116 protein-coding genes, 2 tRNA genes and 1 riboswitch (2 of these 119 only partly in view) are annotated in these 112,254 nt (G+C 46.0%); of the genes, 41 read left to right on the forward strand and 77 right to left on the reverse strand.

Translation table 11 applies throughout. The features are described from left to right. From FYJ53_RS17860 to FYJ53_RS17885, 6 genes are all read right to left on the reverse strand, one after another. On the reverse strand, positions 1–1,101 hold the 5' portion of the coding sequence (locus tag FYJ53_RS17860; RefSeq protein WP_195840270.1) for a sensor histidine kinase. 54 nt of this gene lie to the left of the window's left edge; 1,101 of the gene's 1,155 nt are visible here — the first part of the coding sequence; its start codon is at positions 1,099–1,101; the stop codon falls past the left edge of the window. Between the two features lie 169 nt (positions 1,102–1,270). Then, positions 1,271–2,596 carry an HAD hydrolase family protein gene (locus FYJ53_RS17865; protein WP_148428981.1) on the reverse strand — a complete coding sequence of 442 codons (1,326 nt, stop codon included), beginning with the start codon at positions 2,594–2,596 and terminating at the stop codon, positions 1,271–1,273. Between the two features lie 113 nt (positions 2,597–2,709). Next, a complete protein-coding gene (locus tag FYJ53_RS17870; RefSeq protein WP_148428983.1) occupies positions 2,710–3,336 on the reverse strand; it encodes a hypothetical protein in 627 nt (208 codons plus the stop codon). Further along, the gene (locus FYJ53_RS17875; RefSeq protein WP_187367939.1) at positions 3,336–3,848 is read right to left on the reverse strand and encodes a flavodoxin family protein; all 513 of its coding nucleotides are present in this window, start codon (positions 3,846–3,848) and stop codon (positions 3,336–3,338) included. The genes FYJ53_RS17870 and FYJ53_RS17875 overlap by 1 nt, the downstream gene beginning before the upstream one ends. Before the next feature lie 76 nt (positions 3,849–3,924). Beyond that, positions 3,925–4,458 carry a flavodoxin domain-containing protein gene (locus FYJ53_RS17880; RefSeq protein WP_148428987.1) on the reverse strand — a complete coding sequence of 178 codons (534 nt, stop codon included), beginning with the start codon at positions 4,456–4,458 and terminating at the stop codon, positions 3,925–3,927. Continuing rightward, positions 4,455–4,934: a MarR family winged helix-turn-helix transcriptional regulator gene (locus FYJ53_RS17885; protein WP_148428989.1), complete on the reverse strand. Its 480-nt coding sequence runs from the start codon at positions 4,932–4,934 to the stop codon at positions 4,455–4,457. The genes FYJ53_RS17880 and FYJ53_RS17885 overlap by 4 nt, the downstream gene beginning before the upstream one ends. A gap of 170 nt (positions 4,935–5,104) precedes the next feature. Here FYJ53_RS17885 and FYJ53_RS17890 point away from each other — a divergent pair, with 170 nt between their 5' ends. Continuing rightward, positions 5,105–6,619: a DUF6056 family protein gene (locus tag FYJ53_RS17890; RefSeq protein ID WP_148428991.1), complete on the forward strand. Its 1,515-nt coding sequence runs from the start codon at positions 5,105–5,107 to the stop codon at positions 6,617–6,619. A gap of 40 nt (positions 6,620–6,659) precedes the next feature. Here FYJ53_RS17890 and FYJ53_RS17895 read toward each other — a convergent pair whose 3' ends face one another. The 7 genes from FYJ53_RS17895 to FYJ53_RS17925 form a co-directional block, all read right to left on the reverse strand. Continuing rightward, on the reverse strand, positions 6,660–8,021 hold the full coding sequence (locus FYJ53_RS17895; RefSeq protein WP_013380547.1) for a citrate/2-methylcitrate synthase: 1,362 nt from the start codon (positions 8,019–8,021) through the stop codon (positions 6,660–6,662). A 263-nt stretch (positions 8,022–8,284) separates the two neighbouring features. Then, positions 8,285–8,557: a DUF1905 domain-containing protein gene (locus FYJ53_RS17900; RefSeq protein WP_090412475.1), complete on the reverse strand. Its 273-nt coding sequence runs from the start codon at positions 8,555–8,557 to the stop codon at positions 8,285–8,287. 67 nt (positions 8,558–8,624) lie between these two features. Beyond that, positions 8,625–9,305, reverse strand: a complete 681-nt coding sequence (locus tag FYJ53_RS17905; protein ID WP_090412477.1) for a M48 family metallopeptidase — start codon at positions 9,303–9,305, stop codon at positions 8,625–8,627. Further along, positions 9,292–9,972 (reverse strand): Crp/Fnr family transcriptional regulator, encoded by a 681-nt coding sequence (locus tag FYJ53_RS17910; protein ID WP_090412479.1) that lies wholly within the window; start codon positions 9,970–9,972, stop codon positions 9,292–9,294. Before FYJ53_RS17910 ends, FYJ53_RS17905 begins: the two co-directional genes overlap by 14 nt. A gap of 18 nt (positions 9,973–9,990) precedes the next feature. Next, positions 9,991–13,080, reverse strand: a complete 3,090-nt coding sequence (locus FYJ53_RS17915; protein ID WP_148428995.1) for a DEAD/DEAH box helicase — start codon at positions 13,078–13,080, stop codon at positions 9,991–9,993. Positions 13,081–13,093: 13 nt separating this feature from the next. Further along, positions 13,094–13,714 (reverse strand): response regulator transcription factor, encoded by a 621-nt coding sequence (locus tag FYJ53_RS17920; RefSeq protein ID WP_154557558.1) that lies wholly within the window; start codon positions 13,712–13,714, stop codon positions 13,094–13,096. Then, entirely contained in the window at positions 13,695–14,777 is a 1,083-nt protein-coding gene (locus FYJ53_RS17925; RefSeq protein ID WP_148428997.1) for a sensor histidine kinase, read from the reverse strand. Before FYJ53_RS17925 ends, FYJ53_RS17920 begins: the two co-directional genes overlap by 20 nt. Before the next feature lie 168 nt (positions 14,778–14,945). Between FYJ53_RS17925 and FYJ53_RS17930 the strand changes: the two genes are divergently transcribed. The 3 genes from FYJ53_RS17930 to FYJ53_RS17940 are packed head-to-tail and all read left to right on the forward strand — an operon-like array spanning position 14,946 to position 18,190. Continuing rightward, on the forward strand, positions 14,946–15,878 hold the full coding sequence (locus FYJ53_RS17930) for an ABC transporter ATP-binding protein (protein WP_148428999.1): 933 nt from the start codon (positions 14,946–14,948) through the stop codon (positions 15,876–15,878). 10 nt (positions 15,879–15,888) lie between these two features. Next, positions 15,889–17,034 carry an ABC transporter permease gene (locus tag FYJ53_RS17935; RefSeq protein ID WP_013380556.1) on the forward strand — a complete coding sequence of 382 codons (1,146 nt, stop codon included), beginning with the start codon at positions 15,889–15,891 and terminating at the stop codon, positions 17,032–17,034. Next, positions 17,021–18,190, forward strand: a complete 1,170-nt coding sequence (locus FYJ53_RS17940; RefSeq protein WP_148429001.1) for an ABC transporter permease — start codon at positions 17,021–17,023, stop codon at positions 18,188–18,190. Before FYJ53_RS17935 ends, FYJ53_RS17940 begins: the two co-directional genes overlap by 14 nt. A 42-nt stretch (positions 18,191–18,232) precedes the next feature. On the opposite strand, the gene FYJ53_RS17945 is transcribed toward FYJ53_RS17940, so the two are convergent. Continuing rightward, on the reverse strand, positions 18,233–18,760 hold the full coding sequence (locus tag FYJ53_RS17945; RefSeq protein WP_148429003.1) for an FmdE family protein: 528 nt from the start codon (positions 18,758–18,760) through the stop codon (positions 18,233–18,235). Between the two features lie 81 nt (positions 18,761–18,841). Then, the gene (locus tag FYJ53_RS17950; protein ID WP_148429005.1) at positions 18,842–19,462 is read right to left on the reverse strand and encodes an ECF transporter S component; all 621 of its coding nucleotides are present in this window, start codon (positions 19,460–19,462) and stop codon (positions 18,842–18,844) included. Between the two features lie 175 nt (positions 19,463–19,637). Here FYJ53_RS17950 and coaBC point away from each other — a divergent pair, with 175 nt between their 5' ends. From coaBC to FYJ53_RS17965, 3 genes are read left to right on the forward strand one after another with little or no spacing between them, the layout of a single operon-like run. Continuing rightward, complete coding sequence (gene coaBC, locus FYJ53_RS17955) at positions 19,638–20,834, forward strand: bifunctional phosphopantothenoylcysteine decarboxylase/phosphopantothenate--cysteine ligase CoaBC (RefSeq protein WP_148429007.1); 1,197 nt, start codon at positions 19,638–19,640, stop codon at positions 20,832–20,834. After that, a complete protein-coding gene (locus FYJ53_RS17960) occupies positions 20,831–21,595 on the forward strand; it encodes a threonine/serine exporter family protein (protein WP_187367940.1) in 765 nt (254 codons plus the stop codon). The genes coaBC and FYJ53_RS17960 overlap by 4 nt, the downstream gene beginning before the upstream one ends. Positions 21,596–21,598: 3 nt before the next feature. Further along, positions 21,599–22,072: a threonine/serine exporter family protein gene (locus FYJ53_RS17965; protein WP_148429011.1), complete on the forward strand. Its 474-nt coding sequence runs from the start codon at positions 21,599–21,601 to the stop codon at positions 22,070–22,072. 22 nt (positions 22,073–22,094) lie between these two features. On the opposite strand, the gene FYJ53_RS17970 is transcribed toward FYJ53_RS17965, so the two are convergent. From FYJ53_RS17970 to FYJ53_RS17995, 6 genes are all read right to left on the reverse strand, one after another. Continuing rightward, positions 22,095–24,788: a calcium-translocating P-type ATPase, PMCA-type gene (locus tag FYJ53_RS17970; RefSeq protein ID WP_148429013.1), complete on the reverse strand. Its 2,694-nt coding sequence runs from the start codon at positions 24,786–24,788 to the stop codon at positions 22,095–22,097. Between the two features lie 284 nt (positions 24,789–25,072). Continuing rightward, on the reverse strand, positions 25,073–25,762 hold the full coding sequence (bioD, locus tag FYJ53_RS17975) for a dethiobiotin synthase (protein WP_148429015.1): 690 nt from the start codon (positions 25,760–25,762) through the stop codon (positions 25,073–25,075). Beyond that, positions 25,755–26,726: a biotin synthase BioB gene (bioB, locus tag FYJ53_RS17980; protein ID WP_195840271.1), complete on the reverse strand. Its 972-nt coding sequence runs from the start codon at positions 26,724–26,726 to the stop codon at positions 25,755–25,757. Before bioB ends, bioD begins: the two co-directional genes overlap by 8 nt. Next, on the reverse strand, positions 26,723–27,280 hold the full coding sequence (locus FYJ53_RS17985; RefSeq protein WP_013380570.1) for a biotin transporter BioY: 558 nt from the start codon (positions 27,278–27,280) through the stop codon (positions 26,723–26,725). Before FYJ53_RS17985 ends, bioB begins: the two co-directional genes overlap by 4 nt. 95 nt (positions 27,281–27,375) lie before the next feature. Then, positions 27,376–27,969 (reverse strand): flavin reductase family protein, encoded by a 594-nt coding sequence (locus tag FYJ53_RS17990; RefSeq protein WP_013380571.1) that lies wholly within the window; start codon positions 27,967–27,969, stop codon positions 27,376–27,378. Positions 27,970–28,058: 89 nt separating this feature from the next. Further along, entirely contained in the window at positions 28,059–30,113 is a 2,055-nt protein-coding gene (locus tag FYJ53_RS17995; protein WP_243144004.1) for a penicillin-binding transpeptidase domain-containing protein, read from the reverse strand. Between the two features lie 201 nt (positions 30,114–30,314). Between FYJ53_RS17995 and FYJ53_RS18000 the strand changes: the two genes are divergently transcribed. Continuing rightward, positions 30,315–30,587, forward strand: a complete 273-nt coding sequence (locus tag FYJ53_RS18000; RefSeq protein WP_013380573.1) for a GNAT family N-acetyltransferase — start codon at positions 30,315–30,317, stop codon at positions 30,585–30,587. Between the two features lie 56 nt (positions 30,588–30,643). Here the strand turns inward: FYJ53_RS18000 and FYJ53_RS18005 are convergent, their stop codons facing one another. Next, positions 30,644–31,189: a GNAT family N-acetyltransferase gene (locus FYJ53_RS18005; protein ID WP_013380574.1), complete on the reverse strand. Its 546-nt coding sequence runs from the start codon at positions 31,187–31,189 to the stop codon at positions 30,644–30,646. Between the two features lie 151 nt (positions 31,190–31,340). On the opposite strand from FYJ53_RS18005, the gene FYJ53_RS18010 reads away from it, so the two are divergent. The 3 genes from FYJ53_RS18010 to FYJ53_RS18020 are packed head-to-tail and all read left to right on the forward strand — an operon-like array spanning position 31,341 to position 32,521. Further along, positions 31,341–31,802: a ribonuclease domain-containing protein gene (locus FYJ53_RS18010; protein ID WP_154557561.1), complete on the forward strand. Its 462-nt coding sequence runs from the start codon at positions 31,341–31,343 to the stop codon at positions 31,800–31,802. A 15-nt stretch (positions 31,803–31,817) separates the two neighbouring features. Beyond that, entirely contained in the window at positions 31,818–32,087 is a 270-nt protein-coding gene (locus FYJ53_RS18015; protein WP_148429025.1) for a barstar family protein, read from the forward strand. 20 nt (positions 32,088–32,107) lie between these two features. After that, positions 32,108–32,521, forward strand: coding sequence for a S24 family peptidase (locus tag FYJ53_RS18020; protein ID WP_154557562.1), 414 nt, complete (start codon positions 32,108–32,110; stop codon positions 32,519–32,521). A gap of 61 nt (positions 32,522–32,582) precedes the next feature. On the opposite strand, the gene FYJ53_RS18025 is transcribed toward FYJ53_RS18020, so the two are convergent. Further along, positions 32,583–32,879 (reverse strand): hypothetical protein, encoded by a 297-nt coding sequence (locus tag FYJ53_RS18025; RefSeq protein WP_013380578.1) that lies wholly within the window; start codon positions 32,877–32,879, stop codon positions 32,583–32,585. A 224-nt stretch (positions 32,880–33,103) separates the two neighbouring features. Between FYJ53_RS18025 and FYJ53_RS18030 the strand changes: the two genes are divergently transcribed. Then, entirely contained in the window at positions 33,104–33,949 is an 846-nt protein-coding gene (locus FYJ53_RS18030; RefSeq protein ID WP_154557563.1) for a pirin family protein, read from the forward strand. Positions 33,950–34,002: 53 nt separating this feature from the next. On the opposite strand, the gene FYJ53_RS18035 is transcribed toward FYJ53_RS18030, so the two are convergent. From FYJ53_RS18035 to FYJ53_RS18055, 5 genes are all read right to left on the reverse strand, one after another. After that, positions 34,003–34,746, reverse strand: coding sequence for an ABC transporter permease (locus FYJ53_RS18035; RefSeq protein WP_154557564.1), 744 nt, complete (start codon positions 34,744–34,746; stop codon positions 34,003–34,005). Between the two features lie 10 nt (positions 34,747–34,756). Continuing rightward, positions 34,757–35,515, reverse strand: a complete 759-nt coding sequence (locus tag FYJ53_RS18040; RefSeq protein WP_148429031.1) for an ABC transporter permease — start codon at positions 35,513–35,515, stop codon at positions 34,757–34,759. Continuing rightward, positions 35,508–36,431, reverse strand: a complete 924-nt coding sequence (locus FYJ53_RS18045) for an ABC transporter ATP-binding protein (protein WP_154557565.1) — start codon at positions 36,429–36,431, stop codon at positions 35,508–35,510. The genes FYJ53_RS18040 and FYJ53_RS18045 overlap by 8 nt, the downstream gene beginning before the upstream one ends. Before the next feature lie 87 nt (positions 36,432–36,518). Next, a complete protein-coding gene (locus FYJ53_RS18050; RefSeq protein ID WP_154557566.1) occupies positions 36,519–37,436 on the reverse strand; it encodes a sensor histidine kinase KdpD in 918 nt (305 codons plus the stop codon). Beyond that, the gene (locus tag FYJ53_RS18055) at positions 37,433–38,140 is read right to left on the reverse strand and encodes a response regulator transcription factor (RefSeq protein WP_148429037.1); all 708 of its coding nucleotides are present in this window, start codon (positions 38,138–38,140) and stop codon (positions 37,433–37,435) included. Before FYJ53_RS18055 ends, FYJ53_RS18050 begins: the two co-directional genes overlap by 4 nt. A gap of 182 nt (positions 38,141–38,322) precedes the next feature. Between FYJ53_RS18055 and FYJ53_RS18060 the strand changes: the two genes are divergently transcribed. Together FYJ53_RS18060 and FYJ53_RS18065 are read left to right on the forward strand one after the other, a co-directional pair. After that, entirely contained in the window at positions 38,323–38,604 is a 282-nt protein-coding gene (locus FYJ53_RS18060) for a hypothetical protein (RefSeq protein ID WP_013380585.1), read from the forward strand. A 75-nt stretch (positions 38,605–38,679) separates the two neighbouring features. Beyond that, positions 38,680–38,892 carry a hypothetical protein gene (locus FYJ53_RS18065; RefSeq protein WP_013380586.1) on the forward strand — a complete coding sequence of 71 codons (213 nt, stop codon included), beginning with the start codon at positions 38,680–38,682 and terminating at the stop codon, positions 38,890–38,892. A gap of 60 nt (positions 38,893–38,952) precedes the next feature. Here the strand turns inward: FYJ53_RS18065 and FYJ53_RS18070 are convergent, their stop codons facing one another. Continuing rightward, positions 38,953–39,120 (reverse strand): hypothetical protein, encoded by a 168-nt coding sequence (locus FYJ53_RS18070; protein ID WP_013380587.1) that lies wholly within the window; start codon positions 39,118–39,120, stop codon positions 38,953–38,955. A gap of 199 nt (positions 39,121–39,319) precedes the next feature. On the opposite strand from FYJ53_RS18070, the gene FYJ53_RS18075 reads away from it, so the two are divergent. Then, entirely contained in the window at positions 39,320–40,204 is an 885-nt protein-coding gene (locus FYJ53_RS18075) for an SDR family oxidoreductase (protein ID WP_154557568.1), read from the forward strand. Between the two features lie 144 nt (positions 40,205–40,348). Here FYJ53_RS18075 and FYJ53_RS18080 read toward each other — a convergent pair whose 3' ends face one another. Further along, positions 40,349–41,266 carry a ketopantoate reductase family protein gene (locus tag FYJ53_RS18080; RefSeq protein WP_154557569.1) on the reverse strand — a complete coding sequence of 306 codons (918 nt, stop codon included), beginning with the start codon at positions 41,264–41,266 and terminating at the stop codon, positions 40,349–40,351. Between the two features lie 377 nt (positions 41,267–41,643). On the opposite strand from FYJ53_RS18080, the gene FYJ53_RS18085 reads away from it, so the two are divergent. Then, positions 41,644–42,129 (forward strand): TspO/MBR family protein, encoded by a 486-nt coding sequence (locus FYJ53_RS18085; RefSeq protein ID WP_148430646.1) that lies wholly within the window; start codon positions 41,644–41,646, stop codon positions 42,127–42,129. Positions 42,130–42,198: 69 nt separating this feature from the next. Here the strand turns inward: FYJ53_RS18085 and FYJ53_RS18090 are convergent, their stop codons facing one another. The 3 genes from FYJ53_RS18090 to FYJ53_RS18100 form a co-directional block, all read right to left on the reverse strand. Beyond that, positions 42,199–43,299: a murein hydrolase activator EnvC gene (locus FYJ53_RS18090; RefSeq protein ID WP_154557570.1), complete on the reverse strand. Its 1,101-nt coding sequence runs from the start codon at positions 43,297–43,299 to the stop codon at positions 42,199–42,201. Further along, positions 43,296–43,451 carry a hypothetical protein gene (locus FYJ53_RS18095; protein WP_154557571.1) on the reverse strand — a complete coding sequence of 52 codons (156 nt, stop codon included), beginning with the start codon at positions 43,449–43,451 and terminating at the stop codon, positions 43,296–43,298. The genes FYJ53_RS18090 and FYJ53_RS18095 overlap by 4 nt, the downstream gene beginning before the upstream one ends. Positions 43,452–43,703: 252 nt before the next feature. Then, positions 43,704–44,147, reverse strand: a complete 444-nt coding sequence (locus tag FYJ53_RS18100) for a GNAT family N-acetyltransferase (RefSeq protein WP_013380592.1) — start codon at positions 44,145–44,147, stop codon at positions 43,704–43,706. A gap of 140 nt (positions 44,148–44,287) precedes the next feature. On the opposite strand from FYJ53_RS18100, the gene def reads away from it, so the two are divergent. Then, positions 44,288–44,734, forward strand: a complete 447-nt coding sequence (gene def / locus FYJ53_RS18105; RefSeq protein ID WP_148430639.1) for a peptide deformylase — start codon at positions 44,288–44,290, stop codon at positions 44,732–44,734. A 62-nt stretch (positions 44,735–44,796) separates the two neighbouring features. Here the strand turns inward: def and FYJ53_RS18110 are convergent, their stop codons facing one another. The 14 genes from FYJ53_RS18110 to FYJ53_RS18170 all read right to left on the reverse strand — a co-directional run bounded on the left by FYJ53_RS18110 (position 44,797) and on the right by FYJ53_RS18170 (position 57,406). Continuing rightward, positions 44,797–45,276 (reverse strand): DUF2798 domain-containing protein, encoded by a 480-nt coding sequence (locus tag FYJ53_RS18110; RefSeq protein ID WP_013380594.1) that lies wholly within the window; start codon positions 45,274–45,276, stop codon positions 44,797–44,799. Between the two features lie 224 nt (positions 45,277–45,500). Then, on the reverse strand, positions 45,501–45,659 hold the full coding sequence (locus tag FYJ53_RS21240) for a hypothetical protein (RefSeq protein ID WP_013380595.1): 159 nt from the start codon (positions 45,657–45,659) through the stop codon (positions 45,501–45,503). 229 nt (positions 45,660–45,888) lie between these two features. Further along, on the reverse strand, positions 45,889–46,356 hold the full coding sequence (ribE, locus tag FYJ53_RS18115; RefSeq protein WP_154557572.1) for a 6,7-dimethyl-8-ribityllumazine synthase: 468 nt from the start codon (positions 46,354–46,356) through the stop codon (positions 45,889–45,891). An 18-nt stretch (positions 46,357–46,374) separates the two neighbouring features. Next, positions 46,375–47,574 (reverse strand): bifunctional 3,4-dihydroxy-2-butanone-4-phosphate synthase/GTP cyclohydrolase II, encoded by a 1,200-nt coding sequence (locus FYJ53_RS18120; RefSeq protein ID WP_154557573.1) that lies wholly within the window; start codon positions 47,572–47,574, stop codon positions 46,375–46,377. A 10-nt stretch (positions 47,575–47,584) separates the two neighbouring features. Then, positions 47,585–48,223, reverse strand: a complete 639-nt coding sequence (locus tag FYJ53_RS18125) for a riboflavin synthase (protein ID WP_154557574.1) — start codon at positions 48,221–48,223, stop codon at positions 47,585–47,587. Further along, positions 48,205–49,308: a bifunctional diaminohydroxyphosphoribosylaminopyrimidine deaminase/5-amino-6-(5-phosphoribosylamino)uracil reductase RibD gene (gene ribD, locus FYJ53_RS18130; RefSeq protein WP_154557575.1), complete on the reverse strand. Its 1,104-nt coding sequence runs from the start codon at positions 49,306–49,308 to the stop codon at positions 48,205–48,207. The genes FYJ53_RS18125 and ribD overlap by 19 nt, the downstream gene beginning before the upstream one ends. Positions 49,309–49,453: 145 nt before the next feature. Continuing rightward, a riboswitch (FMN riboswitch) is annotated at positions 49,454–49,568 on the reverse strand. Between the two features lie 153 nt (positions 49,569–49,721). After that, positions 49,722–50,129, reverse strand: coding sequence for a cupin domain-containing protein (locus tag FYJ53_RS18135; RefSeq protein ID WP_148430627.1), 408 nt, complete (start codon positions 50,127–50,129; stop codon positions 49,722–49,724). A 209-nt stretch (positions 50,130–50,338) separates the two neighbouring features. Continuing rightward, the gene (locus FYJ53_RS18140; RefSeq protein WP_013380602.1) at positions 50,339–50,509 is read right to left on the reverse strand and encodes a DUF362 domain-containing protein; all 171 of its coding nucleotides are present in this window, start codon (positions 50,507–50,509) and stop codon (positions 50,339–50,341) included. Positions 50,510–50,556: 47 nt separating this feature from the next. Next, positions 50,557–50,925 (reverse strand): DUF4180 domain-containing protein, encoded by a 369-nt coding sequence (locus FYJ53_RS18145; RefSeq protein WP_148430625.1) that lies wholly within the window; start codon positions 50,923–50,925, stop codon positions 50,557–50,559. Between the two features lie 226 nt (positions 50,926–51,151). Continuing rightward, positions 51,152–53,080 (reverse strand): ABC transporter substrate-binding protein, encoded by a 1,929-nt coding sequence (locus FYJ53_RS18150; RefSeq protein WP_148430623.1) that lies wholly within the window; start codon positions 53,078–53,080, stop codon positions 51,152–51,154. 151 nt (positions 53,081–53,231) lie between these two features. Continuing rightward, entirely contained in the window at positions 53,232–54,467 is a 1,236-nt protein-coding gene (locus FYJ53_RS18155) for a glycerate kinase (RefSeq protein WP_154557576.1), read from the reverse strand. Between the two features lie 80 nt (positions 54,468–54,547). Next, on the reverse strand, positions 54,548–55,966 hold the full coding sequence (locus FYJ53_RS18160; RefSeq protein ID WP_154557577.1) for a C69 family dipeptidase: 1,419 nt from the start codon (positions 55,964–55,966) through the stop codon (positions 54,548–54,550). Between the two features lie 217 nt (positions 55,967–56,183). After that, positions 56,184–57,233: a response regulator gene (locus FYJ53_RS18165; RefSeq protein WP_154557578.1), complete on the reverse strand. Its 1,050-nt coding sequence runs from the start codon at positions 57,231–57,233 to the stop codon at positions 56,184–56,186. Positions 57,234–57,317: 84 nt separating this feature from the next. Continuing rightward, positions 57,318–57,406, reverse strand: a tRNA-Ser gene (locus FYJ53_RS18170). Between the two features lie 193 nt (positions 57,407–57,599). Here FYJ53_RS18170 and FYJ53_RS18175 point away from each other — a divergent pair. After that, the gene (locus FYJ53_RS18175) at positions 57,600–57,998 is read left to right on the forward strand and encodes a secondary thiamine-phosphate synthase enzyme YjbQ (RefSeq protein ID WP_148430615.1); all 399 of its coding nucleotides are present in this window, start codon (positions 57,600–57,602) and stop codon (positions 57,996–57,998) included. Positions 57,999–58,053: 55 nt separating this feature from the next. Here FYJ53_RS18175 and FYJ53_RS18180 read toward each other — a convergent pair whose 3' ends face one another. After that, positions 58,054–59,493: a sensor histidine kinase KdpD gene (locus FYJ53_RS18180; RefSeq protein ID WP_154557579.1), complete on the reverse strand. Its 1,440-nt coding sequence runs from the start codon at positions 59,491–59,493 to the stop codon at positions 58,054–58,056. Positions 59,494–59,505: 12 nt separating this feature from the next. Then, positions 59,506–60,201, reverse strand: coding sequence for a response regulator transcription factor (locus tag FYJ53_RS18185; RefSeq protein ID WP_154557580.1), 696 nt, complete (start codon positions 60,199–60,201; stop codon positions 59,506–59,508). 153 nt (positions 60,202–60,354) lie between these two features. Between FYJ53_RS18185 and FYJ53_RS18190 the strand changes: the two genes are divergently transcribed. Genes FYJ53_RS18190 through FYJ53_RS18200 form a run of 3 tightly spaced genes read left to right on the forward strand, consistent with a single transcriptional unit; the run spans position 60,355 to position 62,759 of the window. Then, positions 60,355–61,263: an ABC transporter ATP-binding protein gene (locus FYJ53_RS18190; protein ID WP_154557581.1), complete on the forward strand. Its 909-nt coding sequence runs from the start codon at positions 60,355–60,357 to the stop codon at positions 61,261–61,263. Continuing rightward, positions 61,263–62,012 (forward strand): ABC transporter permease, encoded by a 750-nt coding sequence (locus FYJ53_RS18195; RefSeq protein WP_148430609.1) that lies wholly within the window; start codon positions 61,263–61,265, stop codon positions 62,010–62,012. Before FYJ53_RS18190 ends, FYJ53_RS18195 begins: the two co-directional genes overlap by 1 nt. Before the next feature lie 12 nt (positions 62,013–62,024). Next, the gene (locus FYJ53_RS18200) at positions 62,025–62,759 is read left to right on the forward strand and encodes an ABC transporter permease (RefSeq protein ID WP_154557582.1); all 735 of its coding nucleotides are present in this window, start codon (positions 62,025–62,027) and stop codon (positions 62,757–62,759) included. A gap of 114 nt (positions 62,760–62,873) precedes the next feature. On the opposite strand, the gene FYJ53_RS18205 is transcribed toward FYJ53_RS18200, so the two are convergent. From FYJ53_RS18205 to FYJ53_RS18250, 10 genes are all read right to left on the reverse strand, one after another. Beyond that, on the reverse strand, positions 62,874–64,358 hold the full coding sequence (locus FYJ53_RS18205) for a glycerol kinase GlpK (protein ID WP_148430607.1): 1,485 nt from the start codon (positions 64,356–64,358) through the stop codon (positions 62,874–62,876). A gap of 41 nt (positions 64,359–64,399) precedes the next feature. Further along, positions 64,400–65,827, reverse strand: coding sequence for an FAD-binding oxidoreductase (locus FYJ53_RS18210; protein ID WP_154557583.1), 1,428 nt, complete (start codon positions 65,825–65,827; stop codon positions 64,400–64,402). A 39-nt stretch (positions 65,828–65,866) separates the two neighbouring features. Further along, positions 65,867–67,393 (reverse strand): FGGY-family carbohydrate kinase, encoded by a 1,527-nt coding sequence (locus FYJ53_RS18215; protein ID WP_154557584.1) that lies wholly within the window; start codon positions 67,391–67,393, stop codon positions 65,867–65,869. A 28-nt stretch (positions 67,394–67,421) separates the two neighbouring features. Continuing rightward, entirely contained in the window at positions 67,422–69,170 is a 1,749-nt protein-coding gene (locus tag FYJ53_RS18220; protein ID WP_154557585.1) for an FAD-dependent oxidoreductase, read from the reverse strand. Positions 69,171–69,360: 190 nt separating this feature from the next. Next, complete coding sequence (locus tag FYJ53_RS18225) at positions 69,361–70,125, reverse strand: DeoR/GlpR family DNA-binding transcription regulator (RefSeq protein WP_148430460.1); 765 nt, start codon at positions 70,123–70,125, stop codon at positions 69,361–69,363. Positions 70,126–70,228: 103 nt separating this feature from the next. Continuing rightward, positions 70,229–71,167 carry a cation diffusion facilitator family transporter gene (locus FYJ53_RS18230; RefSeq protein WP_148430458.1) on the reverse strand — a complete coding sequence of 313 codons (939 nt, stop codon included), beginning with the start codon at positions 71,165–71,167 and terminating at the stop codon, positions 70,229–70,231. Between the two features lie 62 nt (positions 71,168–71,229). Further along, entirely contained in the window at positions 71,230–71,604 is a 375-nt protein-coding gene (locus FYJ53_RS18235; protein WP_148430456.1) for a RidA family protein, read from the reverse strand. Continuing rightward, positions 71,579–72,130 (reverse strand): phosphate-starvation-inducible PsiE family protein, encoded by a 552-nt coding sequence (locus tag FYJ53_RS18240; RefSeq protein ID WP_090412543.1) that lies wholly within the window; start codon positions 72,128–72,130, stop codon positions 71,579–71,581. Before FYJ53_RS18240 ends, FYJ53_RS18235 begins: the two co-directional genes overlap by 26 nt. Before the next feature lie 53 nt (positions 72,131–72,183). Continuing rightward, positions 72,184–73,995 (reverse strand): phospholipid carrier-dependent glycosyltransferase, encoded by a 1,812-nt coding sequence (locus FYJ53_RS18245; RefSeq protein WP_195840272.1) that lies wholly within the window; start codon positions 73,993–73,995, stop codon positions 72,184–72,186. Continuing rightward, entirely contained in the window at positions 73,967–75,601 is a 1,635-nt protein-coding gene (locus tag FYJ53_RS18250; protein WP_148430452.1) for a 6-pyruvoyl-tetrahydropterin synthase-related protein, read from the reverse strand. The genes FYJ53_RS18245 and FYJ53_RS18250 overlap by 29 nt, the downstream gene beginning before the upstream one ends. Positions 75,602–75,816: 215 nt before the next feature. On the opposite strand from FYJ53_RS18250, the gene FYJ53_RS18255 reads away from it, so the two are divergent. The 5 genes from FYJ53_RS18255 to phnX all read left to right on the forward strand — a co-directional run bounded on the left by FYJ53_RS18255 (position 75,817) and on the right by phnX (position 81,343). Further along, positions 75,817–76,572: an ABC transporter ATP-binding protein gene (locus FYJ53_RS18255; RefSeq protein WP_013380627.1), complete on the forward strand. Its 756-nt coding sequence runs from the start codon at positions 75,817–75,819 to the stop codon at positions 76,570–76,572. Then, entirely contained in the window at positions 76,562–78,244 is a 1,683-nt protein-coding gene (locus FYJ53_RS18260; RefSeq protein ID WP_227930304.1) for an ABC transporter permease subunit, read from the forward strand. The genes FYJ53_RS18255 and FYJ53_RS18260 overlap by 11 nt, the downstream gene beginning before the upstream one ends. After that, the gene (locus FYJ53_RS18265) at positions 78,244–79,242 is read left to right on the forward strand and encodes an extracellular solute-binding protein (protein ID WP_148430450.1); all 999 of its coding nucleotides are present in this window, start codon (positions 78,244–78,246) and stop codon (positions 79,240–79,242) included. Before FYJ53_RS18260 ends, FYJ53_RS18265 begins: the two co-directional genes overlap by 1 nt. 211 nt (positions 79,243–79,453) lie before the next feature. After that, the gene (gene phnW / locus FYJ53_RS18270) at positions 79,454–80,545 is read left to right on the forward strand and encodes a 2-aminoethylphosphonate--pyruvate transaminase (RefSeq protein WP_154557587.1); all 1,092 of its coding nucleotides are present in this window, start codon (positions 79,454–79,456) and stop codon (positions 80,543–80,545) included. A 12-nt stretch (positions 80,546–80,557) separates the two neighbouring features. Then, positions 80,558–81,343: a phosphonoacetaldehyde hydrolase gene (phnX, locus tag FYJ53_RS18275; protein WP_154557588.1), complete on the forward strand. Its 786-nt coding sequence runs from the start codon at positions 80,558–80,560 to the stop codon at positions 81,341–81,343. An 84-nt stretch (positions 81,344–81,427) separates the two neighbouring features. Here the strand turns inward: phnX and FYJ53_RS18280 are convergent, their stop codons facing one another. Beyond that, a complete protein-coding gene (locus FYJ53_RS18280; RefSeq protein ID WP_090412558.1) occupies positions 81,428–82,303 on the reverse strand; it encodes a pyridoxamine kinase in 876 nt (291 codons plus the stop codon). A gap of 160 nt (positions 82,304–82,463) precedes the next feature. Between FYJ53_RS18280 and FYJ53_RS18285 the strand changes: the two genes are divergently transcribed. Together FYJ53_RS18285 and FYJ53_RS18290 are read left to right on the forward strand one after the other, a co-directional pair. Next, the gene (locus tag FYJ53_RS18285; RefSeq protein WP_195840273.1) at positions 82,464–83,585 is read left to right on the forward strand and encodes an FUSC family protein; all 1,122 of its coding nucleotides are present in this window, start codon (positions 82,464–82,466) and stop codon (positions 83,583–83,585) included. A 147-nt stretch (positions 83,586–83,732) separates the two neighbouring features. Beyond that, complete coding sequence (locus FYJ53_RS18290) at positions 83,733–84,221, forward strand: hypothetical protein (protein WP_148430445.1); 489 nt, start codon at positions 83,733–83,735, stop codon at positions 84,219–84,221. An 89-nt stretch (positions 84,222–84,310) separates the two neighbouring features. On the opposite strand, the gene FYJ53_RS18295 is transcribed toward FYJ53_RS18290, so the two are convergent. Then, complete coding sequence (locus tag FYJ53_RS18295; protein WP_154557590.1) at positions 84,311–84,742, reverse strand: VOC family protein; 432 nt, start codon at positions 84,740–84,742, stop codon at positions 84,311–84,313. Between the two features lie 139 nt (positions 84,743–84,881). Between FYJ53_RS18295 and FYJ53_RS18300 the strand changes: the two genes are divergently transcribed. Beyond that, complete coding sequence (locus tag FYJ53_RS18300; RefSeq protein WP_090412567.1) at positions 84,882–85,103, forward strand: hypothetical protein; 222 nt, start codon at positions 84,882–84,884, stop codon at positions 85,101–85,103. A gap of 50 nt (positions 85,104–85,153) precedes the next feature. On the opposite strand, the gene FYJ53_RS18305 is transcribed toward FYJ53_RS18300, so the two are convergent. After that, entirely contained in the window at positions 85,154–85,579 is a 426-nt protein-coding gene (locus FYJ53_RS18305) for a DUF3795 domain-containing protein (RefSeq protein WP_148430443.1), read from the reverse strand. Between the two features lie 621 nt (positions 85,580–86,200). Here FYJ53_RS18305 and FYJ53_RS18310 point away from each other — a divergent pair. Next, positions 86,201–87,028 carry an EFR1 family ferrodoxin gene (locus FYJ53_RS18310; RefSeq protein ID WP_148430441.1) on the forward strand — a complete coding sequence of 276 codons (828 nt, stop codon included), beginning with the start codon at positions 86,201–86,203 and terminating at the stop codon, positions 87,026–87,028. Positions 87,029–87,081: 53 nt separating this feature from the next. On the opposite strand, the gene FYJ53_RS18315 is transcribed toward FYJ53_RS18310, so the two are convergent. Further along, entirely contained in the window at positions 87,082–88,650 is a 1,569-nt protein-coding gene (locus tag FYJ53_RS18315) for an SWIM zinc finger domain-containing protein (RefSeq protein ID WP_154557591.1), read from the reverse strand. 256 nt (positions 88,651–88,906) lie between these two features. Between FYJ53_RS18315 and FYJ53_RS18320 the strand changes: the two genes are divergently transcribed. Next, positions 88,907–88,992 (forward strand) — tRNA-Leu (locus FYJ53_RS18320). Positions 88,993–89,128: 136 nt separating this feature from the next. Here the strand turns inward: FYJ53_RS18320 and FYJ53_RS18325 are convergent. After that, positions 89,129–89,506 carry a hypothetical protein gene (locus FYJ53_RS18325; protein ID WP_090412577.1) on the reverse strand — a complete coding sequence of 126 codons (378 nt, stop codon included), beginning with the start codon at positions 89,504–89,506 and terminating at the stop codon, positions 89,129–89,131. A gap of 112 nt (positions 89,507–89,618) precedes the next feature. Between FYJ53_RS18325 and FYJ53_RS18330 the strand changes: the two genes are divergently transcribed. The 6 genes from FYJ53_RS18330 to FYJ53_RS18355 all read left to right on the forward strand — a co-directional run bounded on the left by FYJ53_RS18330 (position 89,619) and on the right by FYJ53_RS18355 (position 94,014). Further along, positions 89,619–89,960: a NusG domain II-containing protein gene (locus tag FYJ53_RS18330; protein WP_090412579.1), complete on the forward strand. Its 342-nt coding sequence runs from the start codon at positions 89,619–89,621 to the stop codon at positions 89,958–89,960. Between the two features lies 1 nt (position 89,961). Further along, on the forward strand, positions 89,962–90,477 hold the full coding sequence (locus FYJ53_RS18335) for a Gx transporter family protein (protein WP_154557592.1): 516 nt from the start codon (positions 89,962–89,964) through the stop codon (positions 90,475–90,477). Between the two features lie 14 nt (positions 90,478–90,491). Next, positions 90,492–91,175 carry a response regulator transcription factor gene (locus tag FYJ53_RS18340; RefSeq protein ID WP_090412583.1) on the forward strand — a complete coding sequence of 228 codons (684 nt, stop codon included), beginning with the start codon at positions 90,492–90,494 and terminating at the stop codon, positions 91,173–91,175. A gap of 107 nt (positions 91,176–91,282) precedes the next feature. Next, complete coding sequence (locus FYJ53_RS18345) at positions 91,283–92,233, forward strand: ATP-binding cassette domain-containing protein (protein WP_148430433.1); 951 nt, start codon at positions 91,283–91,285, stop codon at positions 92,231–92,233. Beyond that, positions 92,226–93,095 carry an ABC transporter permease subunit gene (locus tag FYJ53_RS18350; protein WP_148430431.1) on the forward strand — a complete coding sequence of 290 codons (870 nt, stop codon included), beginning with the start codon at positions 92,226–92,228 and terminating at the stop codon, positions 93,093–93,095. Before FYJ53_RS18345 ends, FYJ53_RS18350 begins: the two co-directional genes overlap by 8 nt. 7 nt (positions 93,096–93,102) lie before the next feature. Then, a complete protein-coding gene (locus tag FYJ53_RS18355) occupies positions 93,103–94,014 on the forward strand; it encodes a sensor histidine kinase KdpD (RefSeq protein WP_148430430.1) in 912 nt (303 codons plus the stop codon). A 358-nt stretch (positions 94,015–94,372) separates the two neighbouring features. On the opposite strand, the gene FYJ53_RS18360 is transcribed toward FYJ53_RS18355, so the two are convergent. From FYJ53_RS18360 to FYJ53_RS18400, 9 genes are all read right to left on the reverse strand, one after another. After that, a complete protein-coding gene (locus tag FYJ53_RS18360) occupies positions 94,373–95,029 on the reverse strand; it encodes an RIO1 family regulatory kinase/ATPase (RefSeq protein ID WP_195840274.1) in 657 nt (218 codons plus the stop codon). Continuing rightward, positions 94,995–95,756, reverse strand: a complete 762-nt coding sequence (locus tag FYJ53_RS18365; RefSeq protein WP_090412592.1) for a molybdopterin-guanine dinucleotide biosynthesis protein MobB — start codon at positions 95,754–95,756, stop codon at positions 94,995–94,997. Before FYJ53_RS18365 ends, FYJ53_RS18360 begins: the two co-directional genes overlap by 35 nt. Before the next feature lie 15 nt (positions 95,757–95,771). Continuing rightward, positions 95,772–96,137 (reverse strand): hypothetical protein, encoded by a 366-nt coding sequence (locus FYJ53_RS18370; RefSeq protein WP_013380656.1) that lies wholly within the window; start codon positions 96,135–96,137, stop codon positions 95,772–95,774. Further along, complete coding sequence (locus tag FYJ53_RS18375; protein WP_154557594.1) at positions 96,134–98,041, reverse strand: alkaline phosphatase family protein; 1,908 nt, start codon at positions 98,039–98,041, stop codon at positions 96,134–96,136. Before FYJ53_RS18375 ends, FYJ53_RS18370 begins: the two co-directional genes overlap by 4 nt. Positions 98,042–98,072: 31 nt before the next feature. Next, positions 98,073–98,951, reverse strand: coding sequence for a methionyl aminopeptidase (locus FYJ53_RS18380; protein WP_154557595.1), 879 nt, complete (start codon positions 98,949–98,951; stop codon positions 98,073–98,075). 65 nt (positions 98,952–99,016) lie between these two features. Beyond that, on the reverse strand, positions 99,017–99,589 hold the full coding sequence (locus FYJ53_RS18385; RefSeq protein WP_090412598.1) for a CDP-alcohol phosphatidyltransferase family protein: 573 nt from the start codon (positions 99,587–99,589) through the stop codon (positions 99,017–99,019). A gap of 39 nt (positions 99,590–99,628) precedes the next feature. Further along, the gene (locus FYJ53_RS18390) at positions 99,629–100,699 is read right to left on the reverse strand and encodes a hypothetical protein (RefSeq protein ID WP_154557596.1); all 1,071 of its coding nucleotides are present in this window, start codon (positions 100,697–100,699) and stop codon (positions 99,629–99,631) included. Positions 100,700–100,794: 95 nt separating this feature from the next. Then, positions 100,795–101,949 (reverse strand): transglutaminase domain-containing protein, encoded by a 1,155-nt coding sequence (locus tag FYJ53_RS18395; protein WP_195840275.1) that lies wholly within the window; start codon positions 101,947–101,949, stop codon positions 100,795–100,797. A gap of 112 nt (positions 101,950–102,061) precedes the next feature. Then, positions 102,062–103,789, reverse strand: coding sequence for an oleate hydratase (locus tag FYJ53_RS18400; protein WP_154557598.1), 1,728 nt, complete (start codon positions 103,787–103,789; stop codon positions 102,062–102,064). 205 nt (positions 103,790–103,994) lie between these two features. Between FYJ53_RS18400 and FYJ53_RS18405 the strand changes: the two genes are divergently transcribed. From FYJ53_RS18405 to FYJ53_RS18415, 3 genes are all read left to right on the forward strand, one after another. Continuing rightward, a complete protein-coding gene (locus FYJ53_RS18405; protein WP_154557599.1) occupies positions 103,995–105,620 on the forward strand; it encodes a PucR family transcriptional regulator in 1,626 nt (541 codons plus the stop codon). Positions 105,621–105,741: 121 nt separating this feature from the next. Further along, positions 105,742–106,854: a DUF917 domain-containing protein gene (locus FYJ53_RS18410; protein ID WP_090412986.1), complete on the forward strand. Its 1,113-nt coding sequence runs from the start codon at positions 105,742–105,744 to the stop codon at positions 106,852–106,854. Beyond that, positions 106,842–108,389 carry a hydantoinase/oxoprolinase N-terminal domain-containing protein gene (locus FYJ53_RS18415; protein WP_090412610.1) on the forward strand — a complete coding sequence of 516 codons (1,548 nt, stop codon included), beginning with the start codon at positions 106,842–106,844 and terminating at the stop codon, positions 108,387–108,389. Before FYJ53_RS18410 ends, FYJ53_RS18415 begins: the two co-directional genes overlap by 13 nt. 55 nt (positions 108,390–108,444) lie before the next feature. On the opposite strand, the gene FYJ53_RS18420 is transcribed toward FYJ53_RS18415, so the two are convergent. From FYJ53_RS18420 to FYJ53_RS18435, 4 genes are all read right to left on the reverse strand, one after another. Continuing rightward, positions 108,445–109,245, reverse strand: coding sequence for a MerR family transcriptional regulator (locus tag FYJ53_RS18420; protein ID WP_154557600.1), 801 nt, complete (start codon positions 109,243–109,245; stop codon positions 108,445–108,447). A gap of 132 nt (positions 109,246–109,377) precedes the next feature. Continuing rightward, positions 109,378–109,695: a hypothetical protein gene (locus FYJ53_RS18425; protein WP_013380667.1), complete on the reverse strand. Its 318-nt coding sequence runs from the start codon at positions 109,693–109,695 to the stop codon at positions 109,378–109,380. A gap of 144 nt (positions 109,696–109,839) precedes the next feature. After that, entirely contained in the window at positions 109,840–110,691 is an 852-nt protein-coding gene (locus FYJ53_RS18430) for a phosphate ABC transporter substrate-binding protein (RefSeq protein WP_148430679.1), read from the reverse strand. Positions 110,692–111,065: 374 nt separating this feature from the next. Then, positions 111,066–111,467 (reverse strand): VOC family protein, encoded by a 402-nt coding sequence (locus FYJ53_RS18435; protein ID WP_148430676.1) that lies wholly within the window; start codon positions 111,465–111,467, stop codon positions 111,066–111,068. A gap of 340 nt (positions 111,468–111,807) precedes the next feature. On the opposite strand from FYJ53_RS18435, the gene FYJ53_RS18440 reads away from it, so the two are divergent. Next, on the forward strand, positions 111,808–112,254 hold the 5' portion of the coding sequence (locus FYJ53_RS18440) for a methylenetetrahydrofolate reductase (RefSeq protein WP_148430674.1). The gene runs 411 nt beyond the window's last position; only the first 447 of its 858 coding nucleotides appear in the window; its start codon is at positions 111,808–111,810; its stop codon lies off the right edge, out of view.

Genomic DNA, 112,254 nt, shown 5'->3' on the forward strand with positions numbered 1-112,254 from the left:
TTCAATCTTCAGCGTTCCAGCACACTGGGCTGCAAGACGAAAACGCACATTTTCAATGCCGACATGCTGCCGTTCATCCGGAAAAAAAGCTGCAGTATCAAATCCCATCCCATCGTCTGATACTCTAATAATATAGTTTTCGGCCGTTTCCATTGTTTCAAGACAAATGGTGCCGCCACCTTCTTTTTTGCAGATTCCGTGTTTAACCGCATTTTCAATTATTGGCTGTATCGTCAGAGAGGGCAGCATAAAATCTGTCGCACCAATTGAATAAACGATCTGTATATTTTCTTCAAACCGCATTTTTTCTAACGAAAGATAGGTTTTAATATGCCGCAGTTCTCTATCAAAATGCACCATGCCCTTCTGGGTAAGGGAGTCCAGGTTCCCTCGCAGGTAATTTGCAAAGGCAATAGTCGCTTCGCCAGCCTTATCAGGTGCCTTCTTACACATTTGGGCGATGGCAGTAAGTGAGTTATACAGAAAGTGAGGCTGTATCTGGCTCAACATCATCGCAATACGATTTTGGGTAAGCTCCAGTTCCTTTTCACGAAGCCTCTTGCTCTGCTCCACCTGAATATTGACATAAATAATTAAAAGAGAAACCGTGGCTGCTGGATAAACCAGTGCAAGTCCGTTTATAAAAATCTGGACAGCCATGGCTCCTGCTGGTAAAATGCCATAGGATAAAAGCGCAAAGGTATCTTTTACGCCAAGCTTTCCACTGTGTTTGAGGATAATTCCCATGTCCAGCAAAATAATGATAATAGGGTATGCCTGACTGATCCAATGCAGCGGGCTCCGCATAAAATAACCTTTTTCGCTAAAATAAAAAAACATATTATTAAACATTGAAATGATTACCAGAAGAACAGCCACAGCACAAAAGGCAGTGATTACTGGAACAATCTTATCCGATACAGCACTTCCCTTTCCGCGTATGTAGGTAACCATATATGCAGTAAACAGCGCTACGAGAAGATAGCCCAAATTAAACACAAAAAAATTTGCTGCTTTCATCGCACCTACAAGCTGTGGATGACCGCCGCCAATCCAAATAAAAATATCACAGCCCAGAATAAAAACATTGATTGCCAGCATCCATAAAAAAAGGCGGTTAAGCTTTGTATGTTCCTTGCTGGCGATAATACAGATTATCAGTAAAATTGAAATAACAATACTGAAGCTTTCAAGCGGAATATTTGTCGCCATCAACAGTCTTCTTCGTTCCATTTAATATTCCTTTCTATATTATACTTCCAAAATAGAATTAAAGATCTTTTTTATGATAAAAAGTTTTTTCCATCATTTTCACGACTGCGTCGCTGTCGTTATTGCTGATGGTCTGGGTTGCAGCCTCTTTTAACGCGCGCGCCGCATTTTCTAAAGCATAGGCGCGGTTGGCAAGTTTAAAAATCGGTACGTTCAGACTCGAGCTGCCAAAGGCTACAATTTGATCCACTGACAGATCTCTTTTCATTTTAAGGATCGCGTTCTCCCTTGTAGCCTCAGCACTGTAAATATCCATAACCGTGTAACCCTCTGCGTCATGACTGGGCGTACATATAATTTCGATACGATTGCCAATGTCCAAGGCCTCAATCTTTTTCCGAATTTGATTGTTTACAGATTCCTCATTGACTGATGTAATGTTAACCGCCTGCTGCTCCTCTGGCAAGCCGCCAAAAACATAATTTTTATGGCTTGTACGGCGCAACCGGTGGTAAAAACGTTCTTCAGCTGTATTTTTAAAATCGCTGTAATAAATGTGCATGGTCTCGTTAATGATAGCGTGCACAAAACAGTTACGGCCCTCCTCCTCAAAGACGCCCTCGATCACATCGCTCACCTCGCGATCCATAGGCAGTGAAAAAGAGTAAGAGCGATCCTGAACATCATAGAGCACAGCGCCGTTCATTGCGATCACTGGCAGGTTCAGGTTTAGGTTTTCAAGAATTGGCACAAGTGTGGCCGGTGTACGGTCTGTAACAATTGTAAACCACTCTCCGTCATCGATCATACGGTTAATGTGAAATTCTGCGTAAGAGCTTATTTTTCCATCAGAATGCAGCAGGGTATTGTCAAGCTCTGAAACAAAAAGGACACTCCGATTGCGGTGTACCGGCAAATGAAAGGCATTAACCACCAAGGCAACCAGGATACCGATCAGTGTGTCAATCATGCGATAAGAGGCAATGATATAAGGAGCAGTGTCTGGTGTTGCGGCAATGGTTGTCCCAAGAAAAACGATGCAGGTAAAGGCAGAAGCTGACGAATGATTGATAACCAGCGTCACATAGATCAGCGGAATCATACACAGTGAAACAATGATAAACTGTACCATGGGCCACGGTACATAGTTTCGCATAAACATAAGCACAAGCATACCCGCAAGACCGCCGATCAATGTCCCCACGATTCGGTTAATGGCGATCTCTTTTGTATTTGACAAATAAGGCTGCATGCAAAGTACTGCGGTAATGGTAGAATATATCGGCACACTCTCAGGCCTTATAAAGGTAATGAGCAGACAGATAAAAACCGCTACCGCTGTTTTTACCATTCGCATTCCTACCTTTGGAAATTTATATTTCATTTTTGGTCTCCCTTAACAATGATGAGAACAGCATACGGCATTTTGAAGATCCTGTCAAGTCTGCTGTAAAACTAAAAAAGTACCGGCAGACAAACCCGGTACTTTTATGCATTTTACTTTTTATAAAGCTCTTTTTTCTTCAATCCATTTTTTTTGGCTTCAGTGATCCACTGATGGTTTGCAGCAGCCATATATATTTTTCTCGGAATCTTTGGGGTGATCAGCAGATCCTTTTCCAGAGCCTGTCCGTTTTTAATGACATCCGAAAGCTGAACCAGTCCTTCATAGACCGGCCGTTTGGCAGAAAATTTCCATGAGACATTCGCCATACCATGGAGAAAGGGGCCTCCTCCAATACCCAGGCCGCCACCCCAGGTCAGATTTGCCCTGTGGCAAAAATGCGATAAAATCTCAAGCGCATAACGGTTCTGATGTCCTTCAAGAAATCCAGCATTCACGATCCCGTATACGCAGATATCTGCCGGAGAAGTCTTAAGCCTTTCCTCAAAGTGCATTAAAAAACGCAAAAAGCTTGCTGGCAGGCTGTCCACATACAACGGAAACGCAAAGACCAGTGCGTCACTGCTGCAGAGATCATTGAAAAAATCATCATCCCACAGAGACATGGACAAAATTTCCGGATCAGTCTCTGTTTTGACAAGCGGCATCAGCTCATTCAGAATGTAATTCGAAAAGCTTCCGCGCTTTTTAGGACTGGCATTAATCAGCGTTATTTTCATTACAAAGCCTCCAGTACATTTTTTACTTCCTCAGGACTCTTTACCATAATAACACGATAGCCCTGTGTATTAAGGTTTAAAGCATTGGCAGCCACCAGATTCTTAAAGGTTTCGGTTTCTTCCTCTGTAATGTCTTCCCCATAACCGATCACTGTCATTTTAAGGCGATTGGGATAGCGGTCGGCATGGTGCATCTCACTTTTGCGAACCGTAAAAAAGGGTAGTAGATATCCAATATTCCGATCCATTACATTCTTGACAAAAGCGCTGTACCCTCCGTATTGCACTTTTGAAATAACGATCAGCTCGTCACATTCAGCATATAGTTTCCCAAGATCACCGTATCCATCCTTAATAACACAGATGCCTGGTGTCTTTACCCAGCAGCCAAAACAGCCTATGCAATGTTTGATCCGCTCACTTTCGTTTGTGATTACCCGGATATTTTCAAGAGACGGCGGACAGATCGTACTGAAGGCTTCCGCCGGCAAATCCTGTATAATGACTTTCATAGTGTTTCCTCTCATAAGTTGGATTATGGAAGCATTATAACATATTTATAATGATACTGTCCCTTAAATTCTGTTTTTAATCTGATAGCTGCTTAACATATTCAAGGACAGGGATGAGTGATCTTTTATCTTTAAAATCAGTTCTTTTCCCGTAGCTGGCAAAAAACTCTTCATTTTCCTGAATAGACTCAGGTTTTGATTTTAGCATTTTCATCATCATCGCCATCATGGCACGGTGTGGCAGTGAAAGCTCTTTATAATCGATAGCTCCCCGTAAATGAAAAAACTTAAAGTTTTCCCTCTCATCCTCTGTAAAACTATTTTTTAATATTTCACTATAATCGGTTTTCTGCGGATCGGCCAGCCCAACTGTAAAAATAACAACCTTTTTATTCTGAAATGCTCCGCATTTCTTCTTAAACTCTTTGAGCCCTTTAATACCGTTGGCGTAAAGACCGCCACCATAAATTAAAATATTACTTTCGCTTAACAATTCCGGCTTCGTCTTTTTTATGGAAAGCGCCTGTACGTCAAGCTCCTGCGCCAGCCATTCTGCATATGTCTCTGTGCTTCCATATTTAGACGCATAAACCACTGCTATTTTACTCATTTTATCATCTGTTCCTTTCTAATATCTTCTGCCATCTCCATTAATTTGACCAGAGCGCGATCAAATATTTCAAGCTCTTCATTGGACAAAGCGCTTAGAAATTTATCGACAAAGGCGTTGTTCTCACCGCCCATTTCTGCTTCATAGGCTTCAATTTTTGTTTTGTCTGGTATGACCCGCAAGGTCCTCTTATCTTTTTTATCTTTCACAAGCTCAAGGTAACCTTTTTCCTGAAGCTTTAAGGCAATGGCCTTGGCATTCTGATGTGAGGTATCCATCTCAGCGGCCAGTGCGGACAAAGTCGGCGGCTCTCTAAAAAAAGTAATGAGATGAATAAGCAGATACCACTGCTTTGTTGTCAGTTCTCCCAGAAAATCCTGACTGTTTCCCATGACCTCCAGCCTTGTTACCAGCGAAAAAAGACTTCCAAAAACTCGAAAACGAGGATCCATCGTTTCTAACTCTTTACGATACATTTTTTCTCCTTATTTTATGTAATGTATTATCTAATATACGTAGTGTATTACCTTTTTGTGACTGTGTCAAGCTTTGTAAGAAAAAATTAATATTAAACTGTTTTAAGATTAAGCTTTTTTCATCTTTCAAGTGCTATGATGAGAAAAATAATTTATAACTGGAGAATGCTATGAACAGATATGCTTTACTGACACCTGTCTCTAAAAAAAATTGTGGAAATTTCCTGATCGTTTTCACTTTTTTAATCACGCTTCTTCCAATTTTTTCTATCTCAATTTATGATCAGCCTTCAGCAGACGATTATGTCTATGGGCTGCTGACACGGCAAACCTGGGAGAGTACCGGCTCTGTTTTTCAGACTCTGCTCACTGCCTGGAATCAAATGGTGCACTCTTATATGACTTGGGACGGAAATTTCTTCGCAACCTTTCTGGGCGCGCTTCAACCATCTGTTTTTGGATTGTACCACTGGGTTCCAGTCGTTATGGTATTGTCTGTTATCTTCAGTACTTTTTTCTTTTTAAAGATCTTGCTGGAAAATTATCTAAATGCAGACCGAAATACAACACTCATCATTGGCTGTACACTCTTAGTATTAGAGCTTCAGTTTTTGCCTTCAGCTGTTCAGGGATTATACTGGTTTGATGGCGCTATTTCGTATACCTTTATTTACGCTATGTCATTGACCTTTTTTGCACTGCTGCTTATCTACTATCAAAAAAGGCCTGTGCGACACAAATATTTGTCCCTTGCCAGCGCATGCATCCTTGGTTTTCTTATTTCTGGAGGTAACTTTATATCCTCCCTGGTAAACCTTATACTTCTGGCTGCAATGTCCACCGTCCTCTGGTACCGCAAAAGCACACACTGTTTTGGCACTGTTCTGGTTTTTGTTTTTTCGCTTACCGGCTTATTCGTTTCCGCTCTGGCCCCAGGCAACGGCGTACGGCAGGCCGATACACTTAGGACCCTCGTGTCGCAGCCTTCTCCAGTTTCTGCTGTTTTACAATCCTTTCAATATGCTGGACAGTATTTTCTGCAGTGGATGTCTGTCCCTGTTGCGGCAGGCATTTTTCTCCTCTCTGTCCTTCTGGTCAAACTGGCGTACAAAAGTCATTTTTCTTTCCGGTATCCCTTTGTAACACTGGTGCTTGCGTTCTGTGTCTTTGCAGCCGGATTTACTCCGCCTATCTATGCTTTGGGGGCTGGAAGTCTCATCTGGGAAACGCGGATTATGAATATTTTGTATTTCAATTTTTTATGGCTCTGGGGTTTTATGCTTTTTTATATCTCAGGATGGCTATTCCACCGTAGACCAAAGCACCAAAATTCTCAAAACACGATGGGGCACAATCGTTTGAAAAAGTCAATGTTGCGGCCAGCGTTTTACAGCAGTGCTGCCCTGGTCCTTATCATTCTGACTCTTCCCTTGGTTAAAACACCGGTAACAAGCCTCAGCGCTCTGCAGTCACTCGCTGACGGCTCTGCGGCACAGTATGCCTTGGAGGCCAATGAACGAAAGGAAATCTACCAAAATCAGACTATTAATCATGCCGATGTCCTCGCTTATACGGTAAAACCTTATGTTCTGTATTACGATGATATCAAGACAGATAAAAATGATTGGCGAAATATCAGTGTCGCCAGGTATTACAACAAAGATTCTGTTGCGATCCGCAATTAAAAAAAGCATCAGGTTACAATCCTGATGCTTTTTTGCATTCTCAACGTTCATTAATTGGAATATACTCTCTGCGCTCATGCACATTTCTATAAGCTGGGCGGATAATTTTTCCGGCATTGAGAAGTTCTTCAATTCGGTGAGCGCTCCATCCCGAAATACGCGCGATTGCAAAAATCGGTGTATAGAGTTCAGTCGGCAGCTCAAGCATATGATAAACAAAACCGCTGTAAAAGTCAACGTTAGCGCTGACCCCTTTGTACATTTTTCTTTCGTCAGAAATAATAAGCGGCGCGAGACGCTCTACATTGGAATACAGCGCAAACTCATCCATACGCCCCTTTTCCTCTGCAAGGTTGCGTACAAATTTTTTAAAGACTTCGGCTCTCGGGTCAGATTTAGAATAAATCGCATGGCCCATACCATAGATCAGCCCGGCTTTATCAAAGGCTTCCTTATGCAGGAGCTTTCTCAGGTAAATGCTGATTTCCTCTTCATCGTTCCAGTCATTGACATTTTTCTTCATGTCCTCAAACATTTCACAGACCTTAATGTTGGCTCCACCATGCTTTGGACCTTTAAGTGATCCCAAAGCTGCAGCGATGGCAGAATAAGTATCAGTACCTGAGGATGTAACGACATGACAGGTAAAGGTTGAGTTGTTCCCACCACCATGCTCTGCGTGAAGTACCAGGGCAATATCAAGAATTCTGGCTTCAAGCTCAGTATACTTGCTGTCTGGCCTTAAAAGATACAGAATATTTTCAGCTGTCGAGAGCTCTGGCTGTGGTGAATGAATGTAAAGGCTCTGGCCCAGTTCATAATGGCAGTAAGCCTGATAACCATATACTGCGAGCAATGGAAATAATGCGATCAGCTCCAGACTTTGACGCAATACATTGGGGATTGACGTATCACTGGCACGGTCATCATAGGAGTAAAGTGTGAGAACGCTTCTAGCCAAAGTATTCATCATATCACGGCTGGGTGCTTTCATGATGATATCGCGGACAAAGCTTGTTGGCAGTGTTCGGTAATGCGACAATACCTTCACAAAAATATCCAGATCCTGTTTATTAGGCAGCTCGCCAAATAAAAGCAGATAGGTCGCTTCTTCAAAGCCAAAACGTTTTTCCTTTACAAAACCTTTTACAAGATCCTGAACATTGATTCCCCTGTAGTAAAGCTGTCCGTCGCAGTTGATTCTCTGGTCTCCATCCATAATAAAGGACATAATCTCAGAAATTTCTGTTAATCCCGTGAGAACACCGTTTCCGTTCAAGTCACGTAAACCCCTGTTTACCTTGTATTTATCGAACAATTCCGGATCAATATGATTGTTTTTCTCTAATTTTTCAATATAGTCGAGCACTTCGGGTTTTTCTTCTGAAAATACATTTGTCATTTTTTCACTCTCCCTCGTCTATTTATCAGATTATAATATATCTATTATAACCTCAAAACCTTAAAATAAGATAAAAAATAAAACAACAGATGAATCTTTATCTGTTGTTTTTGCATATTTCTTAAATTTTTATGAATTTTTGAAATCTTTAAACCTAAATTTGAAAGACTATTTTTTAAATCCTTCAAACGCAAAAGTTTATTTTGGCACTTTAAATCGTTAAAACTTTTCTCGTTTTAAAGCAAAATATTTTATTTTCTGTCCTATTCGTTCTCTCGTTTCTTGAGCGTTACATGGACGGTATCGCCAGGCTGTTTCCCGATTTTTTCACGGATATCCTTTCGAATACCAAGGATATGACAAGGTGTTTTCATGCGTACCAGACTTCCATCATAAGTTTCGCCATCAAAAGTAGCGTGCACTTTCACCCTCCCACGGCCAAAAGTTTCTTTAACATCGAATGGTATTTCAATATAAGCACCATTGATATCGGGTACTTTCTTAATCTCTGCCTCAAACTCGTACAATTCTTTCATTATTACCCTCCTTAAAATAATTTTCTGTTGATATACCCGGGAGCAAATTCCTTAAACACAATGATAATCAGACCTCCCAGTTTTGTGTACGCAACAGAATCCCTAATTCTTTGAGGATACTTTGCTGCATTTTATAATCTGGCATAAACGCAGCGACAATGTTCCAAAAAGCTGCCGAATGATTATGCTCAAAGGTATGGGCGAGCTCGTGGATCACCACATAGTCGATGGCCCTTTCGGGAGCCATTATAAGCTTCCATGAAAAATTCAGACTGTTTGTTCCAGAGCATGAGCCCCATCGCGTACGGGCGCTATTAATTTTTACATTGGTTGGTCTCGCGTGCATCTGCTCAGCAAAATAATGGACCTTCTCATTTAAAACCCTTTTGGCCTCGGAGCGATATAATTTCACAATCGCCTCTTTAATCTTTTCCTCTGCGAATCCCTCGGGTACGTAAAAGCACTCCTTATCAAAGAGAGGTTTTTCGATTTCACAGCATACCAGTGGCAGTTTGTCTCCCATATAAAGCAGTAAACAGCCATCTTTTAATATAAATGCCTGCCGTTTTTCATGCCTTTTTCGGGCTTCGGTACTGGCTTTTTCAATCCACTCTGCCTTTTCCTGCACAAAACGGTCCAGAAATTTTGGGGACGTCCTTAATGGCGCACGGACCTCCACTTGTCCATCGGGCAAAATATGAATCGCGATTGTTTTACGACGGCTTCTTCGTACTCTATAAGGCGTCATTCTCGATATCCTTCAGATAAAAAAGACTGCGTTTAAACTGAAGGATTCCTTCATCTCTCAGCCTGCCAAGCTCTCTCGACATCGCGCTTCGGTCAACGCACAGATAATCTGCCAGCTGTACCCGGTTCATAGGGATTGTGAAAGGGTTAGTCCCGGCTCGGCGCTGCTGGTCATTTAAATATTCTAAAAGCTTTTCACGCGTAGTTCTCAAACTCAGATAATCCAGTTTTCGATTCAGATTCAGATTTTTTCTGGCAATAATCTTAAGCAGGTTGTTGATAATCTGCTTATGAAAACTGCATTCATTGCTACAGACATCAATGATTTTATTGACCTGAATAAAAAGAACCACACAGCTTTCAAGGGCCACGACGGTTACAGGGCTTTCTTTTATACCCGCACAGACAAAGGATTCTGCGAAAAGCTCACCCCCTTCTATCTCGCCGATAATATTGCGGTTCCCCATGGCATCCTCTTTGATAAGCTGGGCACGCCCCTTAGCCAAAATCCCCACACCAATGACTTCATCTCCGCTGTTCAGGATACGCTCATTTTTATCATACTGCTTTAAAACAGCGCCCAGACACTTGAGCACAGCTGAAAGATTATCTCTCTGAATGGATTTAAAAAGCGCACTTTTTTCCAGGTTTTCCATGTATTCTTTCATATGAACTTCCTTTCTAAGCTATTCGAAAAGTCCAATAATCTCGTCTTTAGACATGCTGGCAATGGCTCCTTCACCCTCGCGGATAATCGAATCTGCCAGCTCAGCTTTAGCCTGCTGCATTTTTTGTATTTTTTCTTCAATACTGTCTTTTGCGATAAGGTTATAGACCTGGACACTATTTGTCTGGCCTATACGGTGAGCGCGGTCAGTCGCCTGATTTTGTGCGCTGAGATTCCACCACGGGTCATAATGAATAACCACATCAGCGCCAGTCAGGTTGAGGCCTGTCCCCCCAGCTTTAAGGGAGATTAAAAATACTGGCGTATCATCTTCGTTAAAGGCATTAACCTGACGCAGTCTCTCCTGAGCTTTTGTCCGTCCTGTGATCTTGTAAAAATCAATTTCCCGTTTAATAAGCTCCTTTTCAATGATCTCCAGCATCGAGGTAAACTGTGAAAACAAAAGCACCTTATGTCCAGAAGCTAAAGAGGTATCTAGTATTTCCAGACAGAGCTCAAGCTTGGCACTTACATCAGTGTAATCTTCATAGACAAGTGACGGATCACAGCAGATCTGGCGAAGCCGAGTCAGCATTGCCAAAATGATAAGCTTCCGGCGTTCAAAATCGCCTCCGTCCAGCTCGTATGCCAGGTCCTCTCTGCTTTTTAAAAGATTGGCCAGATAGAGCTTTTTCTGTTCACCATCCATAGATGCGTACATGGTCGTCTCAGTCTTTTCAGGGAGCTCTTTGAGAACATCGCTTTTTAAACGGCGTAAAATAAAGGGCGATACAAGCTTGTTAAGCCGTTCCAGTATCTTTTTATCCTGTTCGCGGACAATGGGTATTTCAAACTTTTCACGGAACTTCCGATAGGTATAAAGATATCCCGGCATTAAAAAATCATAGATGGACCAGAGCTCTGCTAGGCTGTTTTCTACCGGCGTACCCGTCAAAGCAAAACGAACCGCACTGTTAATCACCTTAACGGATTTAGCATTTTGCGTATTATGATTTTTAATGTACTGGGCCTCATCGATGATTTCATAATGAAAATGCAAATCTTCATAATACAAAATATCTCTTTTGAGCAGATCGTATGAGGTAATGAGCACATCTGCCTCGGCCGCTCCGGCGATTTTATCCCGGCGCTCCGCAGCAGTTCCCATGACGGCAATTGCTTTAAGTTCAGGCGCAAAACGTGCAATTTCACTTTCCCAGTTTAATACCAGCGAGGATGGGCAAATAACCAGAGACGTCGTCTGAACTTCGCTTTCTTTCTGAGACAGCAGCAGAGAAATTACTTCCAGCGTTTTTCCAAGCCCCATATCGTCCGCTAAGATACCTCCAAATCCATAGGCAGCAATGGTTTTAAGCCATCTGAAACCTGTTTTCTGGTAATTTCGCAAAATGGGCTTCAGCGTGGTGGGTACTTCAAAGTCAGAATCAGAAACATCCTTGATATCTCTGACAATCTGCTTAAAAACAGTATCCCGATTATATTTAATCCCCTCGCTCTGTTTGAACAGAGCATCCAGGTACAGTGCTCGGAACTTCGGAACCGACACGGTCCCTCTCTCAATTTCCTTTGCGCTCAAGCTTAATACATCTGCTAACTCTGAAAACTCGCCTAAAGCATTATCCTGAATATTAATAAAACTGCCATCCCTTAGCCGGTGGTACTTTTTAGCCCGGCGATACGAGTTCAGCACCTCGGTCAGCTCATGTATGTCCAACCCGTCCAGATCAAATTTCAGATCAAGCAGATCGCCGCTTACCTTTATGCCTACACGAACAGAAGCAGGCGGCTTGATTTTAAAGCCTTTAAACTGATCCGTCGCAAAGATTTCAGCATTTGAAGATATCGCCTCCAGACCCTCACTGAAAAGATCGAAAATTTTATCCTCATCACCGTCAATATATGCAAAATTACCGATGGCATCATAGCTGTCCAAATATCTTTTGATAAGCTGCTCTACCTGATATTCACCGCGCAGATCCTGACTTTTAATCAGGTCCTTGGGTTTAAACGCTTCATGCTCCTCATCACCATAGCTGAAAAATACTTTTCCCATGACAAAGTCCTCCTGTGGCGCGTCAAAATAAACCTTAGCCACCAGAGGTTTAGGCTCATAGGTACTCAAGTCGCAGTCTGAAATAAAAGAGAAATACGGTTCAAGACTGGATAAAACTGTATTATAGAAGCCCTTCATATCCTTTTTCATCACAGTCATTGTCAGCTTATTGCGGATAATGGTCTTCAGGAAATCTCTCGTATTGCGGCTGTAGGAAGGATCACAATAATAAAGCTTTCCCTTTTCAAAGATATAAAGCCGTTCCTGCCCATCTAATACCAATGCCTCGTCATTTAAAAGTTCGATGGTGTAGGACTTTCCCATATCAGAAATCCGAATGCTGATATGGGCGTTAGAATGAACAATCGTGGCGGACATGGCCGAGCCTTCAATATCAACAGGAATCTCTGGATCTTCGTCCCAGATTGCCATATATGCGTCAAGCGTTGGGCCGTTAAGGTACATGTATTTTACATTATCATTAAGGCTCTTTTTATAAACCGCCAAAGCCCGATTGTTGCTCTCATTGTAAAAGCTTTTGAGAAAATGAAGATACTTTCTGCTGCGCTCATCAAAATTCTCTTCAAAATGGCGTAAAATCAAGGCTTTACCATACCGGATTTCCTCTCCATTTTCAAAAGCCGCCATAAAAGCACTCAGGTCTTTTATAACGTAAAGGCGGTCTTCACCAATCTTAAAAGCCAGCTTGGCAGACGAACCGTACCAATAGCTGTCCGTAATCATAAGTGTCGGCTCAAGGCGAACATTCTGGCCGGAGCCGCTTTCCAAAGCGGCATTCTTCGATTTTTCCGCATAACGGTCCATCAGCCTGAGTACGGCTGAGTCCGTCATCTGCTGAACCCGGGGCTTTTCCTTTTCACTGCCCGACTTCCATCTGAATGTTTCTTTTACTTGTTTTTTGTTTTTTTCATGATTACCTTCCTGAGGATATAACAACTCATCCATATCCTCAGGTGTAATTTCACCGGAAAAGATTTTATTTTCTTCCGTTTTTTTCAATATCTCATCATCCATGGAGAGAACCTCCTTATTTATGGTTGAAATAAAAAATGGCAAGCTGGGTTCTGTCACGCAGCTCCAGTTTATCTAAAATATTGCTGATGTAGTTGCGCACTGTCCCCTCACTCAGAAAAAGGGTTTCTGAAATTTCCCGGTTGCTCAGCCCCTGAGCCACTCCCTCAATAATTTCCAGATCTCGTTCGCTGATGCTGTAGGCGGAAAAATCCACAGCGGCTTCGCCGCCAAGAAGCATCGGGATCTTCGTCACAATTTCATCGCCAAACACACTCTGTCCGCTGTAAACTGCCTTTAACGCTGGCACAATACTCTCAAAGGCCTGTTTGAGCAAATAGCCCTTTGCGCCTATTTTGAGCGCTTTGATAATATATTCATCGTCTAAAAAAGTGGTGAGATATAGAATACGGGCATCCCTGTCCTCTGCAAGAATAAGCCCACCAGCCTCAAGACCGGTCATACCGTCCATCCGTATATCCATGAGCAGGATATCCGGTTTATACTCGTTGTACAAAACGACAGCCTCTCCGCCGCTGTTTCCCAGCGCTACAACCTCAATTTCAGGGTCTGCCTCCAAAATAGTTTTAAGGGATACTGAGACCAGACGGTCATCATCAATGACGATTACTTTCATGGTGTTCCTCCTTTGGAATGGAAATAAAAATGTGAAAACCGCGCTCTCTTCGAATGTTCAGATTGCCGTTCAAGGCCTCTACCCGGTCCGCAATATTCTGCAGGCCAATTCCGCTGTGGCCTGAGGCCGTTGTAGTGCCGTTGTCCTCGATAATGAGCTGGTACAATGCCGGGTGCTCTCTCAGAGAGACTTTTACTCTGCTGGCGTCCGAATGGCGCATAACATTTGAAAGCGCCTCCTTTACGATCGTAATAAAGGCATAACGCTGTTCCTTCGAGGGATTCCCTTCAATTCCGTAATCAAGGGAAACCTCACAAAAATCAAAATCATCGATCAGTGAGCATATCTGTGTCTGGCAGTCAATGGATTCATCATGAAGATTGTGCACTGAATCCCGGATACTGTCCATAGCCTGAGAAAGCGTATCCTTGATTTCAACCAGATTTTCCTGAAGCGGTGCCTCTGGATGAATTGCCATGAGCGCACCCACCTGTAAAATGGAACGGGACAGCAAATGTCCAACATTATCATGTATTTCACGGGCGATACGGTTTCGTTCATTTAAAGTCGCCAGATTAATCTCATAATCCTGTTTTTCCATCAGGTCTTTGTTCTTACTTTCTAAGAGCATTGCATTTTCACGCGTCGTGTCCCGAAGTGTACGGTAATCACGGTTCAGCCGGTTGACCAGCTCCTCGTTTCTGCGAAGCAGGCCTGAAAGACCAAAAAGAATAACCAGGATCAGTCCGATATTAAAAGGCAAGCTTTTCAGATTAACCACAAGGGCTGTACCAGCCAGAAAAAATAATCCAATGCCACTCTTGCTGAAAGCATCATAATATACAAGCGGATAGTAAAAGAAAAAATCCGTAAAGTAAAAGGAAGCAATGGTAAATACGCCGATAGCTGCAATTTTAAAGTAGCGGTTTGAAAAATAATAGTTCAGTGCTGAAACTGTCACTGCAGCCAAAAAAGCAACAACTGAAAAAATACTAATCCTGCCAAGGGCGACCAGCGCACAGGAACAAACCAACAGCGTAACACGGTTAAACAGGCTGTTCATAAACTTCCCCCTCAATAAAACTCTTAATACTTTACTATACCACTCTTTTAGTTTTTACACAAATTTATTTTCTTAATTACATTTGTCATACATTTTATTGATGTAAGACACTACCGAAAGCTAAGACATCAGCGTAAAATAAAAGCATCACATACAGGAGGCACCATCATGGTCATTAATGTTCAAAATTTAGTTAAGCGCTACGGTGAACTCGTCGCCGTTGATCATTTTAATCTTCAGGTAAGAGAAGGCGAAATTTTTGGTCTGCTCGGGCCAAACGGGTCGGGAAAGTCCACCACCATCAATTGTATTTTATCTTTACTTAAATATGACAAAGGCAGCATTGAGGTTTTTGGAAAACCCATGACTCCAACCTCCTACGCTATCAAGCGGGACATTGGAATTGTCATGCAAAACGTCGCAGTGTTTAATGAGCTGACCGTTTATGAAAACATCAACTACTTTTGCGGTCTCTACATTAAAGATAAAGAAGAGCGCCGCGCGCTGGTTGAGGAGGCGATTCATTTTGTCGGTCTTGAAGATTTCAAACGCTTTCTGCCTAAAAAACTCAGCGGAGGCCTGCTCAGACGTTTAAATATTGCCTGTGGCATTGCGCACAAGCCAAAGCTTATTATTCTGGACGAACCGACAGTTGCCGTCGACCCCCAGAGCCGGAATGCTATTCTGGAGGGTATTCAAAAGCTCAACCGGGAGGGTGCAACCATCGTCTATACCTCACACTATATGGAAGAGGTCGAGCAGATCTGTACCCGCATTGCCATTATGGATAAAGGGAAAACCCTGGCAATGGGCACAAAGGAAGAGCTGAAAGCCATGATTCGATCAGCAGAAACCGTACATGTTGAAATCTTTGACCTTTCTGACGTTCACCTTCGCATCATTAAGGCACAGGACTCTGTTTCAAAGGTCCGCTATCAGAACAACTTTCTGGAAATCCATTATTCCGGTGGGAAAAATAATCTGATGCAGTTGCTTAACTATCTGCAAAATAACGGAATCAGCTTTGGCCGTGTCACTTCTGAGGAACCAACACTCAATGATGTATTCCTCGAAATCACGGGTAAAGAGCTGAGAGATTAGGAGGCCTTGCATGTTTTCCTTTTTATATACCAACCGTATAAAATGCCTTTTGCGGGATAAGGCACTGGTATTCTGGACCCTGCTCTTCCCACTGTTACTGGCTACTCTGTTTCATTTTGCCTTCAGCAACATTTTCTCAAGTCATAATTTTAAGGCAATTCCTGTTGCTGTGATCGATAATGAAGATTATCAAAACAGCGAAAGTTTCAAGGAAACCCTGAAAGCGGTCTCCAGTGAACCGGACTCGATTTTAAAGATCTCACTCACCTCAGATACCAGCAAAGCACTGGAATGGCTCTCTGATGGCACAGTATCCGGCATCATTGCCATGACCGGTGATAAACCTGAGCTCACAGTGAGTGAATCGGGAGTCAATCAGACGATTATCAAAAATGTGCTGGATCAGTACATTCGGGTTTACCACACAGCTGCCGATGTTGCTCAGTCGAATCCACAAGCTTTTGCTCAGGGATTTATGGATGATATCAGTAGTTCTAAAGACTACACAATCGCTGGATCTCTGACAGACAAAAGCCTGAACACACTCCTCATCAGCTATTATGCGCTCCTGGCAATGGCCTGCTTTTACGGCGCATTTCTGGGACTTCAGGATATGGTTGATATTCAGGCCAATTTATCGGACAAGGCTTCTCGTCTGGCTGTCGCACCTACACACAAACTTAAGTTACTGGGCATCAACTTCTGCGCGACATTAACCATTCATTTTATTGAGATTCTTATCCTAATTGCCTACATGGTTTTTATTCTGAATGTTGAGATGGGAAATCATATTCCTGAAATTCTTCTGATCAGCTTGGTCGGGTCGGTCTGCGGCATTACCTTCGGAACAATGATCGGTGTTCTGGTAAAAGGAAGCGAGGGCCTTAAGACAGGTATTCTCGTGGCAATCACCATGCTCATGTCGTTTCTGGCTGGTATGATGTCGCCAGACATCAAGTACAGCATTCGTCTGAGCGCTCCCTGGGCTGAGGCGGTCAACCCTGTCAGTCAGATTACTGACGCTTTTTACAGTCTTTATTACTATGACGGCGGACCAAAGTTTTATACCTGCATCGCTATTCTGTGCATATTTGCACTGATTTTTTCCACCCTTACCTACTTTATTACCCGGAGGCAGCAATATGCAAGTCTTTAAAACCTATTTTAAAATCATTAAAAGCAACCTCATGCAGATGATGATTTATATCGTTATTTTCATCGGCCTGGCTGTTTTATTTTCAATGATGTCACAGACAAATAACAATACGAATTTTATACCCCAAAAACCATCGGTGGCCGTTATCAATCATGATGAAAACAGCGAGCTGCTCCGTGGCTTTACCGATTATCTTGGCCAGAATGCTGACATTGTCCCACTGAAGGATGATCCGTCAACATTCAAGGATGCACTTTTTTTCAGAGAGGTCGTCTATATCGCAACCATTCCTGAAGGGTTTACCAAAGCTTTTATGGCAGGAGAAAAACCCGAAATCATTGAAAACACCGTTCCTGACAGTGATTTTGAATATCAGGCGGGCCAGCTTGTCAACCAGTATTTTAATACGGCACAGCTTTATCTAAAGGGAATTCCAGATATCAGCCAGGCAGAGCTATCAAAAAAGACAGCCGCCAGTATGGATGATCAGACAACTGTCACTCTGGATCAAATTTCCATCGAGGAGGGAATTCCAAGCTATTCCTATTACTTTAATTATCTGGCCTATGCCCTGCTGGCTGTTTTGATTCTCGGCATCTCCTCGATTATGATGGTCTTTAATAATCAGGATATCAAACGCCGGAACAGCTGTGCTCCTATGCGCCTTAAAAATTTTAATGCCCAGCTGGCAATCGCCAGCACGATTTTCGGTATCATTGTCTGGAGCTTTATGCTTCTGGTTGCTTTTGTGCTTTATGACATTACGCCAGAAAACCTGCCTCTGGTTTTACTCTGTAGTGTCAATGCTCTGCTTATGACCTTTACTGCACTCGGTATTGCCTTTCTGACAGGTCAGTTCATAAAAAGCTATAATATTCAAAGCGCCGTTGCTAATGTGGTCTCACTGGGGCTTTGCTTCCTAAGCGGTGTTTTTGTTCCTCAATATCTGTTGGGGGACTCGGTTAAGGCCATCGCCAGTTTTACCCCAACCTACTGGTACATTAAAGCAAATAATGCCATTATCGGACTAAAGAGTTTCAGTAAGAAAGCCCTGTCCCCTGTTTTTGCCGACATGCTGGTTCTGACAGGCTTCATTATCGCTATCTTCGCAGTCGGTTTGATGATCAGCCGATATCGCCAGTTAAGCCGAAATTAACAAGAAGGCACCGGATTTTTTATTCCGGCGCCTTCTTGTTTTTTACCAGCCTCTGTTATAGGGTTTGAAGCAATCTTCACAGACAATTTTTCCTTCCTGTAAATGCATTTTATGCTCTGGAGCGCCTTCGCCGCAAAGCTCACAAAAGACCGTGGTAAAAATCCGGGCTTTTTCGGGAAGCTCAAATTTTGGTGTTGAATAGTCAAACAGCTCATCGAGGGGGGCGTTTAACAGGTATTCCTGATATTCAGGCTTACCCATTGACCCTTTTTTGCGGGCTTTCAGATAAATGCGCACCTTCTCATCCGTAGCACGGTTAAAAAACGAAAAAGCCTGTTTTCCGGTATTTCGGTATAAAAGGTTCCCCTTTCCAAAAGTACAGCCGAGCAGAGCCTGCACCGCATCCACACTGCAAGAGTCATTTTCCGCAACGCACACAATCTCTTCATCCTCCGATGAACCGATGCGCAGCATTTCTTTTGCCGCATCGCTGACACGGACGCCAATGGCCAGCCCGGGACATTCGTGTCCGTGGAATTCAACAGCCTTTATCCATAATGAATCCTTCATAACAATCACATCCCTTTTAGTTTTGTAATGATTATACCATATTATTAAAAAAACCGCATTCCTGAGAAATGCGGTAAATTATTATTTTTTAACACCATATTTTAACAGCGCTTTGCAAATAGCTAACGTCAATACTCCGGCAACAATCGCCTCTGGAACACCGTTAATACCGATAACTGCCAAAATGGCCCCATAAAGCGCTGAGATGTCCATTTCCTTTGCAGATGCGTAGCTCTGTCCAAAAAAGAAATAAATCATATTCATAACGAGCAGTGTGTTGGTGAGCGAGCCGCCAACACCGGCACAGGTTAAAGCGAGTGCATCACTGTCCTTTACTTTTTTCAATCCCTTGTAAATATAATAAGGAACAATCCCCACTAAAATTCTGGGTACAAAACAAATCACAAGACTCCAGAAATTACCATTATAGGTTCCCAGTGAATAGAATGGGGTAAATACAAAAGAGGTTACCGTTGGGTTAAAAGTATTGTTCACGAGACTGGTGAGACCAAAAACAAATCCCAAAAACGCTCCGTATTTTGGACCAAGTATGATACTTCCAATAATTACGGGTATATGGATAATGGTCGCACGGGTGAAACCCAGCGGAATGTATCCCAAAAATGGGACAACTGCCATCAGGACAATAATCGCCACAAAAAGTGACAATTGGACCAATTCCTTGGTCGTTCGTGTTTTCATATTCGATTTTCCTCCTGCTATCGTTCCAGTCAAGCCGGATACAATGCTTAATCGTGACTATTTTACATGAAAAAAGATCAGCTTTCAAGTCTTTTTTTACCCAAACTGCATTTACGGAAGGTTCTATTTTTGATATAATCTCCTAGTAAATTTGAACGAAGGAAGTACATAAAAGATGAACTTAAAAAATAAAACCGTTATCCTTGGTGTCAGTGGCAGTATTGCAGCCTATAAAATGGCAAATGTCGCCAGTGCTCTGGCAAAATGGGGATGTGACGTCCACGTTATTATGACCCCTAACGCAACGGAGATTATCGCCCCAATGACCTTCTCCACCCTGACAGGCAATAACTGTATCGTCGATACCTTTGATAAAACCATCAACTACAATGTCGCACACGTCTCGCTGGCCAAACGGGCTGATCTGCTCATGATCGCTCCCGCCACAGCCAACGTGATTGCAAAACTGGCACACGGCCTGGCTGACGACATGCTGACCACAACGGCCTTGGCCTGCACCTGCAAAAAAATCGTCTCACCCGCTATGAATACGAATATGTTTCACAATCCGGTCGTCCAGGACAATCTGAATATTTTAAGAAAATATAACTTTGAAATCGTTCAGCCAGACAGCGGGATTCTCGCCTGTAAGGATATCGGCGATGGCAAGCTCCCTAAGGAAGAAGTCCTGATCGATCATATTCTAAAGGAAATCGCTTTTGAAAAAGATCTTGCTGGAAAAAAAGTGCTGATAACCGCCGGCCCAACATGTGAAGCCATTGACCCGGTCCGCTACATTACCAACCATTCAAGCGGTAAAATGGGCTATGCTCTGGCGCGCAATGCCATGCTCCGCGGAGCCGAGGTCACTCTTGTCAGCGGCCCAACCGCACTGCCTCCAGTCCCTTTTGTAAATATGGTCGATATCGTTTCCGCAAAAGATATGTTTGAGGCGGTCAGCAGCCGGTCGGAACAACAGGATATTATCATCAAAGCTGCGGCTGTAGCCGACTATACTCCTTCCGACTATTCTGATGAAAAGGTAAAGAAAAAAGAAGGTGCCATGAACATCGCTCTCGACCGCACCCAGGACATTCTGGCCTGGTTGGGCGCAAACAGACGGCCGGGGCAGTTTCTCTGCGGCTTTTCCATGGAAACGCAAAATCTCCTGGAAAACTCTCAAGCCAAACTGATACGCAAAAATGTTGACATGATGATCGCAAACAATCTAAAGGTAGAAGGTGCAGGATTCAGCGGGGACACAAATGTCGTAACCGTTATCACAAAAGACCGTGCTACAGAACTTCCAAAGCAGACAAAGGAGGATGTTGCGGGACAGATTCTTGACACAATTTTGGAATGCCTGCCATGACACCGACACATCTCATCACAGTGGCCATGGAAATCGGCGATATGCTTTTGGAAAGCGGTGCGGAAATATATCGTGTCGAGGACTCCATGCGACGTATCTGCCAGGCTTATGGCGTTGATAACGCCGAGATTTTCGCGGTTCCTACAACTATTATTATTACGATCCGTGTCGGCGACAATCCCCCTTTGACACTGACCAAGCGGATCTTCAGCCGTGGAACCGACCTGTATAAGGTCGAGCGCCTGAATTCACTCTCCCGCGAAATGTGTGCGACTATCCCGCCTTATGAAGAGGTTCAGAGGCGCATTGAGGCGATCCGCCGTTTTCCTCCTTACTCTCTTATTAAGCAGGTGCTGGCCTTCTCCTTTGTAGCCTTCTTTTTCACGCTGCTTTTTAAAGGAACGCTGCCAGATGCCTTTGCCGCATTTTTTATCAGCGCTCTGACAAAGGTGATTTTTAACGCTTTGGAAAAAATTAAAACCAATGCGTTCTTTGAAAATGTAATCTGCGGCGCAGTAATTGCTCTGTGCGCTCTGGGATTCGTCCGCTCCGGCTTTGCCGCTAATATGGACAAAATCATCATTGGCACCATCATGACACTGGTACCCGGACTGGCGATCACGAATTCTATGCGGGATATTATTGCTGGTGATCTGCTGGCCGGCGTGACAAAAACGACAGAGGCTCTGCTGATCGGAGCAGGGATTGCTGTAGGGGCCGCTATCCCGCTGACCTTCCTGCGTCCTTTTCTGGGGGTATAGCTTATGGAAAGCAGTCTTTTACTCCAATGCTTCTATGCTTTTGCCGCCACGGTAGCCTTTGGTGTTGTCTTCAATATCCGCGGTCAGGCACTTGTCATCGCCGGAATTGGCGGTGCCTTAGGCTGGTTTTTGTATATGGGTCTGCAGGGCTTTTTTATCAACGATATCCCTCAGTATTTTATTGCGACATTAGCTGTGTCGCTTTACGCTGAGATCATGGCAAGGCGTTTCAAAGCCCCAGCTACCATTTATCTGGCCGCTGCCCTTATCCCTCTTGTTCCTGGAGGCGGCATCTACTATACAATGGAGCATTTCATCAACGGGCGTGTGGATGATGCCATCAACACAGGCCTGCATACCCTTGGCATTGCCGGCGCACTCGCCATGGGGATCATTATCGTCTCTTCAAGTATTCGTATCTGGCTGAACATACGAAAGGAATTAAAAAAGCGTAGAAAAAAAGACTCTGTTCGTTAAAGAAAAACAGAGTCTTTTTATTTTATGCTGTTTTAAACAGTTTTCTCTTGATAAGCTTAAAGGCTTCAGAAACAACGATAACCGATAAACCTAAAGTAACAATCTTAACCCACATGCTTAAGGATAACGGTACGGTATTATAAAGAATTCCACCAAACTGAGTGATGACCACCTGCAGCATAAAAGTCAGACCAAAGACCAGCAGCATCAGACGATTGCTGAAAAAGTTGGAAAAGACACTGGTATCGGTAAGTTCACGGCTGTTAAATGCATTGAATAGATGCATGACCACAAAGAGTGTGAAAAGAATGGTATACTGTTCTCCTTCAGCGCCGCCCAGAATATTGAACAGAGCCTGCATCATAAAAATGATGGAAACAAAAATACCATTGCAGGCAATGCGTGAAAGCATACCTTTACTCACAATATTGGAATCTCGTGAGATGGGCTGGCGGTTCATAAGGTCGTCTCGGATCGGTTCAAGGCCCAGCGTAAGGGCCGGCGGCCCATCCATAATAATGTTGATCCATAAAAGCTGAAGTGCGGTAAATGGCGATTTTAATCCAAGCAAAATACAGGACAGAACCACGATAACCGAAGAGAGGTTAACGGTAAGCTGAAACTGGATGAAGCGCTGAAAATTCTCGTAGATCCCACGCCCCCACTGAACAGCTTTGACAATAGTGGAAAAAGAATCATCAAGCAACACAATATCACTGGCTTCTTTGGATACCTCTGTTCCGGTAATCCCCATAGCAATGCCCACATCAGCGTTTTTAATGGCTGGCGCGTCATTGATACCGTCTCCGGTTACAGCGACCACATTCCCCATTTTCTTTAAGGCGTTTACCACTCGCATTTTAACGACAGGAGTGCTTCTGGCAATAACTTTAATCCTTGGCAGCAGCTCAATGAGACGTTCTTCGCTCAGATCCTCGAGCTTGTGGGCCTCGGCCGCTGCGTCTCCAGGTTTCAGAAGGCCCAGCTCGTCGGCGATGGCGCGGGCTGTTACAATATTGTCCCCTGTCAGGATTTTTAACTCAATCCCCGCCTTGCGGCAGCGGTTAACCGCTTCATAGACATCCTCGCGCAGTGGGTCTGTAATGGCGACAAAACCATCAAAAATCATATCAGACTCAATATGTGTACGGCGTTCCTCGTACTCGGTTATTGTCCGAACACCTGAAAGCGATTTGTGTGAAAAAGCAAGCACACGGCGGGCTTTTTTCTCAAAACCAGTCATTTCTTTTTCAATCTGCTGGATATGCTCTTCCGAAAAAGGAACAGGCTGTCCATCAATCATAATATGACTACACTGGCTGATGATCTTTTCAGGACTTCCCTTGGAGTAGGCTACACTTCCCCCATCCCGTTCTACAATGGTCGTCATATTTTTTGTCTCAGAGGAAAACGGGAAAACAAAGGTAATCTTTGCATTTTTACGCAGATCGCTGTAAGATGCACGGTGCGCCTCTGCTTTTTCATAGGCCATGATCAACGCACATTCTGTCGGGTTTCCAATAAATTTTGGCTGGTCTCCCTGCTCAATATCTGCGGTGCTGTTGATGGTAAAATTCTGGATTAAGGCATCATTGTCGAGAATCTTTGGTGTGATCAAATGTCCATCGGAGTAAATATCTGTAACTGTCATGCGATTCTCGGTCAGTGTGCCAGTTTTATCTGAACAGATCACATTGATACAGCCAATGGTTTCACAGGCGATCAGTTTTTTAACCAGAGCGTTTTGTCTGGCCATTTTAATAATATTAATGGACAGTGAAACCGCCACAATGGTCGGAAGCCCCTCGGGGACCGCTGCAACGATCAGAACGATACTGGTAATAAAAGCTTCAGATACTGTATCCAGATTAAAGGTACCTGTTGAAGCAAAAATGATCAGCTGAATGACAAAAACAATCGCTGCCGCGGTCGCACCCAGAATTGTAATAAGCTTCCCCAATCGGTCCATCTTTTCCTGAAGCGGTGTAGAGCCCTTTTCCGTTTTGGAAAGCTCGCGTGCAATACTTCCAAACTCAGTACCATCCCCAACCTCAGTCACAACCATGGTGCCGCTGCCTCCGGTTATAAAGCATCCAGAGTAGAGCATGTTGGCGCGTTCGGCTACCGGAGTCTTAGGATTATCATAAACCAGTTCGGCTTCTTTTTTAACCGGAAGGCTCTCTCCCGTCAAAGAGGATTCATCAACTCTCAGTCCCAGCGACTCGGTCACACGGCCGTCAGCAGGGATCATGTCGCCAGTGGCTACCTCCATAATATCCCCGACCACCAGATCTTTTTGCGATATCAGGGTAACGCTGCCTCCTCGCATGACCTTGACCTGCACATCCTCATTAATCTGGTTTAACGCCTCGAACGCTTTTTCGCTCCGCCCTTCCATAATGACGGTAACGCCGACCGCCAGAAAAATAGCGGCAAAAATACCGATACATTCGATGAATTCGGTTTGTCCTCCGGTAAAATAGCGGACAAAATTAACACCCAGGGTGATTGCAGCTGCCACTAACAGCATAACAATCATGGGTTCTGTGGCCGCATCCCATATCTTTTTGAAAACAGATTTTGGCTTTCCTTTGGTGAACGCATTAACCCCATGCTTTAAACGGCTTTCCTCGATCTGGTTTTTACTTAGCCCCAATCCCGGATCGACATTTAACCGTTCAAGCGTCTGACTTGTCGTTTCCTGAAATGCTTTCATCAACGATACTCCTTTTTAAATTTTTACCCTGTTAAAAGAGCGTATAGGGATCACAAATTTCTTGGAAATCGGCATTTGTTTCGTTACCATTCTTATTCGCTGCCATTTTTCCAAAAAAATAAGCTCAACATCAAAAAAGAGACCTCCAGCGTATTCTAAAAATACGCTAAAAGTCTCATTACCTTTGAATAAATAAAGGCGGTAAAACCAGGTGCTCTGCACCAGTATGTTGACTTTACCGTTTCAACTACTCCCTTTTAACAATATCAATTATATCGGAGGTCTCAAATGCTGTCAAGTAGATTTGCAAGTAAAATTTTTTTAATCGACAAAATATCCAGATCTCCCTGAACTCCACAGACCAGTACTTCCAAGCCTGTCATCATCTCAATAACTTTTTTATTGTCACGATGTATGGCAGAACTTTCATCAAATCGATTCAGCACAATACAGCGTGTGTCAATTTTCATGCTTCTGGCATATTCCAGAGTAAGGAGTGTGCTGTTAATGGTCCCAAGCCCGGCATCTGCGACAATCACAATCTCCAACGCCAAAGCTTTTATTACATCCGTCAGCATAAGCGTCGATCCCTCCAGGTTTAAGGGGCAGATAATACCACCACTCCCCTCCATAACCACATAGTCATAAACGGAGGCTACTTTGTCAAAATCCTGCAGAATAGGTGCTAGCGTAATACGCTTATTTTCCATCTGCGCCGCCAGATGTGGTGACGCTGGATAATCAAGCAATGTCGTCACTGCCTGGTTAGGCTCACCCTTAAGCCCGGCAAAGCGGAATACATAGACCGCGTCTCCTGCAATCCTTTTTCCAGCTTCAACTTCTGTGCCGCTGAGCGCGGCTTTATAATATCCAGCGTTTATCCCCTGCGCGATGATCCCCTTAATAATTCTGGCGGTGATATAGGTTTTTCCTACATCAGTACCGGTGGCGGTGATAAAAATTCCTTTACACATTAGCCTTCACCTCAAACCCGAGAGTCTTAATCATGGCGATATCTTCATGCGTGGCAATCCCGGCTGTGGTAAGCATATCCCCTGAAATCGCTGCATTCACACCGCTTTTCATCAGACGCTTTCCCTTATCTGGAAACAGTGCACGCCCCCCGGCCAGACGGAGTTGTGCTTTTGGTAAAATAAAGCGAAAAATGGCGGCTGTGCGGACTATTTCATCATAGGCAAGGGGGGTTCTGCCCTCAAGAGGCGTTCCGGGAATCGGGCTTAGCACGTTGAGCGGCACCGAACCCACATCGAGCTGTTTCAGAGTAAAGGCCATATCAATACGATCCTCCATGGATTCACCGAGGCCGATAATACCCCCACTGCATACTTCAAGCCCTGCTCTCTTGGCATCTTTGATGACAGCTTTTTTCTCCGAATAGGTGTGTGTTGTGCAGATTTTCGCAAAAAATCTCTCTGAGGTTTCAAGATTATTATGATAACGCGTTACACCAGCCTTTCTGAGCTTTAAAAGTGCTTCATAGCTCAGAAGCCCATGAGATGCGCAGAGCCCCATTGGGGTGGTCTTTGCAAGCTTTACATATATACAGCAGACTGCGTCCACCTCCTCATCCTCAAGCCGTTTTCCAGAGGTCACAATCGAAAAACGATGTACACCCTGGCGGTAATTTGACAGGGCGCTTTCCACCACGGTTTCTTCTGGTAGCAGTGGATATTCCTCCACACAGGTGTTAAACCATGCAGACTGGGCACAATAAGTACAGTTTTCGCTGCATCGACCGCTTTTTCCATTAATGATGGTACACAGATTAAAATCTCTGCCACAGAGTTGTTCTCTAAGCTCGCCTGCGTATGTGCTCAATGCTTCTGTATTGGAACTGTACGCCAGTTCCAGTGCTTCCTCCCTGTTAATCTCATAACCGTATTTTATTTTCTCTGCTAAATTACCAATATTCATCATATCCTCCTCAATAATGGTTTTATCCTGTGCGCCAGCCCGGCGCCAATAAAACAGAGCAGGATATCTCCGGGAAGATCAAGGGGAAAACAGGATAAAAGAACAATGCTCCACGGTGTCGGCTCTGCCATATAGAAATTAAGAATCATATACTTGTAGACTAAACCGATAGCGTAGGTGATCAAAAGTCCAGTAAAGGCAGCCAAAAGACAGCGGCCATAGTTCTGTTTTTGCCCTCTCTGGATAATAAAGCCTGCAACCCATGCCGCAAGGATAAAACCGAGCAGATAGCCAAAGCTCGGTCTGAAAATATATTGGATGCCGCCGCCTGCAGCAAACACCGGAAACCCCACAAGGCCTACCAATACATAAACGCTCACTGATAAAGCGCCGCGGGCAGAACCCAAAAGCATACCTGCAAGCAGAACAAACAGAAACTGCAGTGTAAAATAATCCATATAGGGCACCGGAATCTGTATAAAGGCACCGATCGCCACTAACGCGGCAAATAATGCGCACTGCACCATAGACCGTGTTTTTGTCATCGTTGTTTCCATCTTTTTCTCCTAAACTTTAATTAAAAAAAGTATAAAAGAAAAAGTCTCCATTGTCAACCTTATTTTAAATTATAGTTGACATTGAAGACTTCCTACTATTTTTTTACATTCCTTTTTCGGATTTTTTTCTTTTTCTTCCGAACGGTGTAGCCAAAGCTGCCCAGCTTTTTCCCAAGTTCAAAATATTCACCGTGAGCATAGCTGATGAGTTGTGCCTTATCCAAATGAAGCTTGCCTCTTTCATCCAGATATTGTTCATCCACATTGACTGCCAGAATATCTGCTAAAAACATATCATGAGAACCTAGAGGAATTATCTCTCTCACACGGCACTCCAGATTTACAGGGCTTTCCTCAATCATAGGGCAGTTCAGATGCGCAGCAGACTCCTTTGTCAGCGCCATTTTTTCAAACTTATCGAAATCCCGGCCTGAGCGTACTCCGCAAAAATCCGTAGCTCTCACAAGTGATACAGTGGTCAGATTGATAACAAATTCCCCTGTTTCTTTTATGACCTCATAAGAATGGCGCTCTGGCCTTATGGAAATATAGGTTTTGGGTGGATTTGAATTGATAATACCTGTCCAGGCTATGGTTAAAATGTTAGATTCCGCCATGGTACCGCAGGATACCATTACGGCCGGTACCGGCGCCAGCAGGGTGGCACCCCGCCATTGTGCTTTACTCATCTTTAAAAATGTCCTTTCACTCTGTTGTATTTTTAAGTATAACCATCCTGTCACTGAAAAGTCAATCCATGTTCACAAAAATTCAAGAATTAACGCGCCAGCATTTCGAAGGCCGTCTTAACCTTGGGGACAACATAATGACTGCCGCCGCGATCCTTAACATCCTCAACCATGCTGATAACCATAAGCTGCTGTGGGCTTGAAGGGTCTGCTGTAAAGGCATTAAACCAGCCAAGCTCTGTCCCAGAGGTATCCTCCTGAGACGCTTTAATCTCCGCAGTTCCCGTTTTACCGGCAATGCTCAAGCCCTCAATCTGAGCTTCATGGCCTGTGCCTGCTGGATTTTCCACTTCCTGTACCAGATCATCGCGGATGGTATCGCTCACTTCCTTTGACAAAACCTGCGTTTTCCAATACTCAGCCTGCGCATTGTCCCTGTATTCGATGTAAGGCTTAACCATACTGCCGTCATTAACAAAAGTCGAATAGATTGAAGCCATATGCAGTGGGTTCACCAGAACCTGTCCCTGTCCAAAGCCGCTGGCAGCCAGCTGTGCTTCACTGTCAAAGGTGCCGCTTTCAGAAATCTGGGAGGCGGTCATATCAAGCTCAAAGGGAATATCCTCACCAAAGCCCATTTTTTTCAGTTCTTCAGTAAAACGGTCCCCTCCGATTTTTAAAGCTGCTTTAGCAAAATAAATATTATCTGAATAGACAAGAGCATTTTCCAGATTTGTTGGTCCGCTGTATTCTTCCAACGTTGTAATGTTAAAATCTCCCCAGCTGCTATCCTTCTGCCATACAAGGCCGCTTGGGCCAAAGTCCTCATCTGCTGTAAAGGCACCAGTTTGCAGACCAGTGGCACCAGTCACAGGTTTAAAGGAGGAACCTGGCGCGTAGGTGGCTTCAAAACGGTTGAGCAATGGATTAGCCGGATCGGCATTCATGCTCTGCCACTGCTCATCGCTAAGTCCAAGAATAAAAGCGTTTGCGTCATAACTCGGTGTGCTGATAAGGGCCAGCACTTCGCCTGTTTTGGGATTAATAGCCGCAGATGCGCTCTTATCCGCAGTAAACTGGTCATAAAGTGTACTCTGTAAGTTTGCATCAATGGTAGTTTTAACGTTCTCTCCACTGACTGCTGCTTTTTCCTGCAAAACGATATTTTTTACTTCACCGTTATTTTCAGTATGATTAATGGAGATGGTAGCCCCGTCTTGACCTCTCAGCCACTTATCATACAGCCTTTCAAGTCCACTTTTCCCTATAACACTGGCCTCAGTATAGCCCTGGTCTTTTTTCTCCTCCAGCTCTTCGGCGCTGATCCCCTGTATATAACCTGTGAGTTGTGATGTCTTCTCGCCATAGGGATAGACCCGAAGGGTTTTATCATTGATCATAACGCCCGGTATCTGCAGCAGTGCAGCTTCAAGCTCTGCATTGCCAGCAGTTATGGTTTTTATGGGGACAAAGGTCTCATCGGTCACCCATCCCGCAGACAGAGCTGCCTGAACATTTTCAATTGTTACATCGAGAAGCTCTGCGAACTTTGCCATATCCGCGTCCCTCGTCTCTGCGTTTATTTTCCCCGGAACCAGCCCTACAGAGGATGCTACACCGGTTGTTGCCAGAAGATTTCCGTTACGGTCCTCAATATTACCCCTGTCTGCAGCATTGGTGTCCACACTGACCTTATCACCATCCTGTAGTGCCGGCAGAATAACCGAAGAATCCCAGACAATCTGATAAGGTTTAAACATGCCGTTCTTTTTAAAATTCACAAAATTAAGATCCTTGAGTGTCCCTGCTACTGTATCCATTGAAGAATCGTAAGTGACTCTTGTATATTCAGAATCAATTTTTTCAGTGTTTTGTATCTTTGTAACGGCCAAATTCTGTGCTTCAATACCTTCGTATATATTTTTGTTTCGCTCAATAAACGTTTCTTTAGAATAGCTATGTTGGCTCTCATCACTGATCAGACTGTACATTTTTTCATAATCCCGTTGATTGACTGCCTCGATGTATGTGTTCAAAGCTTTTTCTGGCGTATTGTTCACATTAAAAATAATCACTGCTGCAATGCATAGTACCAGCACCGCAGCGATAAGACCTGCCAGCATCCAAAGTTTCTTTTTGTCCATTGTCTTCCTATGTTCCGCATTCATTGTTTTTTCCCTTCTTTGAAAAATACAATACATACAATACATATGTTTCCATATGAAGCCGATTACCTCTTTCTAAAATGATTATATCATATTTTATGGTTAAGCTTAAGTATTTTCGGTATAATAATAAGTATAATGCCGTACGGCATTAATAAACCATCCAAGGAGGTCTTAACAATGACGTATAAACTGGAAGAAAATCGCATTCTGGCAACTGATGAATATGGCACCGAATTGGGTGAATTGAATTTTACTCAAAATGGTGATGAATGGATTATTACACATGTAGGTGTATCCATTGCCGCACGCAGAAGAGGACTCGGCGGCACTTTGGTCGAAAAGGCTGTTCAGTACGCCAGGGACAGACATAAAAAAATCACACCGCTCTGTTCCTTTGCCGTATCCGAATTTGCAAACAACCCTTCCTATAAAAGTGTTTTGGCCGAATGATACATAAAAAGCCTGCCACTGTAAGCTTCTACAGTGGCAGGCTTTTATATTTACAGTTATGGTTTTAATGATTTATGATAAACGGTATCCATTAAAACACTCTTACAGTACTCAAACTGTTCCTCGTCAATTGGATCCGGGTAGGTCATAACATAGAGCGGCAGCTCTGGCATTCCAGGTCTTAACGGCGGCTGATAATACTCATACTGATTAAGATGAAAACCCAGATTTTTATAAAACTTGATCCTGCGTTTTGCATCCTCCTCATTGGGATGCTCTACCTCTAAAAAAATCATCCGGTCATTTTCCTTAAAATATTCCTTGAATATTCGGCTTCCGATGCCGCCGCCTCTTGCCTTCTCAGACACTGCAGCATGCTCGATAAAATCAAAATCATCAAAAACCCAGACGCCCAACAGCGCGATGGTTCTGCCCATATCGGTCCGTTTGATCAAAAGCTTATAATCCGGCTGCTCTAAAAGTGCTTTCTGCCCCTCATAGGAGCGTTTTTCAGTATCTGGAAACGAAGCGTCTAATATCTCAAATGCCTCGTCAAAGGATGTCTCATCGGCTGTTTCAAAAAAGCTTTCTTCAGTCATCATTTTCCCCTTATGTATCTGCAAATTTTTAACACTTATTACAGTATAACGAGGGATTATTAAAAACCCCTTAAATCCAACAGGATATACAGCATTCAAATTTTAGGATGACTATGATATAATTGATTCAAACTTTAAAGAAAGGAAATCATTAATGCTAAAGCGTTTATTTAGAGCACTCCTGCCCCTGTTGATGGTCGCACTCCTGATAACAGGCTGCAGCAGCACATCGCCAACAGGTACAGACACTGATAGCGGCAGCGCCCCGCAAATTACAGAAAACGGCACCTACACCTCCAAGGAGGACGTAGCGCTTTATATACACACATACCAGAAGCTGCCCACCAACTTTATTACTAAAAAAGAAGCTCAAAAGCTGGGCTGGGACAGCCAGAAAGGAAATCTGGATAAGGTGGCAAAGGGAAAAAGCATCGGTGGTGACCGGTTTGGAAACTATGATAAAAAACTTCCTGAGGCTAAAGGCCGCATCTGGAAAGAGTGCGATATCAACTATGAAGGCGGCTACCGAGGCTCGGAAAGAATCATCTACTCAAGTGATGGTCTGATTTATTATACCAATGATCACTACAACAGCTTTAAAGAAATTACGTTTTAAAGGAGTGACTGAGTCATGAGAACTATTACCCTTGACGGTCAGCGTATGGTTAGTATCCAGGAAACCCACGCGTATATTGAAAAAAAGCTTGAAATCCATGATTATTACGGCAAAAACCTCGATGCCCTCTGGGATTCTCTCACAAGCATCGGCACCAGTACCAGGCTTGAAATAATCCATTTCAATGCCGCCGAAGCTCACCTTGGCCCTTACGGCGAAAAGCTGCGGCAGGTATTGATGGACGCCGCTGTGGAAAACACATTTTTACAGGTTGTTTTTTTATAAAGAAAGGTCGTTAAATAAATATGAACTGGAATGACAATGTAGAACTCTTTATCCCTTCCAACATCACTTCATCCATCGTCAATATTGACGGCACTATTGAAACGCCAGAACCTCCGGAATACACTGCGGAAACCCTCCCCAGTAAAAGCCGAAACGGCCGCAATTATATCATGGTCACTCTGCGTGACCACAGCATGTTTGACCGTTACTACAAAGACGATATTCTAAACGTCCGCCTTCAGGAAACCTGCTGCGATGGCCAGGACGCACTGATTCTTCTCGAAAATGGAAGTGTGCGGTTGCGCCGGGTCTGCATCACAGAGGATGCGATCATCCTAAAGCCTCTCAATACCGAGTTTTATGAGGAAGAGACCTATCCCAAAGATACTATACAAATTTTAGGCGTTGTGGAGGGCGCCGTCCGTATCAATTAAAAAAGGCCGTTTAAAACGGCCCTGCGGGAGATGTACAATTGTACATCTCTTTTTTATTCATTTAGTCTAAGGCTTTTTTTATTTCTTTAATCATCGTCATGGGCAATTCTGTAATATTGTTGACCTCCAGTTCATTATGTGCGTTTTTAAACAGATATCGGGCAATGCAGATCTTATCATCCTCAGACGCCCTCTGGATACGCTCAATCACCGGTGTTGTTGTAAAGGCGGCATATGCGGGATACGGAATGACTTCACCGGATCTTATAATAGCCATCATTTCGCCATAATAACGTTCAGGATCAATGCAAGCTTTCTTCATAGGCTTGTCAACAAGTTCATAATCTTTTTTATCCATTACCCTTCCTCCATACTTCATAATGATTATAAATTATATCATAAATTCGCTTATTCGGCAAGGTCACTGCGACACATCCTTTTAAACCCAGCTATTATTTATTTTTAAACCTTAATAAATTCTTAATCGGCCATTAGACCTTTCCTTTATGGGTAAATCTTTTCTTACATGATGTATTCATTACGGAATACAAGTAATTTTAAACCACGAAAGCAGGTGTTTTTATGTCAGAACGTAAAATAACCAAAACAGTAAAAGGGCAGTACGCCATTGACGGCGCAGGTGTTCATCTGGTAAGAGTATTGGGTAATAATGACGTCCAGGATTTTGATCCTTTTTTGATGTTGGATTCCTTTGATTCAAAAAATCCGGACGATTATATAAAAGGCTTTCCTTTCCATCCCCACAGAGGGATTGAAACGGTCACCTATCTTATCGAGAGAGATATTGAGCATCAGGACAGCCTTGGCAATAAAGGCTCAATCAAATCTGGTCAAAGCCAGTGGATGACTGCGGGAAGTGGTATTCTCCATCAGGAAATGCCACAGCCTTCAGATCACATGCTTGGGCTTCAACTCTGGATCAACCTTCCGAAAGATGAAAAAATGGCCGATCCCGCTTATTTTGATATCACAGGCGACATGATCAGGATAAAGGAAAGTAATACAGCAGTGGTCCGTGTGATTTCCGGTGAATATGAAGGTGTCAAAGGCGTAGAACCCCGTCACATTCAGGCAACTCTTTACGATGTTACAGTAAAGGCCGGAAAATCACTTACCCTTCCCACTAAAACGGAAGACAATGTCTTTATTTTCCTGATTCAAGGTGACGCAGTGATCGAAGGGAAAAATATTGATGAAAAGACGGCCGTACTGTTTGGCTCTGGTGACGCCATCACAGTTAAAGCTCCAGATGGACAGGATTCCCGGTTTGTCTTTTTCTCCGGCAAACGTCTTGATGAGCCAGTGGCCTGGGGCGGCCCCATTGTTATGAATACCCGAGATGAGCTCATGCATGCTTTTGAGGAGCTGGAAGAAGGTACCTTTATTAAGCATAAAGCTATCCGTTAATCTGAAATCTGAAAAGGTGCCGGCAATGCTTAAATGCCGGCACCTTTTTGGGTTTAAAAGTCCTTTTTCCGCTTCCCTGTCCTGCGTACCATGATCACAGTGAAGAGCAAAACAAGACTCAGAACCATCGTGGAAACGATAGGATTATAATAATTATATTTTGCCCCAGAGCTCTGATAATCAACGAGACTTAGGCCTGCGGTCAACGGCCACAAATTTACAAAGGTGGGGCTGTTTGCTGCCATAATTCCCAGAAAGCCCATAAAAAAAGCCAAGATGGTGCTGCCCAGATACCCTTTTCTAAAATAAGCTGTGACAACAAAAAGGGGCAGCACTGCGATGAAAGTAGTAAGCCCGATGAGCATAAATTTAGAAAAATAGCTGAGCAGCAGTATGCCTGTGATACTCCCGCCAACGCCCAGCATAAAAGCCGCGCCAATGGTCATGATGTACTCAAAAAGCACTAAAAACTCAGTGACAGTAGCGGTAATAATAAGCTTAGCTGCCAGCAGCTTTGATTCTGAAACCGGCACCATCAATACAGCGGGCAGAGTGTGGTCTGTGAGTTCTCGCTTCAAAATAAAGCCACCGATGAGCGCAATTGTAAAGGGCATTAATAGGGTCAGCCCATCCCAGAGAACAAAATCGGCTATCCCAGAAAAATCCATACCATAAAAACGCATACTCCATGCTTGATATACTGCGATCATCACAGTTCCGAAGGTGGTACATACTCCCAAAATTAAAATATTATAGCGCTTAAGCTTGAGAATTTCTACCTTTATTAAAGTACTCATATAATCCCTCCTAAACTTCCTGTTGTTTATAAATAAAGACGGCCAGCCCGATCGAGGCCAGAGCTACTGCAATCAAACAGGTAAGCGATACCCCGGTTGGATACATGAGATAATGGTAAAATTCAATACTCTCCTGTGGCAGTCTTTCGATATTCAAATTATGCTGCATGATAGCAAGCTGAAAAACCGCCATCATGGGAAACATAACCTTTACACCGATTAAAAGAAGGGAAAAGCTGACGATAGCGTAAATAAAGGATATGATTACCGCAAAGATATATCCTTTTTTAAACAGCAGCATGATTGTAATCATAGGGGTGATGGCCAAAAATACAAATACAGCCAGCATCAGCGTATCCTGCACCGCTGTTATTCTGAACTCTGACAATCCGCTGTTCAGCAGAAAAAAACTCAGAAGAATGCAGACCAACAGCCCTAAAAAACAGTAGACCGCAGATAAGACAAGCAGTACTGTCATCTTGGATAGAACAAGAGAGGTTTTACTTACTGGCACCATTAAAATATTTTTGAGGGTGTCATAATCTTCCTCTCTGTAAAACAAAGTGGCCGCCGCAATACAAAGCACGCATGGCAGAAACAGCAAACCTCCGTAAACCAGCATACCCTGAAAAAGATTTTGAAAGCCCAGGTTGTCACGAATACACACTATGCACCACGGAAACGGCACCAAAAGCGATGCCAGCAGGGTCAAAATAATAAATTTCTGCCGTTTGATTTTCATAAATTCGACCTGTATCAGTCTAAGCAATCCCCTCACCTCCGGTAATTTTTTTAAAATAATCCTCGAGAGTTTCCTCACACAGATCCGATCGGCTCACTGCGATTTCATTCATTATAAAGGCTTTATTAATCTCTGCGATATCCATGCTCGTGTCCAGCACCCTCATATTGTGGTCGTTCTCGATAACATAGCATGTGATTCCGAAAAACTCCTCCAGCACTCTGGCGGCTTTGGCAGTCGAGGAGACTCTAAAGGCAATATAGCATTCATTCTTTTTCTGCAAAGTAGCCAGACTGCTTTCCTCCAGAAGCACACCATTATGGAGTATGCCAATATCATCGGCCAGAAGCGCGATTTCTGACAAAATATGGCTTGATATCAAAATGGTTTTTCCACGTTCCTCACTTAGAAAACGGATAAACTTCCGGATTTCAGCAATGCCGATGGGGTCCAGTCCATTAGTTGGCTCATCGAGAATCAGCAGCTCGGGATCGTGTATGATGGCATTTGCGATTCCGAGGCGCTGCTTCATGCCCAGTGAGTATTTTGAAAAAAGCTTCTTATCATTATAGGGAAGCCCCACAAGCTCCAGCGCTTCATTAACTGCATCCAGACTTACTGTTCCTCTAAGCCTGGCAAACACATTAAGGTTTTCTGCTCCTGTAAGATTTGGATAAAAGCCTGGGGCTTCAATGATCGCACCAATACGGGGATAAATGTCTTTCTGATGCGTCTCAACTCTTTGGCCGAAAATTTCAATTTCTCCCTTCGTTATACGGGTAAGGCCCATCATCATTTTCATAATCGTAGTTTTGCCCGCACCATTTCGGCCTAAAAGGCCATAAATCTTTCCCTGTCTTATATGAATGTTGACACGATCTACTACGTTTTGTTCCCCGTAGATTTTGGTTAAATCTTTTGTTTGAATGATCAGTTTTTGCATCTGCTTTCCTCCTCGTTCTTTTCTACTTATCAGTATAGGAAAAACAGCTTGTATAACCATTGCCAAAACCTTGCTTTTTTCTAGCTTTTAACACAAGGGCAGAGTAACAGTAAAAATGGTTCCCTGGCATAAAGCGCTGTCTGCCTGAATGGTTCCCCCATTTGCCTGAACCAGTTCTTTTGTGATGGCCAGTCCAAGGCCGCTGCCCGCACCACTCCTCGATGCGTCACATTTGTACAGTCTTTCAAAAATATAGGGCAGCTGGTCGGGGACAATGCCGCTTCCATCATCTTTTACCCATAGCTTCATGCTGTTTTGAGTTCGCTCAACGCCGATTTCCAGCGCGGAACAGCCGCTGTGCTTTACAGCATTTTGGATAAGATTATTCAGAATACGATTCCAGGAGCGTGCATCAATCCAAACCTTGTATTCTTCATCTGGAATATGAACCGTGTAATTAAGGCCGTTTTCCTCAAACAACGGAATCCAGCCAATGATCCCATCTCGGGTGAGCTCGCATATGTCGCGTTCTTCAAAATAAAAATGATATTCCTTTGATTCCAGCTTGAACCAGTCAAAGAGAATGTCCACATAGTCCTTGAGATCATAAGCCTTTGACCAGGCAATACCCAGATATCTTTTTCGCTCCTCTGCTTCTACCTTTCCGCTGTTCAGTACGTCTAAATAACCGATAAGGGAAGTGAGAGGGGTACGGACATCGTGGGACAAACTGGTCATCAGCTGCCTGTTTGCCTTTTCATTTTTCTTCAGCGAAGCAATCTCACATTCACTGTTTTTAACAATTTTATTGATTTTATAGCACAGCTCTGCGGTCATATCCCCTTTTCTCGCTAAAATTCGTCGGTTAAAGTTGCCCGCCTCGACCTCCTCAAGAATGGCACAGGCTTTTATCAAGCGCTTTTTAACTTTAAGTAGCAGGCTACACAGAATCAAAACAACCGCGGCAAGTACCAGACACAGGATAGTTAAAGCTGTGGCGCTCATAAAACAGCCCCTTTGTTAAAACGGTAACCCACCCCCCAGATAGTTTGAATATAAGCTGTCTCCTGCTCTTTTTTCTCAATTTTTCTTCGCAGCTTGCTGATATAAGCCATCATATTTCCATCATCAAAGGCATAATCCTCCTGCCATATCTGTGTGTATAGCTGTTTCTTCGTAAAAACCTGTCCAGGGTTTTTTGCCAGAAAATAAAGCAAGTCAAATTCTTTGTTCGTCAGCTCGATTTCTTTTTCCTGTACGCTGACGCTTCTCTCCACCGGATTGATCAACAAACCGCCTTTAAAGATAAGGCTCTTTTCTTTGCAGGGATTTTCACGATTTAAGACAGTAAACCGCCGGATAAGGGAGTCTACGCGGGCCATGAATTCATTGATAGAAAAGGGTTTTGTCAGATAATCATCTGCGCCGGTTTTTAGACCCTGCACCTTATCCTTCTCACTGTCCCTTGCCGTCAGCATTAATACCGGAATACTTTTTGTTTTTCGGAGCTCGGAGAGAACAGCAAACCCGCTCATCTCGGGCAGCATCACATCCAGAATAACCAATACGGCTTCTTTCTCATCCAGACGGTTTAGTCCCGCAGCCCCGGTATGGGCAGCACACACCTCGTAGCCCTCGCGCTCAAGGCATCTTAAAAGCAGGGAACAAAGCTCCACATCGTCATCAATTATCAATATTCTCTCACGCATTTTTTCTTCCTCATTCATTAAGTTTAATTTCAGTATAATCCTGTCTCTCACGACAGACAACTTAAAAATTCTTAAATTTAACCAACAGATTTATTAAGATTTTAACGCTGTTTGACTAGAAATTTCTGTTAATTTTAAACTAAATTGGTTATACTAAAATCAAACGTTAGAAGGAGGTCCCCATGAAGGATCAAGAAATGGAAAAAGCCCAACAGGAAAAAGAGCCTGAAAAGAAAAATAACTTTAAAACAAAGATTATTTTATACGTTGTAGGAATTGCCATTATTTTTGTCATCGGCATGGTTGTCGGCATTCGCTTCAGTTTTGCTGTTCAGTCCTCTGTTTTTTATCTGCAGCGGGCATTTACCTGGCTTATCTTTATTTTAATCATTCTGGCCATTATCGCCATCCCCATTGGATGGAAGGTCTATAAGTACCAGAAGCAAAAAGAGAAAAATCAATAATATCAGACTTGTCTGCTTTGTTTTCACCTGTTTTGGGTATGATTTATTCATACTTGAAAAAAGGAGTGTTTGAACATGGACAAAACTACATTTTTAAAAGAATATCTCTCCGACCTGATGGCAAAAAACACCTTTAACGAAAATGGACAGATAGAAGTAAATATTTTTGAGATTTTCTCGCAAGAGGATGTCCAGCAGGCAGCCGAAGCCCTTGGCTGTCAGGTTGATAACAACAATACGCCCATCGGCAGCTTTTGGATTTATGATCCTCAGCAAAAGAAGTCCTGACAGACTTCTTTTTTTGTATCAAAAAAGCTGCGCAGCCGCGCAGCTTGTATCTCTTAAGAATTATTCCTTTTCGTCTTCTTCTAAGGCTCTCGCGCCAAAGAATTTTTTATCCTTGTCATTGCCTTCCATACCCTTACCATCATTGGTCGGGCGTTCCTTTTCACCGGCACGCTGTTCAATTACGCCTTCGCCGTCATTGGTTGGTTCAATTCTTTTATCATCTTTCATAATAGGTTCCTCCATTAATAATTGTTAACAATTGTTTACCCGAAGTTTATGTCCTTTTATCATTTCTTACAAATGCTCAAGCTTTTATTCAGAAACTGAAAAGCTTTAGTGAATCTAAAATCAAAAAGCTTATTGTCGCTTTAAAAGGTGAATCGGGTATCCAATTAATATAAACATCTCAAAAGAAAGGCATACTATTATGAAAAAAGAAAATGAAAATCATGTAAACATACAAACTCAGGAACCCCAAAAAGGCTATTATATCGACGATTCTACAAAAAATGTTTCCCCTGAGCCTGTAATGGAAAGCCCGGAATATAAGGGCCGCGGAAAGCTAAAAAACAAAGTCGCTGTCATTACTGGCGGAGACAGTGGAATCGGCGGCGCTGTAGCCATCGCTTTTGCCAAGGAAGGCGCCAATCTCGCCATTCTATATCTGGACTCTGATGATGACGCAGCAGCCATTGTCAGGCGGGTGAAGGAGCTGGGAGCAGCGTGTTTTTCAATAAAGGGTGATGTCGGTGATGATACCTTTGCACAGAAAGCCGTCCAGCAGATCGTTGACCAGTATGGCCGTATTGATGTCCTGGTAAACAACGCGGGTGAACAGCACGTGGCAGAAAGTATTACTGACATTACGCCCGCCCAGCTTGACCGAACCTTCCGAACAAACATTTTCAGCATGTTTTACATGGTTAAGGCTGCACTTCCCCATCTTAGTAAAGGGGCCGCCATTGTCAACACAACCTCTGTGACTGCTTATCGCGGGAGTTCTACCCTTCTGGATTATTCTTCCACAAAGGGGGCTATCGTCTCCTTTACCCGTGCGCTGTCAGGTAATCAGGAGATTCTGGATAAATCGATCCGCGTAAATGGTGTTGCTCCTGGACCCATTTGGACGCCGCTTATCCCAGCTACTTTCAGCCAAGAGCATGTTGAACGGTTCGGCAAAGATGTTCCTCTTGAACGGCCTGGACAGCCTTACGAGCTGGCGCCGGCTTATGTCTACCTTGCCAGCAGTGACTCAAGCTATGTAACTGGGCAGGTGATTCATGTAAACGGCGGCGAAGTCGTTAATGGATAGACTTTTCCGATTATAGAAGCCAGCCTAAGCTGGCTTTTTTCACGAAAAAATACCCCTCAGTCACACTGAAGGGTATCCCAGAGATCTCTTCGATCCCGCCGCGTTTTAAACGGCTGCTTTTATTTTACCCCTATGAAGGCTTTTTTAATCATATGATGCTTCTATTTTAAGTATTTGCTCATAAAGAAAATCATTGACTGGCGTCTCAAAGCCATATTTTTTCCCAAGACTGCAAATTGTTCCTGAAAATAAATCCACCTCAGTTTTACGGTGTGCCTTGGTATCCTGCCGCATAGAGGGCATTCCCTCAGGATTCAGGGTATCCAAAACCCGCATCCACTCTGCAATATCCGATTTTGTCAGGTGGACTCCCTCGTACGCTGCCGCTGTTTTTACCTCTTCCATGGCTTTCAGCATCATATCTCTGGCCTTGCCTTCTTTTTGCAGCCCTCCATAATTTGTAGCAAAAACCGCCGCTGTCTGGTTGACACCAGTATTCAGCATGAGCTTATTCCATAGGCAATAGTGAATATCCTGAGGAATTTTATAAGGAATACCTGCTTCTTCCAATATCTCTGCGACAGCCTCCAAATGCCCTGTTTTAGTATTATCCTGGCTCCCAAGCAATAAAATACCGCCGTTATCGTAGTGTACGTGCGGCCCTTCCTTCACCGCATCCATTCCCTGGGCTACACAGTAAAGCAAATGCTCCTGCCCAAAGGATCTGGCGATTACCTTCTCGCTGGCAATACCGTTGAGCAGTGAAATAATCACGGTTTCCTTACCAACAAAATTACGGATACTTTCTACGGCATTGTCAATACTGGTATATTTTACCGCGACAATTATAAGATCCGCAGTTTCTGTCTTTATGGTGTCCTCAACATAGCGAAAGTCGCATATCTTTGCATTGCAGGTAAAAGGATTTTTCTGATAACGCGCAGCACGCTCATGATCAGCGATAAAATAAACACGTTCATTACCAAAAGCTTCGGTCAAACGGTTTCCATACAGGACACCAAGCGCACCAGCGCCGATTAATGCGATTTTATTTATTTTCATTTCTGCCTCGTGGTGTTTTTATTTATTATCCCATATTCCTGGGGCTAAGTCCAATTTTGTGCAAAAAACAGAAGCAGTTCATCTGCTTCTGTTTTCTATATAGTATAAATTAAAACCGGTTGCGATTACTTTGTCCTGAGACGACCATTAAAGATGTAATTACAATGCCGGCAAAAACGCCAGCTAAAAAAATACCTGATCCGATCAATATATACATGCTCTGTCACTCACTTTCTATTTACTTTCTTTACTATATATACCTTTTGCGCTCAGGATAACTCATGCTTTAGTAAAACTTCAGATTATTAGTACGTTTAGTTTTAGTGGAAAGACTCGGGGTAAATTATTTATAAACATTATCGAAAGGATTGATTATCATGTCTAAATTACTAAAAAAAACAAACACAAAACGCCTGGCTGCCTGTTTAGCTGTCCCTCTGGCCGTTGGTTCTGTAGTTGGCAAAGCTATATCTAAAGATGTCAAAGAGTACTCTGAGTTGGATAAACCTAATTTCGCACCGCCCAAATGGGCATTTCCAGTTGCCTGGACAACGCTTTATACACTGATGGGACTTGCCAAATACAAAGCTCTCGAAGCCGCTGATGAAGAACAGGAAACAACTGTTCAAAAATCCGACGGACTTCAGCTCAGTCTTAATTTCATCTGGTCTTTTCTGTTTTTCAAATTTCATTTAAGGGGCACAGCCTTGATTGAAATGACCATTCTCCTCCTGACAATTCTCTATACTGCTAAAGAGTACGCCAAGGTAAGTAAAACAGCCGCAAAGCTCATGATTCCTTACATTCTCTGGGTCTCTTTTGCTCTCTGCCTGAATGCGTCTGTCTGGTACAAAAACAAGTAACTCTCGTAACAAAGAAAAAAACAAGGTACTTGATTTTATCCAGTACCTTGTTTTTTTATTGTTATCTTATTACCAGTGCATATAGTTTAATGGATCGACATAGTTCCCATTGACCAGGAAACTTAAATGAAGGTGATTGCCGGTTGAAGTTCCTGTTGTGCCAACAGCGCCCACATGCTGTCCCTGACGTACTGACTGTCCTTTAGAAACATCAATGGAGCTTAAATGTCCAAAGAGTACAGTTCCTCCATCAACAGCAATCATGATACAATTTCCATAACCACCGTTCCAACCAGCAAATGTTACAACCCCATCACCAGGTGACCAAACTGATGTACCACCCGGGGCAGCCATGTCACAGCCGCTATGCCATGTCCATGTACCATACACAGGGTGGATACGATCACCAAACATATCGTCCCATGCTATAGGGTGGTATTCTGATGAAATAGGCCAAATAAGACCTACAGAAGGTGCTGGTCCCGGGTCAGGAGCAGGCGCTTCACTACCTCCACCATTATCCCCTGTGCCTTCATTTCCTTCGCCGTTGTCACCAGTGTTACCTGGCACATTCCCCTGTCCAACTTCATTTTCACCTTGAACAGCCAATCTGGCCAATTCGTCATCTGCTGCATCGTAAACTGCCTGTTCTGCTTCTACTTTAGCCTGCAGTTCGTCGATAACATGCTGATTGTTAGCTAAGAGATTTTTTTCCTGTTCCTTAATATCATTCTGGCTGGCTAAAGCAATTTCCTGCTCCTGTTTCAAGGATTCCAACTTCTGCTTATCAGCTTTTATCTCTTCCTGCTGGGTCTTGACCTGTTTTACTGTGGTCTCCAAAGCGTTAACGGCGTTTCGGTCAGCCTGGGCAATCAGGCGAACCATATCCGCCTTGGCGATAAAATCGGTAAAGCTGGTTGAAGAGAAGAGAACGCTGGCATATCCCTCATTGCCAAACATATACATGACTCTCAAGCGTTCCTCCAGGTCTTTTTCTTGTTCGGCCTGCTTTGCCTGGGTGCCTGCAAGCTGCTGGTTCTTGGCTTCCAAATTTGTATTGATCTCGCTGATCTGGCCGTCAAAGCTGTTGACCTTTTCTGTTATGGTCTTAATCTTTTCCTCGGCCTTATTGATCTCATTTTCAATTCCTTCGGCAGTATTCTGCTTCATATCAATTTGATACTCGTATTCTGCCTTCTTCTGACTGGCTTCTGCCTTTTTTTCTGAAGCTCTTCCTCGGATTCAGCATAAACCGGCGAAAGAACGGTCGATACAAAAAATAATAATACCAATGTCAAAGAGAAAATTGACTTCTTTTTCATGTTTTCCTCCTGGCTTTCAAATAGTATTTCCATTATAACACAAAATGACAGATTAATAGATTGAGCCGTGCTTATAAAAACAAAAAAGATCTATCTGAATTCAGCTTCTTGTTTTATAGATTCTTACCCTTAACACTTAAAAATACCCTTAACATGTAGCAAATGCATAAATTCAACTATGAATTCACGCACTTGTTACTCGGTAACTTCATTCTATCGTTTTTTTTCTGTAAAAATCAAGTATGGTTTTGTTCACTTGATACACAGCCAGTCTGATTCCTCGACAAAACCATATTTTTTGTAGACGGGCATCCCAAATTTTGACGCTCGAAGGCGTATTATGGTAACACCGCTGCTTTTCACTTCCTTTACCAACATATCTAATATTTTCGTGGCAATTCCCTGACCCCGGTATGCGGGTTCTGTAAACATGTTCGTAATATAGGCAGACATTCCTGTCTTATTTGAATAGCTCGGCGGATAAACATAAAAAATAACCGCGCCTGTAGCGATAATTTTTCCATCCTCCACTGCCAGTATCTCGATCAGTGTATTGTTCTCAAAGCTCTTTCTGAAAAAAACCTGAAGTTCGTCATCAATGCTGAATACAGGGTTCAGTCCCTCATGAATTAACTGTGTTTTTCGGATTTCACATAAGAGGTCAATATCCTCAATTGTCGCTTTTCGGTAATGCAAAATTCTTTCCTCCCAAAGGCTTTCATTTTTAAACTTATTATAGCATACTTTTCCTTTTTATCACCCCAAAAAGAAAGCATTGACAGCATTGATTCCTCATTATACAATATTTTCAGAATAACGGTTAAAGGGGACCGACCATGCCAAAACTTCCGCTTCACTATAACGATGACCCTGTTTTAAAACAAAAATGCCAGAGCGTTCAGGTGGTCGATGACTCGATCCGCAGTCTGCTGAACGCCATGATGAACACTCTGCAGCTTACACCTGGCGCTGCCGCCTTAGCCGCTAACCAGGTTGGTATCCTTCTCCAGCTTGTCGTAATTGATTATGCAGGCTACCACCTGAAGCTCGTGAACCCTGAAATTCTGGACACGGAGGGATCACGAGAATGCATGGAATCTTGCCTGAGTTTCCCTGGCCGACACATAAGGACACTGCGGCCCAGGGCTGTTAGGGTACGGGCGCTGGATGAAAATGGCGTCGTAATTTATTTAGATGTCAGCGGTGAAATGGCAAAATGTCTTTGCCATGAGATCGACCATTTGCAGGGAATTGTGTTTATCGAGCGGGCTCTCCCCTATTAAGCAACATCTATAAAAAAGAGCACCGTGAAGGCCTCTTGGCCTGCCGATGCTCAGATAATTGCTTATTCAAATTCTTCAGCCAGCTGTTTTCTGAACAGCATTCTAAAAACGAAACGCACACAGGGCCCCGCAAAAAAGATTTGCCAGAACAGTGCCATTGGAAAATTCATGACTGTTGTCTGAAACCATGCAGCAATGATTTCACTTCCGGGATTCTTGAACAAAACAGTTGCAATTAGGCTCATCATTGGGCACATCAGGCAAACAGTCATTGACGATATGGCGAGAATCACGAAGATCGGTTCAGCGGATTCAGGGGATATAATCCGAAAGGCCAGTTTCTGCGCCAGTTTTTCAACCACAAACAACTCAAGAATCACCGCAACGGGCCACATGATGACCAGCTCGTGAAAAGCGAGCAGAAATACCTCGTTGCTCAGACCGCCCTTATCCAGGGCAATATTGTAACAGATCATGGCATAGACCATGACCAGGGCCATTAAAAGTGTGAAAATAATGTTCTGTAATTTTGTTTTTGGCATTTAAATTTCTCCTTTTCTGACAAAACGAAAAAAGAGTTTAAAAACGACATCTGTGTTGTTCGTTGTCATCTGTCAATTTTACAGATGTGTCGTTTCCAATTAAATACCAAAAAGTTTTAACTCTTATTCAATTGTTTTACAAGATCATACTAACACAAAAAACAATGTGATGTAATAAGTTTTTTTATGTAATGGATATCTTTTTGTAAATTTTCAGCCCTGCATCAGCTAATCATGTTTACTTTCTTTTTAAACTCACTTATGACCTCTTCAATGGTAAGCCCCTGGAGTTCTTCTTCAGTCTGCTGGATAATTCCGTTAACTAATCCATCGGTGTAAAAAATATCCAAATAATAACCTTTATACTCTTGTGCATTTCTCATAAATAACATTCCTTCTTTCTTAGATTTTTATTATAACAGATTCCCGGTTGAAAATGCACATCAATTTGAATATCTTAATTTTCAGGTTAAATCCAAAGGCTTATTATCTTTTTTTATGATTGTATAAAGAGCCATAAAGCCATTTACAAATCTTCTCCGAAATGCTGGGGCATAGATATGAATACTGTCATGCAGAGTGCCATCATAATCAAAGATAAGCAGTGGGGCTTCAGTTTTCAATTTCGTGAATCAAATTGACCATCTCGATGGCGCCAATGGCACAGTCAAAGCCCTTATTTCCAGCCTTTGTACCGGCCCGTTCAATGGCCTGCTCAATATTTTCAGTGGTGAGCACGCCAAACATTACAGGAATCTCACTGTTTAAAGATACATGGGCGATTCCCTTGGATACCTCATTACAGACATAGTCATAGTGGGAGGTACTGCCTCTGATAACAGAGCCCACACAGATTACCGCATCGTACTTACCGCAGCCTGCCATTTTAGACGCAATGAGCGGAATTTCAAATGCACCCGGCACCCAGGCAACATCAATGTCCTCATCCTGAACCTCATGCCGCTTTAGCCCGTCCAGTGTGCCTGACAGAAGCTTCGATGTTATAAACTCATTAAAACGTGATGCTACAATGCCCACCTTAATTTCTTTTGATACTAATTTTCCTTCAAATACATTCATTATTTCTCTCCTTTTTGTTTAATAATTTAATAAATGTCCCATTTTCGTCTGCTTGGTTTTTAAGTAACGCAAATCATAATCTGTAGCGGCGATCTGGATTGGTACACGTTCGATAATATCCATGCCAAAATCTGAAAGCTGATAGATTTTATCCGGATTGTTGGTCAAAAGCCGTAAGGTTTTTGCGCCCAGGTCACGCAGGATCTGTGCCCCGATAAAATACTCCCGCATATCACCGGCAAATCCCAGGGCCAGATTGGCTTCAAGGGTATCCATTCCGCGGTCCTGCAGCTCATAGGCCTTTAACTTATTGATCAGGCCAATGCCTCTTCCCTCCTGTCTCATATAGAGCAGAATACCGCGTCCTTCTTTTTCGATCTGCGTCATGGCTGCCGCAAATTGCTGCCCACAGTCACAGCGTATTGATCCAAAGGCGTCCCCTGTCAGGCATTCAGAGTGCACGCGGCACAGAAGCGCTCTACCATCTCCGATATCGCCCTTAACCAGAGCGATGTGATGCTCACCATTCATTCTGTTCACATATCCAAAGGCCTTAAAGTTGCCATATTTTGTGGGCATATTGGTGGAAGTGACACACTCTACCAGCCGGTCATGTTTTTTTCGATAAGCCTGAAGGGCTTTGATGGTTATGAACTTCATATGCCACTTCCCAGCCAGCTCAGCCAGGTCTTTTGTGCGCATCATAGAGCCGTCATCTTTCATGATTTCACAGCAGAGTCCGCATTCCTTCAGTCCTGCCAGGTGCATTAAATCAACGGTGGCCTCTGTATGTCCGTTTCGCTCCAGCACACCGTTTTTCTTTGCCATGAGCGGGAACATATGCCCTGGCCTTCGAAAATCCTCAGGCTTTGCTTCATCGCACACACATCGACGCGCGGTAAGCCCCCGCTCTTCAGCTGAGATACCTGTGGTCGTATTAATATGGTCAATGGATACTGTAAAGGCGGTTTCATGATTGTCCGAATTGTCAGAAACCATCTGTGGAAACTGAAGTTTTTTACACAGTTCAATCCCCATTGGCATACAGATCAGCCCTTTACCGTGCACTGCCATAAAATTGACATTCTCTGTTGTCGCAAATTCTGCGGCACATACAAAATCCCCTTCATTTTCTCTGTCCTCATCGTCTGTCACTAAGATAATTTTGCCCTGGCGCAGATCCTCCAACGCCTCTTCAACCGTATTAAATTCAATCATTTTCTGCCTCCTAATAGCCGAATTTCATTATAAAATCTTTTGTAATGCCGCTCTGTTGGGGCGCTGTGCCCAGTAGCTTTTCAACATATTTTCCGATACAGTCATTCTCGAGGTTCACGCAATCTCCAGCGCCTTTTTGAGATAATGTGGTATTTTTTACGGTGTGTGGGATGACCGAGACACTGAACTGATTCCCAGTTATGCCCGCAACGGTCAGGCTGATGCCGTCCACTGCGATGGAGCCTTTTTCAACGATATAGCGCAAAAGATCACTACTGGCCTGAATGGTATACCAGATAGCATTATCATCCTTTTTGACGGCTGTTATCTTACCGGTACCATCAATATGACCCGCTACAATATGACCTCCAAACCGTCCCGCCGCGGGCATGGCGCGTTCCAGATTAACTGCATCTCCGGGACGCAGGCTGCTGAGCGAGGAACGCTTCAGCGTCTCATGCATGACGTCTACTGTAAAGTATGAATCCGAAAAAGCTGTTATGGTCAGACAGACGCCGTTTACCGCGATACTGTCGCCCTCTCGGGCATCCTCTAAAACTGTCGTGGCTCCAAGCGTCAGTATGCTTGATGCCGCGCCCCGGCGGATGGACTTAACCGTACCCATTTCCTCTATAATTCCTGTAAACATGAAACCACCTCACTCTCTAAAAGAATATCCTGCCCAAGCTTTGTAATCACTGGCGCGGATAAACGCCACGCTTTCTCTGGTGAATCGACACCTGTTCCTCCAACTGGCGTTTTTGCCTGCTGTCCTCCAAATAATTTTGGGGCAACATAGGCCTGTATTTTATTGACGATCCCACTTTCTAAGGCTGCACTGTTCATCTGTGGCCCTCCCTCCATCAAAATGCTGTCAATAGCCATTTTACCGAGCTGTTTCATCAGGGCTTTCAAATCAATTCTGCCGTTTTCAACTGTCACTGTGAGTATTTCACAGCCTGCCTGTTTAAGAAGCGATCGTTTTTTATCATCACCACTGCCTGTCACAATAATGGTCCTTGTTTTCTCCGCCGTCTTTACTATCTGCGCTGTCAACGGGATGCGCAGCTTTGTGTCACAGACAATGCGGACAGGGTCCCGCCCTCTCGGTATACGGCAGGTGAGCAGCGGGTCGTCTGCCAGAACTGTTCCAATACCTGTCAGAACAGCCGCGTAACGCTTGCGGTCCAGATGGACTCTCTCTCTTGCCAACTCACCAGTGATCCATTTCGATTTTCCAGAAGCAGTTGCAGCCTTCCCGTCTATGGTCATTGCGTATTTCATGACAACGTAGGGCCTATGTGTTCTGATAAAATGGAAAAAAGCGTCATTCAGCGCGTCACATTCCTGCTGTAAAATCCCGGTCGTTACCTCAACGCCATGCTGCCGAAGGATCTCTATACTTTTTTCCGCCACCAGAGGATTAGGGTCATGAGAGCCGATCACTACACGCCTGATGCCATTTTCCAAAACAACATCGGTACAGGGCGGTGTTTTCCCAAAATGGCAGCATGGGGTAAGGGTCACATAAAGCGTGGCGTCCTGTAAATCCTCAGTGCAGTGAGCAATGGCATTGCGTTCTGCATGGGGGCCGCCATAGCGCTCATGAGCACCTCTCCCAATGACGCAGCCATTTTTTACAATCACTGCACCCACCATAGGATTGGGGTTTACAAAACCACAGCCCTTCCAAGCCTCCTCAAGAGCCAGCCGCATATAATCCTGGTCGTTCAAATATAACACCTCCTAAAAAGAAAAAATACCTTGAATAAAATCATTCAAGGCATTTGATGTCAGTTTCCTGCACTCAAGGTATATTTAAAATTAAAAAAGCTCTGAAATGATAAAATCATTCCAGAGCAAATAAAACATAACCATCGTTTATCTTCTTTCATCCAGACTGTACTGTCGGCTTCGGAGTTTCACCGAATCATGCCTTACGGCTCGTGGGCTGTACCACCGGTAGGGAATTACACCCTGCCCTGAAGATTGCTTATTCAATTGCTTTGTAGTATAGCACGGTTTATTTTGACTGTCAATAGTTTGATTACTGTTCCATCAATTTTTATCGTCACTACTGGATGTTCTGTATCCGAGAATAAACACCTCAAAGAGGTGTCTTCAACCGCACTCCCGGTTTCTTTTCTTCAAAGCTTTTTGTATTCTTCATCTTCTACTGCCTCAAGCCATTCGTTTGCCGCATCCTCTGCCGGAACCTCAACGGCTAAATGGGAAAACCAGCTGTCCTTTGCTGCTCCATGCCAGTGTTTAACCTCTGGCGGAATACTCACGACATCTCCTGGATTTAATTCCTGCGCGGGTTCTCCCCAGGCCTGGTACCATCCTCTACCGCCGGTGACCAGAAGAATCTGTCCTCCCCTGTGATGGATATGCCAGTTGTTTCTGCAGCCTGGCTCAAAGGTAACATTTCCAATCACTACGCCCGATGTCGACAGCATATTCAGATAACTTTGGCCAACAAAGTATTCCGCAAAGGTGTCGTTCTTTTCTCCAATTGGAAAAACACCCGGATTTTTATAATTATTTTTGTTCATTTTTAACCCTCCTTATATGATTTCTAACGTCAGCCTGTTTTTTCAGGCCTCTGTATATTACTTTAACACTTGAAGTGAACTCCAAGTCAAGCTTATATTGAAAATATTTATACTGTTTATCATTTTTATTTTAAACAAAAAAAGAACGTGTATATCAAAGCTACACGTCCAAATATTTTTTATTACACTATTTAACGCAATGATGCTTCCTACTCAGATATAATCGCACCAGTAGGACAGGTTTCCTCGCACACACCACAGTCTACACATTCATCTGCGTTAATAATATACCTGTCATCCCCTTTTGAAATTGCCTCGACCGGACACTCTGTCACACATCCGCCGCAGGCTATACACTCGCCTGAAATAATATACGCCATTAGCCACTCCTTATGTCATCTGAAAAATCTGGAATTCGCACTTAATACTATAATTTTTTCTTTAGCCGGTCAACGGCTTCTTCCCGCGTTGCCACGAAAAAGAAATTTTTGCCATGGTTACTTTCATAAATAAAATCTTGCAAAGGCTTACTCTTATATTTTGAGTAATCACCAAATATCGCTGCTTTGATACGATAATTCATAAATTTCTGTAGGATCTCACCGGCAATTCCTGTACTCAGTATAAAAAATTCTTCTGAAACAGCATCTTTATCAATCACAATTCTGTCCGCACCGGTTTCGTATTGTACCGTCATGATTAAATCAAGTGCGGAGTTCGTATCTACAATGATTCTCTCTTCACTGGAAACAACTGCAATATTCGCTTCATCTGTCATAATCTTTTCAATTTTCATAAATTTCCTCCTAAAACTAAATTTGCAGTACAAATTCCAGCTAGCTAGAGAGTATACTATGATTTTTCGTTTTTGTCAAATGCCTGCCTCTGTCCCGCTTTAATTAAGACATTTTATATAATAGAACTTAATTCCATAATTCAAAAGAAAAACTTTTCGTCATTATATCGCTGAGGGTTCACTTCAAGCCAAGAGAAAAATACCGATATAACCTCACACTGCCAGCCTAACGGATCTTATCCAGAAGCATATTGTACTGGCGGTTTTCTGCATTGATTCCCAATGATTTGATGCCTCCCTGCACACCAGTGTTCTTTTTGATCATAGACTCGATATAATCGGAGTGCTGAGGCCCTGTTCGGAATATTTCCTCTGCACGGTGGTCTTTATCAATGCGGAAGCAGGACATGGTTCGGATAGTGTGGTGGTCCTCCCCGCGGACTGTGACACGGCCGCCGGGACCATCATAGAACACGTTTCCGCTCTCAAGCGCTGAGATAACCGCTTCGGTTTCTGTTGTCCCTGCCATCTCCACAGCCCGTTTATACAAATACATGGCCGTGTAGGCGGTTTCAGTATCCATGTTCATGTATGGTACATTCTGATGGTTGTAGACAGAGCGGAATTTCTTTACATATTGCCGCGCTTTTGGGGTTTTTAACTCTTCAATGAACGATGCCATCACATACATATTCTCAAGGACTGGCGCTTTCAGTTCAACATTCAATGGATACTCTGCTGCGACCTGTGTGGTTGCGTTGGGAATATGGTTCAGCCCGCGCTCATGCCACTGGAGATAAAAGCGGTCCTGATTTGGATAAACGCACATGGAAAACAGAACATCGGTCTGTACCTGGAGAATGCGGTCAATGACTGATGTGAAATCCATCATTTTTTCATCGAGATATTCAATACCGACGACCTCTCCCCCCAGCTTGGGAACAAGGTATTTCACCCACTCAGCAGACAGAATGCCATAATTATAATCTGCTGCCACAACATAACATTTAGAACCATACTTTTTAAAAAGGTAGGCCAGCATTTTTTCCATTTGCTGCTCCGGCATGGCCGATAAGCAGAAAACATAGTGCCCTGAAACACCGCCCTCGGTCTGCTGGGTGTTGAGATAAAGCGTCTTTGTCTGCTGGGCACAGCGCTGCATGATATCTCGTGAGGGAGACAGGGTTGACCCCATGAGAACATCCACATGCTCCTGTTGAGTGAGCTCAAAGGACGCCCTGTTTGTCAGGTCAGACTGAGAACGGTCGTCGCGGATCAGCAGTTCAATCTGTTTTCCATCGATACCGCCTGCCTCATTAATCTCCTTTACTGCCAGCTGGTAGGCCGCCTGCTTGCTCCGTTCTTCCTTTGAGGCGATGCCTGTCAAATCTCCGATAATACCAATTTTAACCACAGAGCTGTCCTTTCTGACTTTTATATCAAGATAAGTCATTTTTTCTGGAAAGCAGATGGTTACCTCACAGCCCTTTTCAGGTTGTCCCATAATCGACGCCTTTCCATCAAACCGCTCTGCAATCCTGCGAACAGTCGCCAGACCGATACCATTTCCCTCGTAGGCTTCATTGCTCTCAAGCCGTTCAAATGCTTCAAAGACGCGATCCGCATAGTTCATATCAAAACCAATACCGTTATCGCGAAAATGAAACGCCACACTGCCATCACGTACTGTGGCAAAAACCTTGATCTGCGCTTTTTTTCTGCTTCTTGTAAACTTAATACTATTTGAAAGAATATTCATGATCATCAGCTTGATCAGAAACATATCACCTGTAATCTCGGGCAAATCCTCCATACTTAGGATAACCTTCCGTTTCGGCTCTGCCCGCATCAATTCCTCAAAGCACTGGTGGATGAGCAGTTGTGTATTAATGCGTATCCGATCAATATTTTTAAGATCCGCTTTAGAGTACTCCATCAGCCGTTTCACCATATCGGTCATTCTCTCACAGGTTCTGCGAATGGCGTGAAGGTCCTCAATAGACTGCGGCGCCAGCCTGTCTCTGTTGTCCTCTTCAATAAACTCCGCATACAGGCTGATTTCACGGGCTGGTGTTTTCAATTCGTGGGCAACGGTATAGATAAAAGAATTGAGCTGCTCAGCCGTTTTTTCTTCCATTTGTTTTTTATCTTCCATGGCTTGTATCTCCATATACTTTGTTAATTGCACAAATAAACCGACCAAATACGAACAAAAAAGTGCCGGCTCAACACCGGCACTGCTTCTTCAGGCTGTTAAGTCCTGATGATACTTTATCACGCTTCATGCTTCCAGGCAACAGCTTATCTTAACGTTTTACCAAAACCATCGCAACATCATTGACATTCGTACCTGTCGCTCCGGTCATGATCAGGCCATCACAGGCCTTAAGGGCATTGTAAGCATCGTTCTCCTGAAGGGTATCAAATATCGAAATTCCTAATTCCGATAATGCTGATTTTGTGTTTTCATCCACAAAACCGCCTGCGGCGTCTGTCGGCCCATCCGTACCGTCAGAGCCGACGCTGAAAACAGCCGTATCATGGCAATCTGAAATCTTATCAGCTGCCGCCAGAGCAATCTCCTGGTTGCGGCCTCCTTTTCCTTTTCCGGTCAGCTGGACCACTGTCTCTCCACCAGCGATCCAGGCACAGCTTTTTGTTGTCTCCTGATGCGTCAGGGCGATATCTCCCAGCAGTGTTCCAGCCTCCCGCGCGACACAATCGAGGTGATCCGTTAAGAGCTCGGTTTTATAGCCGCACTCTTCTACAGCGTTTCTGGCCGCTGTACAGAGCTCACGCACACTTCCGGTTATCACTGTCTCAACATTGTCAAGCTGCTTTGGTGTCTCCCGTTCCAAGGCATCCCATGCAGCTGATGAAAGCTTCAACCCATATTTCCGTGCCACGTGCTTAGCGTCATCAGCTGTTGAGGAATCCGGGTAAGCTGGTCCGCTGGCAATCATATCCAGCGGATCACCCACAATATCACTCAGGACAATACAATATACCTGGGCAGGCTTACAGGCGAGGGCGAATCGCCCGCCCTTCACCCTGCTCATACGCTTGCGAAGCGTGTTCATCTCAACGATATCCGCACCGCTGGCCAGCAGCTGTTCTGTCAGATTGGTCAGTTCTTTTCCCGGAATCACTGGGTCCTCGAACAACGCCGATCCGCCTCCCGAGAGTAAGAAGAGAACGGTGTCATCCTGACTTAAACCCTTGACCAGCGCTAGGGCTGCCTGTGTAGCTTTAAAAGAATTCTCATCCGGGACAGGATGTCCCGCCTCAATGCAGGTATAATTGGCGACAGGGCCTTTATTATAGCCGTATTTTGTCACGATCACGCCAGACTCAATGCGTTTTCCAAACACCTTATCTGCCGCCTGCGCCATCTGCCACGCCGCCTTGCCTACCGCTACCAGCCGCACCCGGCCATTTCCAAAATTTTTGTTTTCAAGAGCCCTTTTGACCGCCTCATCCGGCAAAACGGCGTCAATTGATTTTTTTATAATATAATCTGCGTCTTCTCTGATACTTGACATTTTATTACCTCTGTTTTCATTTTGGATATTTCCGGATCGCTATGCTTATCCTGCTATTGCACAGATCTTAGAATCTGTTCTCAAACGCGGAACATCTTTTTAGCACGCTCAATAGCTTCCTGCGCTTCCCCAACACATTTTTCGGTATAAGCATAAAGGATATCTGCCGCTTCCTGCACTTTTCCATCATTTTTCAATGCCGCTGCTCTCATCTCAACAGCGTCGACCTCGGCCAGCCATCTGTTTTCCAGCTCATCAAATAAACTTCTTACAATCGCGTGGCGCTGTTCATAGGTGTCTCCATCTGCGTTGCCGTTGATTTCATCCATCAGCGAACGCATATCCCACCAGAATGAACCTTCTTTATAGGTGTCTTCACAGTCAACCTCTGACGGCGCACACATGGTTTTTCCAAAGGTTCCTGCCTTCTGTAAATATTCCGGCAGGCCTCTGGCGTCAATAAACAATGGGATATAAATGCTGCAGCATGGAACCACTGGCGCCCACCACATAACAGGCAGCTTCCGGTCATTATCGGGTAAAACCGCCACCATCGAAGAGGCAGTATTTCCCCAGGTGAATCCTGCCGGAGAATCGTGCATACAGATCGTAAGAAAATCCGGTGACGACGCATTGAAATATGGGCCTTCTAAAAAGGTGTCCTCATAGTGGTCGCGCAGAATACGTTTCATATCTGTAACACCAATTTTTTCATCACGTCCTGCTGCCTGTGAAAGTAATTGCCGGGCACGCTGAACGCGGATATGAGAAAGCTGGCGTGGGTTGTTCTGATTAATATATGCCTTTGCAAAATCAAAAGCATCCCGTTTTTCCTCTGGACACCAGCCCTTTTTAATCGCGTGGTCAATAAGATCACTGCAGCCACTTGTCATATCTGTGCGGATACTGACCTCATTTGAAATGGCAGCATAGCCTTTTTCAACTTTACGTACAGCCCAACGGTTACCAGCGGTTTCAAGAATGTAGGCCTCTTTTTTATCTGCGATAATATAAGAATTATTATAAGAGCCCGAAACTGTGTCCGACATCGGCACGCCAGAGCCCCACTGCCCATACGCTTCAACCAGTTTTGTCATAACATCCAGGGCTTCTTCTGCGGTTTTACCCCGTTCCAGTCCTAACCGGATAAGCTCCATACCCAGAACTCCCTTATCGACCGGCTTTCCTGATTCCTCGGATTCTGCATTTTCGGTTAAATCCTTTGTATAAACCGCTTCATTGCCAATGGTCACACCAAACTCATTCATGCCCTCTTCATATCCCCAACACCAGTAAGGTGATGACCCAAAGGTCCGATACCGTTCTCCAGCCTGATCAATCGACACGTACGCAAGCTGCAGTTTTTCTCCGTCACCAAATGTTTTTGCTTCATGATAAGCCATCGGCTGACAGTCAAAAGCCGGGCGATCACTATTTTTTGCCAGAATCACGGAATTCAATGCCGAAACGTCAGACAACGCTACAAAAGTATCACACATTTTAATTACCTCCTGAAAAATAAAACTTAATAACCAGTGTACTTCTTATGGTTAAATGATACTGGAAAGGTTATCAAAAGTGAATGCAATTTGGGCAAAGGATTATTTCAAAAAGACAGGAGGAGGACATACTCTGGAAATTATTCCATGAAAAACCTGTCTTTTTTTCAGAAATAAGCCGGACGTGCTCACGCCATAACAACGCGATTAAAGCTGCCTATTTTCTGAGCAGATTCTCTCTGTAACTACTTGGCGACCAGCCTGTCGTATTTTTAAAAATACGGCTGAAGTACTCTACATCCTCGTAACCCAGTACTTCAGCTATTTCATATATTTTCAAGCATTTATCCAACAGCAGTATTTCTGCGCGCCGCATTTTTAAAAATGTCAGATACTGTGAAAAGCTGACCTTCATTTCCTGTTTAAATAAGCTTCCCAGATATTTCTGGTTGACAAAATAAGTGTTGGCCAAGCCAGCAAGGCTATACTTTTCCTCTGGCTGTTCAAGTGCCAGCTCACACATTTCCCTGACCATTCGGTTGTCGATTTTTGGGATAAAAGGCTTCAATTCTTTAAATATCCGGGAAATCCATTCTGCAAAGGTAAACGCTTCTGTTTCATTTGTTCGTTCGTGAAGGTCGATATGAAACAAATCCTTCATCATAAAATATTTTTTCAAATAAGGCTTTATGCTGAGAAGAGACTCCTCGAGCTTTTTAAGCAGATCGTTCATACAGATAGCCCGCGCCTCTCTGCTCTGCGTGTCCTTTTCCAGTTCATCATCAACATGCCGCGCATAAACCATGGTGTCATCCAGATTTCCGCTCAGGATATATTCTGCCAGGGCATCGATATAGCGTACACTGGAGGGCGCCGTTTCGCTGATACTGCTGAGGAAGGTGTAAGCTCGCTCAAAAGAATCCTCCACCTTAGTGTTATCAATGGGCTTGACAATGTAATCAAAGGCACCATTTAAAATCCCTTCTTTTGCATATGAAAATTCAGCATATTCACTCAGCAGAATAACACATCTGCAAAGATTCCCCTGCTTGATCTGCTTAAGCAGTGAAATCCCGTCAACCAACGGCATCCGGATGTCTGTGAGAACCAGCTCGATTTTCTGTTTTCTGAGAAGCTCAAGAGCTTCAAGGCCGTTTGAAGCCTCGCCGCTGATCCTGAATTTTCCATTACATTTCTCCCAATAGGGCATACGCTTCAGCTTTCTTCGAAAAACTTCTCTGTCATCAACGACTAATATGTTGTACATTCTTATTTACCTCTTCATAGCATCAGGACCCCTGCCGTCACGCGAAAACAAAAAAGCCCTCAATCATTGATTTCAGGCAGTTTATGGCGGAGAAGGTGGGATTCGAACCCACGTGCCCCGGAAGGCAACCGCATTTCGAGTGCGGCTCGTTATGACCACTTCGATACTTCTCCAAACAATATTTATCTTATAATATCCTAATCCACTTTATCCAAGATGTCAATTCTTTTTTCCTGAAAAAGCATGCGTCCTTTTAAAGATAATTTTCAAGAATACATTGTATAATATTAAAAAATTATTTTATTTCAGCAAAATATAAATCCAGAAGAATGAATGGATAATTAAAATGAAAGAAGGTTCCTGACAATGCTCTATGAATTTAAGCTAAAAACAGACCGTGAAAATATGCACGATATTACGCCTCAGGTTTGGGAGGCCGTCCAAAAAAGTGGTATTAAGGATGGCACGGTTACAGTCTTTGCGCCACATACCACAGCCGCCATTACCATCAATGAAAACGCCGACCCGGATGTGGTTCATGATATGCTTATCGGACTGCGCCATACCTATCCCGATCTTCCCAAATACCAGCACGCGGAGGGCAACAGCACTGCCCACTTAAAATCAAGCACACTTGGTGTAAGCGAGACAATTATGCTGGTGGGCGGCAGTTTACTGCTGGGAACCTGGCAGGACATTTATTTCTGTGAGTTTGATGGCCCCCGAAACCGCCATTTTTATGTACGGATCACAGAAGAAAAATAATGAGACGAACGCTGAGCAGCCCTGCGCTGTACCAGCGTTCGTTTTTTAGTACACGCTATTCCTCCCGCGGTAAATTAGCATCTTTTTCCTGCGCAGTGAGCAATACTGGCAGAACAATTTTGACAGAAAAGTACTTGTTTTTCTGGCTCTCAAAAGTTATTTTGCCAGCCATAACGCCCACCACCTTTTTTACAATGAAAAGGCCAAGGCCGTGATTCTGCACAGCGTTCTCCTGCTCGTTTTGGATATAATGAGTGGCGTTTCGGATTTGCTCAAGCTTTTCGGGCCCGGCCCCAATCCCGTTATCCGATATTAACAGCTCCAGCTTCTCCCCTCTTTTTTCAAGCTTTACCAGAATATCACAGCCATCCGGGTTATGCCGGATGCTGTTTTGTATCAGATTGACCAGGGCCCTCTCAAAGAGTCTGTCATCCCCCTTTACCAGACATCCGCCGTAGCCGTCACTGTAAACAAAATCAATGGTATACTGCTCTGGAAGACCATTGTTTAAAGTGTCGCTGATAACCTGGCGCAGGCACTCCATAACATCTATGGACTCAAGGCACAGGGGCTGCATTTCATATTCCAGCTTTGACGCCAGATTCAAATCATTGACCAGTGAACGGATACGCAGGGTTTGATGGCTGATGGTTTCCCCTGCCTGCCGGGTTTCGGTATCATCCCTTGTCTTAAGGCCTTCGGCGTAGCCAAGGATAATGGACAACGGTGTTCGGATATCATGGGATACACCGGCAATCCAGTTTGCGCGGGCGCTGTCCTTTTTTTTAAGGGCTTCATTTTTTTCTGACAATATGGCCGAGGTCTGATTAATGCTCGCGAACAGCTCTGAGAATGCTCCTTTTTCTTTGAGCTTAACCGGACGATCTCTTGAAAGTGCCTCTAATCCTGCCACTATATTTTTGACAGGGCGCATCATCAGGGTTCCGCTGATGATATAAATCACCATGATCACCAGCAGATTGAGCGCCAGCATAAGGGGCAGAGCCTGGGTAATGGTCTTTTGAAGCACTGGTATGCTGTAATACTTGTCCCCGAGACGCATGTAGCTGTCCTTTGGAAAGCCCAAAACCAACAAGCCATTGGGATTTTCCCAGGTAAAGGCCGGGTAGTCTTTCAGGTAATAGCGCGAAAAACCGGCAATATCTGTTGGTGTGAAATGGCTGGGTATTTCCGGCGGCGCGTGGTCACTCCAGATAACATCACTGGTTGCATTGTCAATGAGTATGGCCCAAGCGCCGCTCTCTGCAAGCAGGGTTTTTCCCTCCTCCGAAAGCTCAGGTGTACCACTTTCGCTTTTCAGCAGGCCATCGGATACCTTTTCGATAATCGCGCCTGGCGACTCCTTCAGATTTCCAGTTACCGGATGGACTGCGACCGCATAGCCCAAATACAGATTGAGGATAAAGAGCACAACAATGGAAAGCATGATCAAAACCATATAGCGTCTGAAAAAAAACCGGATATGCTTAAACATGATATTGCTCCTCTATTTACTTACGAGCAGCTTATAGCCAAGCCCTTTGACTGTAATAAGAGACTTTGGATGGCTGGGGTCAGTCTCGATTTTTTCGCGAATACGACCGATATGAGCCATGAGCGGTTTTTCATAGCCATAACTGTCGCCCTCCCATACAAAATCGCAGAGGGCGCCAATGGTTACAATTTTCCCTGCATTTTCATAGAGCTTTTGAAGAATGGCATGCTCTTTGGCCGTAAGGGGAAGAATCTCCTCTCCCCTGATAATCTCAGCGCGGTCCAGATCTACTGTGGCGTCAGCCAGGATAAAGGTCGGCGCTTCGTTTTTGTAGGCACGTTTTAAAATAGCTGTGATCCTGAACACAAGCTCCTGGGGCAGAAAGGGCTTGATAATATAATCATCCGCTCCCAGACCAAAGCCGGTGAACCGGTCGTCGGCATTGCCTCTGGCTGATAAAAAAAGCACCGGGATATCCGAGGATCCACGGATGAATTTTAGCAGCTCAAAACCTTCACCATCTTGCAGCATCACATCAAGCACGGCCATATCCGGAGCTTTTTCCAGAAAAACGGTTATTCCCTCGGCCATGCTCGACGCTGTATAAACCTTCGCAAATCCTTCATTTTCGAGTATCTTATGCACCAGCTTTAAAAGCTCTGGTTCATCGTCGACCAGAAGAATGCCTTTATCTTTAATGTAATCCATAATTTTACCTCCTGTTCTAAAGGGATTATACCACATTCTAAGCGCCTTCCGGCGCTACAGATAAAAAAGTAGACTAAAAGTAGAGTGGCTGTAAAGCATTTGTGAAGTGGCGGTGGTAAGCTATAAACATCTTAGAAAAAGGAGTACAGAAAAATGAATAATATTGTTGAAACAAAAATGCTTTGCAAGGAATACGATTCAATCTATCGCGTTAAGCATTTAAGCCTCCAAGTGCGTGAGGGAGAGGTTTATGGCTTTCTGGGTCCAAACGGCGCCGGAAAGTCCACTACCATGAAGATGCTTCTGGGCCTGGCGCATCCCACCTCTGGCGATATTATAGTTTTCGGCAAACCCTTCACAGCAGAGAACCGCCTGGATATTTTAAAGCATACTGGATCGCTCATTGAATCTCCGTCCTACTACGGCCATCTGACCGCCCGAGAAAACATGTATATTTTGCAGAAGCTCTCAAATATTTCTGAAAAAGACGCTCTTGAGGCCCTGCGTATCGTGCGGCTTGACAACCAGCTGGACAAAAAAGTCAGCCAGTTCTCCTTTGGCATGAAGCAGCGCCTTGGTATCGCCATGGCCATCGCAGGCTTCCCGAAGCTTCTGATCCTCGATGAGCCTACCAACGGCCTTGACCCTGCTGGAATCGAGGAAATCCGCGAATTGATCAAATCTCTTCCCTCAAAGTACGGCATTACTGTAATGATTTCAAGCCATCTGCTCAGTGAAATCGACCAGATGGCCACCACCTGCGGCATTATCAATCATGGAGAACTTATCTTTCAGGGCAGTCTGAAATCTCTGCACGCATACAGCAGCGCCAGTATAGCTTTTAAAACCAGCAACCCGGTCGGTACAGAAGCGCTTCTGCACCGTATGAAGCCACAAATAGAAGATGACACTGTTCTTGTCCATGATATTGATGATAAAATGACCGCGCAGATCAACCGCCTGCTCATTGAAAATGGGATTGATGTCTACCGTATTGAGGAGCATGCACTGAGCCTCGAGGATATTTTCCTGAAGCTTACCGGTAAAGGAGGCGCGTTATAATGACCTATTTAAAACTGGAATTTTACAAGCTGAAACGCCGCAGGGTTTTTCTGACAACCACAATCATTCTGCTGATCCAGGCCGTCTGGGTCATTGCCGCTACAGATCAATATTTATCGAGAGGACGAATGCTTGATTTTCCCTGGGAATCCTTGCTCATGACCTTTACCTCCATGCAGGTGATTTTCTTTCCCATTGCCGCTGCAGTGCTCAGCAGCCGCATATGCGATATTGAGCATAGGGGTAATACTCTGAAATGGCTGGAGACCACCTCTGAGACCAGAAGCCGCCTTTACCTTGCCAAATTTACTGCCAGCAACCTGCTGCTCTTTATATCCTCACTCATCACCTTTGGCAGCCTGATCGTCTATGGCTTTTTCCTCAAGGATTTCTCAGCTTCCTTTCCAGTCACAGCCTTTCTGACCGCCCTTGTGGGGACAGCTCTGGTTAACGCAGCTTTGCTCGCCCTTTTCCAGGCGATCGCACTGTATTTTAAAAACCAGCTTATCGTGATGGTTGCAGGCATTGTTTCCGGCTTTCTGGGAATCATGGGAAGCCTTCTCCCATCCGCCCTGAGGCATCTGGTTTTATCCTGCTACTATTTGGATTTATCCCCGGCTGTCATGGCGTATCCCTCCGGGGAAATCCTGCTGACAGCAGTGCCTGTCTGGCCCTTTGCCGTCGCGCTTTTTCTGGGCATTATCCTTTATTTTGCCGGACGTTACTACACCTGCAAAAAAGAATTTTGAAAGGAGTCTGTTATGTTTAAAAATGCTGTTTTGGCTGAAATCCTGAAGCTTAAGGGCTCAAAAATCGCTTTACCTGTAATCCTTCTGCCCCTGATCAGTGTTCTGCTTGGCAGCGGCAACTTTGTCGCTAATCCCCACGAGCTCGTCAACGGATGGTACAGCCTCTGGACACAGGTCGCTCTGTTTTATGGTTATTTCTTTTATCCAATCATTATTTCCATCTGCTGTGCGTACACCATGCGGCTTGAAAAAAGCAATCATAACTGGAACATGATGATGACCTATCCTGTCCGACAGGGAGCTGTTATTCTGTCAAAGCTTATTATCATTTCCATAATCAGCCTGATTGTCCAGTCTTTTCTGGTAATACTCTATCTGACAGCCGGACTGCTTCTCGGTGTTAAAGGCGGCTTTCCACTGGATATTTTAAATTTCAGCCTTTGCGGCCTTGCAGCCTCCATCGCAGTAGCGGCTGTTCAGCTTTATTTATCCATGATCGTTAAAAGCTTTGCTCTGCCCATCGGCATCTGTCTTGGCACCTGTGTGCTGGGGTTGGGGCTCTGCGTCTCTGGCCTGTGGATGCTGTATCCTACTTCCCTGCTGGTCAAGGGCTTTGGCGCGCTGAACCAGGCAGCGCTCAGCCCGCTTGAGCATATTTTGTTTTTTATCCTCTGCGCTGTGTATATCCTTGTTTTCACAGGGCTGGCACTCCGTCGTCTTACAAAGCGGGACACCGCCACATCATAGACATGATACGTCGAAACGGCGTATCATGTCCTGGGCATAACAATTTAAAAAAGGTTTCTGCCGGCGATTAATCAGCAGAAACCTTTTTTATAAAATACTAACAGGGGTTAAGTGTTAGTGTCTAATCCAATTCAGCGAACGTTTTACGGCTTCTTTCCACTCCAGGCTGCGGGTGTCACGAAGCACAGGATCAATTTGGGGCTCAAAGACCTGGTCTGTGTTCAATACATTTTTGACATCCTCCAGACCGATCATGTTCACGTACAGCGCTGCCATCAGTGCTGCTCCAAGACTGGTGGCTTCCAGTGTATCAGGCCGTGAGACCCTTGCGTCACAGTAATCTGCCAGCATCTGAACCAGCAGATTGTTTTCAGAAGCGCCGCCGTCAATCTTGATTTCCTCAATTTTTACATTGCATTCCCGTTCTACTACATCCAGAATATCCTTGATGCCAAAGGCGATACATTCAAGGGTTGCGCGGGCGATATGGGCTTCTGTGGTTCCGCGGGTAATGCCAATGAGCATACCTCGGGCAAAGGGATCGTTATGTGGTGTGGTCAGTCCTACCAAAGCCGGTACAAAGTAAACGCCGTTGGTATCTGGAACAGAAGCCGCCAAAGCCTCAATATCTGAGGATTTCCGAATAATTTTCAGGCCGTCACGCAGCCACTGAACTGCTGAGCCGGTAACAGACACAAAGCCTTCAACTGCATAGGTAATGGTGTCGCCAAGCTTCCAGGCGATCAGATTATCCACGCCGCCTGAGGCAATATTAAATTTTGAGCCAATGTTGATATCCATAAAGCTGCCGGTACCATTGGTACATTTCATGGTCCCGGGCTCAAGGCAGCCCTGGGCAAACAATGCGGACTGCTGATCTGCAACCGCCCCGGTAATCGGGATTGCGCTGCCAAAAAGATCGGTGGTTCCATAATCGGAGGATTCTGACTGAATAACTGGAAAAATATCCATCGGGACACCGACGTAATCCAGAAACTCTTTGTGCCATTCACCGGTTCTAAGATCAATACAGCCACTGCTGGAGGCGTTAGAGCAGGAAACCGCATGGATCTTTCCACCTGACAGCTTCCAGATCATCCATGTATCCATGGTTCCGTACAGTGCCTCACCTCTATCAATTTTTTCTTTGATTTCCGGCACATTGTCCATATACCATTTGATAATCAGGGCATTGTTGTGCGGCGCGATCACCTTACCGGTCTCCTGTAAAATCTTTTCCGCCCATTCGGTCTGCTTAATGGCGTCTACGGCCTGTCCGGTTCGGCTGTCCTGCCATACAATGGCATTGTACAGTGGTTCACCGGTGTTTTTATCCCAGATAACGCAGGTATTCCGCTGATTGGTAATGCCCATACAGGCAATATCATCACTGCTGAGTCCTGCCTTCTCGATGGCCTCGCGGCAGACACCCACACTCTTGGCATAGATTTCCATGGCGTCATGCTCAACCATGTTTTCCTGCGGTGTATACTGCGTAAATTCCTGATAGGCCTGAGCGGCAATGTTGAAATCCGAATCAAAAATCAAAGCCCGGGTGCCAGTAGTGCCTTCATCAATTACTAATACATATTTCCCCATTTTATCTCTCCTCATATAAATATTTAATTTTACCCCTAAAATTATCTTTCGACTAACAAAACGCCCTTATTCATAATGTGGTTTGGATCAAGTGCATCCTTGAGGCGATACATCAATTCATAGGATGAGCCATGTTCCTGCGGCATCCATTTTGTCCGGTATTTTCCAGAGCCGTGATGATGTGCGATGCTTCCGCCCCGCTTCAGTGTTTCTTCCATAATAATGCTCACCAGATCCATGTAATCTTTCTGTACGGCATCGACCCCCTTATCTGCTAAGAAATTAAACCGGCAATAAATATTTGTCCCTGTGAGGTAGCTGTGTGAGGAATGTGCGCCGACAAAGGAAATATTGCTGATTTCATTCTGAATTCTCTCGATCATCGCTTCATAGATGTCCCCGATTTCAGACCAGTTGGCTGCTATTTCAGTGGTGTCTGAAACCAGCCCCTTATTGTAATTGATGGGCTTGTCAATGTTCGGGCAGGAATCGTTTCGTGTTTCCAGCCAGACCTCTACAGGCTTGGTACCCAAGTCTAACAGCTCGTATTCGCCTGCCAGTTTTTCAATGACTTCGCCTGTAACCCTCGCGATTTCCGCCGGTCCCTCCGCGATAAAGAGAAGCATGGCATAACCCTCTGGAGCGGGTGCTCCCATGCGTTCCGCTACCTCATATTTGTCATGAAGGCGCACCACTGCCGGCTTGTAGCCTGCAATCATAACTTCCCGGATAAAATCAAGTCCCCGCTTCATGCCGATAACCCCATAAGCATGCATCCATCTATTCTCCGGCTTGTAGGGATACAGCTTTAAGGAAACCTCTGTCACAAAGCCCAGCATCCCCTCACTGCCAATAAACAGATGTCTGAGATCTGGCCCGGTAGAGCGTCTCGGCACATTTTTTATACGGACAATAGTGCCGTCTGCCAGCACCGCTTCCAGCCCGACGATCACATCCTCAATACCGCCGTAAAGGGTTGAAAACTGGCCGATGCTCCGAGTTGCCACCAGACCGCCCAGGCTGGCAAGGGGCAGGGACTGCGGATAGTGCCCGGTGGTGAAACCCTTTTTGTTCAGCACCTCTTCAAGGTATTCCAGAGGTGTGCCGCACTTGGCGGTTACAATCCGGTTTTCCTCGTCAATCTCAATAATCTCATTCATATCTGAGCCATCTAAAATCACACCGCCCTCTACGGGCTCCAAGCCCATGGTAACGCTGGAACCGCCGGTTCTGGGAACTACATCGGCCTTGTTTGCATTTAAAAATTTTAATACTTCTGAAGCCTGCTGGGTGTCAGCGGGTTTTACAACACAGGCGGCCTTTGGTACCCATATTTTTCCATCTGACCTGTGATAACGTCGAAAACCAATATAATCTCTGGATGCCACTTCAATACTGGCATCGTCTGTGATTACCCGGTCGTCACCGACCACCTTTTTAAGACCTAAAATCAACTCTTCCTGTTTCATGCGCTTTCTCCAATCTGTTGTGTATTTTATTTAAAACGGCTAAGCCGTTATTTCAGCGATTTCCTTCAATAAATCTTCATTAATGGTGTAGCACTGGCTGAACACGCGGTCCATCAGCTTCTGGTATATGGCATGGTGCTCTGCGATCGGGGTATAGGTTTCTGTCTGCTGCCCCATGGCTTCGACAGCCTGCTGAAAATCCGGAAAGATCCCTGCGCCCACCGCCGCGCAGATAGCACAGCCTAAAGAACAGGTTTCAGTTTCGACAGATTTTTTAACCGGGATATTGAATACATCCGCAATGGTCTGAACGGCTGTGACGCTCTTGCTCCCACCACCGCCCACGCGAAGCTCTGTGATGGATTTTCTAATGATGCCGCACATTTCATCTGTGCTGACTTTAAGCTGCATCACAATGCCTTCGATCAGTGATCGGAACATGTGGGCTCTTTTATGGCGGTGGTCAAAACCAATAAACATGCCCTTGGCAGCAGGCTTATCCCAGTTGGATTTCCAGTCTGGAATCGTCACCAGCCCCTCGCTGCCTGCCGGAATGCTCTCCGCCTCCCTGTCAAGGTAGGCTTCAGTGGTCATCCCTAGCTTCTCTGCCTTGGCGTCAAGCCCTTCTGCCAGATTGTCCCTAAACCATGACACCAGCCAAAACCCCTTTGATATTGCCGCCTCGGCATGCCATGTACCTGGAACAGACGCCAGATAAGTGCGGTGCTTCAGCTTTTTGTAAGCATCTGGGATATATTTTTCTCCCACGATGTCCAGGCCGCTCAGGGTTCCCAGCGTAATGTATGCCTGCCCGTCACTGATGGAGCCAGATCCTAAAACCTCACACTGCTTATCACCCGCACAGGCCACCACCGGGCAGCCCTCTGGAAATCCTGTAAGCGCCGCCGCTTCCGCTGTGATGTGACCCATCACCTGCCCAGGCTCCACAAAGCGCGCCAGCTGGCTGCGCTTCAGCCCCATCTTTTCAAAAACCTCATCATCCTCATAAAGCGCCCACTGCTCCCGGTCTACAGGCATTCCCAGATTGTTGGCCAGGGTATCCACATAGCCGCCAAAAAGCTGATAGCCCATGTAGCCCGGAGCCGTCAGATATTTGTGTATCTTTCCGGCAAGCACTGGGGAATTCGTTTTCATCCAGTTCATTCTTGAATAATTTCTAAGATAATCACACCAGGGATCCATCTCTTCAGTGGACGGCGGCAAATGACCGGCGTTCTCACGCCACCGCAAATCCATCCAGCTGATGGGCCTGCAAAGCTGGCGGTTATCCTCTCCGACAAAAAAGGTGGTTCCCCGCTGCCCGGATAAGCCGATCGCAGCGATTTCATGAACATCGCCCTTGAATTTTGAAAACAAATCGTCGCAGGCATGGCAGAGGCCGTTCCACAGATCGTCATAGTCATGTACTGCATAGCCTGCCTTTTCAGCAATCAACGGCGGATGGGCGGCGGTGCCCATACAGACCTTCTGGCCTCTGGTATCAAAAATGATCACTCTGGTGCTCTGTGTGCCGCTGTCAATACCTACCACATATTTTTTATCCATTACTCTTTACCCCTCATTGCGTTTGTGTCTATTTATTCATCTTTTCCAGAAAATTGGTCCCCTGTTCTGAAAAATTGATCTCACTCCAGTCCCTGCCCAGTTTTTTGGCAAGGATCTCAATAACCCGCGGCTGGCAGAAGCCCCCCTGGCATCGGCCCATCCCGGCTCTTGTACGCCGTTTTATGGCCTCGATGGATGCCGGCATAACCGGACTGTCGAGGGCCTCCAATATCTCACCCTCAGTGATGGTCTCACAGCGGCAGACAATTTTTCCAAAGGAAGGCTCTCTCTCGATCAGTTTCCTCTTCTCATCCGGCGGCAGTTTTCTGAAAAGTGTTTTGGGCTTTTCCCGCGGCTGATAATCCTGACGGACTTCAAGTTTTCTGTTTTTCTTCTCAAAATCCTCCAGCACGATATCCTCGACCATTTTGGCGATGGCTGGCGCCGAGGCCAGCCCAGGCGACTGGATCCCCGCTACATTGATAAAGCCGTCGGTCACCGGAGACATCTCAATGATAAAATCCTCTTTAAAATCCGCTGCCCTCACCCCTGTAAAAACGCGGATAAGGTCTCGCTGCCCCACGTTCTTGTGCTGGTTGCAGCTCATGGCATATTCCAAGCCATCTGGGTCGGTCGCGGTGTCCTCCTTATTCCAGACCTCTTTGGCTGACGGGCCAAGCAGGTAATTCCCCTCTGGTGTTTTGCAGCAGCCTCCGCCCTTCGATTCAACATTTTTGATGTTTTTCATCCGGTTTTCAAGGGCGTTTCCCACAAAGCCCATCTGGGGCCTGTAGGGATACTGCTTGGCCTTATCCAGAATGGCGATGGTTCCCTTTCTTGGATGAATGGTAAAGGAACGGTCTCCCGCCATTTCTGAAAGATCATCGGCGTAAACGCCAGCACAGTTAATGACACAGCCCGCCTTGATAATGCCCTTTGGCGTCACTACGCCTTCAACTCTGCCATCATGCCTCAGCACATCACAAACCGGCGTGTTAAACCAGAATTTAACACCGTTATGAGCGGCGTTCTCGGCCAGTGCCACTGTGACGTCATAGGGTTCCACATGGGCCAGGCTTGGCAGCCAGACTGCCGCGATGGGCGGATTGTCCAGCTTTCTGAGTTCTGGCTCGATGGCCATTGCCTGCTCGCCGTCGAGCATCTCAATGCCGTCCACACCGTTTTCCACACCCTTGTCATAGCGCTCCTTAAGGGCCGGGATGTAAGCCTCCTCCCATGCAATATACATCAGGCCGTTCCGCTGAAATACAAACCCCAGCTCATCTGCCCACCTGTCATACATCCGGTTTCCCAATATATTGAGCCTGGCTTTAAGGGTTCCGGTTTTGGCCGCGTGACCCGGATGAATATTACCATTATTGGCTTTAGATGCACCCGTACAGACGTCATCATTCTTTTCGACAACAATAATTTTCAAAGGATACTTAGCCAGTTCCCGCGCAATTCCACAGCCGATGACGCCCGCTCCGGCAATGACAACATCCGCTTCTCCCACCAGTCCGGCTTCAAAGCCCTTTGCCCGTCCGCTCTGGTAGTCCTTTCTGGGAATCTCCAGTCCCTTTACCCACATATCGCTGACGACATTTTTTACTCCCGGCACATTGGCTGCACTGTGTCCCACATCAATTAACTGCTTCCAGTCCACGCACTCTCCTGCCAGTGTTACGATCTGTCTTTCGTCGACTGAAACCTTGATTTCAAGCCCAGGATATGCTTCCCTGAGCGCCTTTTCTACTGTGTTTTTTATGCTGTTCATACTTCTCTCTCCCACGTCAGCCGTTTATGTCCATTTAGGTTTATTTTTAAGGACATATTAGGACATTTTATCTTTTTTGTCAAGGCTTTTTTGGTTTATGTTTCCTTTTTGAACATTTCTTAAGTTTTTTTGCACTAAAAAAACCGGTATGGGAAATTTTCGTATTTTCCCATACCGGTTTTATCATTTGTTATTCAGCAATTATGACGGTCAGCCCCATTTCCTCATAGTGCTTGACCATTTCTTTGTCTGCCTCTGCATCGGTCACCAGGACGTCGCCCGGGCGCAGTGTTGACACATTAATGAAATCTCGTTTAAAAAGCTTGCCAGCGTCCATGAGCGCGACCAGCCTTTTGGAGTGGTTCGCCAGCTGCCGGTATACACCGTACTCGGCAGGGCCGCGGTGGAAAAGGTTTCCCTGTTCATCCACTGTTGTGGCGGATACAAAGGCCAGATCAAAGTAAAAATCCCGCAGTGTGTTTTCTGCAATGGTGCCTGAAGTGCTGAGGGTATGCTTTGTGATTTCTCCGCCCACCATAAAGATACCGATCTCACTGCGGCTGTTGAGCTGGTTGACTACTGTGACAGAATCGGTCACAACATAAAGGCGCTTAGTATTGTCAATATGCTCTGTAAAATGATAGAGTGATGAACCGGCGCCGATAAAAATCTTCTGGCCATGCTCAATCAGTCCTGTGGCCTTGAGCCCCATTCGTTTCTTTTTGTCTGCCTCGATGTTCAGACGAAGCTCCAGAGGCTTTTCTCTGAGGATATCCTCCTTGACAAGCTGTGCCCCGCCATGAGTCCTCAAAAGCTCTCCCTCGGATTCCAGAAGCTCCAGATCCCTGCGGATGGTCTTCGTGGTTACCTGAAAAATTTCACTGAGCTGGGAAACGCTAACGGTCCCCTGCTGTTGCAATAGCTGAATAATTTGTTCTAATCGTGGATTTTTCAACGTTCTCCCTCCTCTATTGGTTAAGCATAGCCTAAGTTATTTTAAAAGTCAAGGGGCGCAGACGGTGAAGGTACGTCGTTTCGACGTACCTTCACCGATGGATTTACTGGTCCTCTGTTTTTTCCTCCACGACCGGGTCAATATGGATTGTCACATCACAGTGGCACTGGCTTTCAAGCTCGTCCTCGATACTGGTAATAATCTCGTGGGCGGTAACCATGTCCAGCTGGCTGGACATTTCCACATGCAGGGAAATATCGGCGTGAGCCGGGCCATAGTCGTGAATGAGCAGCTCATGCATTCCTCTGATCTCTGGATGGGCCATGACGATGCGGTGAATTTTCTCCACAAAGCCCTCGTCTGGAGGTGCGCCAATCAGGGGCTGTACTGAGTCCTTCGCGGATTTAATACCTGTTATCAGGATAAAGGCCGCCACGATTACACCCATATAACCGTCCAGATCATAGCCTGCAAAATAATTGATGGCCATACCGATCAGCACCACCAGTGTAGCCAGGCTGTCACTGATACTGTCCAGGGCTGTGGCCTCCATGGCTGAGGAATTAATCCTCCGTCCCAGCTTCCGGTTAAACAAAAACATCCAGAGTTTCACTAAAATCGAAGCGACCAAAATAACAAAAACCACAAGGCTTACCGAGGTCTCCGCCGGGTTTAAAATCCGTTCTACAGACGATTTAAGCAGCTCAACTCCCATGAGGATAATGGCAACGGATATAAACAGCGCGCTGAGGTACTCGATGCGTCCATGGCCGTAGGGGTGCCCGGGGTCAGCAGGCTTTCCCGCCATTTTAAAGCCCAGCAGTGTGATGATTGAGGAGCCGGCGTCCGACAGGTTGTTGACCGCATCAGCTACTATAGAGATGGCACCTGTCACAAAGCCCAGCAAAAGCTTTCCCAGAAACAGCAGCAGATTGCAGGCAATGCCTACACCGCCGCTTAATACACCGTAGGCCTGTCGGACATCCGGGTCTCCGGTTTTATCGCCCTCCTTAATAAAAAGGCGTACCAGTAAACGGGTCATTAATTACTTCCTTTCTCAGTTAAAAAAGAGCTGCCGCACTCTGTGCAGCAGCTTTCCATTCATTATTTTACCGCAATAAATTCAATCTCGACCTTGGCATCTTTGGGTATTCTGGCTGCCTGCACACAGGAACGGGCCGGCTGGTTTTCTGTAAAATACTCGCCGTAAATATCGTTCAGCACAGTAAAATTGGCAAGATCATCGACAAAAATTGTGGTTTTAACCACATCAGAATAGTCATATCCCGCCTCTTTTAAAACTGCGCCCACATTAAGCATCACCTGTTTTGCCTGGGCCTCAAAGGCTTCTGGCATTTCGCCTGTGGCTGGGTCAATCCCCAGCTGCCCGGAGGCATACAGGGTGCCGTCTACTACCAGCGCCTGAGAATATGGGCCAAGGGCCGCTGGGGCTTTATCTGTTGCTACTTTTGTTTTCATGATTGTTCTCTCCTTTGTCGTCACTTAAAATGTTTTGCGCGCCTTCAGAAACAGCTAAAATACTGTCATCTGCTGGTGCCTCGTGCTTTTTAAAGCGATGCTTAAACCACATCAGTCCACCCTGAGACATGCCTTCTCCGCTCTCTCCGTCATCAAAGGTTGAGACGAACAGGAAACGCCGGATAGCAAACAGGATGGCGATGGATATAATACTCATCAAATTTTCGAAGGGCGTGGTATGCTCAACGATCAGCTCTCTGGCAATGGCAAACAGTAAAACCTCTATGACCGATGCGGTGGAGTGCTTAATCAGCATTTTGAGAAACTCAATGCCGATGAGCGTGTTAAAGGCATAGCCCAAAAACACCCGGAAGGCCTGCGAATCGCCGTAATTTCCTATAAACTGCCAGAGATCGGGAATCAGAGCAAGGGCTGAAATAATAATGGCAATGGCGATGAGGACAGCGATAAAAATCTCCAATATACGCACAAAGCCCAAAAGCTTATTTTGAATTTTATGTTGCATTGTCTCCTCCTGTTTATGGTTCCCACTGCATTATACCATAATCCTTCCCTGTCTTAAAGCATATCTCCATTATTTTCATCCAGGCGGGCTCTTTCTTTCTTTTTGCGGCGCAAATGATACACATCATAGCCCATGAGCAGCAGCAGGGCGCCGCCCATCACACCGGCAAACACCATAAACAGCTGCCGCATAAACAGCACTGTGTCCCACTTCATGGGACTGCCGTAGATAAACGGAAAGGCACAGATAAATGAAAAGACCGTAAATGCCATGAACAGCCCAATATACGCTTTTTTCCAGGGCTTTGCCTGGGGTGTACAGCCCATATACTTAAACAGATAGGCCACACCCAGCATCAGGAAAGGAATCATCGGGAAGTAGTGATACAAAAAGGTATCCCGCGTGATAAAAAGCCAGGGAATCATCTGGGAAAAGTAACCAACGCCAATGACGATACCGGCAGAATGGCGTTTCCATATCCCATGGACCAACGCAAAAGCTGTGCCGAAAAGGCCAATTCCCCAGACCATCGGGTTGCCAGTCGCGTAAAGATAAATGGTTTCCGGCGCCTTCTGATAATAGTAAAACACTGGTTTTAAAGCCAGGAGCCAGGTGTACCATTTAGAGGAATAGGGATGGTGGTAATGGGTCGAAGCCCCGGTGTGGTAGCCGAACATCTGCTGCTGATGGCCGAAAAACACCTCAAAAAACCCTTTATCGGGTATGGTGCCCGCATAAGGAATATAGGACAGCGTGTAAATGGTCACCGGAATGACGATAAAAGCCAGGCAGCAGAAAAAGGACTCGCCCAGCCTTTGACGCCGGACACCTTTATCGCCCTTTACCATATCCCGGATGAACCAGTAAAAATACAGAACCGCCAGCCCAAGGGCCGCGTAACAGCCTGACCACTTGGTGCCAATGGCAAGGCCGGTAAAAATCCCACTGAGCAGCAAAAACACATACCGGGCGGGCTTTGATGTACTGATGTGAAAAAAGTACAGGAAGGCATACATGGCCAGAATAAAAAAGACAAGAAAGGCGTCCAGGGTCCCGATCCGCGTCTGTGTATAATGCAAAAAATCGAAGGCCAACAGCAATGTGGCAATACCAGACCACAGCGGTGATTTGAAAAGTGCCTTGCCGAAGAAATAGAGCAGCGGCAGCATGGCGATACCGAAAAGCACCTGCATAAAGCGGAAACCAAAGGGCGTTCTGCCAAAAAGATCCATTCCCAGGCCAATGATCAGCCTGCCCACCGGGGGATGATCCATCTCGGCCACACTCAGGCCATCCTGCATTTCCAGCGCCGAGGCTGGAAAATAGCTCTCATCAAAGTAAGCGCTGTTCAGCCGGTCTGAGGTGGTCCGCACTGTCTCCGGCTCATCCAGAAGCCTCGCGGAACCTTCATTAAGAGGCGTTGCCGCCAGCCTGTTCCCGTTTTCGTCATAAAATGCCACCTCGCTTAGTACCAGACGGTTGGCAGTATCCAGCTTTTTAACTTTGATGTAACGGGTACTCTCATTCGTATTCAGCGGGTAGTGGTACCAGATCATGGCCGCTGTATAGTCGGTGTCGTCGTCCCGGGTATCGAAGGCCTGTTTCCAGTTCACGCCATCATCTGAGCATAATATCTGTATCCCTACATATTTTGAGGAATCATTGACTGTTGGATACAGCGCGATGGATATGGGCTGCTTCTGAAGCTCAAATTCAGCGGCGGGTGTCCCCTCCTCCATATCATAATAGGTCTGGGGCTCAACTCTTGAGCCCAGGTTCCAGTAGCCAACAACGCTGTAAATCAGGATCACTGCCACCAGAAAAATGATTTCCTTTTTACTGAGATGATAAAACTTTTCTGTCATTCTGATCATTTTCCTTTCTTTTATTTTTAAAGAGCAGGGCTATCCCTACAATGACGCCCACGAGACTGATGGTCTCACTGACACGCCGGAGAGGAGTCCCTTTATATTGGACAATCAAAGTTCCAGTTTCATTAACCGCTACTTCTGCCATGCCATTTACGTTTCGATAAACCTCGACGCGATTACCATTAAGCAAGGCTTCATACCCACTATAATAAATGAGCGGCAGTTCATTTAAACCGTTTCGTTCTAATTCTATTTTATATAGACTATAATCAGTGCGTTTTGCAGCATTTTGATGGCGTTTCTGTGATTCCTGGATGTGTGATAAAGTGACATCCTCAGGTAAATACTCGCATCCTGCGGCAAAGGTAGGATATGTATTGACAACCATCTGCGCATAATTCTTATAAGTATACGCAACATTTACAAAATACGCTATAAGCATGATTCCAGCTGCGATGGCTGCGATGATCAGCTGGTTTTCCCTTTTTTCTGTCATACTCTCAATGATTCTGCCAGAAGCGAAGCACCAGAACACCGAGATAAACAGATAGAAGCGCCATGGAAACTGGAGGGTTGACAGTACATTCTCAAACAAATGCCAGGGAAAATATGCCGATGCGCAGAACAGCAGAAGCAGGCCAGACAGCGAAAGAATCTGTATCAGCTTGTCACTTCTGTTAAAAAACAGACCCGCTATTACCAGCAGTGTCAGCGCCAGACCAATCCCAGCCGGCGGTACATATTTTTCGCCGATACTTTGGGGTATTGCCAGAATCAAATTTTTAAGAGGCACGGCCCAGTTCGAAATACTCCCGAGCAGTCCGGTATCGCCCCAAACAGGATTAACCACCAGCTGTTCCAGCATGGGCAGCAGAAAAAACAGAGTCAGGACAATGCTCCAAAGCGCTGCTTTCCCAAGTGCCGCCAGCCTTTTCGGCTCGCGGGCCAGCCTTGGTATATTGAACAGCAGGAAGACAGCGGCGAATCCCCCTATCAGCACGGCGGTCAGGACATGTGAAAGCACCAGACCGCTGAAACCGGTGAACAGCAAGGGCCACTTCTCCTTCTCGCCGTAAACCACCTGCCAGAAGCCTGCCACAATAAGCGGCAGAAAGACAAAGGCCAGAAGCTCCCCCACCGACGACCGCTGATAAAGGTCAGTGGTGTGAAAGGAACACAGGAGATAAAGCACGGTAGAAGCCGAGGCCGCAAAATCAGACCGCCATACCGATTTGACCGAAAGGTACATGGTACAGGCCATAGCGCCTGTGAGCAAAACCAAAAAAGCCTTGTAGGCCGTGATGGCCGGCATGCCCAAAAGCGACAGTACTGACGGAATATACAAAAAGAAATCCGGATAAAAAAGCCCGTTGCCATAGCCGTAGCCATTAAAATAATCGGCATAGACTCCCGGCAAAAAAATGCCATTTTTAAGACCTTCTGCGATCGAGACGACCCTGGAAAGATGGAAGCTTGCATCATTTCCAAAGGGGATGCCCTCCTTAAGAAGCAAGGGCAGCACCACTGCCAAAGCTGCCAGAAAAGGGGTACCCCACCAAAGAATTTGTTTATTTTTTATAAAGAATTTTTTAGATTCCATTCTTTTCTCTCATTCTTTTCTCTCATTATTATACCAATCTGACTGCGATTTGTAAAACCAATGATTTTGTAAAGCTTCGGTTAAATTCCGTTAACTCTTTGTTAAGTCTATTGAATTGTGGGATTTTTAGATTTAAAATACGCCTAGGCTTTTGAAAGAACACTTTTATCCAATAAGCCATTTGTTTTAACCAAAATGTTAAGGAGTATAACACTATGTTAAGTTTAAGAAATGTAAAGAAGGCCTATGACGGCACAGAAATCCTGAAAGGCATCACACTCGATATCGGAAAAGGCGAAATTGTTTCCATTCTCGGCCCATCCGGCGGCGGTAAAACCACCCTCCTCAACCTGATTCTCGGTATCACCGACATTGATGAGGGACAGCTTTTGTACGATGGTGAGGACATCACCCATGTACCCATGGAACAGCGTGATTTCAACATTGTTTTTCAGGACTATGCCCTGTTCCCCAACCTGAATGCCTACAATAATATCGTATACGGACTCAAAAACAAGCCGGGTATTTCCACCCAGGAGGAGGTTGACGAGCTCATCGACCTTCTGGATCTCAGACCGCATCTGGACAAACCCATTGACCAGCTCTCCGGCGGGCAAAAACAGCGTGTGGCCCTGGCCCGCACCCTGGTCATGAAGCCAAAGGTGTTATTACTGGACGAGCCGCTGAGCGCGCTGGACGGGGTTATCAAGGAATCCATCAAGGAGCGGATCAAAACAGTTGCCAAGGAATTTGATCTGACGACCATTATTGTAACACATGACCCTGAAGAAGCCCTTACCTTATCGGACCGGGTGCTCATTTTAAATGGCGGCAAAATTTCACAATACGCCGAGCCGCAGGAAATCATCACGAAGCCCGGCAACAGCTTTGTTCAGGAGTTTATTCTCAACCAGCTCATGATCAAGCGCAACAATATCTTCTCACTGTTCGGAGAATGCTATGCCCAGTAATTCTGCCACTGAAAAAACGCGGCCGAGGCTGCGCAGCCGGGCTGTTACGGGTACCCCGCTGGAGCTGAGGGTTGTTTTCTGGATCATTATCGCCATCTTCGCGGTGTTCCTTGTCGCTCCACTGGTACTGCTGCTCATCAAGTCTTTCAATGTGGACGGCAGCTTCAGCCTGGCAAGCTACGCCGCTGTACTGAGCAGCGCAGGCTTTCTGAACGCTCTGGCGGGCAGCTTTATCATCGCCGGGGCCAGCGCGCTCGTCACCACGGTTATCGCGTTCATGCTGGCCTACACAGTCAACAGCACCAATGTACCCGGCTGGTACAAGAGCGCCGTTTCCAGTGTCGCAGTGCTGCCCATGCTCCTGCCCACCATTACCTATGGCTTCGCCATCATCTATTCCTTTGGCCGCCAGGGCCTGATCACCCGGCTGCTGGGCTTTCAGCCCTTTGAGATTTACGGGTTTAACGGACTGCTGCTGGGTTATGTAATCTACACGGTTCCCATTGCCTTTATGCTCATTAACAATACCTATAAGTACATTGACAAGAAGTTCTCTGTGGTATCCCGTGTGCTTGGTGACAACAGCTTTAAAACCTTTTTCACCACAACCTTTAAGCCACTGATCGCCACCCTGGGAGCTTCTTTTATTCAGGCCTTTTTCCTGAGCTTCACCGACTTTGGGATTCCGGCATCGGTCGGCGGTGAGTACAAGGTGGTTGCCACTACGCTGTACAATCAGATGCTAGGCTCTATCCCCAATTTCAGCAAGGGGGCCGTAGTCGCCATGATGATGCTGATTCCATCGGTTTTCAGCATTTTGATCCTGCGCTACCTGGAAAAATACAATTTTCGCTATAACAAGATCTCCCAGATCGAGCTCACAAAAAACAAAGGACGCGACGGCCTTTTCATCGTTCTGTCCGCATTGATAATGCTTGGTATTTTGTCCATCTTCGCGGTTATTTTTATCGTTCCCTTTGTGCAGAGCTGGCCCTATGAGCTTGGCTTCTCGCTTGACAACATCAAGGAAACCCTGTTTGGCGGCCAGCTGACCGATGTCTACCTCAATTCCATTCTGGTAGCGGTGCTCACAGCGGTTTTAGGGACGGCCATCGCCTATCTGAGCGCGCTGGTCACCGCCCGCAGTAAAATGGGCAGGCCCTCCAAAGCCGCCATTGACGGCCTGGTACAGACCACCAACACCGTACCGGGCATGGTGCTTGGCATCGCCTTTCTCCTGGCTTTTTCCGGCACCAGCCTCCAGTGTACCTTTATTATACTGATCATCTGTAACATTATCCATTATTTCTCAACCCCCTACCTGATGATCAAAAACTCACTATCAAAGATGAACGCCTCCTGGGAAACGACCGGTATGCTCATGGGCGACAGCTGGACCAAAACCATTTTTAGAGTCGTTATCCCTAACTCCTGGTCCACAATTTTGGAGATGTTCAGCTATTACTTCATCAACGCCATGGTGACCATCTCCGCTGTCATTTTTATTGTCGGCGCGCGTACCATGGTCGTTACCACCAAAATTAAACAACTTCAGCACTTCGGCGATTTTGAACAGATTTTTGTCTTATCCCTGCTCATTCTTGCCACCAACCTGGCTGTTAAGCTGATTCTAAAAGCCTTGTCGAAAAAAACAGAAAGGAAGCCCGCCTGATGAATAAACTCACAAAAGTCCTGGCCGCCGGACTGCTCATTGCCGTCACAGCCCTCACCGCTGCGGGGTGCGGTAATGCCAGCGCGGACAACAGCGTCGTTATCTACTCCAATGCAGATGACGAAGCCCTGACCGCCATGGAAAATGCTCTGAATGCCGGCGGCTACGAAGGCCAGTATATTATCCAAAGCTTTGCCACCTCCGAGCTGGGCGGCCGGATGATGGCGGAAGGCTCTAAAATCGAAGCCGACCTGGTGACCATGAGCACATACTATCTGGACACTGCCCAAAAAGAATCCGGAATGTTCTCTGACCTGAGCTTTGACCATGCCACCCTGAGCGGTGACTGCCCGTCCTATTCTTCCCCCATCACAGCCCAGGAAGGCGCTGTCATGGTCAACACTGAAGTGATGCGGGAACAGGGCCTGTCTGCACCGGCCTCCATCAAGGATCTGGCTGATCCAAAGTACGCAGGCCAGGTATCCATTCCGGATATTGAAGGTTCCTCCACTGGCTGGATTCTGGTACAGGCTGTCATCGACGCTTACGGCGAGACAGAAGGCGCTGAGATCATGACAGGGATCATCCGAAATGCCGGGCCGCACATGGAAAGCTCCGGCTCCGGCCCCTTTAAAAAGGTAAAAGCCGGCGAGGTCGCACTGGCCTTCGGCCTTCGGCATCAGGCCGTCGCGGCCAAAAGCGAAGGTCTTCCCATCGACTACATCGACCCGTCCGAGGGCAGTTATGCTCTCACGGAATCCATCGCCGTTATTAATAAAGGGGATAAAACCAATGCCAAAGCCATGGAAATGGCTGAATGTATTGTAAAAAGCGCCCGGACCGAGCTGCTCAAGACCTATCCGCTGCCCCTGTATCCCGGCGAAACAGCCGACCCTGCCCTGTGCACCAAAAACCCCAAAACATTCCCAGAGCCCCTGACCGTGGATCTTTTACAAAAACACCAGGAGTTTTCAGAGAAATGCAAGCTTAACAAATAATGGAGAATTGAGAATGACGATGAGTCCAAAGTTAGAATAATTTTTCGAACGAACCAAATGCAAAGCTGAGAATTAAAAGAACAAATTTGACTATAAATCAATTTTGCACAGCAAAATTGGCCCTTCACTCTCCATTTTTCATTCTCAATTTTCAATTTAATTTTAATCAAACTGATGTTAAACATCAAATTATGAAGGAGAATAAAACTTAATGAAAAACTATAAACTCTTAACCCCCGGCCCACTGACAACCAGCGATGCGGTAAAGGCAGAAATGCTCTTTGACCACTGTACCTGGGATAATGAATATAAAGCTATCACCCAGAAAATCCGCGCTCAGCTTCTAAAACTGGCCCATGTCAGCGAGGATGCATATACCGCCATCCTCATGCAGGGCAGCGGCACCTTTGGGGTGGAAGCCGTACTTTCAAGCGTGATCGGCGATACAGATAAAGCGCTGTTTATCACAAACGGCGCCTACGGCGAACGCATGCTGGACATCGCGGATTACCACCGTCTGAACTATCTCGCCTGCAGCGAGGAATACAACCTAATCCCCGACGCCGCAAAAGTGCGCGCAATTTTAACAGAAAACCCAGACATCACCCATGTGGCCATGGTGCACTGCGAAACCACCACTGGCATTCTCAACGACATCCATGCCATCGGCGAGCTCTGCGCAGAATTCGGCAAAACCTATATTGTTGATGCCATGAGCAGCTTTGGCGGCATTGATATCCCGTTAGAGCATGACCACATCGACTTTATGATCAGCAGCGCCAACAAATGTATCCAGGGTGTACCGGGCTTTTCCTTTATCCTGGCCCGCAAAGCCGCCCTCGAGGCCTCAAAGGGCAATGCGCGAAGCCTGTCGCTGGATATTTACGACCAGTGGGAGACCATGAACAAGGATGGAAAATGGCGCTTTACTTCCCCGACTCATACGGTTCTGGCCTTTTCCAAAGCCTTGGATGAGCTGGAAGAACGCGGTGGAGTCGAAGCCCGTTATCAGCGCTACGCCTCCAACAATAAGCTGTTGATTGAAAAAATGGCAGCGCTCGGCATCAACGCTTATATTGATGAAGCCTACCGCTCCCCCATTATCACTACCTTCCTCTATCCCGAGCAGGGCTTTGACTTTACCGATATGTACAACTTTGTCAAAGAACGCGGTTATGCCATCTACCCTGGAAAGCTGACCAAGGTGGACACCTTCCGCATGGGCAACATCGGAGAAATTTATAAAGAAGATGTTGAAAATCTCTACAATATCTTTTATGATTATTTAAAACAGAATGCTTAGGAGGCCATATTGATGAAAAAGATTGAAGCAGTTATTTTTGACTGGGCCGGCACAACGGTCGATTACGGATGCTTTGCTCCGGTACAGGCATTTATGGAGGTTTTTAAAAGCTTCGGCATTGAGCCCACCATGGCGGAGACAAGAAAACCCATGGGGATGCTTAAGCGGGACCATATCCACACCATGATGGATATGCCGCGTATCAACCGTCTTTGGCAGGAAAAATATGGGCGCGGCTACACCGAAGAGGACATTGATGCCCTGTACGCCCAGTTTGAGGAAAAGCTCATGAGCATTCTGGATCAGTTTGCAGACCCCAAGCCCCACGTGCTGGATACCGTTGCGGCCCTGCGTAACATGGGCCTGAAAATCGGCTCAACCACCGGCTACACCGATGAAATGATGGCCATAGTCACCCGTGTCGCTGCCGATAAGGGTTATGCACCGGACTGCTGGTACAGCCCAAACGCTGTGAAAAACTATGGCCGCCCCTACCCCTTTATGCTTTTCAAAAACCTGGAGACTCTGGGCGTTCATTCTGTCCATAATGCTGTAAAAATAGGTGACACGGTCTCCGATATTCTGGAAGGAAAAAACGCCGGCGTTGTCTCCATCGGCGTCGTGCGTGGAAGCTCTGAGATGGGGCTGACCAAGGAAGAATTTAACCATCTCTGTGATGATGACAAAGCCGCTGCCATCAACAAGGTAACCAAAACCTTCAGAAATGCCGGCGCAGACTATGTTATCCAGGATCTGAGCGAGCTGATCCCTCTGATTAAAACGCTCGATGAACAATAAACAAAGACTGGCTTTGCCCAGAACAAAAGCAGGTACGTCGAAACGACGTACCTGCTTTTTCTTTTTTTAGATTACTTCTCTCTTCTAGACCAGCTCAAGACGTTTCATCATCTCTGGCAGCACGCCTTCAAAATCCACACCTTCGCGGCGTTTAGTCTCGCGGGCAACCGTTCTGAGGATGCAGTCTGTGGTCAGATCAACAGCAAACTGTGTGGAATCCAGCAGGGATTTACCGTTCAGCAGAGCTGCCAGGCAGAAGCTTCCGAAAATATCACCCGTCCCGTGGAACTGTCCGGGCACTTTTTCGGAGAAGGCGTACTCTACCTTATCCTCGGCGCGGTCATAGCAGGCGGCGCCCAGCTTTTCATTATCAAAATACACGCCGGTCAGCACAACCTTTTCTGGGCCCATGTCGGACAGGCCGCGCACAAGCTTTTCAATATAATCCCTGGTGTATGGACCGTGTTGATAAGGCTGCTTAAGAAGAAAGCATGCCTCGGTGATGTTTGGCAGCAGCAGGTCTGCCTTTTCACAGAGCTCGCGCATTTTATCCACCATATGGTCGTCAAAAACGCTGTAAAGCTCACCCTCATCAGCCATAACCGGGTCCACATAGACCAGTGTGTTGTCTGAATTAAAGGTATCCATAAAATTGGATACGATGTCCACCTGCTCCGGCGAGCCTAAAAAACCGCTGTAGATTGATGAAAAGTGCAGGTCCAGCGACTTCCAGTGCTCAGTAATGGCCGGGAGGTCTTCGGTGAGGTCGCGGTAGGTAAAGCCCTCAAAGCCGCCGGTATGGGTCGAAAGAACCGCAGTAGGCATACAGACCACCTCAATGCCTGCCGCAGATAAAATGGGCAGCACGACAGTCATGGAGCACTTTCCAAAGCCGGATATATCATGAATCGCGGCCACCCGCTGTAAGGGGCCTTTTGGAATATCGTTTGTATTTTGCATGTTAAATATCTCCTTTTACAATCAAAGATGCTTGGATTCCCTGAAAAAGGGGCTGTTAATTATTGTACCACAATTCTGCCTGTTTAACGCACATAAATCGAATAAAATTCCCTTTTTGGGTAAAAACTATGATAGCGATGATGATGAAAGGAAGTCTGTCATGAGTGAAAAAATAAAACGCCTGAACTTTAAGCATCTGCGGCAAGCGGCCTGGAAAGGAACTAAGAAATCCATACCGGCCACCACCCTCTGTCTGCTGCTCTTTTTTATGAACATGGCTTTATTTGGCTATAAAAATGCTGTCATCGCTGTTCCACTCACCATTATTTTCAACCGACTCAAGGACTTTCCGCCAGACCGCTGGCACCCCTACAGCGTCATGCTCATCAACCTTGTGCTGGCGACCACCGCCCACCTGGCGGATATGAACGTCTGGCTCTGCGTTACCCTGGACTTTGCCGCAACCTATCTCATGGTCTTTCTTCTCACCGACTCCGACACCTCAAAGGCTTACTACAGCTATGGCTTTGGCCTTGTGCTGTACCAGAGCTTCTCCACCACTGTTCCGGAGCTCAGGCTACGCCTGATGGCCATTGTTTTATCCTGTTTTATCGCGACCCTTGGCCTTGTCGTCATGTATTTTCTGAGGCGCAGGCAGACGGGCTTTAAGCTGGATCCGCGTATTTTTAATCCCTTTGTCCACCTCGGCGGTAAAACCCGCGATTTTTTAAAGGGGACTGCCCGTGCCCTTAAAAATCTGACTGCCATGCTGCGCTTTCGTCTCTTTTACAGCTCCAGTGCCAGCCTGCAGGCTGGCACCTTTGATTTCCGTCTCACCCGTTTTGCCATCCGCATCTCTCTGCTGGTGACCTTCAGCTTTTTTCTGGAGCAGGTGTTTAACATTCCAAAGGGCTACTGGCTTCCCCTCAATGTCTTTATCATGACCCTTAATTTCTATGAGGACAGCATGGTCAAAATCAAACAGCGTGTGGGCGGCAATATCGCCGGGGTTTTTATCTCAGCCATTCTGTTCCACTATATCACTGGCTTTACCGGCCACATGATCATTCTCTCCATTGGTACCTTCCTTGGCTACGCGGTGGATAACTATCTTTTCCGCGCCACCTATATGACCTGCTATGCCATTGCGCTCAGCACCCTGTTTATGAAGCAGTCCGAGGTTTTTGAGCTTCGTCTGGCCTACGTTCTTCTGGCCGCTGTCATTGCCATTATTGGAAGCCGGTTCATTTTTGCCAACAAAAAAACAGATTTTCAAACCTGAAAACAGCTTGCGTAAATTTGGACTTTTTGATATAATAACAGCTGTAAAACTTAACAAACGCGTATAATGGTTCAGCGTAAGACAATTTCTCGTCTTACGCTTATTTTTTTGTGTTGGTTTTAATATTTAAGAAGTGAGGAAATAAAAATGGAATTTTACATGAAGCTCCCACGGAGCAAAAAAGAGTTTGTGCTGTTTATTGGGGTAATCTCTATCCTGTCTGTAAACATTATTGCACCGATTATCACTTGTTTTGAGCTTGGCTTTCATTTGGAGGTATGGGCTGATACCCTACGGGTTATCCCATTTATATGGCTCAGCGTTGTCGTCCTGGTGCTGCTGACGTACAGACCTGCAGAATGGATGACCGGGCAGATCGTGGATAAGGATGACAGCTTTAATGCCCACATCGTGGTCAATATTCTGTGCACTGTTTTTTTGATGTCTATCTTCCTGACCGTTATCGGTACCTGGATTGGCAGCCGTCAGGTAAGCCTTGAGCCAATCCGCCTGTTTTTTTACAAATGGCCCCGCAATTTCGCCATCTCTTTTGCTGTGGAGGCGCTCTTCGCACAGCCCATCGCCCGTTTGGTTATGCGGGAGCTGCATGAACACAGGGATAAGCAACCGGATTAATCTCTGAAAACAGATAAGGGGTGTGCTGAGTAAAGCCTTCCCTCAATGCAAAACCTGGAAAAGCAACCGGAAATCCGATTGCTTTTTTATTATTTCTGCTTTTCCTCTATGGCCTTACAGCGCTCCTCAAAGCTCACCTCCCGGTATATCTGATGGAGCATCCAGACATAGCCGAAGGCGTCGGCAAACATGGCGTTTGCGGCCCCCATCTCAGGCATCTCAGTAACGGGCTGGATCTCAGCACAGCCAGCTGCCATGGCCTTATCGTAGACCGCCTGAATGTCTGGCACCAGCACATTATACCAGACAGACTGGGGCTGGCCGGGCTTTGGCGCGATTAGCTGGTACTCAGGGTTTTCGTCCAGCATGTGGAAACGGGTATCGTAGATGGTAAAGACTGCTTCATTGGTACCTTTCGGGTAATCGGTCACCTCTATACGCTTAACCTCAAATATTTTTTCATAAAGCTCCAGGGCTTTCAGGCTGTCGGTCACAACCATATCAATTTCTACGCCTGTCATTGTTTTTTCTCCTTTGCATTTGATTGAATTTATGGTATAAAATACCCAAAATAGCCTTATGAAATCGCTTTAGACTTTTCGGCTTCTCTGTGCTATAATAAAAAACATAAAGGAAAGATGAAAAGGAAGGGATTCTCTGATGAAATTTTTTGAAAAGAAAGGCTACTGTTCCTTCGTGATGCTTCTATATCTCGTGGGAATGCTGTGCTTTACAATGTCTCTGTTTATGAGCCGCCTTCTGCCCGATTTCTGGCTTGGCTTTGCCGAAGGCATTGCAATTGTCGGTATTGTAATGGGCATGATCCACATTGTTTTTTGTTTTGTCAGGGGGCGAAACCCCTTTACCGGTAAGCCCATCTAACCGGTGTGCCCGATTTTTATAAAAAACTGTCCATCGGCTGGGCAGTTTTTTTATTCCTGGCCCGCTGTTTTAAGCTTCTGTCCGCACTCACTGCATTCTGCGTCGTGTAATGAAATGATCCCGCCGCAGGCCGGACAGGTGAAAAGCTGCTTCTGCTGTGCCATAAAAGCCTCTGTCCCTGATTCCTTAACCCGGCGGCTGTTTTCCATCAGGCTGGTGTTATAGCGGATGTTGTAGCTTTTTTCCAGGGATTTTACAGGCTTGCAGGGATACGCTACGCACTCAAAACAATATTGGACACCCTTTTCCAGAGCGCATGCCTTAATCCTGCACTTCCTGCAGTGCTCTGGCTTTCCTTTGTCACTGTTCAGGCAGCCCGCACAGGGCTTTTTATGGTAACAGTGCTTATAACAGACCATGCAGTTCATTCCACAGGGGGCGAACATGGCGGTATCAATGGTATCTGGCATTTTCATAGGTACTGCTCCTTTCGGCTTTAATCCTTTTTTCTGCTTACCTGCATTATAACATCCGCTGGCAGTAATGGAAACAGCGGGATTCTTTTATATTCTGCCCTACACTTAATACAATCGCAAAAAATTCCAAAAGGTTCCCGAAATTTTCAAAAAACTTAAACGTTCCGTGTTTTCGTCCATTCTGGTTACCAGGAGCCTTGCCATACACCGGCCTCCCCACCGCTAATGACATCACAGGCTTTATTTACGCGCCCGGGCAGACTCCATAGCTGTTCTGACCTGTGGATAACCTGCGACTCATGAATAATAAAAGATTAATATATAATATTATTAATATATTACTAATGGCGGACACGGGTGTCAGTGATTCCGCCGCCACTTTTGCTTTTTTGGCAAAATAGCAGACATATATGTCTTTTGACCCTTTTTCTCCGCTGCTTATTCACAAGTTATCCATAGATCCACTTGGAGGTACGCCGTTTCGACGTACCCCCATTGCCTTTTAAAAAACTTTGGCTGAAGAAAACCGTCAGCTTTTTGGGGCTTTTACTTGAAAACCATCTCACCCTCTGATATAGTTAAGGCATAAAAACCACTCTTTTTATGCAAGGGAGAAAAATAATGAAATTTAATCGAGTATGGGCCGTATATTTCAGCGCTACCGGCACCACCCAAAAGCTGGTAACAGCGGTTGCGGATAACCTGTCACAAAAATTTGGGGTCCCCTGTGAAAGCTTTGACTTTACACTGCCCGAGGAGCGAAAAGCGCCAAAACGCTTTGAAGCTGACGATCTGGTGGTGTTCGGCACACCGGTCTACGCAGGGCGTGTGCCCAATGTACTGCTGAAATACCTGATGACCCTGGAGGGAGGCGGCGCCGCGGCTGTTCCGCTGGTACTCTATGGCAACAGAGACTATGACGATGCCCTGATCGAGCTTCGGGATGTCCTTGAAAAAACCGGTTTTCACACGCTTACAGCAGGGGCCTTTATCGGTGAGCACTCTTTTTCTGATGTACTGGCAGCCGGACGCCCGGACGGGCAGGATATGGAAAAAGCCCGGGTATTTGCCGAATTAACCTATGAGAAAGCCGCTGCCATCACCAATATCCAGGATGCCTCACCTGTGGCCGTCAAAGGCACACCAGCCCCATACCGTGGCTATTATCAGCCGAGGGACCGCAAAGGCACACCCGTAGACATCCGCAAGGTAAAACCGCTTACAGGCGATACATGCACCGATTGTAAGCTCTGCTCTGCGGTTTGTCCCATGGGCTCCATCAGCCACGATGATGTACGGATTTACACAGGCATTTGTATAAAATGCGGCGCCTGTATAAAAAAATGTCCGGTCCACGCGCGTTACTATGATGACGCAGGTTATCTTTACCACAAGCACGAGCTTGAGGAGGGATTAAAGCGCCGGGCAGAGCCGGAATGGTTTCTTTAGACTAAAGAAGGTCATGGTGTCCTGTTGGGAGCGCCATGGCCTTTTAAATTCTGTCAAAGTGCTTCAAGCTCCTCCATAAGCGCACGCCGTTTGGCGTAGCGGAGGCGCCAGTCCGCGGTCAGGACCCGTACCTTTTCCGGCCCGCCGGGATAGTCCTGCATTTTTCTCAGATAATCCACAATCTGCTGATATTTTCTGCGGTTCGCCGCCTTTTTGACCATGGCCTTCAAAAGCTCGGCGTAGAGCTCCAGAGTGGCTTCTGGACATCCGGCCTTCAGTGTTTTCTCGTAGTAATCCAGATCAAAAAGGTCCCCCTGTGTGCGGATGCTTTCCAGAAGGCGTTCACACAGCCCCTCTTCCTCATACAGATCACGCAGATTATGGTCGTAATCCACGCCTTTAAGTATTTCCTCTCGAAGCTCGTGCCATTCCACCTCGCCGCAGAGTGCCTTCAGCTTTTTGAAATCCTCCAGATTAACAAAATCCTCGCCCACCAGCATTTCCGCCAGAATCTTTTTCAGGGCTTCGGGCCTGCTCAGCTTTTCATACAGCCAAACCAGCACACGCTGGTATTCATCAATTTTGTCAGGGTCGTCCCGGTCCATCTCCATACTCTCATTGATCATCCCAATGGCGGCGTCCATCTCGCCATACTTGATCTTCAGGGAGATGGCCGTATTCCGTATTCCGGAAAAACGCCAGTATTTTTTCTGATAGGCCTCGATGGCTTCCCTTGGCAGCTCCATCCTTTCCATCAGCTGTACCCGGCAGACAACATAGGTTTCAAGCCAGTAATCAAGCCGCTCCTGTGTGGCGCTCCGGATGAGCCAGTCCACGGTCTTCATGCTCTCGGCAAGCAGCGCCGGCTTCCAGTTCCATTTCATAAAGACATCAAAGACATAGTCCTCAAGATAGTCAAGCATTTCGCCGCCAAGACGATTCATAAACCAATGGTGCATCCTCCGCTCCTCGGCCTCATCATTGATGTGAGGCAGTATTTTCATCCATCCCTCTGCGCAGTCCTGGGCAACAAAATCAATATCTCCGTCGGAGTCATCAATCTCTATCTGGCAGAGCTTGGTGTAAACCATGGCAGTAAAATCAAAGTCCTTTACATCCCAGTATGGGATAAACTGCTCCAGTCCCAGATACTTCTTGCAGAGGGTGTTTAGAGAGCGTTCCAGAGGGCGAAGCTCCTCAATGCTCTCTCCCTTAAAAAAGCGGAGCCAGAGGCGGTTTGCAAGGTTTCTGTCCGCGCATGCCAGCTCGTAGATAAAATCTCTGAGCTCATTTTCTCTCGCCCCTTGTACAAGGGCGTACAGCTCAGTGTTTTCAAACTGCCACGGGTCCCTGAACGTCTCCGCCACACTTTCTGTCAGGGCAAAAAGCGCTGCCGCCATATGTTTGCAGTGAGCGCCCTCTGACGCATAGGTACAATCGCAGTGCATGGCAGCGACCTCGCCAAATTCTGTTTCGATCATCACCCGGTAGTCCTTTGTATCGCGCACCACTGCCTCATAGCCGTTATCACAGCGCACTGCCTCCAGAACCTGGTCGTTTGTAAAAAGCTCATACCCATTATCTAAAATATCTTTTGTAAAAGAATCTTCCCATTTTTTCATTTTTATCTCTCCCTTTTTCTATAGGGCTATTTTATCTCAGCCTGTACTACTTTACAATTACTAATTGATTTTCTTCAAATGCAGCGCTTTATTTTTGAAGCTAAAATGCATAAAAATCATATTTTTTTATGCGGAAAAATATTTTCGAAAAAAAAGTTAAAAATTTTTAAAATTAGTGTTGACAAAGCAGACAAAAAAAGTTATTATATACAAGCACTCAGGAAATGAGTCGCCGCTCAGAAAAAAAGGGCGCTGTGCGAGAGTGTTGGAATTGGCAGACAAGCACGTTTCAGAGGCGTGTGTGCTACGCACGTACGGGTTCGACTCCCGTTTCTCGCACCATTTAATTGGTGACAAGGCAGATGTTAAAATAACATCTGCTTTTTTATTTTTTGCCACCCCAAACGCCTCTCTAGCCATCGCCTTTCCTTATCACCAGATTTTTCTATACAAAAAAAGGAGAATTTTTCATTCTCCATTACTTAAAGTCTTTTCCCAGCGCTTCACTGAGCAGCCCGCAAAAATCTTCCCAGCTTTCCGGATATGCCGCAGTGCCCACCAGCCTCTTTTCACAATCCTCAAAAACCAGGGTCATCTCCCAGATTGGGCCATCCAGACAGCTCAGATCATAATATTTTTTCTTCCACTGCAGTACACCAGCTTCCGCCATCCCTTTTTTCAAGGCGTCCAGCGCCTCGGTATCCAGTGTTTTTAAATACTTGGGGGGTTGATAAAAAAGCGCACTGGCAGACCAGCAGGCCTTACCCGTTTCAAAATCAATACAGGCCGCATAGCCGTCCCCCACATAGCCGTCGGTGGTCACCTTGAGCTGCCGGATATCATCATAATTTTCCATAAAATCGTCGCCTCCCGTCTTAAGAAGTGATTATATCAAAAAAGTTGCTCTTTACCAAGACAGTTTTTTTCGTTAAAATGGACACTAGAATGAACCAAAGGATAAATCAAACATGAAAAAACGTGATCTGATCATCATTGCCGGGGTTGTGGCCGTTGCCCTCATCGCCTTCGGCGTCTTCCACCTCATGAACAGCCAAAGCTCCGGCCTTATGCTGCGGGTCAGCCAGAATGGTGAGGTTATCCGCACGCTGCCGCTTAGTCAGGACCATACCGAAACCATCACCAGCGACCTCGGCAGCAACACCATTGCCATTAAAGACCGCAGCGCCCGGGTCGAAAGCGCAGACTGCGATAACCAGGTGTGCGTGCACAGCCCGGCGATCCAGTCCCCTGGAGAAACCATTGCCTGCCTGCCCCACCGGCTGATCCTTGAAATCATACAGGAGCCTTAAAATGGAAAACAAAACGCGCCGCCTGGTCATCATTGCTCTGTACACCGCACTGGCTTTAATTCTCAGCTATCTGGAATCCCTGGTGCCCATCCCCGTGCCTGTGCCCGGGGCCAAGGTAGGCCTGCCAAACATCGTGACCCTTATCTCACTGCTGACTCTGGGCACTCCCCTGACCCTGCTCATCGTCACCGCGCGGATCTTTTTATCCGGCTTTTTATTTGGGAGTATGAGCGCAATTCTCTACTCCCTGGCCGGAGGGCTCTTGAGCCTTGGGGTGATGGCTCTGCTTTTAAAGGCCGCCAGAGAAAAGCTGTCCCTCATCACCATCAGCCTGCTCGGGGCAGTGTCCCACAACCTGGGCCAGCTGGCCGCAGCGGCCGCTGTAGTGCAAAATATGAACCTGTTCTGGTCTTATCTGCCCTTTCTCATGCTGCTCGCTATCCCGACAGGGATCGTGGTGGGTGTGGCGGCGAACCTTTTGTACCAGCAGCTTCAGAAAATTAATCTATTTAAATAAAGAGGACAAACGAAATGGAATCCATCAATATCTTAATCGTCGAGGACGATGTCAACATCAGTAACATGCTTGTGGATCTGCTGACACACAGCGGCTATACGGCAGATACCGCCTATTCTGGTACCGAGGCCTTATTCTGCCTTGAAAAGAAAAGCTATGCTTTAATCCTTCTGGATTTAATGCTTCCGGGTATGAGCGGCGAGGAAGTGCTGAAAAGCCTGCGCCAGACCTCGGACACCCTGGTCATCGCCGTGTCCGCAAAGGATGATTCTCCCACAAAGATCAGCCTGCTCAAAAACGGCGCAGATGACTACATTACCAAGCCCTTTAACAACGAAGAGCTTCTGGCCCGTATCGAGGCTCTTTTGCGCCGTAATTCGGGAAATACAGGCCTTTCAGGCAAAACGCTGACCTATAAAGGGCTCACCCTCAACCCCTCTACCTACGAGGTCTGCCTGAAGGGGCAGCCCCTGTCATTGACCAAGCGTGAATACAAAATTCTGGAGCTTCTGATGCAAAACCCACAGCGTGTTTTTTCCAAAAATGTCATCTACGAGACTGTCTGGGAGGATTTGTTTCTGGGCGAGGACAACGCCATCAATGTGCACATCAGCAACCTGCGCCAGAAGCTGGCTAAAATCGACCCCGATGAAGCCTATATCCAAACAGTCTGGGGCATTGGCTTTAAAATGAAATAGCGTCAATCTTTATCTTTTCTTTAGGATTGGCTTACAGAATTTAAAAAACAGCGTGTTAAAATAAAATTGAAAGCCACCTGAATAAAAACAGAAAAGGATCAAAAATCATGTCCACTATCCTGAAAACCCATAACCTTACAAAGATCTTCCCGCCTGCGGGATTTACCCGGTATAAAAAGCGAAAAAGCGAAGGCCGCCATGCCGTCGATCATGTGAATATGACCATCCGGAAGGGCGATATCTACGGCCTGATCGGGCGTAATGGCGCGGGAAAAACCACCCTCATGCGCCTGATCGCAGGCCTCATGCCCCCGACTGAGGGCACCATGACCCTCTTTGACAGCACAGAGCTGGAACAGCACCGCAAGCGGACAGGCTGTATCATTGAGGCACCCGGGCTTTACGGCAATATGAGCGCTCCGGATAACCTGGAGGCCCACAGACGTCTGCTTGGCATCACCAGCAGCACCGCTGTTGCCGATTCCCTCGAAGCTGTTGGCCTGAGCAGCACTGACCGCAAAAAAGTTAAGCACTTCTCTCTGGGGATGCGCCAGCGACTCGGCATTGCCATGGCCCTTCTGGGCAGCCCGGACTTTCTTATTCTGGATGAGCCCACCAATGGCCTCGACCCAAGGGGAATCGCGGAAATCCGCGCTGTCCTGACACGGCTCAGTCAGGAGCGGGGTGTGACCGTTCTTATTTCAAGCCATATCCTCGGTGAGCTGTCAAAGCTGGCTACCTGTTATGGCATCATGCGCGGGGGCATGCTTATTGACGAATTTAACCGGGATGAGCTGGAAACACGCTGTCAGCGGTGCCTGAAACTGGTTGTAGACCAGCCTAAAAAAGCCGCGATGCTGATCGAAACCCTTTTGGACACGGACAATTATGATATTCTGCCGGAAAACACCATCCGTCTTTTTGACTATGTGAACCAGAGCGGTCTTGTCAACCGGGAGCTTAACCAAAACGGTATCCTTGTCGAGTCTATCACGCCGGTCGGGCAGGATATCGAGGCTTATTTTATGTCCATGATGGGAGGTGAAGACCATGCTTAACCTGCTGCGCTCTGATTTTTTCAAGCTTTTTAAGGCAAAATCCTTCAGGGTCTGTATGATCCTCTGTGTGGCACTTATGGCCTTTGTCGCTGTTGGACAGCTCTATTCCGCTGATCTTTTTTCAAACATGTCCCCTGCCGCCCTTCAGGAATCTGAGAACCGCACTGAAGAGAACAACAGCTTTGGCATTCGCTTTGGATTGTCGAACAGCTCGAAAAATCTGGCTGAAACGATTGAAGCCATGCAAAATTACAATGCCAATTCCTTCATCGAAACCGCTCTTTCCGGCAGTGTAACCACGGTTTTGATGGCGGTTTTCATCTCCCTGTACATCGGCGCGGATTTCAGGGATGGAACGCTCCGCAACACTGTGTCGAAGGGCTTTAAAAGACGCGATATTTATCTTTCAAAGCTCATCACCGTCATGGCCGCAACCCTCTTTCTCGTTGTACTGGCCATACTCAGCGCTGTCCTGTTCAGTGGCCTGTGCTGGGGCTTTGGCTCCCTGGATTCACAGACCGTCAGTCTGCTAGCCTACCGGCTCTCTTTACAGACCCTGCTACACCTCGGTCTGGCCTCCTTCTTTGTCATGACCGCTGTACTTATCAAGCAGACCGGCCCCACCGTAGCCGTCAACATCTGTCTGCTTATTTTTGTCACTGCCTTTTTATCTGTCGGCAGCGCTTTCCATGCCACAGGCTTTAACCCGCTCACCATCTGGATCGCCGAAGCGCTTTCCAGCCTTGAATTTGACACAGTCAGCGGCTTGGTCGTACTTCAAGCACTGGCGCTTATGGTGGTTTATATTTTATTGCCTACACTGGCAGGCATTGCCGTTTTTAAAAAACGGGACATTATGTGAGGTTTCTATGGAAGTATCACTCATTATACTCTGCATTATCCTCGGGGCAGCCGCCCTCTTTTCTATCATTCACAGCCTGCTTTTGAAAAAGCAGATCCGGGATATCATACGGCAAAATCATTTTATACAAAATGAGGATACCAACCTTCCCATCACTGCCGCCATGCCCGATAAGGAGGTGGAGGCTCTGATTGAAAGCATCAATGCCCTGCTGGAGACCCACCGCCAGTTTGAAATCCGCATGACTCAGGCAAACCGCAGCTTTAAAAACAGCATCACAAGCATTTCACACGACCTGCGCACCCCGCTCACTTCTGCCTCAGGCTATATCCAGATGCTCCAGGATTTTGATCTGCCTGAGGAAACCCGAGCCGAGTACCTGGAAATTGTTAAACAGCGGATTCAGGCAGTGCGAAAGCTTCTAGACCAGCTTTTTGAATTTGCACGCATCGAGGCGGATGAGCTGGTTCTTGCTGAGGAAGCAGTCAACCTCGGCAATGTGCTGCGCGATACGCTGGCTTTGTTTTACAATGATTTCTGCAGCCAGGACAGTGAACCGGAAATCCAGATTCCTGATGATCCCTTTGTCGTCACCGGTGATACCGACGCCTTCAAACGGATTTTCAGCAATATTTTAAGCAATGCCCTGACCCACGGCGAAGGACATTTTTCCATAAAAGCCGTATTAACAGACGGCGCCGTAAACATTACCTTTGAGAACAGAACGCACAGCATTACCCCCGACGATCTTCCCTGTATTTTTGACCGCTTCTACACCACCGATGTTTCCAGAAGCCGTAAGACCACCGGCCTGGGCCTTTCCATCGCCAAACGCCTTGCCACCCGTATGGGCGGCAGCATCAGTGCGTCGCTTGACAATGATGTGTTCGGCATACATTTGCAGTTTTCTTTGAAATAAATAAAAAACCGCACGAACGCCGTAAATAAAAATATTCGTGCGGTTTTATTCAATTAGAAATAATATAACTGTTTATTTTTGAATCAGAAATTCCCTGAAATAGTTTTTAAATGAACGGTGGTTCACAATCCATTTTTCAAACCACTTAAAAAAATAATGTGTAAGAAGAAAATCTGCCGTCAGCATAAAAAGAAATACAAACAGATTCCATACCGGCAAAGCCGGAAAATAAACAATTGCCAGCGCTTCGTTAAAAAACATTAATATATTCCAAAAAATCAACAGCCAAAGCGTCCACATCACGCCTCTGTATAAAAAATACAACGCCTGTTTTTTCAGGTATCGTTTGTCCTTCATTTCAAACCTCTTTTTCAAAGCCTTTCAGCCATCTTTCCGCTCTTTTGACATCAAAACACTTTCTCCGCTTTTCCATACGCTTAAAGGCAAAGTCCATTTCTCTCAGAACTTTGCTTTTATCCAGTGTGATTTTTTCTGAAAAAGCGTTGAGCATTATGACTGCGCCCTTTATCCTTTGGGTGGTAAAGGCTGGACTGTAGGCTGCATAATAAGACAACAGGTTACCCATATCCGTCTCTTTTTGTCCGATTGGAAGCGTCTCAAAATCAATGCCGGTTATGCCTGAAACACCGACAATAAAATTTCTGAAGTTGACATCGCCACGGATATGTCCGGGCACCGCCTGGTAAAACTGATTAAACCAGTCTGCCAACTCTGCGCACAGGCCGTACAAGCCTTCCGCGCTGTTTTTTTCCTCCAGCTCAAGCACTCTGTCAAGCAGCAAGGGGCCGGGACAGTACTGCAGATACAGCACATTTTCCCGCAAATCGAGAACTTCCGGCACCGGCACCCCTCTTAACTGGAGAAGCGTGAGGACATTCCACTCATGCTGTGCTGCTTCGGCGTCGCTAAAAACTTTTTTGATCTGCCCTTTTTCCAGACTCACAGTATTCCGCCGGCTCTCAAAGATTTTGTTTTTTTCCGATGCTGATCTCAATGACAGCCCCTTCCTCATAGCCCTTCAGCTCTCCCACAATGCCGGTCACTGCGCTCCTGATAATATCCTGGACAAAGGGAACCATCTCTAGGGGCTGTCCATTGATCTTCACATCCACTTCGGGCCGGGTTCTTACCACACAGTCCTTTTCCCGGGCCTCGCCCTTTAAAATCGCAGGGCCAAGCCCAGCACAGCCATAGCCGCAGGCGTCACAGCAGTTTTCATCAAACTCCGGAAGGATATGGTAGGTTTTTAACTCAATCCGATCGACCAGGGCTTCCGCCTGAGTTCTGGCATCAAAGACAGGCAGGCCTCTGTAAGTGTCCAAATCTCCGGCAATCCTTCCTGCACAGCAGATAACATAATCGCTCCACCGATTGTCAAGCTCAGGTGTTTCGTGAGCTGTCAGAATCATCGGCACTCCGGCGTCGGCAACGCCCTCAAGCACCACATAATCAAAATCATAAAAGGCCAGAATATCCCGAATCGGCAGTTTTTCCTGAAATAAAATATCTGTTTCATATTTCCCCCTGGCAGTCACCAGCTGGGAACCTGCCCGCCTGTGACGATCCGTATTGCTGCCCTCTGTATCCATTTTAAACTGGTCATAATGAATTTCCTTGACAGACCCCACACTGTAGCCGCGTCGCCTCAATTCTTCTATAATATGCTCAGCGGTCGTTGTCTTGCCGCTGTCTGAAATACCGCAGATAGATATTACTTTCATCTTTTTTCCTCCCAATCATTCCCGGACAGCTACTTCATCAAGGTAGCGGCACCAGCGCTGGCTGGTGGTATCCTTTAGCATAAGCATCATACAGTAAGGCCTTCCATCCTCCAGCGTCAAAGCTTCTCCTCCCTCGCTCACCGCGATAAAGCACTGTTCTGTGTCCATTGCTTCCTCACCGACGAGGGCAATGCTGAAGCCGTCAAGGGCTTTAAAAACACAAACACTTTCCTCTGATAGGGGCTGTCCTGCGTATTCTGCCAGTCTTTTAAATGGAATGCCGGCATACTGCCGGTTTTCCGGAGCCTGCCGGCTCTTTTTAAAGCTCGCGCAAACCGTTGTCAGGCCTGCGCGGCACACATCCTCTGTCTTTATCTTCATTCTGTAGTATCCTTTTTAATGTAAATATAGGGAACCAGCATATCCTCTGCACAGAATATGCCATGGCTTCCCCTGCTGTCATAGCCTGTCTCCTCATGAAGCCCATGGTCGGCGGTGACAATAATGCTGCCATTCCACTCCTCTGCCAGACGGCTGACCATGGTGTCATTTTTTAAGACCCGTTCCATGGTCTCGCTGGCGTAGGGGCCATAGGTGGTGGCGTCATCGTCGATCCCGTGAAAATGAATAAAAAGGAGGTCGGGATGCTTTTCTGCCGCCTTGAGCGCAGACTCAAAAACAGCTTTATCTGTTGTGGTGCCGCCCCTGCTGGGATTGAGCACTGGCTCCTCTGAGGTGTTGATCAGCTTGCTGTAGCCCTCGATGTAGGCGCACTCCTTCCCCATGGCCATACAGCGTTCAAAGACATCGGGCATTAAAAGGGTACGGCCATTCCGATTATGGATACCATTGACATCCGGCGTTGTTCCTGTAAGCATAGCCGCCAGTCCAGAGTGGGATACCGGCCGAAATACTGTCATGGCAGGCCGCATGGGGTGCGATGACAGGAAGGGCAGCTTGCCTGAGGACAACGCCTTCCTGTAAATATTTAACCCAAAGCCGTCCAGCTCGATAATCATGATTTTTTCATGATTTTTCAGACATTCAAGGGCGTCCCAGGCTGTACTCATGACAGTGGTTTCCGGTTCGTTCACGAAAAGGCCGGCCATCTCAAAAAGACTGCCGTCTAAACGCCGTCCAAAAACTGTATTTCCCCGAAGCTCAATGGGATTACTGCCAATATTAAACATCCCGCCGTCCTTTCCAACCGCATGGCTCCGGCCTTCTTCACCAGTGAAAGCGCCGTCTGTCAAAGTGGTCCCCGGGACCACTGCGCAGAGTCCGCCTGTTTCATCCCACTGTGGATAAAACAGAAGGGTACCGGCCTTTTGATAAAGGGCTCCTGGTGTGTAAAGCTCTGAGGCTTCTCCGTCAATGACACCAAAGGGCTCAATCTGAGAGGCTGGCTCCAGACGCATAACCAGCTTTTTACCAGACGAAAAGTCAGAACGATCCGAGGCCTTAGGCCGTTCCCTGCCAGAATCCAGCCTGAGGATATTTTTGTAGACTTTTCCGTTTATTTCACAGGATGCCGCCCCGTCTTTCTCCTGGTAAAACCGCGCCTCAAGCACGTCCTGACGTTCGATTTCAACTGAAGTGCTGTCTGGGCCAGTGAGCTTTAAACAGTCTGTCTCTGGCAGTATATCTTTCAGAAAGTCTTTCCCCAGCAGCTCTGAACACTCGCTTTTTTCAAACGCCATCTTCAGGCTGACAGACACTTCTTTGCCAATGTGCAGGGTCTGTATGCCCTTCATCCGCATACCGGCTGGTAAATCAGGCGCTGTAAACTGAACGGCGTTTTTTCCCGTCAGCTTTAAAAACCCCTTACTAAAGACGGAATACTGCTCCCGCTTGACCAGTCCGTCGATCATTTCTGCCTTGATAAATTCTGGCTTCTCCTCAAAATAACCATCGAGGAAATCAGACGCTTTAACAGCCTCAGCCTCCTCATCATAGGCTGCGTAGGGTTCCTTTTTCATGGCCCTCACGGCCGTATCAAAGAACAGAACCGACTCCACGGGTACTGCCACAGCCCGGGGCAGCAGGGTCAGGCTCACCACATCACGCACACAGTACATAGCCCTTTCCCTGCGGACATATACCCGCAGGGAAAGCCGCCGGTCATCGGCCTCAAAGACCAGCATCACATCTTTCTGCCAAAGCATATCCTCTGAAATTTCAATGGCATAGCCATCTGAGGCACGGGCAACCGCACTTCCAAAATCTGATGGTTCCAGATCAAAGTGTTCTAAAACTGCTCTCAGGGTTGTTTTCTTCAGCTTCACTGGTCCTCCTCCTTTTTATTTTTCCTGCTTTTTAATATACCAGCACTTCATGGCCTGTCCCGGTCACGGCAACGGTAACCTCCCATTGGGCCGAGGGCTTGCCGTCATCGGTGTAAATGGTCCATCCATTTTCATCATCCTGGTATATTTCATCAGTTCCCATATTCACCATTGGCTCAATGGTAAAAACCATGCCAGGGACAAGCAGCATTTCTGTGCCGGGCCTGGTTACAAAGCTGACAAAGGGCTCTTCATGGAAATCGAGCCCAATGCCATGTCCGCCGATTTCCTGAACAACGGTGTAGCCATTTTCAAGCGCGTGCTGGTGCACTGCATAACCCACATCGCCCAGAAAATTCCAGGGCTTTACCTGCTCCAGTCCTTTTTCAATGCACTCCCTGGTCACTTCAACCAGCTTTTTCTTCTCGGGGCCTACCTCTCCGATACAAAACATACGGGAGGAGTCTGAGTAATATCCCTGATACTCGGTAGACACATCCACGTTAATGATATCCCCATCCTTAAGCACAATATGCTCTGACGGAATACCATGGCAAACCTCCTCATTGATGGAGGTGCAGACACTCTTGGGAAAACCCTCAAAGCCTAAAGGTGCAGGCCGTCCGCCCATTTTAACAGTCGTGTCATAAACGATCCTGTCAATCTCCTCGGTGGTCATGCCGGCTTTTATCTGGCTGGCCACCTCGTCCAGAACAGCGATATTGATCTTGCCGCTGACCCGGATCCCCTCGATCTGCTCTGGTGTCTTGAGCATCCCCCGTCTGGGCACCATATGCCCCTTAAGGGCAAAGTCCGCTATCCTTTCATCTATTGCCTCGTGGCACTTTTTATATTTCTTACCGCTGCCACACCAGCAGGGATCGTTTCGTCCAATTTTGTTTTCCTGCATACATGCCTCCTGTTTCTGTCATTTCTATATCATTATACCATATTTAAAAATACTTCACGGCTTTTTTACTGTTTCTTTTTCTCCTCAGCCGCCTCACGGTGCATTTGTAAAAATACACGTCCATACATAATAAAGGACAGCAGCAGAAAAAAGCCTGTGACGCCCATCAGCACATTAGCCCAGACCGTGCTGATTTCCGGAAACGCAATGAGAATAAAGGTGAGCACATAGAATACCGCCGTGGATACTTTGCCGTACCACATGGCGCCGCCCAGCTTCTTACCCTTGCGCATGAGGACAAGGTCATTGATTAGCATGAAAAGCTCCTTAATCACAAATAAAATGACCACAAAAATCATACCCTGATAACGGAACATCAGGCTGAAAACAATGGCCGCCTGGGTGAGCTTGTCCGCCACCGGGTCCAGCGCCTTGCCAAGCTCAGTGATCATGTTAAACCGCCTGGCGATCTGGCCGTCCGCAAAGTCTGTCAATCCTGAAATCAGAATAATAAGCGCCGCCAGATAGTAATCCCGGGGTGTCTGGGCATTGATATAAATGCCAATGAACACCGGGATCAGTAAAATGCGGACATAGGATAAAATGTTGGGAATGCTGAAAATTTCTTTTGCTTTCATTTCTTACCTTACTTTTTATATTTAGGTTGTTAAGGGTCCCTATTGCCCCTGGCTTCTCTCATCTTCCAGACAGTGCTTTTCCATCCTTTTACACAGGCCAAGCTCTGCCCCCATCAGAAGCAAAAGTAAACCAAAGGAGAGAATAATACTGCCTGCCCCGGCTTTCCTGACAGGCTCGGTGGTATCCTGTCTGGCTTCTTCCTCCCGGGAGGATGCCGTCTGGGCGGACCGTGCTGTTGAGGCTGTATCTACCTTCACATCTGTTGACTGCTGAACATCAATGACAGTTTCACCAGCGTTCTTTTCGGTGTAGTCCGCCCCATTTCCAATGGTGTCGGCGCCGTCACCACCGTGGGCATTTATATTCTCAGAGGTGGTATCAAGGCTCCCGGCCAGGCCGTAATGTCCCCCGCCGATACCGGCAGCGTACTTCCCTCCCCGGGCAGTTACCATTCCGCCGGAAATCCGGATCACACCGCCGTCTCCTTTGTAGCCGCCGCCAATGCCAGCGCCTTCCTCTCCGCCTGCGGCAGTAATGGTCCCACTGTCAATGGTGATGTTTCCCCCTGTTCCGTACCAGTGTGTGATGTTCTGGGCACCGCCAATGCCGGCAGAGCCTCTGCCACCAATGGCGGTCAGAGCGCCTGTTCCGGTTATTCGGACTTCTCCGGCCTTTCCGCCAAGATTTTGAGCCTGCAGACCAGCATAATAATCCGCACTGGTCAGCCGGTTATCGGTTCCGTCCATCAGCTCAATGACGACCGAAGCATTTTCTAAAATAGAAAAGGCACACAGATCATTTTTACTGGTATCAATCTGAAGATTATCAAGCTTGAGCTTGACAGGGTTGCCAGTGCCGACACCGTAACGGACGGTGATACCGTACTGGTCGCTGGTTCCGGTCAGCCGGAGGCCTCGGTCATTGGAAAAGGTATAGGTATTTCCGGCCTGTGTCGCTTTTCCCACCTCCGAAATGGAGATATTGCCATTTTCAATATTCAGAGTATCTGTGGGCTGTTCTTCCGCCATGGCCATCTGTGAAAATAAAACAGGCGATATAAGCAGAAATACGCCCAAAAGAAACATTGTTTTTTTTACTTTTAACCGCATAAGACATGCCACGCCCCGGATCATCAGTCCGGGGCACCTTTCTTTCAATCATTTTGCCATATAGTAGCATTTTCAGCTTAAATTTAAAAGTAATATCAGGGGCGCCAGATAATCAGCACTTGATTTTCATCATATCTCAGGTAGCGGACTCCAGACTCGTTTAAAATATCACTTTCCTCAATGCCGGCCAGTGCGCGGTCCATCATACCAGGCTCTGTAAACCGGGCTTCCATCACACTGCCGTTGTCGAGCGTACCCCTCAGGGTATCAAGAAAACGTGTCTGTTCATCTGCGCTATTTAAATCGAAAAGCATATTTTCCCGGACATAATAATTATCCGCTGTTGCCGTGAAGCCTGGGTAGGTGCTCAGGGTATTATCAAAGGTATGGTTTTTCAAAAGCTCTTCTGTTGTCAGGCCAAAATAGACATACTCGATGTTCAGCGGCGGGTCTGCACGAAGGGCCGGGTCCTCCCGGGTTATATCGTCAAAGCTTGGATCATCCCAGGTTGCGTCCACATAATAGTATTCACCGTCCATCTGTACCAGATTCCAGGCATGTGGGCCTCTGCCCACTGCGTTGCCTGTGACATAATTTGAAAAGATCCCGATGTCTTTGAGCACATACTGCAGAGCCTTGCTGTAACCGGCACAGACAGAACGGTTATTTAAAAAGACTGAGCATATATTCTGGTTGTCCTCTGAATTCAGATCATATTCGGTATGGCTGACGATAGCGTCATGGACAGTCTTGACCTTGGTATAATCATCCATTTCCGGTGTAATACCAGACTTGATCTGTGTTACCGCCGCATCAATTTCGCCCTGGCGCCGTTTGATTTCATCGGTATTATAATGATAATTAAAATTGACATCTGTCACCATACTTGTTTCCTGGTCATAGTGATAGGTGTAGCTGTCCAGCCAGAAATACTCTGGTTTATCCTGTTGAATGGCTGTCCAGACACGGTTCAGGCTATCTACCGATATTTTGTTATCGCCAAGCTCTACCGTACTCTCATAATTGTCCAGCTTGTCGGTCAATCGAAGATAGGCTTTCCTCTCATCTTCATTCAGCTGTGAAAAGCCACTGTAAGGGTTGGATAAAAAGTGATCCTCTGCCATTATCTGACTTAAGCGTTCATCTGTAACAGCGTCCTTATCCTTTGGGGTGAAAAAGGATACCCCTACCAGCCCAACGGTTATGACGATCAGCACTGCAAACACGACTTTAATGATTTTTTTAAACATCCACACCGTCTCCTTTTTATTATTACTCTCTATTATACCGGGAATATCGTTTTTGCACAATAAAAAAGGCAGGCAAAAGCCTGCCATAGAAATCGGCGTTTCTTTTTCTTTTTTAACGGTACGCTGTCTTCAACGCTTTTGCCAGAACCTTGGGGTCACGCTTATAAGGCGTCACTGGGATAATGGGCTTCTTAATGTCGAACAGAGTATAGATTGCGGTTCTGGCTGCTCTTACAGAGTACTCTTCTGTAAAGACCATGTCCTCAGGAATTTCTACAAACTGGCTGATCATGGCAAAATTAGTGGAGCCTTCCGGAACCACTGCGGGTCGGTCACTCATGGCCCTTGGCTGGAACTGGGCATCAATATAAGGCATCATGCACGGTACCACATTGACAACGGAGTCCATCAATTCTTTTTCATGTTCTTCAAAGTGAAGCTGGTGGATCAGTTCTTTTAAAATTTCAGCACCGGTGCAATCCTTCATCGGTTTCTTAACATAATCGCCTTCCTGGTCAGGGTACAGGCCATAGCCCCAGAAGATTGTGGTGTCCATGGGCTGGTTTCTAAAATGCGGCTGAGCGGCCACGACAATGCTCATAAGCCAGCTGGAATCCTTAAAGGTCATTAAGGCCCCGCTTCCAGGGATATTGCCGGAGTAGTCCTCGATCATCTTAAGGAATTGATTGCCCTTACAGGTAACTGTAAAGCTTTCCCATTTTGTTTCCTGCACGTTGCCAAAGAAAGGCTCTGGATTTCCAAGTCCGGCTTTCTTCGCGGCAATTTTACCCCAAAGCTCACCAGACATGGAGGGTTCTTCCGGCTCCGGCGCTGGTTTTTTCATATCGCCAAGCGTTGCGCTGTCTGTCATGCAGCCATTGGTGACAATGCACACATCGCCATCCTTCAGGGTGATTTCTTCCGGTTTACCCTTCTTTTCCACATGAATGGCAGTGGCAGTAATCTCTTCGCTGTCCTTAAAGTCAATATCGACAACCTTGGTATTAATCTCGAACTGGACGCCGTGATCTTTTAAATAGGCCTTAAGAGGAAGAATCAGGCTGTCATATTGATTGTAAGGCGTACGGGTGACACCCTCCAGTGTCTCGATACGGCTGAATTCCAGAATCATTCTTTCCATATAGCGTTTAAGCTCAAACAGGCTGCTCCATTTCTGGAAAGCAAAGGTAGTCTGCCACATATACCAGAAATTGGTTTCAAAAAAATGAGGGGTACGGTTAAACCAGTCCTCAATGGTCAGGTTATCCAGATCCTTTTCCGGGGTTGCCAAAAGTCTGGCCATGGCCATACGGTCTTCATTGTTAAAGCCCATGCTGTAAACATCTAAAATTTTTCCATCCTTGTCAATAAGACGGGCCCGCGCATGGGTTGGATGGGCATGGTCAAAATTCAGGATTTCTGTGGTGACATCACGGTCCGGGTTGTCCAGAGATGGAATGGAAGAAAACAGATCCCAGAAATTTTCATAGGTCTCTTCATTCAGCATTCTCCCGCCGCGGCATACAAAGCCTTTTTCTGGCGTGCCGATACCATCATTACTCCCGCCGAGGATATCCATCCCCTCAAGGATATGGATGTTTTTACCCTTAAAGTTAGCATCGCGCACCAGATAGGCGGCGCCGGCCAGGCTCGCAATGCCGCCTCCCACAAAATAGACCTGTTTATCACCGTAATCACGGTTCTGGACCACATTTTCGATTTCTTCTTCCTGCTGTCTGCGCATTTTTTTAGTTGCTGCCACTGTTGTTGCCGCCACCGCTGCTGCTGCAGCAGCACCGGCACCAGCAGCCAGAGCTTTACCTAATTTATCTTTGTTCATGATTCATAACTCCCTTCGATTGTTCGCTTTTGTTACGGTAAGTATAATACCCCAAAAGCCCGGCTGTCACCTTACGAGTCTGGACATTTGTCAAAAAAAGTGACAAAACCAATGGATTGTCTTAAATTTAATGCTGAAGCTGAATGAAAGCTTAAAAAGCCTTTTTGTGTTATAATAATCACATTAACACTTCGGAGGTTTTACAATGAGCGTCACTGTCGCGGATTTATTAAAGCTGCCCTGTCTCAGGGAAGCCCGGGTGGCAGGCGGCCACAAGGGGCTTGGCCGTTTTGTAGGCTCCATCTCTGTTCTGGAGTACGCTGATCCTGGCGCCCTGGTGGACAGCTTTTTTGAAAATCCATCCTTTGTGCCGGGCAGTGAGGTTGTGGTCAGCGGTTTTATCAATATAAAGGATGATGTCGATACCCAGTGCCATGTGCTCAAACGGCTGAGTGAAGGGGGCGAGGCTGCCCTTATTCTTTATTATGTTGGTATTTACCTGCCCTCCATTGATAAAAGGCTTGTTGATCTGGCTGACACTCTGGGCTTTCCCCTTATCTGCATGCCAGAAAACCGGCTGGATTTCAGATACAGCGAGGTTATTACCCAGACCATGGAAACCATCTTTATGGATCAGAACAAAGATCCGCATTTTGTGAGCGCCATGCTGGAACGCATCACCCAGCTTCCTGACAACAGGCGTACCCTGGGCAATGTGCTGCGCATGCTCAGCGACCGCCTGCGTTCCTCTCTCATCCTTTTTGACCATACCCTTAACCACCCTGAAATTGCAGCCTGGCCTATCTCAGCAGCGGAGTATATCACCAATGTTCTTCCAGAACTCACCAGGGAAGGCCTGAGTTCCGGCTCTCTTGTATTAGCGGAAGAAAACCTAACGCTGTACAGCACCGTCCTGCCGGTTCTGACCGACCATACGCCCAAAATGAATCTGGTGCTGGTATCTGAAAATCCTGTTCAAAGCACGGCTGCTCTTGAGGACGCTGCTGAGGTTCTATGTCTTTTTATCAACATCTGGAATAAAAAAGAGGGCACCATTGGCTACAGTGAGCTGATCCGTTCCATTTTAAATGACGAACCTCTGAAAATGCGCCGCCTTGCCGATATTCTTGGCATTGATGTCGCATCGATCCACACCATGTGGCTTGTCCGGCCCGAAAATGGTCTCAAACCCACCGCTTTGGCACAGCTCAACGAACAGGTTTTAAAAATCTGCCGCGATTTTATGCAGCGCCAGCATCTGGCAGGCCCCTCAGATATTTATGACAACACAGTGGTGCTTTTTATCCAGGACACGCCTTTATCCTCACAAATGCTGGCCCATGCCGAAAACCTGATGGCCTGTCTGGAGGAAGAAGCCTTTCCGGTCAGCTTTGGCTTTTTTACAAACCAGCCCGATACTTCCAGTGTGCGCAAAAGCTTTTTACTCTATCAAAATCATCTGAAAAACGCCCGTATCCTCTACCCTGCCAGCGCCTTTCTCTCCCAGGCAGAGCTGAGTTTTACCGCCGATTGTGCCGAGACTATCGCCAGGGGTGAAGCCATGGTCAGGCAGGTCACCGCTCCCATTGAGCCGCTGCTCCATACTGATTCCACCATACAGGAAGATCTGCTGGCAACCCTGTCAGTCTATCTCCTCGACGCCCAGGCCAATGTCAGCCGGACGGCCGAGCTTCTGTACCTGCATAAAAACACGGTGAAGTACCGGCTTCATAAAATTAACAGCCTTCTGGGATATCTGGTGACTAAAATGCCGGAGAGCAACCAGCTTTATACAGCCCTGGCAGTCAGGCGGCTGTTAGATGGCCAGTAGATGCCTTTGTCCTTTTGGACAAAAGCATCTTTTTTATTTTATCCCATTGGCCCATTACTTTTATTTTTACTTTGTTTATACTGTAACCATTGCAGATAAAACGGATAAAAGGAGAATAAAATTGAGAACGCTTGGTATTAACGAAATCGAAGATATCGCTCTGGGCGCATCCCTTTTGGGTGCTGGCGGCGGGGGCGATCCCTATATTGGCAAGCTCATGGCTATGGACGCCATCAAAACCTGCGGCGATGTCACCATGCTTGACCCTGAGGAAATCGCTGATGATGACCTGGTTATTCCCATCGCCATGATGGGAGCACCCACTGTACTTGCCGAAAAAGGCATAAACGGCAGTGAGTACAAACGCCTTTATGATATGGTCAGCCAGTTCTATGGCAGAGAAATCAGGGGCTTCTTTCCCATCGAAGCCGGCGGTGTCAACAGTATGCTGCCCATTGCGGCTTCCGCCCGTCTTGGCATCCCACTCGTGGATGTTGACGGGATGGGGCGGGCCTTTCCAGAGCTTCAGATGGTTACCTTTACCCTGGGCGGCGTCAGCGCAACACCCATGGCCCTGACCGATGAAAAAGGCAATACCTGTATTTTTGAAACCATCACAAATAAATGGACCGAAGACCTCGCCCGGGCGGTCACTATGACCTGCGGCGGGTCAGTCTGTATTGCCCTGTACGGCATGGACGGAGCCACCATGAAAAAATGGGGAGTCAAAAACATCATCACCCGCTCCCAGAAGCTGGGCGCTGCTATCCGGGGCATTAAACAGCTTGATAAAAGCCAAACACCCGAAGCAAGCTTTCTTACGCAGACCGGCGGCTACAAAATCTTCAAAGGCAAAATTACCGATGTGCTGCGTGAAACCACCGGCGCCTTTAACCTTGGCCATGTTATGCTGGACGGTATTTCTGAATACCGGGGACAGCAGGCCGAGGTAACCTTCCAAAACGAAAACCTGACCGCTACAGTCAACGGCCGTATAAAGGCAACGGTTCCAGACCTGATCTGCCTGGTCGATACGGAAACCTTTATTCCTGTGACCACTGACGCCTTAAAATACGGCAAACGGGTTATGGCTGTGGGACTGCCCTGCTATGATCTATGGCGCACACCACAGGGGCTTGAGATGGTCGGCCCGCGTTATTTTGGCTGTGATACAGACTATATTCCTCTGGAAGAACGATTATCTGGAAAGGAGATTGCATCATGTACAAAATAGGAATTGACGTTGGCGGCACCAATACCGATGCGGTTATCGTAGATGAAAACCGGAACATCATCGCGGGTATTAAGCACACCACCTCTGAAGATATTTATTCCGGCATTCTGGGCGCCTTGAAGGATGTTCTCCGTGAAGCCGATATTGACCGCACACAGGTTCATCAGGCCATGCTTGGTACTACCCAGTGTACCAACGCCATTGTGGAGCGTAAAAAACTGGCTCCGGTAGCTGTAATCCGCCTGGCAGCGCCGGCCATGCAGGGAATCATGCCCATGGTGGACTGGCCAGAGGATCTGACAGATTTTGTCATTGCCACTGCGACAGTGGCCGGTGGTTACGAGTTTGACGGCAAAGAAATTGCCGCGTTTGACGAAGCCGCCGCGCGCACTTTCTTTGAAAAGATCAAGGGTAAAACCCAGTCCATTGCCATTTCCTGTGTTTTCTCCCCCGTACGGAATGAGCATGAAGAGCGCTGTGCGGAGCTGGCCCGGGAAGTCCTGGGGCCGGATATTCACATTTCAAAATCCAGTGAAATCGGAACACTAAGCTTTATCGAAAGAGAAAATGCGACCATCCTGAACGCTGCCCTGTATGAAGTTGCCGAGAGCTTTACGGAAGGCTTTGCCAAAAGCCTGGCCGACGAAGGCATCGAAAACGCCGATGTTTTTCTGAGCCAGAACGACGGGACCCTTATGACCATGGACTTTGCAAGACGGTATCCCATCCTCACCATTGCCTGCGGGCCTACCAATTCTATCCGCGGCGCCTCCTATCTGAGCCGTCTCCACGATGCTGTTGTCATCGACGTGGGCGGCACTACAACAGACTTTGGTGTCATTCAGCATGACTTCCCGCGCGAAAGCAGTGTTGCCGCCACCATCGGAGGTGTGCGGACAAATTTCCGCATGCCGGATGTTATATCCATCGGCCTCGGCGGTGGGTCCATTGTCCGTGAAGAAAACGGTGAAATAACAATCGGGCCAGACAGTGTGGGTTATCAGATAACTGAGAAAGCCCTGGTCTTCGGCGGAAATACCATAACCGCCACCGACATCGCAGTCCGTCTGGGTATGGCCAGGGTGGGCGATCCATCAAAAGCGGATATCCTTGAGCAGAATTTTGCTGAGAGGGCCATGGCTGTTATCCGCGAAATGATCGAAGACAGTATTGATCAGATGAAAATTTCCAACGACGATATCGACGTGGTGCTGGTGGGAGGCGGCTCCATCATTGTCCCGGAAGAGCTTGCGGGTACCCGCCAGGTGGCAAAGCCAGAGCATTTTGGCATTGCCAATGCCATCGGCTCTGCCATCTCCAAGGTCAGCGGTACCTATGAAAAACTGGTATCCTACGATGAAGTTCCCAGAGATGAAGCCCTGGAAAATGCCAGGGAAGAGGCTTCAAGCCTGGCTGTTGCGGCCGGGGCCATCCCCGGGACTGTAGCCATCATTGATGTTGAGGATGTTCCTCTGGCCTACTATCCCGGCAATACCAGCCGTCTGAAGGTTAAGGCGGCCGGTGATCTGGCATAGTTTTCCGTAATAAAGGGCCCCGGCTGTCACGAAACAGCCAGGGCCCTTTTCACGTTTATTTTTTTACAGGGACATAAATCTCGGTAATATTCTCTTCAGGCAGTACCCGTGAGGGGTCCGTCTGATAAATTTCATAAGGGGCTCCCGAAACAGTGTAGCCTTCCTCTTCAATCCACTCTCTTATTTTTGCGTAAACAGAGGGCAGTTCAGTATAAGCTCCCCTTAATACGGACATGACACATAAGCCGCCCTCCAGGATACGGGTGCTTTCCTCCGCCTCCCTGATGGCGACAGCGTCCTCCATATCATAGTTTTCAGGATCATAAACCTCATCATGAAAAATACTCATGGGGCCGGCTGTAAGTGTCAACCCTTTTTCCTGAACGGTTGTCATCAGTTCCATCATATATTTTTGTGAGTCCCTGACATTCATTTTCTTTCTTATGGATAAAATGGGCGTGGGCTTTGTTTCAACGAGCTTGACTTCAATCTGTTCTAAATAGGCCATAATGTGTTTACCTCTTTCTAAGTTTGAAATATCTTTTTCCAGCAGAGAGAGAAGCATCTGATAATGCTGCGCCGCCTCCCTCAGACCTGCCTCCTTCTCTCTGATCCGCGAGAGAATAAAGGTGTTATCCTCGGGATTCTTAAGCACTTCAGCAATTTCGTCCAGCGAGAAACCATACCATTTCAGCTTGCCTATGAGCAAAACTGTCTCCAGCTGGCTGGTTGAATAATAACGGTATCCGTTCTCATCATTGACATAAACCGGTTTGATCAGGCCGATTTCATCATAATACCGGAGAGTTTTAGTGGTAACATTACTGATTTTTGAAAATGCACCAATGGACAGCATTTTGTTCCTCCCTTTGCAATTCATTGTTCGAACATGCCTTAAGTATACACATTCCAGTTACTGGAAAGTCAAGCACTGTTTTAAAACTTTTTAAAAAAGCCTGCCTTTCTACCCGGCAGGCTTTATGCTGTTCTACTCAAACTTCATCTCAATATCGGTCTTGAGGGCCAGTCCCGCTTCAGCCTCCATGGCCTTAATCACGCCGACAGCCACCGGACAGGCCGGATGCTTCATATGCTTTGCAAAGATCTTATACACGGTATTGCTGTCATATTTTTCTTTACTACAGATTCTCAAAGCATCCAGCGGCTCTGCCAGATCATCATTTACAGCCTTGTAATGAGGGCATTCCGATTCAACGGTCACCTTAACCTTGTAAGGCTTTTCGGTTTCAGCTTTAATGACTGTGTTAAAGCCGCAGGGGCCAGCATTCAATTTCAGGGTTGTCATTTTTTCACTCCTTCTTAAAATCTTACCCTTATCATATGCCTTTTTGCCACAAAAAACAACATTAAACTTTTTAATGACCAGACAGGCTTCCAACATCAAAAAAGCCCCCGGCGAACCGGGGACAAGGGAAGGTGGCGTCTTTATTTACTGTTCAAGCGCAACCTTGATGCCGCCTTCTTTTTCAACAATGGCCTGTCCTTCATCTGTCATTAAGAAATCTAAGAAGGCTTTTGTCTGATTGTTGAGACCGTCAGTCTTATAAACGGCCAGGAACGGTCTGGATACCGGATAGCTTTTGTTTACAACATTATCGACGGTAGCTTCGACATTGTCTACATTTACCTTTTTAACGGTGTTGTCCACAAAGGTTAAGGATACATAGCCAATGGCATTTTCATTTCCAGCGACTGTGGATTGTACGTTTCCATTACCTTCTTTAATGGTAGCGTCTGGTTTTAGTTTATCCTCAAATTTTAACAGTTCTTCGACCGCGGAACGGGTGCCGGAGCCATCTTCTCTGGATACGACCACGATCGGGGCATCGTTGCCGCCAATCTGGCTCCAGTTTGTGATTTCTCCAGTATAAATCTTTGTTAAGTCTGCTGAGCTAATGTTGGTGACCGGATTGGATGGATGTGTGATCATGGCAATACCGTCATAGGCAAAAACCAGCTCGGTCAAACCGGATTTTTCTTCATCTTTCAGTTCTCTTGAAGCACATCCAAAAGCATAGGTGCCTTCCGTTGCTCCCTTGATCCCGTCAGATGAGCCGGTACCGCTGTATGTAAATTTGACATCTGGATTCTGAGCAGCGAATTCGTCGCCTGCCGCTTCGATGATTTTCTGGACTGAGGTGGAGCCTCCGCCATTGATTTCACCGGAAATGGCCGCTGAGGAGCTACCTGTACTGTCTCCCCCGCCACTGCATCCTGCAAACGCAAATGTTCCGACAACCAAAGCCATGGTCAGGCCTGCTAAACGTTTTTTTAATCCCATTTAATTTCTTCTCCTTTGAAATTTAATTTCTTAAGTTGTGCTTAACTACGAGATTAATCATACCAGAGAAAAATGCGACTTTGGTTTTGGATCGGTAAAGAAAAGGTTAAAGCTCTGTTAAATCCGGCTAGAGTACATCAAACGAAAATATCCCCGGCTTGGGGGAGCCGGGGATATTAACAATAAAAGGTATAAGGAAAATTTTGGGGAGATGTAAGTAAGAGGTATGCAGTAATAATATACCCTGATTTTGGTTTTTAAACCGATAGTATACGCCAATTTTTGTTTTTCCTTATTTTTATGATACACTTTCGAGATGGTGCTTAATAGCGCACCCCACTATTTCAGCTTCCCTGTATTTGGACAGCTTTCTTTCAATCATCCAACATATATTTTTCTTTATATTCATCTGTGTGCTCAATCAGACAGATTCGTACGCCATTCGGGTCTAAGACAAAGGTTTGTTTTCCGACTGTAGTGGGAATTACAGGACCGGTTGTCTGGTAGCCGTTTTTCTCAAGATGTCGGATCATTTCATCAATATCATCCACATCTGTTCCAATTGAATACAATCCTACCGGAAAATTGGTATTCTCGATCAATTCGACACTGGCGCCTTCACTTTCCATGATAGTAATGCACCCACCGTTTGGAAGATCGACATGGTACCTTTCTTTAAAACCTAAAACATCTCTGTAAAACTTCACAGATTCCTCTAAACTTTTTACGATCATCGTTGAATATTGTACTTTAACGGTCACTCCATCCACCTGCATCCTTTCAGTTTTTTTATTTCACCGTTTATGATTACTTTATTGACAATAAACTGATTTTTATTATCTATATTTATGCGCGCTGTCTTAAAATTTATTGCTATAATTTCATTATACCGCTTTCTTTTGAGCATAACAACTTATTTGTTCCCTTTTGATACACCACCTGAGAAACTTCCCTCAAGCTAAGACGCAGGCCATCGGAAAAATCATAAGCACTTTAAACCTTCTATATAGAATTCCGTTGCATTTACACTGTTTATTCACAGAAAAATGGGATATGCTTTATACAAAGCTTTAAGCTTCTACGCAATTAGTAGAAATCAAAAAATGGAGGGGTTTTATGACAATACCAGAAATTATGAAGAATCGGATGTGTTTTTCTTTTGAGGTTTTTCCGCCAAAGGAGGGGCAGCCGCTTGAGCCGCTGCTGGATACACTTGATCATCTCTATGCGTTCAAGCCGGATTTTATCAGCTGTACCTATGGCGCCGGCGGAACCAACGCAGGCAGAAATGTGGAAATTTGCAAGGCCATTAAAGACAGTGGCGCAACGATCCCCATCACCCATTTTACCTGTATTGGGAATTCTAAGGATAAGATCCGGGATGAACTCAGAAATTATCTGTCACTGGGCGTAGATCATATTCTGGCGCTGCGGGGCGACTTTCCAAAGGGCAGTGCTTCGACAGGCGGAGATTTTAATTATGCCAACGAGCTGATCGCTTTTATAAAAGAAGCGTTTCCAGAGTTCAGCATTGCCATGGCCGGAGATCCGGAAAAGCATTTT

Origin of the sequence: Eubacterium sp. BL-380-WT-2B (assembly GCF_009696115.1) — a bacterium.
Lineage (GTDB): Bacteria > Bacillota > Clostridia > Eubacteriales > Eubacteriaceae > Eubacterium > Eubacterium callanderi.

What these genes read in the sequence shown, in the direction of transcription:
- def (WP_148430639.1), top strand. Translation starts at nt 44,288, where the DNA reads ATGCCAAAACTTCCGCTTCACTATAACGATGACCCTGTTTTAAAACAA.
- FYJ53_RS18305 (WP_148430443.1), bottom strand. Translation starts at nt 85,579, where the DNA reads ATGAAAATGCCAGATACCATTGATACCGCCATGTTCGCCCCCTGTGGA.
- FYJ53_RS18010 (WP_154557561.1), top strand. Translation starts at nt 31,341, where the DNA reads ATGCTAAAGCGTTTATTTAGAGCACTCCTGCCCCTGTTGATGGTCGCA.
- FYJ53_RS18255 (WP_013380627.1), top strand. Translation starts at nt 75,817, where the DNA reads ATGTTAAGTTTAAGAAATGTAAAGAAGGCCTATGACGGCACAGAAATC.
- FYJ53_RS18280 (WP_090412558.1), bottom strand. Translation starts at nt 82,303, where the DNA reads ATGCAAAATACAAACGATATTCCAAAAGGCCCCTTACAGCGGGTGGCC.
- FYJ53_RS17930 (WP_148428999.1), top strand. Translation starts at nt 14,946, where the DNA reads ATGGTCATTAATGTTCAAAATTTAGTTAAGCGCTACGGTGAACTCGTC.
- FYJ53_RS17875 (WP_187367939.1), bottom strand. Translation starts at nt 3,848, where the DNA reads ATGAAAGTCATTATACAGGATTTGCCGGCGGAAGCCTTCAGTACGATC.
- FYJ53_RS18000 (WP_013380573.1), top strand. Translation starts at nt 30,315, where the DNA reads ATGACGTATAAACTGGAAGAAAATCGCATTCTGGCAACTGATGAATAT.
- FYJ53_RS18415 (WP_090412610.1), top strand. Translation starts at nt 106,842, where the DNA reads ATGTACAAAATAGGAATTGACGTTGGCGGCACCAATACCGATGCGGTT.
- FYJ53_RS18080 (WP_154557569.1), bottom strand. Translation starts at nt 41,266, where the DNA reads ATGAAAATAAATAAAATCGCATTAATCGGCGCTGGTGCGCTTGGTGTC.
- FYJ53_RS17895 (WP_013380547.1), bottom strand. Translation starts at nt 8,021, where the DNA reads ATGACAAATGTATTTTCAGAAGAAAAACCCGAAGTGCTCGACTATATT.
- FYJ53_RS18180 (WP_154557579.1), bottom strand. Translation starts at nt 59,493, where the DNA reads ATGTTTAAGCATATCCGGTTTTTTTTCAGACGCTATATGGTTTTGATC.
- FYJ53_RS17870 (WP_148428983.1), bottom strand. Translation starts at nt 3,336, where the DNA reads ATGAAAATAACGCTGATTAATGCCAGTCCTAAAAAGCGCGGAAGCTTT.
- FYJ53_RS18240 (WP_090412543.1), bottom strand. Translation starts at nt 72,130, where the DNA reads ATGCAACATAAAATTCAAAATAAGCTTTTGGGCTTTGTGCGTATATTG.
- FYJ53_RS17965 (WP_148429011.1), top strand. Translation starts at nt 21,599, where the DNA reads ATGGAAAGCAGTCTTTTACTCCAATGCTTCTATGCTTTTGCCGCCACG.
- FYJ53_RS18120 (WP_154557573.1), bottom strand. Translation starts at nt 47,574, where the DNA reads ATGATTGAATTTAATACGGTTGAAGAGGCGTTGGAGGATCTGCGCCAG.
- FYJ53_RS18330 (WP_090412579.1), top strand. Translation starts at nt 89,619, where the DNA reads ATGAAAAAACGTGATCTGATCATCATTGCCGGGGTTGTGGCCGTTGCC.
- FYJ53_RS18355 (WP_148430430.1), top strand. Translation starts at nt 93,103, where the DNA reads ATGGAAGTATCACTCATTATACTCTGCATTATCCTCGGGGCAGCCGCC.
- FYJ53_RS18400 (WP_154557598.1), bottom strand. Translation starts at nt 103,789, where the DNA reads ATGAACAAAGATAAATTAGGTAAAGCTCTGGCTGCTGGTGCCGGTGCT.
- FYJ53_RS18165 (WP_154557578.1), bottom strand. Translation starts at nt 57,233, where the DNA reads ATGTACAACATATTAGTCGTTGATGACAGAGAAGTTTTTCGAAGAAAG.
- FYJ53_RS17925 (WP_148428997.1), bottom strand. Translation starts at nt 14,777, where the DNA reads ATGAACAGCCTGTTTAACCGTGTTACGCTGTTGGTTTGTTCCTGTGCG.
- FYJ53_RS18215 (WP_154557584.1), bottom strand. Translation starts at nt 67,393, where the DNA reads ATGGATAAAAAATATGTGGTAGGTATTGACAGCGGCACACAGAGCACC.
- FYJ53_RS18340 (WP_090412583.1), top strand. Translation starts at nt 90,492, where the DNA reads ATGGAATCCATCAATATCTTAATCGTCGAGGACGATGTCAACATCAGT.
- FYJ53_RS18190 (WP_154557581.1), top strand. Translation starts at nt 60,355, where the DNA reads ATGAATAATATTGTTGAAACAAAAATGCTTTGCAAGGAATACGATTCA.
- FYJ53_RS18430 (WP_148430679.1), bottom strand. Translation starts at nt 110,691, where the DNA reads ATGGGATTAAAAAAACGTTTAGCAGGCCTGACCATGGCTTTGGTTGTC.
- FYJ53_RS17865 (WP_148428981.1), bottom strand. Translation starts at nt 2,596, where the DNA reads ATGAAATATAAATTTCCAAAGGTAGGAATGCGAATGGTAAAAACAGCG.
- FYJ53_RS18295 (WP_154557590.1), bottom strand. Translation starts at nt 84,742, where the DNA reads ATGACAGGCGTAGAAATTGATATGGTTGTGACCGACAGCCTGAAAGCC.
- FYJ53_RS17900 (WP_090412475.1), bottom strand. Translation starts at nt 8,557, where the DNA reads ATGAAAGAATTGTACGAGTTTGAGGCAGAGATTAAGAAAGTACCCGAT.
- FYJ53_RS17960 (WP_187367940.1), top strand. Translation starts at nt 20,831, where the DNA reads ATGACACCGACACATCTCATCACAGTGGCCATGGAAATCGGCGATATG.
- FYJ53_RS18210 (WP_154557583.1), bottom strand. Translation starts at nt 65,827, where the DNA reads ATGAAACAGGAAGAGTTGATTTTAGGTCTTAAAAAGGTGGTCGGTGAC.
- phnX (WP_154557588.1), top strand. Translation starts at nt 80,558, where the DNA reads ATGAAAAAGATTGAAGCAGTTATTTTTGACTGGGCCGGCACAACGGTC.
- FYJ53_RS18365 (WP_090412592.1), bottom strand. Translation starts at nt 95,756, where the DNA reads ATGAAAGTAATATCTATCTGCGGTATTTCAGACAGCGGCAAGACAACG.
- FYJ53_RS18125 (WP_154557574.1), bottom strand. Translation starts at nt 48,223, where the DNA reads ATGTTTACAGGAATTATAGAGGAAATGGGTACGGTTAAGTCCATCCGC.
- FYJ53_RS17940 (WP_148429001.1), top strand. Translation starts at nt 17,021, where the DNA reads ATGCAAGTCTTTAAAACCTATTTTAAAATCATTAAAAGCAACCTCATG.
- FYJ53_RS18250 (WP_148430452.1), bottom strand. Translation starts at nt 75,601, where the DNA reads ATGGAATCTAAAAAATTCTTTATAAAAAATAAACAAATTCTTTGGTGG.
- bioD (WP_148429015.1), bottom strand. Translation starts at nt 25,762, where the DNA reads ATGTGTAAAGGAATTTTTATCACCGCCACCGGTACTGATGTAGGAAAA.
- FYJ53_RS18185 (WP_154557580.1), bottom strand. Translation starts at nt 60,201, where the DNA reads ATGGATTACATTAAAGATAAAGGCATTCTTCTGGTCGACGATGAACCA.
- FYJ53_RS18065 (WP_013380586.1), top strand. Translation starts at nt 38,680, where the DNA reads ATGGACAAAACTACATTTTTAAAAGAATATCTCTCCGACCTGATGGCA.
- FYJ53_RS18395 (WP_195840275.1), bottom strand. Translation starts at nt 101,949, where the DNA reads ATGTTTAAAAAAATCATTAAAGTCGTGTTTGCAGTGCTGATCGTCATA.
- FYJ53_RS18195 (WP_148430609.1), top strand. Translation starts at nt 61,263, where the DNA reads ATGACCTATTTAAAACTGGAATTTTACAAGCTGAAACGCCGCAGGGTT.
- FYJ53_RS17935 (WP_013380556.1), top strand. Translation starts at nt 15,889, where the DNA reads ATGTTTTCCTTTTTATATACCAACCGTATAAAATGCCTTTTGCGGGAT.
- FYJ53_RS18015 (WP_148429025.1), top strand. Translation starts at nt 31,818, where the DNA reads ATGAGAACTATTACCCTTGACGGTCAGCGTATGGTTAGTATCCAGGAA.
- ribE (WP_154557572.1), bottom strand. Translation starts at nt 46,356, where the DNA reads ATGAATGTATTTGAAGGAAAATTAGTATCAAAAGAAATTAAGGTGGGC.
- FYJ53_RS18050 (WP_154557566.1), bottom strand. Translation starts at nt 37,436, where the DNA reads ATGAGCGCCACAGCTTTAACTATCCTGTGTCTGGTACTTGCCGCGGTT.
- FYJ53_RS18310 (WP_148430441.1), top strand. Translation starts at nt 86,201, where the DNA reads ATGAAATTTAATCGAGTATGGGCCGTATATTTCAGCGCTACCGGCACC.
- FYJ53_RS17890 (WP_148428991.1), top strand. Translation starts at nt 5,105, where the DNA reads ATGAACAGATATGCTTTACTGACACCTGTCTCTAAAAAAAATTGTGGA.
- FYJ53_RS18420 (WP_154557600.1), bottom strand. Translation starts at nt 109,245, where the DNA reads ATGCTGTCCATTGGTGCATTTTCAAAAATCAGTAATGTTACCACTAAA.
- FYJ53_RS18230 (WP_148430458.1), bottom strand. Translation starts at nt 71,167, where the DNA reads ATGACCCGTTTACTGGTACGCCTTTTTATTAAGGAGGGCGATAAAACC.
- FYJ53_RS18300 (WP_090412567.1), top strand. Translation starts at nt 84,882, where the DNA reads ATGAAATTTTTTGAAAAGAAAGGCTACTGTTCCTTCGTGATGCTTCTA.
- FYJ53_RS18140 (WP_013380602.1), bottom strand. Translation starts at nt 50,509, where the DNA reads ATGGCGTATATTATTTCAGGCGAGTGTATAGCCTGCGGCGGATGTGTG.
- FYJ53_RS17985 (WP_013380570.1), bottom strand. Translation starts at nt 27,280, where the DNA reads ATGGAAACAACGATGACAAAAACACGGTCTATGGTGCAGTGCGCATTA.
- FYJ53_RS17945 (WP_148429003.1), bottom strand. Translation starts at nt 18,760, where the DNA reads ATGAAGGATTCATTATGGATAAAGGCTGTTGAATTCCACGGACACGAA.
- FYJ53_RS17880 (WP_148428987.1), bottom strand. Translation starts at nt 4,458, where the DNA reads ATGAGTAAAATAGCAGTGGTTTATGCGTCTAAATATGGAAGCACAGAG.
- FYJ53_RS18145 (WP_148430625.1), bottom strand. Translation starts at nt 50,925, where the DNA reads ATGAAAATTGAAAAGATTATGACAGATGAAGCGAATATTGCAGTTGTT.
- FYJ53_RS18110 (WP_013380594.1), bottom strand. Translation starts at nt 45,276, where the DNA reads ATGCCAAAAACAAAATTACAGAACATTATTTTCACACTTTTAATGGCC.
- FYJ53_RS18020 (WP_154557562.1), top strand. Translation starts at nt 32,108, where the DNA reads ATGAACTGGAATGACAATGTAGAACTCTTTATCCCTTCCAACATCACT.
- FYJ53_RS18030 (WP_154557563.1), top strand. Translation starts at nt 33,104, where the DNA reads ATGTCAGAACGTAAAATAACCAAAACAGTAAAAGGGCAGTACGCCATT.
- FYJ53_RS18035 (WP_154557564.1), bottom strand. Translation starts at nt 34,746, where the DNA reads ATGAGTACTTTAATAAAGGTAGAAATTCTCAAGCTTAAGCGCTATAAT.
- FYJ53_RS17905 (WP_090412477.1), bottom strand. Translation starts at nt 9,305, where the DNA reads ATGACGCCTTATAGAGTACGAAGAAGCCGTCGTAAAACAATCGCGATT.
- FYJ53_RS17995 (WP_243144004.1), bottom strand. Translation starts at nt 30,113, where the DNA reads ATGGACAAAAAGAAACTTTGGATGCTGGCAGGTCTTATCGCTGCGGTG.
- FYJ53_RS18290 (WP_148430445.1), top strand. Translation starts at nt 83,733, where the DNA reads ATGGAATTTTACATGAAGCTCCCACGGAGCAAAAAAGAGTTTGTGCTG.
- FYJ53_RS18315 (WP_154557591.1), bottom strand. Translation starts at nt 88,650, where the DNA reads ATGAAAAAATGGGAAGATTCTTTTACAAAAGATATTTTAGATAATGGG.
- FYJ53_RS17990 (WP_013380571.1), bottom strand. Translation starts at nt 27,969, where the DNA reads ATGAGTAAAGCACAATGGCGGGGTGCCACCCTGCTGGCGCCGGTACCG.
- FYJ53_RS18425 (WP_013380667.1), bottom strand. Translation starts at nt 109,695, where the DNA reads ATGACAACCCTGAAATTGAATGCTGGCCCCTGCGGCTTTAACACAGTC.
- FYJ53_RS18060 (WP_013380585.1), top strand. Translation starts at nt 38,323, where the DNA reads ATGAAGGATCAAGAAATGGAAAAAGCCCAACAGGAAAAAGAGCCTGAA.
- FYJ53_RS18160 (WP_154557577.1), bottom strand. Translation starts at nt 55,966, where the DNA reads ATGTGTGATACTTTTGTAGCGTTGTCTGACGTTTCGGCATTGAATTCC.
- FYJ53_RS18075 (WP_154557568.1), top strand. Translation starts at nt 39,320, where the DNA reads ATGAAAAAAGAAAATGAAAATCATGTAAACATACAAACTCAGGAACCC.
- FYJ53_RS18260 (WP_227930304.1), top strand. Translation starts at nt 76,562, where the DNA reads ATGCCCAGTAATTCTGCCACTGAAAAAACGCGGCCGAGGCTGCGCAGC.
- FYJ53_RS18055 (WP_148429037.1), bottom strand. Translation starts at nt 38,140, where the DNA reads ATGCGTGAGAGAATATTGATAATTGATGACGATGTGGAGCTTTGTTCC.
- FYJ53_RS18090 (WP_154557570.1), bottom strand. Translation starts at nt 43,299, where the DNA reads ATGAAGCAGAATACTGCCGAAGGAATTGAAAATGAGATCAATAAGGCC.
- FYJ53_RS18045 (WP_154557565.1), bottom strand. Translation starts at nt 36,431, where the DNA reads ATGCAAAAACTGATCATTCAAACAAAAGATTTAACCAAAATCTACGGG.
- FYJ53_RS18155 (WP_154557576.1), bottom strand. Translation starts at nt 54,467, where the DNA reads ATGTCAAGTATCAGAGAAGACGCAGATTATATTATAAAAAAATCAATT.
- FYJ53_RS18345 (WP_148430433.1), top strand. Translation starts at nt 91,283, where the DNA reads ATGTCCACTATCCTGAAAACCCATAACCTTACAAAGATCTTCCCGCCT.
- FYJ53_RS18175 (WP_148430615.1), top strand. Translation starts at nt 57,600, where the DNA reads ATGCTCTATGAATTTAAGCTAAAAACAGACCGTGAAAATATGCACGAT.
- FYJ53_RS18335 (WP_154557592.1), top strand. Translation starts at nt 89,962, where the DNA reads ATGGAAAACAAAACGCGCCGCCTGGTCATCATTGCTCTGTACACCGCA.
- FYJ53_RS17910 (WP_090412479.1), bottom strand. Translation starts at nt 9,972, where the DNA reads ATGAAAGAATACATGGAAAACCTGGAAAAAAGTGCGCTTTTTAAATCC.
- phnW (WP_154557587.1), top strand. Translation starts at nt 79,454, where the DNA reads ATGAAAAACTATAAACTCTTAACCCCCGGCCCACTGACAACCAGCGAT.
- FYJ53_RS18350 (WP_148430431.1), top strand. Translation starts at nt 92,226, where the DNA reads ATGCTTAACCTGCTGCGCTCTGATTTTTTCAAGCTTTTTAAGGCAAAA.
- FYJ53_RS18005 (WP_013380574.1), bottom strand. Translation starts at nt 31,189, where the DNA reads ATGATGACTGAAGAAAGCTTTTTTGAAACAGCCGATGAGACATCCTTT.
- FYJ53_RS17885 (WP_148428989.1), bottom strand. Translation starts at nt 4,934, where the DNA reads ATGTATCGTAAAGAGTTAGAAACGATGGATCCTCGTTTTCGAGTTTTT.
- FYJ53_RS21240 (WP_013380595.1), bottom strand. Translation starts at nt 45,659, where the DNA reads ATGAGAAATGCACAAGAGTATAAAGGTTATTATTTGGATATTTTTTAC.
- FYJ53_RS18245 (WP_195840272.1), bottom strand. Translation starts at nt 73,995, where the DNA reads ATGACAGAAAAGTTTTATCATCTCAGTAAAAAGGAAATCATTTTTCTG.
- FYJ53_RS18085 (WP_148430646.1), top strand. Translation starts at nt 41,644, where the DNA reads ATGTCTAAATTACTAAAAAAAACAAACACAAAACGCCTGGCTGCCTGT.
- coaBC (WP_148429007.1), top strand. Translation starts at nt 19,638, where the DNA reads ATGAACTTAAAAAATAAAACCGTTATCCTTGGTGTCAGTGGCAGTATT.
- FYJ53_RS18095 (WP_154557571.1), bottom strand. Translation starts at nt 43,451, where the DNA reads ATGAAAAAGAAGTCAATTTTCTCTTTGACATTGGTATTATTATTTTTT.
- FYJ53_RS18405 (WP_154557599.1), top strand. Translation starts at nt 103,995, where the DNA reads ATGAGCGTCACTGTCGCGGATTTATTAAAGCTGCCCTGTCTCAGGGAA.
- FYJ53_RS18285 (WP_195840273.1), top strand. Translation starts at nt 82,464, where the DNA reads ATGAGTGAAAAAATAAAACGCCTGAACTTTAAGCATCTGCGGCAAGCG.
- FYJ53_RS18265 (WP_148430450.1), top strand. Translation starts at nt 78,244, where the DNA reads ATGAATAAACTCACAAAAGTCCTGGCCGCCGGACTGCTCATTGCCGTC.
- FYJ53_RS18025 (WP_013380578.1), bottom strand. Translation starts at nt 32,879, where the DNA reads ATGGATAAAAAAGATTATGAACTTGTTGACAAGCCTATGAAGAAAGCT.
- FYJ53_RS17920 (WP_154557558.1), bottom strand. Translation starts at nt 13,714, where the DNA reads ATGAAAGTAATCGTCATTGATGATGACCGTCTGGTCTCAGTATCCCTT.
- FYJ53_RS18325 (WP_090412577.1), bottom strand. Translation starts at nt 89,506, where the DNA reads ATGGAAAATTATGATGATATCCGGCAGCTCAAGGTGACCACCGACGGC.
- bioB (WP_195840271.1), bottom strand. Translation starts at nt 26,726, where the DNA reads ATGATGAATATTGGTAATTTAGCAGAGAAAATAAAATACGGTTATGAG.
- FYJ53_RS17950 (WP_148429005.1), bottom strand. Translation starts at nt 19,462, where the DNA reads ATGAAAACACGAACGACCAAGGAATTGGTCCAATTGTCACTTTTTGTG.
- FYJ53_RS18205 (WP_148430607.1), bottom strand. Translation starts at nt 64,358, where the DNA reads ATGGGGAAATATGTATTAGTAATTGATGAAGGCACTACTGGCACCCGG.
- FYJ53_RS18370 (WP_013380656.1), bottom strand. Translation starts at nt 96,137, where the DNA reads ATGAAGATAAAGACAGAGGATGTGTGCCGCGCAGGCCTGACAACGGTT.
- FYJ53_RS17915 (WP_148428995.1), bottom strand. Translation starts at nt 13,080, where the DNA reads ATGGATGATGAGATATTGAAAAAAACGGAAGAAAATAAAATCTTTTCC.
- FYJ53_RS17970 (WP_148429013.1), bottom strand. Translation starts at nt 24,788, where the DNA reads ATGAAAGCATTTCAGGAAACGACAAGTCAGACGCTTGAACGGTTAAAT.
- FYJ53_RS18235 (WP_148430456.1), bottom strand. Translation starts at nt 71,604, where the DNA reads ATGAAAACAAAAGTAGCAACAGATAAAGCCCCAGCGGCCCTTGGCCCA.
- FYJ53_RS18070 (WP_013380587.1), bottom strand. Translation starts at nt 39,120, where the DNA reads ATGAAAGATGATAAAAGAATTGAACCAACCAATGACGGCGAAGGCGTA.
- FYJ53_RS18220 (WP_154557585.1), bottom strand. Translation starts at nt 69,170, where the DNA reads ATGAACAGCATAAAAAACACAGTAGAAAAGGCGCTCAGGGAAGCATAT.
- FYJ53_RS18135 (WP_148430627.1), bottom strand. Translation starts at nt 50,129, where the DNA reads ATGAACAAAAATAATTATAAAAATCCGGGTGTTTTTCCAATTGGAGAA.
- FYJ53_RS18390 (WP_154557596.1), bottom strand. Translation starts at nt 100,699, where the DNA reads ATGCGGTTAAAAGTAAAAAAAACAATGTTTCTTTTGGGCGTATTTCTG.
- FYJ53_RS18200 (WP_154557582.1), top strand. Translation starts at nt 62,025, where the DNA reads ATGTTTAAAAATGCTGTTTTGGCTGAAATCCTGAAGCTTAAGGGCTCA.
- FYJ53_RS18385 (WP_090412598.1), bottom strand. Translation starts at nt 99,589, where the DNA reads ATGAAAGCAAAAGAAATTTTCAGCATTCCCAACATTTTATCCTATGTC.
- FYJ53_RS18380 (WP_154557595.1), bottom strand. Translation starts at nt 98,951, where the DNA reads ATGCAGGAAAACAAAATTGGACGAAACGATCCCTGCTGGTGTGGCAGC.
- FYJ53_RS18150 (WP_148430623.1), bottom strand. Translation starts at nt 53,080, where the DNA reads ATGGAAGATAAAAAACAAATGGAAGAAAAAACGGCTGAGCAGCTCAAT.
- FYJ53_RS18435 (WP_148430676.1), bottom strand. Translation starts at nt 111,467, where the DNA reads ATGCAGGTGGATGGAGTGACCGTTAAAGTACAATATTCAACGATGATC.